Source organism: Paenibacillus alkalitolerans (genome assembly GCF_016482785.1).
Lineage (GTDB): Bacteria > Bacillota > Bacilli > Paenibacillales > YIM-B00363 > Paenibacillus_AE > Paenibacillus_AE alkalitolerans.
This window is the reverse complement of the sequence record NZ_JAEMXM010000009.1, coordinates 57,672-173,014: the sequence shown is the minus strand read 5'-3', so window position 1 is coordinate 173,014 and position 115,343 is coordinate 57,672. Positions and strand designations below refer to the sequence as shown.

Genomic DNA, 115,343 nt, shown 5'->3' with positions numbered 1-115,343 from the left:
CGTCGAGTAGTAGTCGCAATATCCTTCTTGGATTTCAAAGAGAAAACGGTCCACAAAATCGGCGCTTCTCCCTTTCGACACGTCCGGCACATTCGTATACGGAAACGTAGTGCTTAGATACATCTTTATCGCTTTCGCTTTATCGTAAGGCGTTTCCGCCTCTTGCGTAACCATCCGGGCCAGTCGGCGAACCCGGTCGGGGACGCTCGCGGGCAGCTGCAAATAATCCCGCCATTGTTCCGAATTCGACACCGGCTTTGCTGCGCGCAATTTTTGCTCGTCGATTACGGGCATATGCGAAACAACGGTATACGTCTTAGGATAAGGCACATTATCGGCTTCTCGCCACAGAATCGTGCCTTGCGCCGGCTGCCAAAACATACGGTTCAAGAGAGAGGAGTCCTCTTCTTCTCCAAGCTGCACGCTATTGGCAAACGGGGCGGCAAACAGCACCGGGTACGGTTGTTCGGTGCTTATACGGAACGTTTGTTCAATTTCTACCGTCTCTATCAGGCTTGCATCAAACGCCGGCTCCGGCGCCGTCATTTTTCCGTTCACGGGAACAAGACTGCCGCTGCGTTCCGCAGGGGCCGCTTCCCATCCCGTACCGTTATACAGTGAGCGGGTTTCCCCCCGCCAATAGCTCCTTCGGGTCGTATCGACGTTAAACACCGGAGTGTAGTCGAAATCGAACGCGCCGCCTAAGTTCGTATCGTTACGGCTGTAACCGGAAGAAGAATTGCGGGTTGTCGATTCGTCAAACCATCCTCCGCCTTTCCCGAGCGCCGGCACGGACTCTCCCTGATATGTCTTCCATGCGGTATACGGATCCATAATAATGGGACGGATGTTGGGCGCAAGCATTCCCAATGCCAAAGACGCGGTTATGATGGTCGCAATCATTACGGTGATGGGAATGGGATAACTCATCAGGTGTTCGTAGCCTTCGGGAGCTTTCGTCTTTAATTCCCGCAAATGGTGGATTACCAACATCAACAACCCGCAAGCGATCATAACGGCCACTTGGTCCCAAAATACGAACGTGCTGAACGAATCGACGATGCTGAGGATGACGATTCCGCCGACAAGCAAGGAGATTAATCGCCATCTGGTCGTTAAATAATGATCCAACACGACATAAATCGCCCATGTTCCCAAAGCGAACCAGACGAACGGCGTTAACCGGAGCACATATTCCAATACGGTAAGCAACAGCCCCGACGCCGTTTCTTCCATTCCCTTCACAGGCTCCGGCTTTACGACTTGCGCGGTCACGGCGAATGCGGCGGCGATGCCCGCGATCCTTCTGAGCCATGAAGGGCGCCTAGTAAACCACTCTGCCGCGAAAACCGCAATGAGCGTTCCCGCTACGATCGGCTTCGTCTCATTCACCCAATACGCATCGAACCAAATGACGAATTGATACAAAAAGATGCCAAGAAACAGCCGGATTCCTTTCTCATGCCAATCCGCAAGCAGCCATCGGCGAGCTTCCCGAACCGCCGGACTCATACGCCTCGCCCCCTAAGCGCTTTCGGCAAATCTTCAAGCTGCTGAATGCTGTATCCTGCCATTCCGATTCCGCGCAACGCCCGGATCCAATCTTCTCTCGTCTTCACCGATTGCTCCGTATTCACCCACATATGCGCGGCGCCGACGCCGTGCGCATGCAGCCGTTGAAACGCGCGCATTACCGTTTCGGAACGCTGCGGCGATATGGCGACGATCAAGCTTCCTGCGGCAGGCAGCTTCGAGCGGTCGCTGACAATCCGGATCAAATCATGCTGCGCGTCCGGCTGCACTTCAATCAGGTGACGGTCGATCCGCTGCTTTGCGTCGTAACCGCCGGGAGCTTCCCAGAACGTCTGCCCTTTGCCGACCGACAGCAAACCGACCGACATATTGTGCGATGATCCGTACTCCGAAATAGATGCGGCTACCGAAACCGCGAGCTCGAATGCTTCCTTCGAACGGTAACCCGAAGCTTGGCGATCCAGCAGCAGAACAAGCTTCGGCAACGATTCCCGTTCGAATTCTTTCGATTTCCACGTACCTGTCCGGGCGGTTGCATTCCAGTGGATTTTTGCCAGACGGTCCCCATAAATATATTCCCGCACGCCGTTGATTTGCGTCGTTTCCCTCTGGCTGCCTCCCGCTGACGAATGTTGATGGTTGCCCTTGAACAGCAAATGGAGCTGCCGCCATTCCGGGATGGAAATCGTCCGGGGAAGCACGCTGAACGAGAGAGGTACGGACATTTGTCCCGTATGCTCAAATAATCCGAAAATGTCCGACGTGGAGCACGCGATTTCCTCAAAGCGGTAAAATCCCCGGGACAACGGAGGAGTGACGTATGACAGCTCGCCTCTCCGTTTCCAATCCGGGACGAAAGTTCCTTCATACAGTTGTATACTGCCGTCCCGCCGGACAAGTTTGTCTTTCACCGTTACGTATGGGATCGGCCATAACCCCGGTATGTTTACCGAAATCGCGACTTTCAGCGCGGTGCCCGACTGCAGCGTCGCTCCGCCCGTTACCCCCTGGATCTCTCTTCGGCCGCGCGCGGAAGAAATGCCGCTCCATCTTCCCAGCACCAAATAGACGGTGAGCGTAAGCATAATGATGAACAGCATCAGCGACAGTTTACCGCCTTGGAACAGCACGAAGAAAAGACAGGAGACCAAGCAGAGCAGAAGTACCCAGGCTTTTACCGGCCACCTCGCCGGTTTGGCTGCACGAAGCATACGATTATCGCTCCATTCTTACTGGCGCTTTTGACTCCCGGAAGATCGACTCAAGCACGGAGGGGATCGTTACTCCTTCCATCCTGGCCTCCGTCTCAAGTATGAGCCTGTGGCCCAAGACATAGGGAGCCAACCATTTCACATCGTCCGGGATGACATAATCGCGCTCTTGAATGAAAGCATACGCTTTCGCCGCTGCAATAAGCGACAATGTGGCGCGCGGGCTTGCGCCGAGAAGCAGCTCGCGGCGTTCCCTGGTGCTGCGGACGATGTGGACCGCATAGTGCGATACGCCGTCGTCGATGTGCATGTTTTTCACACGCTGCTGCAGCGCGAGCAATTGTGCGGCGTCGGTCACCGGCTGCAATTCGTCCAGCGGCCGGACTTTCGATTGCACATGCGCCATTCGCCGTTCCGTTCCCTCATCGGGATAACCGAGTGAAAACTTAAGCATGAACCGGTCCATCTGTGCTTCGGGAAGTATATACGTGCCTTCGAAATCTATCGGGTTTTGCGTCGCGAGCAGCAGGAACGGCTGCGGAAGCGGATGAGGCTCCCCGTCGACCGTAACGTGATGTTCCTCCATCGCTTCCAACAATGCGGATTGCGTCTTGGTGGTGGCGCGGTTGATTTCGTCTATCAACAAAATATTCGTCATGATCGGCCCCGGACGGTACTCGAACTGTTCCGTTTTCGGGTGATAAATCGCTACTCCCGTAATGTCGGTGGGCAGCAAATCCGGGTTGCATTGAATGCGGCGGAAATCGGTTTGAAGCGACTTCGCCAGCGCTTTGATCAGAACGGTCTTTCCGGTTCCGGGCACATCTTCGAGAAGCACATGTCCCCCTGCAAGCAGGGCGGTCAGCAGCAAATCGATTTCGGCGCTTTTGCCGTAAATGCAAGATTCCAAGTTTCGTTTCAGGTCTTTGACGATACGAACATCTTCTTCGATAAGCGCTTCCATGTCCGGTACCTCCTCCGTAAAATAACAAGCGTTTATGTCCATATTACTAAAAGAGGCGTGGGAACGTATACCATTTATGACTCTAATTTTTTTTGTAACGGTTTCCATAAGCGTCTCAATTGTTCTTTATCCGCCAAAACCAGAACGACGCAGCGGCAATTAACTGCCGCTGCGTCGCTCGCAATGCTTTGTTATAACGCACTTTCCTTGCTCCAAACCGCTCACCCTCTCGGCCGCGCAATGAGCGCGGCGAAGAACGAAAATACGATCGCTGCCGTAATCCCCGCGCTTGTGTAATGATAAAGCCCGTTCATCAGTCCGACCGCGCCCGTTTGCCCGAGCTCCGTCAACGCCCCGTGCGTCAACGAATTGCCGAACGAGGTGATCGGCACGGTCGCTCCGGCGCCGGCAAACTCAATCAGCGGTTCGTACAACCCGAAACCGTCCATAATCGCTCCGATCACAACGAGCGTCACCAGCGTGTGCGCCGGAGTCAGCTTCAACACATCCAGCATGAGCTGGCCGACGACGCATATCGCGCCGCCTACAACGAATGCCCACACAAAAGGCATAACCGCCTGCATTAGTGCAACACCCCGCTTTCAATCGCAACGGCATGGGCGATACAAGGAATGCTTTCTCTTTGTTGATACGTGATCGGCGAGTGAAGGGAGCCTGTCGCAACGACCAACACCCGCTTCAATTCGCCCCGCTCGATCCGCTTGATCAAGTGCCCGTACGTGACGGCCGCGGAGCAGCCGCAGCCGCTGCCCCCCGCGTACGCCCGCTGTTTTTGCCGGTCATACAACATGAGACCGCAATCGTCGAACGTCGTTTCTTCGATCGGAATCCCGTATTTTTGCAGCAGCTCCCTCGCCAATTGGTTGCCGTATGTCGCCAAGTCCCCGGTTACGATGAGGTCGTAATATCCCGGAGATACTCCGCGATCCCGAAGATGGGCGACGATCGTGTCCGCCGCGGCCGGCGCCATGGCCGCCCCCATATTGTTGGGGTCCTTCAGGCCCATGTCGACGACCTTGCCGATCGTCGCCGAAACGACTCTCGCGCCGTCGCCCTCCTTCGATACGAGCGCGGCTCCGGCGGCGGTCGCCGTCTTTTGTGCGGTGGCCACTTTTTGACCGCCGTATTCGGTCGGATAACGAAACTGTTTTTCGACGGAACAATTGTGGCTGCACGTGCCGGCCAACACCAGGTCCGCGTTGCCGGTATTGACAAGCAGCGAAGCGATCGCCAAGCTTTCCATCGAGGTGGAGCACGCCCCAAAGACGCCTAGATAAGGGATGCCGAACGACCTGGAAGCGAAGGTGGAGCTGACGATTTGGTTCATCAGGTCGCCGCCGATGAAAAATTCCACGTCGTCCATTGCAACACCGGCCTTTTGCACCGCAACCATGGCCGCTTCCTCTAACATTTTCCTTTCCGCGGCCTCCCATGATTTTTCGCCTAAATATAAATCTTCATGAACGATATCGAAATCGCCTGCAAGAGGTCCGGCCGCCTCCTCCGGTCCGACAACGGCAGCGGACGATTGGATGACGGGAGCTTGTTCGAAAACCCATGTTTGTTCGCCCAATTTCATGGCTTATGTCCCCCTGTGCCGAGCATCCAATGCACTAATGCGACGACGAACGCGGAAACCGTTCCGAATGTGACGACCGCCCCGGCTAACTTGAACATCTTCGTCGAGATACCGAGCACCACTCCTTCGCTGCGATGCTCAATGGCCGCCGATGCCATCGAGTTCGCGAAGCCGGTAACCGGCACGGCGGAGCCGGCGCCCGCCCATTGCGCGAGTCTGTCATATAAGCCAAGCGCGGTTAAAATGACCGAAAACAATATGAGTAATACAATCGTAGGCACGCCGGCTTGTTCTTTCGTCATCCCGGCGTAAGTGACGAACAACGTTGTAATGATTTGACCGATAACGCAAATAGCGCCCCCCACGACAAACGCCCAAAAGCAATTTTTCAATAAGGGGCGGGCAGGCTCGTGCTTTTTTGCCATAGACTGGTACTCTTTGGGGGTGATGCTGTATTTTTTCTTTGCCGCTGTTGACACCATTACTCCTCCTTCGTCCGCTGGTCGTACAAATCAAGATACAAATTCCGCCGTTCGTCGACTTGCGCCAAGTACACATCCTTTTGAGTAACCCCGTATTTTTCCAGCTGTTGATGCAGCCACTGTTCTGTTACTCCGACCCGTTTCATCGACTCCCGGATCAGCTTCCCCTCCATAATGACCGCCTCAGGAACGCGATCCGGGGGCAGATGGTTTTGATCACTCGCCGTACCGGGGGTCAATGGCTGCGCGTCGTGCTTTTTATAAACCGATATCGCGCCGGACGATTCCATCACTGCGAATTCTACATCGGCGAGCCGAAACGCGTTTTTTTGGCGAAGCTCTTCAAGCAGCTCGTCCGGAGTCAACCGCACGGACTTCAGGTTGCGTTCAAGTACGTGCCCGTTGCGGATCAGTACGGTGCCGCTCCCGTCGAACATGGTGCGGAACTTTCGGCTTCTTAGGGAGATCAACTCGACGATAAGCGCAAAGCCGAACCATATGCCCAAAGAAGTTGCAGCGTTCATGAACGGCTCGTCGACGGCAAGGCTTAACTCCGCCGCAATCGAGCCTATGGTTATGCCCGTGATGTACCCGAAAAAATTAAGCTGCGCCAATTGCTTCTTCCCTAACAGCCGGGTGAGAATATATACGACGACGATGGCAGTCAGTGTTCTATACATGACTTCGCCTACGACCATCTAACGCCGCTTCCTTTCAAGACAGGATTTGTCGATACTTTCATTATGACCCGTTCGGTCTAAACGTATGTTGTGTCAAATAATCACAGCAATTCATCTCATTGTCTGGAACCTTATGGAACGTTATGGTAATGTGAAACTTAAACATTCTGTATCGTTGAAGAAAAAGTGACGAGGTTGCTCATGACGTTTCCTTTCTATATTCATATCGGCCCGCTCGCGCTGCATCCCCATACCGTGTTCGAAACGCTCGCTTATTTTATCGGCTTCCGCGTATATTTGCGGACACGAAATACGTCCGCATACTCGGGAGCGCAATCGCTTTGGCTCGTCATCGGCGCTGCGGCGGGCGCAGCATTAGGCTCGAAACTGCTGTATTGGTTTGAAGATCCTTCCGCCACATACGCCCGTTGGAACGACATCGTCTACCTGATGGAAGGGAAGACGATCGTCGGAGGATTGCTTGGAGGGTTGATCGGCGTTGAAATTACAAAACGCATCATCGGAGTGCACGAACGAACCGGAGACAATTTTGTGTTTCCGCTGCTGATCGGCATCGCAATCGGCCGTGTCGGTTGCTTCTTGACCGGCTTGTCCGACCATACGCACGGGGTGGCTACCTCTTGGCCGACAGGCGTTGATTTCGGGGACGGAGTACTGCGCCACCCGACGCAGCTTTACGAAATCGCATGGCTCGCCGCGTTAGGCGTCCTGCTCGCCTTCGCACGGATTCGTTATGCCGGTGTCGTTCCGGCCGGGATGCTCTTTCAATGGTTTATGTTCGGTTATTTGCTGTTCCGTTTCTTCATTGATTTCATTAAGCCGACTCCCCATCCGTACGCAGGCTTGAACAATATTCAAATCGCCTGCATCCTCGGCTTGCTTTATTATGCTCAGCTTTTGATCAAAGGGATGATTTCGGTATCCAAGTCCCGGCAGGAGAGGAACGTGCCGCATGCCGAACGTTAGGCCGTACTTATTCACAGATCTTACATTAAGCATTTGTTCAAAATGTTTGCGCAAAACCGAAGCCAAGGTGATAGAAGAAAACGGGAACGTATATATGGTCAAAACGTGCTTCCGTCACGGCAGAGAGAAAGTGCTTCTATCCGACGATCCGAAATATTACCGTTGGTGCCGGGAGTTCATTAAACCGTCCGAAATGCCCCTTCGGTGGAATACGCCGATCCGCTACGGCTGCCCGTACGACTGCGGCCTCTGTCCGGATCATGAACAGCATAGCTGTTTGACGCTCGTGGAAATCACGGAACGATGCAATTTGCGCTGCCCGGTTTGTTACGCGGACTCGTCGCCCGACAAGGGAGCATGGCGCAGCCTGGAGACGGTGGAACGCATGCTGGATGCGGTCGTGGAGAACGAAGGAGAGCCGGACGTCGTTCAAATCAGCGGCGGTGAACCGACGATCCACCCGGATTTTTTCGCTATTCTGGACATCGCCAAACGTAAGCCGATCAAGCATCTGATGGTGAATACGAACGGGCTGCGCATTGCGCAGGACGCGGCATTCGCCGAGCGGCTCGCCTCTTATATGCCGGGTTTCGAGCTGTACCTCCAGTTCGACAGCTTCGAAGAGCATGCGCTGCGCGAGCTGCGCGGAGCTGATTTGCGGGATGTGCGCCGGAAAGCGATTGAGCGGCTCAATGAACTGAATATATCCACTACGCTTGTCGTGACGTTGAAGAAAGGGTTGAACGACGGCGAAGTCGGCCGAATCATCCGCTATGCTCTTGAACAGCGGTCCGTCCGCGGCGTAACGTTCCAGCCGATTCAAGCCGCCGGGCGCGTGGAGCAGTACGATCCCGCAATGAACCGGCTCACCTTGTCGGAGGTGAGGCGAGCCATTATCGAACAGAGCGGTGTGTTTACCGAGCGGGATATGATTCCGGTGCCTTGCCATCCGGATGCGCTCGCCATGGGATATGCGCTGAAGCTTGGCGGCCAAGTTATTCCGCTCACACGCTTGATCGAACCTCATGTACTGTTGGAAGGCGAACGAAGCACGATCGTGTTCGAACGGGATCCGGAGCTGAAGTCGCAATTGTTCCGGTTGTTTTCGACGAATCACTCGCCTGCGTCATCCGCTCTTTCGCTCAAGCAATTGCTATGCTGCCTGCCGTATGCCGCGGTGCCGGAGAAGCTGTCGTACGACAACGTATTCCGCGTGCTCATCATGCAGTTCATGGACACATACAATTTCGACGTTCGGTCGGTGAAGAAATCGTGCGTTCACATCGCGCAGCCTGACGGCCGCATCATCCCGTTCGACACGTACAATTTGTTTTACCGCGACGAAGCGCAGCAAGAGCGGTTGGAGCAAATTCGGAGGGAAATCGACGCATTTCACGGAGGGTAACAAATGAGCGACGAGAACAATAAGAAGGGAAGAACGGCGCAGGTGTGGGCAGGATTTGGGCTCGTGGCGCTGCTTCATCTGTCGTGGCTGGCGCTTCACGGGATCGGCATGCTTATATTTGGAGGAAGCGAAATAATAATGGCTTATATCGTGATCGGAATCAGCCAATTGGTGTATGTGGTTCCGCTGTGCGTCTGGTTTGCTTTGAAAAACCGGGCCATGCTGCAGGGCGCGCTGCTGGCTGCGCTTGCGACGTTCCTATTGAATGCTGCATGTTTCGGCATCGTAATGTATCAGTTTGCAAGCGGGTTTTAGCGCAAATGATTATCGTACCATATATACAGGAATTGGACGGGCGGACTGCTCGCAATGGCAGCTGTGTGCATCTATCGGATGTCAGCGCCGTCAGCCGCTGTTACGGGACCGAGGATTTGTGGCTGGAATCGTACGCTTCGGAATTGACGCTGGCCGCTGCGCGCGGTTGTCTCCGACCCGTGTTAAACTCTTTGCCGCTGGATGAACAAGTTTGGAAAACCTATGAACAGCGTTTCTCTTTGTTTCATCGGTTCGTTCTTCTTCCGTTCCGCCCGGGCGTCAGCAAGCAAAATTATGATGAAAACGTCGATGCCGTCATAGAGCTGGCCGGTCGTTACGGCATTCCGCTTGACCGCTGCATCGTCGACTTATGTATCATGCCGAAAAGCGTGATCCCGGATCTTTCAGTATACAAGGATAGAATTTCAGCGCTGCAGGAGCGGGGGTTGTCCACTTGTGCGGGAGTCAATAACTATATTTACAACGAGGATCCCGCGCAATTGCCGGACGCCGTTCGAGCGATTTCGTCTTACGGCTTGACATACGGTATTATCAGCGAACATTTGTTGAAATATATCTCGTAAATATTCTTTAAATCCTGCCCATGTGTGAAGCACGAGCCCCCCTTTGCCTGCTTACGTGTTTCTAAAAATGGATTCGCCCCCGGCGAAGGGGGCGGATCGTGACGGCGCCGGATTATTGGATCCCGGCTTCTTGCTTCAATTTATCAATATCGGGTTTCAGCTTCTTCTGGATGTTTTCGTCAATTTGCTGAATGATCGCCTTCGAATCGAGATTTTTCTTGATCGCTTCCTGTATGCCCTCGAGCCAGATCGGCCAAGCTTTGCCGTCAAGCGGATTGAGCGTTCTCGCCGGAATCTGCTTCTCGAGTTCCAAATAGAGCTTGAAGTCTTCTTGTCCGCCCAAAAATTCATTGGTATGGTTTATGTACCAGTCCATTTCCTGAATGTGCTCCCAACCCGAAAGTGTATCGCTTTCCAACCAAACTTTCCAGGCATCTTCCGAAACGTTGGTCCACTCGACGAATGCCCACGCCGCTTCCTTGTTCTTGCTTTGCTTTGGGATGACGAACGTGGAGCCTCCGATACCTGCATGGACTCCAAACGGCATCGACGTCGCTCTCCATTTGCCCTTCTGCTCGGGGACTATGTCTTTCAGTGTGGCTGCGCCCCAGTTACCGAGAACCACACCCGTAAGCTCGCCTTTCTTGAGCATCGCTTTTCCTTCATCGCTCCAAACGGATTTATAAGGAGCCCATTGGATTTGCTCGCCGCGCTTGGTGATGTCCAGCAATTCGACCAAACGGTCGCTGTTGCGCGTCCAGTTCATTTGCGTGTCGAAATAGCCGACTTCGTCGCCGCCCCAATGAACCGGGCCGTCGCCCCATTCCATAAAGTACTTGTCGTCGGCTTTCAACGTTTGAGCTATCGTGAGTACGTTCTCAGTATCTTGCATGTATTCCGCCAGTTCGACCGGATCGCTCGGCAGACCCAGCTGTTCGTAAATGTCCGCCCGGTAGAAAAACACTCCCGGCGCTACGTCCCATGGCATGCCGAACAGCTTCGTGCCGTCGACCGACTTCCAACGGTTCCAGTTGTATTCAGATACATAGTCCTCATATTTACCCGCATCGAACGGCGGTTGCAGCAAGTCCTCCAGCACGTCGCCGGTGACGTATCTCGGGAATTGTCCTTGCTCGACGACAGCGACGTCCGGAGCGCCCGAACCGGCCGCAAGCGTTGTCGCCAGCTTGTCGTGAACTTCCCATCCGACGTTCACAACTTTCACCTTGATATTCGGAAATTGTTTCATAAAGGCTTCAGCGACGTGTTTCAATTCAACGAATGTCCAAACCGTGATTTCCCCGGAGAGATTATCTTTGTTGATCATAAAATCGTTGATGTTTGTTTCTTCCTCCGCGGCGACTTCGTTCGTAGCGGCATTATCCGTGGTTGTGCTGTCCGTGGTTTCAGGCTTCTCCGTCGCAGCCGGAGCTCCACCCGTTCCGCACGCCGTAATAACGAGAGCAAAAGCGATGAGCAGAATCAATGACGTGCTGAATAACTTTTTCATACAAAGCCTCCTTTAAGTATGTAAGCCCTTACAAAAAGATGAAAAAACATTGAAGTGCGACACTGATACGAACCCCTTGAGCAATCTTTTCTGCATGCCTTGCGACACAAACATGTCCCATAAGCAATACTATGAGGCACCGTTTGTGTCGCTATTTTTTCGAAAACTACTTGATTACCAAAACGTTCACGGAATGGGGCTGAAGCTCGACAGTAAGATCAGATTTCGTATTCCACTTCAAAGGCTGTTCCACGATGCGAACCTGCTCTCTTCCGATATCGTTGTATGCATCTTTCGAATCGCCGACCACACTATGAAGTACCGCATTCGAATACTGGATTGCACTGCCAAACTGCAGGGAAACGGATTCCGCCCGATCCGGATGGCGATTCACCAAAGCAATTCTCAAATCGTCGCTTCCCGTCCGCTTGGTGGCGACTGCATCTACATGCGGGACGCTTGTTATCTTGCCGGCTTTCTCGACATCGAAAGCCGAATTTTCCGACAACCAAGAGTCAACGACGATATCTCCGAGGTGGCGGGTATAGAGCTCAAACACAAAGTAACTGGATCTCAAGACGATCCCGCCTCGATGCGTAAAGATGGCTCCTCTTGTATTGACGGTCGGGGCGAAATTCGCCATTCCCACTACATCGCTATGTATGTGACACTGATTTAAGAAACAAGCTGTAAACACGGCATCCGCCATGGTGTAGCTGGAATTAATATCGTTTTTATCCCTCGGGGTTATATAATCCTCTGTTCCGGAGTTAATATGCGGATGATGCCAGCCGCGAAGATTCCATTCGTCGTAAGCGATACGAATTTTGCCCAAATAGCCGAGCGAGCCGAGAATATTTTTCGTCTTGAGAATCGGTTTCTCGATGTCCATGGTATACGCCATACAAGTTTCGAAATCCGATAAATCGTTGACCTGACCTAGATGATCCCAATAGTCATGAATCGAAATCCAATCCAGATAATTCCCTGCTTCCCGCAGCAAATTCAGATTCCAATCCAAATCCGAAATGCTCGCTGCCAGCAGCTCGATGTTAGGGTCAACCCGCTTCATCATTTTGGCCGATTCTTTTACGAAACGCCCCCATTCCCTAAGATTCTTGGCACCCATTTCCCAATCGCCGTAGTTTTCATTTCCAATGCTCCAATATTTCACTTTGTAGGGCTCGGGATGGCCATTTTCAATACGGAGCTTCGCCCACTTTCCTTCGGAAGGGAGGTTGCAGTATTCAACCCAATCGCTCATTTCTTCAGGTGACCCTGTCCCGGCATTGGTACAAATATACGGCTCGGCGCCAACCAACCGGCAATATTCAATAAATTCGTCCGTACCGAACAGATTCGATTCCTCTACCCGCCATGCTTTATCAAAGTAAGGAGTGCGTTGCTTGCCTACCCCATCTTTCCAGTGGTAGGCAGAAACAAAGCATCCGCCAGGCCAGCGGATAATTGGAACCTCAATTCGTTTAAGCGCTTCAACAACATCCTGACGATACCCCCTGCTGTCGGAAAGTGCGGACCTCGGGTCAAAGATTCCGCCATAGATTTGACGATGAAAATGCTCCAGAAAATGACCGTAAATTTTCTTGTCTCTTGTGCCTAGTTCTCTCCTTGGATTAATTTCCAATTTAGACATCGATCCACGTTCCCCTAACCAATTATTTTCGTGTGCGCACACGATGATTGATACAACGGCAATATATCTCGAATATTTTGTTTTGTCAACAAAAAATCAAAAACACTGCTAATCCCTTGCTATTACTGATGTCATGTAATAAAATAATCAATAATTACTCCGTGTGCGTACACGGTCATTTATCTTAAAGGAGCCGGATATGACAGTCACCATTAAAGATATCGCTCGGATATGCAAGGTTTCCGAAGGTACCGTCGACCGTGCGTTGAATGCAAGGCCAGGCGTTAGCGAGAAGTCCAAAGAAATGATTCTCAAAGTAGCGAAGGAGTTAAACTATACCCCGAATCATTTGGCGCGAGGTCTTGCCAAAGGTCGGTCAATGACGCTCGGTGTCATTTTATTTGATGTCCGCAATCAATATTTTGCTCAGTTAATGAATGCCATTGAAGTGAAGGCTAGGGAACTAGGGTATGTCGTTTTCCCTATTTTTACTCATAACGACCCGCAAAATGAGAGGAAAGCGCTGGAGTTTTTCAAAACCCGGCAAGTAGACGGAATTATCATGTTCAGCGTACAGTTCGGACATGAATTTGAAAAAGAATTAGCCGATTTACAGATTCCCATCGTCACAATTGGAAATCGTATTTCCGGCCAATGGACCTATGTCGGCATTCACGAACGTGAATCTATGAAAGACGCTGTGAAACATGCTGTAAGCCAAGGTTACGAAGAAATTATATATGTTTGTCCTCCGTTAGCGCGTAGAGGCGAGGTCAACCTCTACACACTGGAAGAAAGATTGGCCGGTTGTCGAGAAGGTTTATTGGAGATGGGAAAAAAGGAGCCGTTAGTCATCATTGATTCGGATTACATCAAGGTTATTAGCCAAATGGATCTGCAATCTCATCCGAAAAAAGCAATTGTCTGCCCTGCGGATATCTATGCATTAGAGGTGCTAAATTATTTTAAGAAAAACAAAATAAGAGTTCCTGAGCAGGTAGGTCTCATGGGTTTCGATCATATCGATATGTTGAAATATATTTCTCCGAAAATAAGCACCGTACGATACCCTGTAAGCGACATAGGAATAACAGCAGTGAATCGCTTGCTTGATGAAATCAACGGAAAACACAATAAGCATTTGAATGTGTTGCTTTTGCAGCATCAAATCGTTACAGGTGAATCTTTGTAGGATCAAAACAAAAAACAAGGAGGGAAACGCCCCTCCTTGTCACTTCTTCGCCTTATAAAACTCATGATACAGCTTCATCAACGCCCGCTTTTCTATCCTCGACACGTACGAACGAGAAATGCCGAGTTCTTTGGCGATTTCCCTTTGCGTCCGCTCCTCGCCCCCGTGCTCCAGACCGAAGCGGCCTTTGATGACCTCCTGCTCCCGCTCGTCAAGAATATCGAGATTTTGATAAATTTTACTCTTCTCAATTTTCAGCTGCACCTTATCGACGACTTCATCCGATTCCGTTCCCAAAATATCTATAAGAGTTATTTCGTTCCCTTCTTTGTCCGTACCGATCGGGTCATGCAGCGAAACGTCTTTTCTCGTTTTCTTCAAGGATCGCAAGTGCATCAATATTTCGTTCTCAATGCATCTCGCGGAGAATGTCGCAAGCTTGGTCCCTTTGTCCGGCTGAAAGCTTTCGATCGCTTTGATAAGTCCAATGGTTCCGATCGATATCAAATCTTCAAGGTCTTCCCCCGTATTGTCGAACTTCTTGACAATGTGAGCGACGAGACGGAGGTTGTGCTCGATCAGAATGTTTCGGGATTCTTGGTTTCCTTCGGCCATCCGTTTCAAGTGCTTCATCTCTTCTTCTTCGGTGAGAGGCTGCGGGAAGGCGTTGTTCTTCACATAGGAAACCAACAGCATGAGTTGCTTAATAAACAATGCAATCGTTGCGAATAAACCCGGCACGACGGAACACCCCCTGAAGTTTTGCCCCGTTCCCACGCAGGGGCAGTACGGATGGAGCATCACTACAATGTATGAGGGCGAATGCCTAATCGTGCCTGTACGGGCAAATCTTCTGTACTTATACTTTACCGGACCAAAGTCGCCTTGTGACGGATAAACCGGCAATCAGCTTGATTTTGAAGCTTGGCTCCACGGTATACCACCGTTTTGCGAGGCGGCGCTTATTCCAAAACCACGATGTTCGAATCCGGGCCGAAGCCGTAATTTTTCCCGTTGTTTCTATAATATGCCCTGACCATAAATTCAGTCCCCGCCGGCTCCGGAGCGGCATGAGTATAACGGTGTTGCTGCGCCGGACCGACGGCCCCGATGCGCTCGAAAATGGTTCCCGCGTACGCATCCGTAACAGGGTGCCTCATCCATACTGTATATCCCGACACATTGCCGTCAGCCGGCTCCCACTCCAGTACGACAGCCCCGCTTTCCGTCCTGAGCCGCACATCCGGCACCCGCCCCGGCGCCGGCATCACCATAATGCGTGTTTCGGCGCTTGCGCCGGGATTCGCCTCGCTTTCCGCGCGAATCGCGACCACGGTCTCTTCCGTTACGAACGGAGCCTCAAACAGGCCGTCTTCCGAAATCGTTCCCGATCGCGGACCGCCGCCCATCACCCCGTTTACATACCAGCGGACCCGGTTTTGCTTGTCGTCCCTCACTATCGCCATGAAGCGGTAGGCAAAGCCTCCCTTGCAGCGTACGGGAAACGGATGCAGACGATGCTCTGCGCCGTTCGAATGCGGCGCTTCCGTTATTTGCCGCGGCCACAGCTCGACCGGGCTCGCGAACGATTCCGCCGGGATCTCCGACGCAAACCACAAATTCGCCAGATTGGCGTACCCGTAATACTCCCAATACTGAAACCGCGGATAATCGTTCACGGCCGACACGCAGTTGAAACCGTTCACCGTGCCGCCCGGATACGCTTTGCCGACCGTATCGGCCTTGTATTGCTGCGACGGAATATTGGACGAAAGACCGTATATGGCGCCCACGCCGTGCGGATTGCAGCCGGTGAAGTAATAAGCGTGCTTCCATGCCGCGTCGATCAATTCCTGATCGTTCAGCCACTTGCCCGCCTTCATCAGGAAGGCGCCGTTGGCCAATTGATGGAACATGCGCCCGATTTCCCCATGATATTGGTAGCTGAGATTGCTGTGCCGGCGGATCAGCCCTTTGCTGCCCGCCTTCATCGGCGTCAAACCGAACACGTTGCGCTTCGAAATCCGCAGCAAATAATCTCGGGCATACGACCGAATCGATCGCTTCCACCGCTCCGTGTCTCCCTCATCCGGAATCAACTGCGCAATGCGGAACAAGCCTTGATAAATCCACGGAACGATCATGATTTCCTGCTCGGGCTTTTCGCCCCAAGGGCTGCGGGTCGCGCTGTCCGGATCGGTGCATTTGCCGTAGCGCGGCGATCGCCCTTCCCACGGATCGGCTTCCTCTGGTCCAATGTAGCGAAACCATCCGCGCGCCGACACTTCGGCGTTTCCATGCCATTGCTCTACCTGCAGCTCCATGAACCGGTCCGCTTCCCGTACCGCCGTATCTCTATATGACGGATCTCCCGTCAGCTTGAACAACAGCGCATTGAGCCACATCCATGAAGAAAGCGAATATTTGTGCGGAAACGGGTCAATCATGCGCTTGATGTTCTCGTATCCGCGTATGACCAACTGCTTGACCCGTTCGAAAAACTCCGGATCCCGGTCGTAGTACGTGATGCAGGCTTCCGCCGGACCGAGCAGCAGCGAGGTGTAGATCGTTTCCTTGTTCCATTCGTTATATTCATGGGCGTTCTGTTCCTCGTCGCGAATCGGATCGATAATCAACCCTTCGTCTCCGTTGTCGAACTCGCCGTCCGTCCCATAATGGATGTCCGGAGTGCGCACGTGCAGCGCGGCTTCCAGCAGGCCGTTCTTGCCGAGAAACGACAGCGTGCCGTCGAGCCCCCATCTCACCTGCTCGTAAATCCAATCCGCCGTGTCCCAGAACGGTTCGCTTTGCTTCAGCAGGCAATATTGCGCAACGACGAGGGAGCCGTTGGCGAAACGTCTCAAGTCGTCGCCGTCCGCAAAGCCTTTGCCTATATACCTGTAGCTTCCGTCCGCATACCGGGCGTCGTCCCAACGGACGGCCATCGTGTCGCCGTAATCGCCTATTACACTGTCTTCCCCGATTCTGCGCACTCCGAAATAATGCATGGCCACTTGCTTTTGGTATTCGCTCCAAAGTCCGCTTTCGATGCGGAACGTGCCGAACGACCGGTCGGAGCCGATTTCGATGTAATATTCCCCAGGCTCGGTTAGCGCAGAAAAATCTCCGGTTTGAAATTGTCCGAAATCGTCGTTCACGGTTTGAAGGCGGCCGATGAATACGGCCGCGCCATTGTCGGCCCGCTTGACGGCGAAGGTTACCGCCTTCCTGAAGCCTTCGAAATTATAGACGACTTGTTTCTTGTGATCCGGGTGATATCCGAATTGGGAAACCCAAACTCTTACGCCCGCGTTGTAATCGGCGTTCTTGCGCACCTGCTCCAACACGGCTTCGGTGAGCACAGCCGGCGGCTTAGCGGTACATCCCGGCGGATGGATTTGAAACTCCGCTACGCTCAAGAACGCCTCCTTGAAGCAGATCCGGATCGCGTCCGCGTGCACCGGAACCGGAAACCGCAGGTGAACCGGTCCCGTGAATTCTCTCGAGTACAGCGTGCCGGGAATCACTTCCCATTGCTGATGCAATCTGCGCTTCAACTCGAACCGGACGGAGTCGTCCGGCGATCCCGTCGGCCAGAAGTAAAGCGAAACTCCGCCGACCGGCACGGCTTCGAGCAGGTCCACCTCCAGCCAGTGCGGTCCTTCGGCACAGGCGGAAGGCTCCCACCGCCGCGCTTCCGAGACGGTACCGCTCACTGCCAGCGGCGGCACGTACGGATTATTGAACGAGCTTGCATGCACCGGTTTGCCGAACGCCAAATTGCTTTCATTCAAATATAGCGACCTCCTGTCAGCCTTTCACGGACGAGCTGGAAATGCCCTCAATGATGTACTTTTGGCCGAGAACGAAAATAATGAGCATCGGTATAATGCCGGCCGTCGCGGCCGCCATCATGCCGTTATAGTCGATGTTGTATTCCAAAATAAAATTTTGCAATCCGAGAGGAACGGTGTACAAATCGCTGTCGGTCAAAAACACGAGCGCATTCTCGTAATCGTTCCAATGCCAGGAGAAATCGATGATCATAAATGTCGCGAGCGCGGGCTTGGCCAACGGAAGCAGCAAGCGGAAAAATATGCGGAAATGTCCGGCGCCGTCGATAAAAGCCGCTTCCGTAATTTCCTTCGGTATTCCGATAAAAAACTGCCGCAGCAAAAACACGCCGAAAATACTGAACAATCCGGGTAAAATCAACGCCCAATGCGTGTTGTAGATACCCATCCAGTCGAACATGATGAATTTCGGAACGAACAGCACCTGCGGCGGAACCATCATCATCGACAAGTAGAACACAAACAGCGTGTCCCTGCCCTTGAATTCGACGCGGGAAAACCCGTACGCCGCGAACGCCGACAAAAATGTGGCGCCAATCGTAGCGATAACCGATATTTTTATGGAATTGAAATAGTATTTCGCAAAGCTTTGATCTCCGGTCCACACTTTCAAATGATGCTTCCACTCCAACCGGTCGGGCACCCATTGGATCGGGTAGACGAACACCTCCGCCGGGCTTTTGAAGGAAGTGCTGATCATCCACGCGAAAGGGAGAATCATCAGCACGCCCAGCGCCAGCATGATAAGGGTGACCAAGCTCTTGTTCCATGAAACGGCTGTAATACGCATCGGGTCGCCCCCTCCCTTCCTCAATAATGCACCCATTTTTTCTGCACGGCCCATTGAATCAGCGTAATGACAAGTATCATCGAAAATAAGACCCATGAGATGGCTGAAGCGTACCCCATTTCGTAATAACTGAATGCCGTTCTGTAAACGTACAGGGATACGATCGTCGTGCTGTTGCTCGGCCCGCCCTGCGTAATCGCCTGAATGATGCCGAACGTCTTGATCGACATGATCAATCCCGTAATTAGCAGCAGGAACGTCGTCGGACTGACGAGCGGCCATATGATGTGCCGGATGGTGCTCCATGTGCGGGCGCCGTCGATTTTGGCAGCTTCAAGCAATTCCGAAGAAAGCTCCTGCAGCGCGGCCAAGTAAATGATCATGAAATATCCGAGCATATACCAAATCCAAATTATGTCGATGGCGTACATCGAAGTGTCCGTCGTCGAAAACCATCCCGGCGGACCTTGCACGCCGACCGCTTTCAGGAATTGGTTGATAGGCCCTTGCGACGGTTGAAACAACAGCATCCAAACGAACGCAATCGCAATGCCGCTTGTGATGTACGGCATAAAAAACATCGCCCGCAGCAGCGATTTCATATACACGTTCTTGTTGAGCACAAGCGCCACGAGAAAAGCGAGCCCGATCGATACCGGCACAGAAGCGAGAAAGATGAGTGTGTTCTTCAGCGACATGTAAAACAATTCGTCTTGAAACAGCCGTCTCAAATTGTCCAAGCCGACGAAGCGGACGTCCGGATTGGAAAATTGATAATTCGTAAACAGAAGTGCGAACGAAAACAGTGCCGGCACGACGAAGAAGAATAATACGCCGAGCAAATTCGGTGCGATGAAAATATATCCCGACAACCGCTCTTTAGTTCTCCAGTTGACCATAACGCTTTACCTCCCAATCGGCGGTTCTCCCTAGCGGAAATAAGAAGGGAGGAGCGGCGCGAACCTATCCTCCCTGCTGTCCGTCATCTATTTGTTTTGCTTCATAAATTCGTTATGCTTCTTGACCATATCGGCCAACGCGCTGTCCACGTCGGTTTGCTGCAGGAAGTACTTCTCGTATTGCTCTTTGCGGAAATCGACCACCTGCTGCGGCAGCGAGTCTACGAAAGTCGGGAACTCGCCGAACACGACATTCTTAAGCGAATCGATGTCGTACAGATCTTCTACGCCTTTCAACAGCAAGTTGATGGCATCGTCCGAATTAACCGCGTTCGAGGAAGGAATCCGACCGCCCGACGCCAACGGAAGCATGCCGCCGTCCGCGTACCACTTCAGGAATTCCCAAGCGGCTTCCGTGTTTGGCGATTTCGGATTGATCGAGATGACGTCGCCCAAACCGCCCGGATACTTCGCATCGGTTTGCGATGCCGAAATTCTCGGCGCCGCCGCGAAAGCGATTTTGAAATCGCGGGGATAATCGGTCAAGTTATTCGCGTTGCGGAAGATGAACTCGCCTGCGTTCAGCATGGCCGCTTCGCCCTTGAGGAACATCGTGTCCACCGGCATCTTGCTCGTGATCTGCTCGCCGAATTGCGGCGTCGTCTTGTCGACGAACATCATGTCGTGCCAAATTTGAAAGCCTTCCTTCATGAGCGGGTGATCCAGATTGGAGGTGCCGTCCGCTTTCGTTACGCCGACAGAAGCGAGCGCGCTGTCGAACTGGCTCATAAATACGGCGTCGTGCCGCACGAGTCCCCACATTTTATCTTTGTTGAGCTTCTTTGCGTATTCCCTAAGATCGGACCAAGTCCAATCGAGCGGAGGAATCGGCAGGCCTGCTTCATCGAGCGCGTTCTTGTTCAGCCATACGAACGTCATGTTTTTCTTCGTCGGCATCCCGTAGTATTTGCCGTCAACCTGCCACAATTTCGCGTCCGGACCCATTCTTTCGTCGATATTGTAATCGGAGAACTGGCTCAGGTCGAGAGCTAATCCGCCGTCTATCCGCTTCTTCAAACGCGGCAGCGTGTAATTGACGTATAAGTCCGCGCCTTGTCCGGTCGTCAGCGCCGTATCCAGCTTCATGTTGCCGGCGTCGTCGTTTACGAAGCGCTCATACTCCACCTGAATGTCGGGATGCTCCGCATTCCATGCGTCAACAACCGCCTGCGGACCCGCTTCGGCCGGGACGCCGCCCCACATTTTCAGTTTAACGACCTTTCCTTCCGCAGCTTGCTTTTCTCCGGCTCCCGGTTCGGTTCCGGCATTTCCGGTATTTCCGGTATTTTCGGTACTTCCCGCGCAGCCCGCAAACAAGCCGGCTGCGAGAGTCAACGCAAGTGAAAGCGCCATCCGTTTTCTTATTTTCACTGTCAAGTCTCCCCTTCATGTAGTAATCCTTGTCTTTGCACTTTAACTATACCGCGGGGAGGTAATGGGTTTAAGGAACGCATTTTGTCGATGAATAGAACGATTTTTGTTTTCTAGCTTCCGGGTTGCTCCTGTTTGAGCTGCTTCCGGTAATGGCTCGGCGTCACGCCCGTGAACCGTTTGAATATTTTTATGAAATAGTTGTCATTCTGAAAGCCGACTCTTTCACCGATTTCGCTGACCGCGTCGCCGGTTTGGGCCAGATAAAACTTCGCGGCATCGACTCGAAGCTGCTTGACGTAGTGCGTCAGTGTCACGCCGGTTTTCCGCTTGAACAGATCGCTTAAATAGCTGGGGTCCATGTTGACGTACTCCGCCATGGCCGACAGCGTAACCGTTTCGTTGAATCTGGTTTTCGCGTAACGGATAATTTTATTGATGTCCGGATGATCGGTCTCTTCGCCGGTGTCTTCCGGCATCGCTTGCAAATACGTCTCCAGATGCTTAATGCGCCCGAGCTTGCGCAGCTCCCCGTCAATTTTCTCCAACGTCATCTTGAACGAGTTTAAGTCCATCGACAGCTTCAACATATAACTCGATGCTCCGTATTCTAGCGCCTGACGCGCATACTCGAACTCGTTCATGCAGGTGAGCATGACGAACCGGCACTCGTAACCCGCCTCGCGCGAGCGCTTCAGCAGCTCTACTCCGTCCATGACGGGCATCATAATATCCGAAATGACAAGATCCGGGCGAAGGCGTTCAATCAATGCAAGCGCCTCCTCGCCGTCCGACGCTTCTGCGACGACGCGGAACCCCGCACCCGCTTTCCTCAGCAGCGTCTTAACATATTCTTTCGCTTCTTGCTCGTCTTCAACGATCAATGTTGTCCACATGATTGGCGGTTCCCTCCGAAACGTATGGCGTCGACAGCAGCAGCGGCATGGTGGCGCGGGCCATCGCCCCATGCTCCAGTGCGATCAATTCCAGCCCGGCCCGGTTCTGAAACAGCAGCTCCAACCGCTCCCTGACGTTGCGGATCCCGATCCCCTTCCGTTTGCGGAACGCTTTCCGCTCTTTCCCCAAACCTGCCCCGTTATCCTCCACCTCGAGAACGAGCATTGGGCCGTCTGTTAACGCCCGCAGGACGATACGTCCCTCCCGGCGTGTCGCAAAACCGTGATAAATGGCGTTCTCGACAAGCGGTTGCAAGGTCGCTTTCGGAACGAGCGCATATTGCAGGGCATCTTCATATTCATACTCTATAGTAAATTTATGCCCGAAACGGGAGTTTTGGATGTGCATATAAGCTTTCAGCAGCTCGATTTCATCCTTCAAAAATATCATGTCCATCTCCAGATCGAGGCTGGACTCCAGCAGCTTGCCCAACGACACGCATATTTCGTGCGTCTCTTCGTCGTCGTTGCGAAGCGCGATACATTTGATCGTATTTAAAGTGTTTAGCAGAAAATGCGGATCCATTTGCGACAGCAGCACTTGGAAGCGGACGGCTTGACGCTGCCGTTCCTCCAGCTTCAACCGGTCGATCAATGCATCCATATCCCGGACCATCCGGTTGAAGCTCCGGGAAAGCGCGATGATTTCTTCGCTGCCCCTATGTTCCGGAAGCTTTATCTTCAGCTCGGTGGACGCAATTTCGTCCATCCGCTTTTGCAGCAGCTTCAAAGGCCGGGTCATCGCGGTCGTAATCCCGAGCGTCACAAGCAGGAACGCCGCTCCGAACACGGCAAATGTCGTGTAGTACCGCCTCTTCTGTTCGTTCACTTCCCGATACAGTACGTCAAGGGGAACCTGCTTGACAATATTCCATTGCAGCGCCGGCAAGTAGCTGTAATTGTACAAACTTTGCGAGTCTTCCCGCACCATTATACTGCCGGCCTCCTCCCGCCCGGCAAGCTGACGGCTTACGACGGCCGGCAGCTTGGCTGACGGGTTCGATTGGTGGATGACGGCTCCTTCGCGGTTGACGATAAAATAATGCTGCCTGCTTTCGACAGGCGGCGTAATCGCCTTGAACCATTGCATGAAGTCGATGCTGATGCGCGCAATGCCGATGGGCTGCAAGTTACCGACCGGCCAAACGTTCTTGTCTCTTAATGTGGTATACAAGGTGATCAAATACGGACTTTTAGAAACGTCGCGGGAGACGTAATTCGGATCGCTGCTGTTCCACTGGTAACCCAAATCTTTAGATTTGTAAGACCGGAACCACGACTGCTCTGACAATCGTTCGTAATCCAACATGTTCTCCGGCCGATAAGACGTATATATGTGCCGGTTGAAATCGACCACCGTGTAATACACCTGCGCACCTGTCAAGAAGAGGCTGTTATCTATGCTGTGAAACCTGTTTTCCATCTTTTGCTGCCGTTCCAAATCGTTATATTGCCCCGGATCCCGCAAAATGGAGATCACTGTGGCATCTTGTTCCAACAGCGTAACGGTCTTCATCACGACGCCCATCAGATTTTCCAGCGACCGTTTCACGGACTCCAAATTTTCCTGGTCCTGCTCACTGATCTTGTTCCGCATGAGCTGTTCGACTTCGCTGAAGTTGTAAAAGCTGAGAAGAGCGTAAGGCAGCAGCAGCATGACGACAAAGGCGGCAAACAGCCGGTTTTTCAACGTATTCGGTATTAGCTTCCGCCATGCACGCATACCCGTCACCTCTTGATTCTCTTGTTGTATGGATTCATATGTAACGTAATACAAAAAACGGCGGAGCACAACCGTCGTTAAAATATGGAAGATTCCCCGATCGTCTAGTTTGTTAGGGTGGTGCAATGGGTGCAACAATGGTGAGAGAATCGGCGGTTCTCCCGAGCGGAAATAAGAAGGGAGGAGCGGCGCAAACCTTTCCTCCCTGCTGTCCGTCATCTATTTGTTTTGCTCCAAAAATTTGTTATGCTTCTTAACCATATTGGCCAGCGCGCTGTCGATATCGGTCTGCCGCAGGAAGAATTTCTCATATTCTTCCTTGCGTGCATCGACGATTTGCGGCGGCAACGATTCCAGGTACGTCGGAATGTCGTTGAACAATACCTTCTTGAGGGAATCGACATCATATTTGTCCTCCACGCCTGTCAGCAGCATTTTGACCGCTTCGTCCTGATTGACCGCGCCGGAGGCAGGAATACGGCCGCCCTTGGCCATCTCAAGAATGCCCCCGTCGGCGTACCATTTCAGAAATTCCCAAGCCGCTTCCTTATTCTCCGATTTCGGGTTGATGGCGATCACGTCGCTGACGCCTCCCGGATATTTGAAGTCCTTCAGCTCGGTTGAAATTCTCGGCGTGGTCGCGAAAGCGATTTTGAAATCGCGGGGATACTCGGTCAAGTTGTTGGCAGTCCGGAAGATGAATCCACCGGCATCCAGCATCGCCGCTTCGCCTTTCAGGAATATCGTGTCCACCGGCATTTTGCTCGTGATTTGCTCGCCGTACGGCGGCGTCGTCTTGTCGGCGAACATCATGTCGTACCATTGTTGGAAGCCTTCCTTCAGAATCGGATGATCCAGATTGGAAGCCCCGTCCGCTTTGGTCACCCCGACCGTTGCCATTGCGCCGTTAAACGGGGTCATAAAGAAGGATTCGTGTCTCACCATTCCCCAGACGTTGTCTTTTTGCAGCTTTTTCGCGTATTCCCGGAAATCCGCCCAGGTCCAATCCAGAGGAGGAATCGGAAGGTTCGCCGCATCCAGCATATCCTTGTTCAGCCAGACGAAGGATGCGCTTTTGGTGGTGGGCATTCCGTAATATTTGCCGTTCACTTTCCACAAGGCGGCATCCGGTCCGATTTTTTCATCGATGTTGTAATCCGTGAACTCGCTCAGATCGAGAGCCATGCCGGAATCGATCCGCTTCTGTAGACGAAACGGCGCATAGTTGACGTACAGATCCGCCCCTTGGCCGGTGGCCAGCGCAGTATCCAACTTCAGGTTGCCGGCGTCGTCGTTGACGAAACGTTCATACTCCACCTGAATGTCGGGATGCTCCGCGTTCCACGCGTCCACAACCGCTTGCGGGCCCGCTTCGGCCGGAACGCCGCCCCACATTTTCAGTTCAATGACCTTTCCTTCCGCAGCTTTCCCTTCCCCGGCTTCCGGTTCGGCTGCGGTATTACCGGTATTACCGGTATTACCGGTATTGCCGGTATTGCCGGTATTGCCGGTATTGCCGGCACAACCCGCGAACAAGCCGGCTGCGAAAGTCAACGCGAGTGAAAGCGCAATGCCTTTTCTAATTTTCACTGTCATGTCTCCCCTTCATGCAGTAATACTTGCACCCTTACTATAAAGCGGGGAGGAAAGCGGTTTAAGGAACGCAATTTGTTTATGAATAGAATAATTTTTGTTTTTTAGTTTGAGGCGGATGCCTCCTCTTTGCGCTGTTTCCGGTAATGGCCCCAATATGTCTTGATAACGGAGAACTATGCGGATCGGCAACAAAGAATTCCACAACTAAACATTTTACCCTTTTTTTGTAATTACTTGGTAGATTCGTATTAGTACATTAAGTAGAGTCATTAAAATCCGTATTGTGGTAGAGTGATAGAGAACGTGATGACGGTATGCTGATACTTTGGGGATGTATTCGGAACCTTACTCGATTTCGACCAAAGCCGTATTCTTTGGAAAGAAACCGGATTAAAGGAGAGGAGTTTATTGATGGAGAAAAAGTTGTCGTATGAGATTCTTTTATTACGCAGTTTAAGTTGCTTGTCGGTAGCAATGGTGCATGCCGTGCTGTTCACCTTTTGGATTCATGAACAACAAATTGATAGCGGGATATTGAGTAAGCTGCTGAATTCAATGAGGCTGTTTTTTAATGTTGGAACTCCGATTTTTGTATTCATCACGATATTCCTATTAGCGAAAAATTATTCGGATGATCTGCCTAAAAACTTTTTAATGAAACGATTGAAGTACCTCATCCCGCCGTATATTTCAATGGGAATCATAGGATCAATCTATAAGGTTCACGAAAAAGAGCTGCCCTTTACTTTCGCGAATCTGGCCGTCGAAAGTCTAAGAAATATATTTATGGCTGACTATAACGGTTATTTCATCCTCATCATCGTTCAATTCATTCTCCTTTTTTACTTTCTGCATCACAAATTGAAAAATTTGCCGCTTAAAATCACCATGTCTGTCTGCTTCTTAATAAACTTCGCATATTTAGCATTTTTCAACTTCGTTCCCCCGATGGAATTTCTAGGCGAAAACGTTGCGAATTATTTATGGTATACCGCAAGTATCGTCCCCTTTATCGGATGGGTATTTTACTTTATTCTTGGATACTACTGCGGGAAATACTACGAAAAATTTATTCAAGTTCTTAATAATCATCAGTTGCTTGTCTGCACAGCCCCTGTCGTCATAACATTGGCGATGATTGCGTTAAAAGCGATGGACATCCCGCAAGTGAATACGTCAAAGGCCGTAACTTATTTGTTCCTGGTTCCATCCGTAATTTTCTTCATATTTTTCATCTCAAACAAAATGAAATCGATCCCGAATATTATCGCAACGATTTCCGACCATTCATTCGGCATCTACTTGACCCACAGCGTGTTAATGCGAGGTTTTCGAGAACTCTATTCCCCTTATGCCGCCAACGTTAACCCGCTGATTACACTAATGGTGATATACATATCATGTGTTAGCGGAGCCATGCTGATCAGTTATTTGCTTAATAAAGTGCCGTTTGGAAAGTACATTGTCGGTATTGCGCGTGCTAATTCAAAGATCGTGAAACAAAAGAAAATATCTCCTATGAGCGCACTGCCTCAACAAGTAATGAGGCCATGACAAGAATAACTCTGTCACACTGTTATGATAAGGGAAGTGTGACAGAGTTATTCTTTGATATGTCGACCGGTACTTTCGATAAAATTATCAATTAAAGATGTCAAGCGTATAGGTACTAAACGCATCTGATAAAAAAAACAATGTGACAGTCGTGGCTACCATTGGCTCAAGCACTTGGGAAACCGCACCTTTAGTTACCCCGCAACGCTCTGCAAGTGCTGTAATATGGATGCCTTCATGTTCTCTTATTTCATTTAGCGTATGAATCTCGGAATGGACCCGTGTGTTGCGGTAAATTTTACCTCTGCAACTGACAAAATAAATTTCATCACTCTCTAGAGGCAAGTTTTACCGCTGTACAACTGTCCAACCACTGTTTGGGCACAATCCGACGAATGCAGCGGCAATTTTTGCCGCTGCATATCAACGAATATCCGATCTCGCTCTCTAGGGGTAACTTTGGCGCTTAATTCGCTTATCAACCGGTCATTTATTTACAGGGACCTTCCTCCGACCGCAATTTGTTGCTTTTCTGTCTCGTTCTCTTGGCTTCCGCATTTCTGGTTTTTGCATGAACTGTAATAAATGATTACCTTCTCGGCGTCGAAAGTATCGATCAATTCCCCGCACGATTTGCACATGATGCTTCCAAGAAGCACCCCATACTTTTGATTATCCATTTCCCTCACCTTACCTTTGCGTTAATGATTAAAATACATCATATTTCGTCATAAAACACATAACGCATCTCGTTTTCTTATATAATTTGTATCATATATGACGTATTAAATGCAATATATAGTACACTATTTTTGCAAATATTCAAAAAAAAGGACGGCCTCTGCGGTGAAACACCGCGTGAGATCGCCCTTAAACCGAATTATTATTAAGCGCCCTTGCCCAGCGCTCCGATTCCAAGCGCCAGTGCGCCGCTTAAACCGGCGTTTTCGCCAAGACCGGGAGGGACGATGTATTCGTCCAAGCTGTCGGTCACCATGCGATGGCTGACGTAGCCGTTCAAATTTTTCCGAACCTCCGCCCGAATCAGCGGGAACAACTGCTCTTGGTGCATGACGCCTCCGCCTAAAATGATTTTTTTCGGCGAAAGCAAGAGAATGGTTCCTGCCAGAGCCTGTCCGATATAAAAGGCCTCTATCGCCCATGCGGGATGGTCGTTCGGAATGTCGCTGCCTTTAATCTTCCAACGCTTCTCGATCGCCGGTCCCGCCGCCATGCCTTCCAAGCAGTCGCCGTGGTAAGGACATGCTCCTTCGAACGTATCTTCGGGGTGGCGCCTTGTCAAAATATGCCCGCCTTCAGGATGCACTAGACCGTGAACGAGCTTGCCTTCCGCGTAAACGCCGACGCCGACGCCTGTTCCTATGGTGTAATAAACGCAGCTGTCCAAACCTTTCGCAGCTCCCCACGTCGCTTCACCCAAAGCTGCGGCGTTCACGTCCGTGTCCCATCCGAACGGCACGTCGATTGAATTCTTTAATGTGCCGAGAAAATCATATCCCGACCAACCGGGCTTCGGGGTCGTCGTGACATACCCGTACTCGGGACTCGAAGGATCGATATTGATCGGACCGAACGAACCGATTCCGATCGCTTCGACTTGTTTATCCCGGAAATAAGAGATCACATTCCCCAACGTTTGTTCCGGCTGTTCCGTCGGAAAACTGACCCTGTCTTCAATCTTCCCTTGTTCATTCCCGATTCCGCAGACGAATTTCGTTCCGCCCGCTTCTATTGCCCCGATCCGCATGTCATATTCCTCCTGTGCAGTCATTCCTCATTCATACATTGTCGGCCAAGCCGCCGTCTAATGCAAGACTTTTTCAAAGAAATGACATCAGGCCCCCGTCAAACGGAACACCGCCTTATTGCTTCCTACAACCAAGCCCGCGTCGTTCTTCAACTCCCGCGGGGTCAAGGAGTACATCCGGTCGATCGTCTCTTTATTGCCGTAATCGATTTGTTCAAGAATGGACGCGATGATGAGAGGCCATTCGTCTTCCGAACCGTCCAGCACCTTCAATGCAAAAGACAGCCGCTCCTTGCGCAGCGCGAAGCCGTAAATGCCTTTGGCTCCCCCCTTGGCGGCGATATTCGGATCCTTCAACAGATTCGAACAGATAAACCAAGGAGCGGACACCATGTCGTGATATTCGTTCATGATGCGCGAAATATGCTCCGCCGCCTTTCTTACCGCCGGATCCTCAATCAAATCCGGGCAAGCCAGCTTCAAGAACATGGCCGCGATCCGGTTTAACGGCAATGCGAACACGGGAAACCCGCACCCGTCCGTGCCGAGCTGTATTTCTTCCTCCTTGCAGCCGGAGAAGAGGGAGACCGTCTTTAATATTTGACTTTGAGCGGGGTGCGAAGGCTGATCATATCCTTCGATGCCGTAGCCCAATGCTTTGCATAAAGCGAGAACGCCGAGATGCTTGCCCGAGCAATTGTGATATATGCGCCGCCGCGGTTTTCCGCCGAGCACAAGCTCGTCGCGGGCAGACATGCTGAACGGGTACGTTTGCGCGCAAACCAAACACTCTTCGCCGATGCCGATTTTACGCGACATCGACTCGAGCGCTTCGACATGATACGGCTCGGCGCGGTGGGATGCGGTGAGCAGCGTCAGCTCCCGGTCCGTTAATCCGTATGCATCCCCGATACCGTGCACGAAAGCCGGGACCGCTTGAAACGGCTTCGCGGCCGAACGCATGAATGAAACCCAATGCGGATCGCCCGCGCTGTAAACCACTTGTCCGGTATCGTCGATGCCGCAAATATGTCCGTAATGGATGTTTTCAAGCGTGCCTCCCCTGTATTCCTCCACTAATCGTTCAGCCATGGCGGCGCATCCCTCCCCAAAAATGTGCTGTTAGTCTCCCCGCGCCTCAAACTTGCCCGGCAGCTTCAATCAGCGCTTGTTTCGCCTTCGCCACCAGCTCCGGATCGGCCGGGAATTGGAAGCTGCTTCGATGCCGCACGCCGGAACCGATATGTACTTCGCGGATGCGGCATCGCTTTACAACGCCGCGCAGATTTTCAATCGTCAACCCGGCGCCGGCCATAATAGAGACATGCGTCGTTGCGCTCAGCTCCGAAAGACGCTTTAGCTCGGGAATGGCTTCCGGAGCGCTGTTTTTGCCGCCGGACGTTAATATTCTGCGAACCTGCGGAAACCGTGATATCGCCTCCAACGCCAGCGGTAAATTCGCGCTCTCGTCGAAGGCGCGGTGGAACGTAACCCCCATGCCGTCGGCCGCCTCAATCCAGTCGCGCAGGCGGGGCTCGTCGATATGTCCGTCATCGGTCAAACCGCCTGCGACAATGCCTGCGGCTCCCAATTGCCGGCAGACGCGAATATCTTCGAGCATAACGCGCACATCGTCCGAATCGTAGCGGAAGCTGCGGCTATGGGGCCGGATCATGACATATACGGGAATGCTCACGCTTGCAACGACCTGTTCGATCATTGCATAGCTCGGCGTGAGTCCCCCTTCCGCCATCGCGCTCACCAATTCGATCCGGTCGGCTCCTCCCGCTTCCGCCGCTTTCGCGTCGGCGACGCTTGTCGCTATGATCTCTAAGACCGGATTACTAAGCTCCGGATGCGGCAACTTAACTCTCCTCCCACATGCGCCGGACATTTTCCATCCCGATCTTCGAGCCTTCCCTGCAATCTTCCATTCCTTCAAACTCGACCGTAATATAGCCGTCGAAGCCGGATTGCTTGACAAGCTTCACGATCTCGACGATCTCGATATCCCCGTGGCCGACGATGGCTCCCCGCAAATAGTTCCCGTGCGTCGTCGTAAACCATTCGCCGCCTGTCGGCTTGTTGTAATAAGGCCGAATATAAAAGTCCTTGAAGTGTACGACGGAAGCGTACGGCAAATTGTTCATTACACCGATAAGAGGCTGCTCGTCGACGCATAAAAAATTCCCGACGTCGAGCGTTGTCTTAAAATTGCCGCGGTTCACTTCCCTAAGAACTCTTTGAACCCGGTCGCTCAATTGCACGCAAAAGCCGTGATTTTCAATGCTCGTCGTAATGCCGTACTGCGCCGCGTAATCCGCGATTCTCCGGCTGCCTTCCACAATGAGCGGGAGACTCGTTTCAAAGTAGTCCAGTGTCGTCTTTTCCGGAGGCAGCGTGAAAGCCGTCACATCGTGGCGCAGAAACCGAATCCCCATCCGATGCGCAATATCGACGTGCTGCTTCACCCGCTCCACTTCCGCATCGAACGCTTCTTCTGTATCCTGGACAAAGTTGGCGGGCATGCTGTAGTTCGACAACTCGATACCCGCTTCGGCCGCTTTGTCGCGAATTGCGTCCGCGAGCTCCGGATTATCGACAACCGTGTATCCGTACGGCACAAGCTCCATATGCTCCCCGCCGTTGTCCTTGATCCACCGCGGAATGTCCAGCACGGACATCGTACCGGCTTTCAAAGCTTTCAACAAACTGTACGTGCTTAATCCGATTTTCATAGTCTCCCGCCTTTTCTTACAACATTTTTTGTTACAAAACGCCTCGCTCCATGGCACGATAAACCAATTGCGAGAACAGACTGTTAGACCATGCAAACCAAGGACGCGTGAACCGGTTCGGATCGTCCGCATGGAAGCCTTCATGCATAAATCCGGTGCCGGCATCGGTCGATTCCAGCATATCGATCATCTGCAGCATTTCTTCATCGCTCGATGCGGTCAGCCCTTGCATAGACAACGCCATCGGCCAAATATATTGCGGCGGCGTATGCGGGCTGCCTATTCCTCTGGCGGCCGTTCCTTCAAAGTAGAACGGATTATCATTGCTTAATATAAATCGGCGCGTATTTTGATAGATTTCATCGTTGGCGTCCGTGTATCCGATATACGGAATCGACAGCAAGCTCGGGGTACCGGCGTCGTCCATCAGGCAGTAATTGCCGAAACCGTCCGTTTCATAAGCGAAAATTTTCCCGTATTTCGGATGATTGTATACCCCATAGAGTTGAATGCCGTATCGAACCTCCTGCTCCAGCCGTTCGAGTTCCCTGTCAAACTCCTCGTCGCGGTATATCCGTTTGGCGATCTCCCGCATTTGCGAGAGCGATACGGCGGCAAACATGTTTGACGGGATATTGTAGTGAAATTCGCACGCATCGTCGCTCGGGCGAAAGCCTGACCAAATCATGCCCGTAATGTTGACCGGCATCCCGTAACCTTCATTGCGCAGAGTATCGATAGCGGGACAGTTATGACGCATGAACCGGTATTCCGATTTGTCGTGATGACGCTGCTCCGTCTTCCATACGCCGGCTATCGTATGCATGACCTGCTTAAACTGCTCGTTGAAAATATCCGTCAAGCCGGTTTCTTTCCAATACATGTAGGCCAACCGCATTGTGAAACAGACCGAATCGAGCTCGAATTTCCGCTCCCATACCCACGGGGACATCAACGTTTCATCGTTCGCGTCCCAATGCCAATCGTTGGCCGTTTCGTTAAACGCGTTGGCATAAGGGTCGATGCTTATATACATCAGGTGGCGTTTGATCAAACCGGAGATGATCCGCTGCAGGTCCGCATCGCTCTTGGCGAACTGTACGTAATGAATCACCTGCTCGACCGAATCCCGCAGCCACATAGCCGGTATATCTCCCGTAATTACAAAAGTCGTGCCGTCATCCATCAGCTTCGTTGTCGTTTCCAGCGTATTCGGGAAACAATTGCGAAATTGCTGCAACAGTTTAGGACGGTGCGCCAGCTTTTGCTCCGCTTGCTCCAACACTTGCTTGACGGCTTGCGGAAGCTCCATCTTCGGAATCGTCACAGTAGGCAGCTTATGTTGTTCCATTGTACATTTCCCTCCCGCTTGCGCCTTATTTAACGAGTTTGACCGTCTTGATTTCAAACGGCTTGAACGAAAGTTCGAACGATCCGTTTCGGACGTCGATTTCCCCGGCTTGTTCTTCCAACAGATTGGCGGCGAACGCTTTGACATTCGTTTCGGGCCATTGCACCGTAACGGTTTGCCTGCCTCCCGACGATTCGTAGAACCGCAGTATCGTCGCGCTTCCGTCTTCCGAGCGTTTCACCGAGTCCAAGACGACGTGATCGCTTTGCAGTCCAATCCATGAATATTCCGCCGGAAGCTTTCCGGAATGAGGTTCGGCGGCAACCGCCAACGCCGGATGGTTCAATTCCATTGCGCGGCGAACGACTTGCGCGCTCCGCCAATCCTGCGCATGCGGATACAGCGAATATGTGAATTCGTGCTCCCCTAGATCGGCGGAACGATCGGGCCATTTCGGCGCGCGCAGCAAGGACAGGCGGATGGCGCCTTCCTTAATGTCGTAGCCGTACTTGCAATCGTTTAATAAGCTGACGCCGCCTCCGCCTTCCGAAACGTCGGCCCATCGGTGGCCGCACACTTCGAACTGCGCCCGCTCCCAGCTCGTATTACGGTGGGTCGGCCGTTCCAACGCGCCGAATGGAATTTCATAAGTCGCCTTGTTGGCGACAATATCGACCGGGAAAGCGACTTTGAGCAATTTGTGACTCTCCGACCAACGAACCTTCGTTTTAAAGTCAACCCGGCGGTTGTGTTTGTAAAAGATGATGTCTTGAGAAATTTCGGATTCGTTAACGCTCCAACGGAACCGAAGCACGTCGCGCGCCGAACCCTGTTGTATGACTTCCTTGGAAAGCAGCCGCGCTTCTCCCGCTCGCTGTTCCTCAAAGCGAGGATCGATATCCCATGCATCCCAATAGGTCGGCTTGTCATGGAAAAATTGAAACTCATTGGCTTTCCCGCCAGGAAGAATCCAGTCGCGACGTTCGGTTTTGTCGTACCAGCGCACGATTTCCCCGTTGCCGTTGAATTCGAGCGTGTAATACTGCGACTCCCATACGGAAGGGAACGCTTCGTCCGACGCGCCCGGTGCGTTCGGTGAAGCCGTATCCGGAGCCGGGCGCAGCCATATCGTCTTATATCCGAATGCGGGAATCGCCGGAACGGCGACGGACATCGAGTACCTGCCCGGGTCGTCTCCGCTGCGGAGCACATCGGCTTCCAAGCGGTTGCCCTGCGAATCGTAGGCGGCTAATCCGAGCAGTTCCGCATTCTTCTCGATGCAAACCGTTTCGTTTCTCTCCCATCCGAGACTGTTGAAAATCACATAAGGCTTGCCTTCTCCGGCGGTGTCGACCGACTCGGTCAAAGCCCGCAGCGAGGCCGTCAATGAAGCTTCGCCCAGCGCGAACACTTCCGTATACTCCTTGGAAGACGTTTCGTACACTTCCGGAATCGATGTGCCCGGGATAATGTCGTGGAACTGGTTCAGCAAAATCAGCTTCCAGCCTTCATGCAGTCCGTTGTTTGCGCCGGAGGTTTCCGCAGGGAATGCCATCCGGTCCCAAATTTCCGCCTCCCGGTAAAGCACTTCCGCCTTCCGGTTGCTCCGTTTATTCCTCGCATGAGTGGTGTACGTACCGCGGTGAAGCTCCAAATACAGATCGCCGTGCCATTTCGGAAGCGCGGGAGCGCGCCGGCCGATTTCCCCGAAGAAATCGGCGGCGGTGCCGAACCGGCTTGCAGGAAGTCCCGGAAGAGCGGCGGAACGAAGAACAAATTCGACCATCTCGCGGGTAACTCCCCCGCCGCCGTCTCCGTGCCCGTACAGCAGCATCTGCTCGTCGTGCCGGTCTTTCTGCCGGAACGACTCCCAATGCTCATGGACGTCTTTGGGCCTCGTATGCTCATTCACCCCGTGGTTCAAGTACGAAGTGATCGACGTTCCGTCTATTCCGACCCATTCGAACAAATCGTACGGGAACGGATTCGTGTCGTTCCAATTAAGCTTCGTCGTCATGAAATACTCGACGCCAGCTTGCTTCAATAATTGCGGCAGCGATGCGCAATAGCCGAACGTGTCGGGAAGCCACTCGATCGACGATGTTTTCCCGAATTCTTGCTTGTAGAAGCGCTGACCGTATAAGATTTGCCGGACAAGCGATTCGCCGCTTGGAATGTTCAGATCGGGCTCCACCCACATGCCGCCTACCAGCTCCCACCGGCCTTCGGCGATGCGTGCCTTCATCTTTTCGTACAATTGAGGATAATGCTCTTTCGCGAACGCATATAACAGCGGCTGGCTCTGCGAATACCGGAAGTCCGGATATTCGTCCATCAACGCGCAGACGGTGGAGAACGTGCGGCTCACCTTCCGCACGGTTTCCCGGACGGGCCATAACCAAGCGACATCGATATGGGACTGGCCGACCATGTGCATAATGCCGTCGGGCTGTTCATTCGTGTTCTCCTTCACCTTGGAGACGATCGACTGTTCCAAAGAAGCGATCCATTCCGCATCCGTCCAACGGCTGTCAGGCTGGTCGTACATCGTATCCATTGCGCGGTGCAGCGCTTCACTTAGCCGCAACCGCCTCAAATCCTGCTCCGGCAGCAGACGAACCGCTTCGGATATCACCGTCACCGTATAAAGCAGACTTTGCAGCGGCTCGTTCACACGGGCCAGCGCCGCCCGGATACCGCCGATCGGCGGCTGGATCACGGCTTGCTTGTTCAACGGATCGTGCGGCTCCGGAATCGGATCGTACAGCTCGATCTCGAGCAGCGGACTGCTGCCGACCCGATCAAGCGCCAGGGGAACAAACTGATGATTGCGGTCCAAGCCGTGGTACGCAACGCCGTTTACCTTCAACAGTCCTTCTCCGCCGGCTTCAAATATGAGACCGACCGGATCGGCATGCCATGAAGACGGAATATCGACGGTGTTGCTGAGAAAATAGGTCGTCCCATGCTTGCTGTGGAGCGGATTGACGCTTTGTACCGCTGCGGTCTCCGTCTCATATTCGTATTGACCGGGGAGAATATAGCGGCCCTTCCGCATGTGCCATTCGGGAAGCTCTATCGTTTCCAACCATTGCTTCGCGGATAAATCCTTGATAAACCGGCTGACGCGAATCATTTCAACACTCCTTGCTACGTTAAATTGTTATCGCGGACAACCTTCGGTTGCCTCTTTGCTGCAATATATTCTTATCGCGGACAACCTTCGGTTGCCTCATTTTCGTACATGCAAGCTGCTCGTGATAACATCCTTCGAATTGCGCCCGACCATGATGCTGAACGCTCCCTCTTCGACGACCGGCTGCAATCGGGCCGAAATAAGCTGCAGATGCTCTTTGTTCACGTTAAACGTTACCGTCTTCGTCTCTCCCGGCTGAAGCCGCACTTTGCGGAAGCCCTTCAACGCTCTCTCCGGCAGAGTCACCGATGCGGCCAAATCCGAGATATACAGCTGTACGACTTCATCGCCGGCAACCGGGCCGGCATTCGTCACGTCAATGCGAACCTCGGCTTCGCCTTCCGGGTCTATTTGCTCCGGAACGACCTTCAGATTGTCGTATTTGAATTCGGTATAACTGAGTCCGAAACCGAACGGATATTGCGGATCCAAGTCCGTCTCCAAGTACCGCTTCCCGCGGGTTCTCTTGGCATTATAGTAAACAGGCAGCTGTCCGACATGCTTCGGAATCGATATCGTAAGCCGGCCGGAAGGATTCACATCGCCGAACAAAATGTCGGCGATCGCATTCCCGCCTTCCTGTCCCGGATACCATGCTTCCAAAATCGCGTGCGCATGCTCATCGATCCAAGGCTCAGAAATCGGCCGGCCGTTAATGTATACGACGATCACCGGTTTGCCGAGCTTATGAATTTCCTGCACCAGATCGAGCTGCATGCCCATGAGGCCGAGCGTCGAGCGGTCGATTCCTTCGCCGCACTCCATATCGTTCCACGGATCGTCCGTCACGACGGAGGCGCCGGTTTTCAGGTCGATCGTTCCTTCTCCGAAATCGCGGGCGCTCGAGCCTCCGATCACCATGACGATCGCATCCGCCTTATGCGCGCAAGCGACCGCATGCTCGAATCCTTCTTTCGAATCGCCCTTAATTCTGCAGCCCGGCGCGTACAGCACCTGTTCGGGTCCGAGCTTGCGGCGGACGCCGTCCAAGACGGTCACGATCTGCCCTCTCGGCTGCGGGGACGTGTAATCGCCCAACTGATTGTAGGTATGGTTGGCATTAGGACCGATGACCGCTACCGTTCCGATCTCCTTCTTCAACGGAAGCGTACCTGATTCGTTTTTCAACAAAATGACGCCTTCCTGCGCCACTCTTCTGGCCAACTCGATATGCTCGGCGCAGCCGATGACTTTCTCCGCGAAGTCCGGATCCACATACGGCCGTTCGAACAAGCCGAGCCGGAACTTGATTTCAAGCATCCGCCCGACGGCGGTATCCAAATCAGCTTCGGAAATAAGTCCCTGCTGCAGCGCCGATTTCAGATATTTGCCGTACATGTGGCCCGACATTTCCAGGTCCACTCCCGCTTTGAGCGATTGGGCGACCGCTTGCTCGCCGTTCTCCGCCGTATTGTGCCCGTGAACAAGCATATTGATTGCGCCGAAATCCGTAATGACAAAGCCGTCGAACCCCCACTGTTCGCGAAGCACGTCATTCAGCAAATATGAGCTGGAGGTGCAGGGTACGCCGTCGATTTCGTTGTAAGCCGTCATCACCGAACAAGCTCCCGCTTCCACAGCCTTCTTGAACGGCATCAAGTCCGTCTCATGCAGCTCTCGCAGTCCCATATGGACGGGAGCGGCATTGCGCCCGCCCTCGGAGCTGCCGTAAGCGGCGAAGTGCTTCAGCGTAGCGGCGATTGCGCTTTCGCCGTCCAATCGTTCTCCCTGCAGCCCCTTTACCGCCGCAACCGCCATCTCCGCGATCAAATAAGGGTCCTCGCCAAATGTTTCCTCGGTTCTCCCCCATCTCGGATCGCGAACTACATCGAGCACGGGGGAATAGGTGGCGGCGCCGCCTTGGCTGCGGGTCTCGAGCGCAATGGCGCGGCACATGTCCCGGTACAGCTCCGTGTTCCACGTGCTCCCGACCGTCAGCGGAACCGGGAAGACCGTCGCCCCGATCGCCATGTGTCCGTGCGAGCATTCCTCGCCGAACAGCACCGGAATGCCGAGCCGCGAATTCTCAATCGCATAACGTTGGATTGCGTTCGTTGCCGCCGCGCCTTCCTTTGGCGACAGCCCGGTTTCCAGCGTCACCTCGGTCCACGGATCGGCGCGAAGAACACCGTATAAAGAGCCCACGCCTCCCTGCGATATATCGTGTTTAAATTGTTCGGCGATCGATACGGTGCCGTCGTTCTCCTTGCTATACGTCTTCCATCCCATCGGTTGAATCAATTGGCCGATTTTCTCCTCCAGGGTCATCCGTGCGAGCAAGTCCCGAACGCGTTCTTTGATCGACAGCGAAGCGTCTTTATATTTCATTCCCGCATTCTCCTATTGTTTTGTTATTTTTGTTATGCAAATATAAAATAACATTATCTAACTCCAGTCTACCTACTCCGCTTCATACCGTCAATAAAAATCACGAATCAACAAAAGTTTCGGGCATGCCAATATTATCAAGCTCCGTGCCCTTAGGATCTGTACCGGTACAGATGAGAAAAATTACGTGTAATTTAACGTATTTTTTATGTTTTTATCAAATCTGTATCTGTCTCCGGCAACATTTTTTTATAAATATCAACGTGTTTTTTGCATAAAATGCTTATCTGTACCGGTACAGATTGAAAGAGAGTCGGCAACGCCCCCGTTCCAAGCAGGATTAGGCCGTTCATATTTGACAACTCCAACAAATACACGCACAATTAATTTCGTTATGTTTGTTATTATCCGTACAGGTAGGAGATGTACTATGCCCCGAAAAATTTCGATCCAAATGATTGCCGACCAGTTGGGATTGTCCAAATACGCCGTTTCCCGGGCGCTCAGCGGCAAATCCGGCGTCAGCGAAGCGACCCGCGAACGCGTGACGGAGCTGGCCCGCACGCTAGGGTACCAGCTGCCCCGGCACGATGCCGCTAAAGCGAAGGCGTCCGCCGACCGGGAGTCGTCTTTTGTTATGATCTGCATCAATCAATCGAACCGCGGCGATCCGTACTATTGGCAGCGGGTGTTGGAGGGGCTCGTTTACGGCTGCAGCGAACGGGGATGGCATCACGTCATCGTGTCGCCGGCGTTATCGTTTCCTCCCGACGCACCTTCCCCTCAAGCGGCGATCGCGCCTCATCTGGACTGGAGCAGCTGCGTCGGAATCGCCGTGATGGGCGCGTTTCCTTACCCTGCTTTGCAGATGATGGCGCGGACAGGCAAGCCTCTTGTGCTTGTCGATCACAACGAACCTCTGCTCGTCTGCGACACGGTGAATCACGCCAATATCGATGCCGGGATCGCCGTCACGCGGCATATGCTGGCCCGCAAGTGCCGGCGAATCGCGTTTCTCGGAGACGACGGACGCTCCGCGAGCTTCGCCGAACGGCGGATTGGCGTCCGCTTGGCGATGGAACGATACGGCGGCAAAGAGGCCGAACTGCTGGAGTGGGAGCTCCCATATGAAGAGGGTAAGTGGGAGGAACCGGCGGCGAACCGGCTCTCCCGCATCGCTCCGGACGAGCGTCCGGATGCATGGATCGCAGCCAACGACGATATCGCGATCCGCTGGATGAAACAGCTGCAGCGGATGGAATTGTCCGTTCCGGGACATTGCCGCGTAGCGGGCATCGATAACGTGGAGGCCGCCGCAATGGCGTCGCCCCGGTTGACGACGGTCAATCTGTGCAAAGAAGAATTGGGTCAGCGCGCCATCGAATCGCTTCAACGCCGAATGCATTTTCCCGGCACGCCGATAGAAAGAGTACAGCTTGCCGCCGAGTTGATTCCGAGAGATTCCGCTTAAACAAAGAAGCAGCACCGTCCCATGATTACGGGTGTGGTGCTGCCGTCTGCATATTTACATCGGAGTCGGACACTTTCTTCCTGAAATCGCTTGGAGAGAGGCCTACAACGTTCTTGAACGCACGATTGAAAGATATATAGTTCGTATACCCTATTTCCTCGCTTATCTCTTGAATCGGCTTGTCGGTCTCCAGCATCAGCCGCTTGGCGTTCATGATCCGGTGCCCGATCAAGAAGTCCAAGAAGTTTTCGCCGAATTCATCCTTGAACAGCTTGCTCAAATATTTGCCGTTAATTTCAAACAAATCGCTTAAATAATTCAGCGACAGCTCCGGATTGGCATAGTTTTCTTCAATATATTTGCGGATTTGCAAAATAAGCGCACGGTGACCTTTCGCATTGCGGATCGCTTGCATTTGCTCCGCAAGCTCTTGGAACGTAACCAAACACCGCTGCTCGAGCTCCTCCAATGTCTCCCATTCCTCCAACCTCTGAAGCAGCCGGTGGAGCGACTGTGACCAGATCTCCTGGTATTCTCTCGACAATTCCGCAAACTCTCGCTCGAAATGCTGAATCATGAACTGTAACATATTTACGATTTCTTGCCGGGACAGCAGCGATTCCGCGATTTGATCGAACAACCGTTCAAAATGCTTCTTCCACTCTTCTTCGGACAGACGCATCGATTGCACAAGCATGGAAATCGTTTTCAACTGCTCGTAAACGTCATGCATCGCATCCGGAACTTCTTTGCGTCTTATGATTCTACTCGTGCCTAGTACCGCTTTATACTGAAGCGCGTGGGCGGCACCTTGGCGGGAAGCTCTTAACCCTTGCAAGTCCGTTGCGGCGCCTCCGATTCCGATGGTCACCGTAAACCGGACATTGTTCTGTATCCATTCGCGATAACCGGACAACACTTTGTCGGCGATTTCTTCCTCCTGCGCGGAATCCGGAAGCCACAGCATGCAGGAAAGCCGGCGGTCCGAAATCCATTCCGTCCAAGCGTACAATCCTTCCTGCTGAGCGGTTTCCTGAAGAACGCTGGACAAGACGAACTTCATTAACGATTGGTCCTGCCGGTTATACTCTTCCGTAAACCGGCGGTAACCGTCGATTTCCATAATCAGCACCGACCAACGCTTGCCGCCTGCCGGAAGGTTCAGCTTGCCCAACTCGGACTTCCACTCGTCTTCTTCCATGCGGCGCACACCTTCAAGCAGCTCCTGAAAAAAATATTTCTTTTGCAAAATAAGGTTATCTGCATACTGCCGCTGATACTGTTTCGTTTGCTCAATCATGCTTTCAAGCGTCGTTTGAATGATATTGAACTCATTTTTGCCGGAATGCCCGATGCCGGAGTTTTTCGTGAAAGCGAAAGAATCGATCAACGCCACAATCTGTTGAATCGGCTTATAATTTCGCCGCGTCACGTAGAGCACCCACATGCCTCCGATCAGCACGACCGCCACCGCGAAAGCAAACCAGACGTTATATAATTCAAGCGCAAGTCTGATAAATACGTTGCGCATACCCGTTTGAACCTTCCACCCGGTATAGCCGGAGGATAATTCGGAGAACACTTCGGTCGAATCGCCGCGGACTTGCGGCGCCCCGCCGGAAGTCTTCGAAACCAGCAGATCATGGCCGGAATTGTCCACAACGTTCACGAAAGTGATATGCGGATCAAACATCCGGCTGATCGATCCCCGCAGCGAATTTATATCCGAATTTATATCAACATTGACGACCACCATGCCGTCTTCATAGTTCGAAACGCCGCGCACCAACGTTACTACCCGCTCCGCCGCTTGCGAATCGAACGACTTGAACTCCCTTGCACCCGTCCATTTATGCCCGGTTTGGCTTCGGCTTTGTTGTATAAAAGCGGCATCCGGAAATTCGCCGATCGGAACCGACTTCCCGTTGCTCAATACCGTGTCATCTTTAAACTTGACATAATAAATGGAATGAATCAAAGGGAAATCCAGCTTAAGGTCGTCCATGACTTGAACCGCTTGGATGACGGCATATACGTCGCTATTTCCGGATTTTTCAAAATACCCCTTAAGTTTCTGATTCGTCAATATTTCACGGAGCACTTTATAATCGATGGCACGCAGCGAATTATCCAGGTACTGCAATACCTGGGAGGCTAAAAACTGATTCGCTTGCAATGCCTGTTTTCGGTTTTTCTCGTTAAAAGCTTGGAAAAAGAGAATAAATAGTATCGTAGTCACGATAATGAATACGGGCAGATACGATATTAACAAACGCCGGAACCAAGTTTTGTTCATTATCAGGATCCCCCACCTTCATATTATTTATCAAGCCGGTGCGGTTTTCCCACTTCCCCTTAGATCATCCTTATATTATCTCTTATATTTTCTCTTATATTTTTAGGACAGTTTATCTAATTATAACGTTAATTTTTGAAATTTGCAGGCTCATGGGGCCTAGTTTTCTATGTAAAAATATTGAAAAATTAAGAAAAAAGAGGAAGAAAACCTGAAGATGACACTCCAGGTTTACTTCCGCCTTTACTCTAAGTTAGCCTTTAGACGGCTTGCGCAGACTTTATTTCTTTTCAATGGCGCGCTGATAAATATCGATGTACGTCTGCAGGTTCAAACCGTCGAACCCTTTAACATAAGCATCCCAGTCCTTCTCGATATCTTTCGTGCCGAGGATAAATTGCGCCATATTCGATTGAACGTAATCTACGATTGCAGGCGTCAGCTGAGCCGCCGTTTCGGTATCTTCGGCGCTGATCCACGCGCTCGACGGATAAACCTCTTTCGGAGCGAACGGCTCGTATTCTTTCGTCGCCAACGCGAGGCGCGTTTCGTAGCCTTTCGAGCTCAACGGATCCTGCGCCGAGGCGAAAGAATCGCGGAATTCCTTCGTCATGTCTTTCGGACCGAGCAGCGACCAGCTGTCGTTTCTTACAGTGTTCTCATCTTGCGCTTTCAATTTTTCAAAGCTGTACTTCGCCTGCTCGCCCCAGATGTTCAAATCGCCCGGCTGCGCTTTGCTCCAACCTACGCCCTCGTTTACCCCATATTCGCTGTACAAAGCGCCTTCTTCGCTAAATGCATAGTCCGCAATTTTGATCGCGGCGATTTGCTGCTCTTCCGTCGCTTTGTTGGTGATTACGAACGGGAATGTGCTGAAACCTTGGCTCATGCCCGCCAGTTGAACGCCGTTCGGCCCTTTGACCGGCGGAACGATCACCCAATGCTTGTGGCGGGTTTTCTCGTCTTCCCAAACATTGACGAGATAGCTGAGCAGCGCAGTCGTTATGGAGCCGACGATTTCGTCGCCTTCGCGGTTGCCGAGCTGGCCGACCGCCTGATCGTTTTGCGTGAACGCCGCCTCGTCGATCAAGCCTTCTTTGTAAAGCTTGTTCATGAAGCGGATGCCTTCTCTCCACTCCGGCTTGTTGGCCGCAAAATCGACCTTGCCGTCCTTCAACAACAAATAATTTGTGTTGTCGTTGTATATGAACGCGTTCATAATGTAGGCGTCGATGTTGCCGTTCCATACCGATTTATTCGGCGCGCCGGTCAGCGGAATTTCGTCGGCTTTGCCGTTGCCGTTCGGATCTTTCGTTTTGAAGGCTTTCAACACTTCATACAATTCGTCTGTAGTCGTCGGTACATTCAAACCGACCTTGTCGAGCCATTCTTTGTTCATCCAATACTTCTGCGAATATGTGCAATGGTAACATTCATTGACGCGCGGAAGGCCGTAAATATTGCCGTCCGGTGCCGTCATGGCGTCTTTCAAATACGGCTTCTTCTCCATCAACGCCTTAAGATTCGGCGCATGCTGGTCAATCAAGTCGTTCAGCGGAATCAGAACGCCTTGCTTGCTGTACGTCAGCAGGTCCGTTCTGGTGAAACCGCCTTCAAGAAACACTTCCGGATAGTCGCCGCTTGCAAGCAGCAGCTGTCTGCGGTCCTTCAATGCGTCCGCGGGGGCCAAATCCCACTTGAGTTTTACGTTGAATTTCTCTTCTACAAGCTTCGTATACTCGTTCTCTTCCATAGGTGCTTTGCCTTGCGGAGCGAAGAACGTCATTTGTACGGGTCCTGCAGGAGCTTCCTGTTCTGTCGCTTCCGAATTACCCGTATTACCCGTATCGCTTGTTCCTTCCGTTCCTCCCGCACCTTGGTTCGTGCCGCAGGCAGCGAGCACGGAGGACAACATCAACAGCAAAGCCAAAATCATGATGACCGACTTTTTCAAGAAAGACTCCTCCTTTTTGATAGATGTCCATTAAATACACTACTATATCCAAACCCTTTACGGAAGCCGAATTGACCTTCCACCTCCTTCCAAGGCTTTCCGAAGCGGGGATATATGCTAACCCTTCAAGGAACCGATCATGACGCCTTTCACAAAATGTTTCTGCACAAAAGGATACATGACAAGCACCGGAACACAGGCGGCCACAATCAAAGCATATTTAAGCACCTGCTCGAAGCCTTGATCCCGAAGCTTCGTTGCCGTTTCCGCCAACATCGTCGGGTCGGTAGAGTTGAGAATTAGGATGTTGCGAAGCACATATTGCAGCGGGAACAAGTGCTCCGACCGCAAATAGATTAAAGCGTCGAAATAAGCGTTCCAATGTCCGACCGCGTACATTAGCGTCATTACCGCGAGTATCGGCTTGGACAGCGGCAGCGCTATGCTGAGCAAATACCGGATGTCTCTGCAGCCGTCGATTTGAGCCGCTTCCTGCAGCTCGGACGGGATGGACGTCTGGAAAAACGTTCTCGCGACGATCACTTGAAATACCGAATAGGCTCCGGGCAGCCATAGCGCCCAACGGGTGTCCAGCATATGAAGTTCCTTGACCAACAGATAGGTCGGGATGAGACCGCCGCTAAAAAACATGGTGATCAGCATGAGTGTAATGAAAAACTTGCGTCCGTAAAATGTTTTTGTCGCCAGCGGGTAAGCGATCATGACCGTCAGCGCGACGTTGATGAACGTTCCGACTACGGTGTAGATGATCGAGTTCATGTACCCCGTCATCAGCTGCTTGCTTTTGAATATCGATTCGTAAGCCTTGACCGAAAATTCGACGGGAAACAGCCAGACTTGACCGGATACGACCGCTCTCGGGGAGCTCAGCGACGAACTCAAGATATACACCAGCGGATACAAAACGGTAAACATCAACGCCGTCAAGAAAATATAGAGGACTATGAGCAGCAGGCGATCACCCAACGGCTCTTTGATGCGGTTTTTATTGAACATGAGCGACCTCCGTTGAAGCAGATTTGGCAATCATCACCATAAACTCGTTTCCGAAATTTTGCGAGCAATGTAGTTCACGATCAACAGCAAAATCAGGTTGATCACGGAATTGAACAGTCCGACCGCCGACGAGAAGCTGAAATTCGCGCCGAGCAAACCGACCTTGTAAACATACGTCGAAATAACTTCGGAGGCGCTTACGTTCAACGGATTTTGCATCAGGTAAATCTTTTCGAAGCCGACACCCATCACGTTGCCCAAGCTCAGAATAAGCAATATCGTCGAGATCGGTATAAGCGCCGGGATGTCGATATGGATAATTTTCCTAAACCGCGACGCCCCGTCAATGCGCGCCGCTTCGTACAAGGCGGGATCGACGCTGGCCAAAGCCGCGATATAAATAATCGACGCGTACCCCATTTCCTGCCACACGCCGGACCAGACATAGATCGATTTGAAATATTGCGGAAGCCCCATGAAGTTCGTCGACGGCAGACCGAAGAACGTCATAATGCGTTCGACCACGCCGACATGCGGCGAAAGCATCAGAATTATAATGGATACCATAACGACGGTAGAAATAAAGTGCGGCGCGTAGGTCACCATCTGAACCGATTTTTTGAAAAATCCCGTGCGGATCTCGTTCAGCGCGAGCGCGAGCAGGATCGGGACCGGGAAGCCTGCGAGCAAGGAATAGAAGCTGATTCCGATCGTGTTTTTCATAAGCAGCATGAAGTTCGGCGACGCGAAAAACGCCTCGAAATGCTTGAAGCCGACCCACGGGCTTCCCCATATCCCTTGCACGACGTTAAAATTTTTAAACGCAATGGTTACGCCGCCCATGGGGATATATTTGAAAATTAGAAGGTACAGCACCGGCGGCAAAATCAATAAATACAGTTCCCAATGATTCCTCAAGCTCTTGACGGCGGGATGCATTCTTTTTTTGGGTTGACTCGTTTCTTTTTGGTTGTTCAACCCGGAATGCAATTTCTCTGTGTTGGTTATCATTTTTCCACTCCTCTTCCCCCGGCTTTGACAATCGGGCTTGCCTTATCGCTTGGGACGATTCTAACGCGATTTATTCCATGAATACAATTTGCAATTTTCACGCATATAACAAAATTCCCAAACGCCATCTGATAAGGAGAATCCCTGTTGTTGCAGGGCAAATCAGCCGTCAAGAAAATCCGTATACGATTTCGCCCGCTTAACAAAAATCCTTGGACGCTTTCGGAACGCCCAAGGATTTTCGCATCTCATCATTATTCGATTGTCATCCTGAATACATGGGCGATCGGCGTTTGCCCCGATGCTTCGGATGCCGGAAGTTGAATGCCGATTCCTTCATCGGTTCCTCGGAATTCCAAGACACGGTTCGTTCCCACTTGTTCGACTCGCCCGACCTTGCCTGCGTATGGGATGGTGATGTCGGATTCGACAGGTTTGTCGGAATTTTTATAAAGCCGGAATGCGTACACGGTATTTTCTTTACGTGTGAACGCCCACTCGCCCGTGAAATACGGCGCGCAAATCCTTGTACCGTACACCCCTTCGCCGTACACTTTCAACCAAGCGCCGAGCTCTTTCATTCTTTGAATCGCCCCTTCCGGAAGTCGGCCGTCCGGCTGAGGCCCGACGTTGAGCGCCAAATTTCCACCCTTGGCGACGACTTCGAGCAGGATGTGAACGAGCTGCCTGGCTGTTTTATATTTATCTTCGTAGCGGAAGGAGAAGGAGGTGCCCATCGTGATGCAGCTTTCCCAAGGAATGTTCATCGGTCCTTCCGGAATCGTCTGCTCAGGCGTCACGATATTCTCATAAGGACCTCCGACCGTACGGTCCGCGGAAAGCAGCCACGGCTGAAGCCGGCGCGCCTTCCCGACAACTTCGCCGAGCCTGATGTCCTGCCCTCTCCGCCCGGCCCGAACCCACCCGGCATCCAGCCAAAGCACGTCGATCCGGCCGTACCGGGTCATCAATTCCATGATTTGATCGTGAGTGAATTGCACGAACTTCTCCCACAGCCACGGATACTCTTTCGGGTCGTAGGACGGTCCCCGCCACATGTTCCGCCCGCGTTCCATGCCCGGAGCCCAGTAATAGGGCGTGTGCCAGTCCGCTTTCGAGAAGTAGGCGGCAACGGCCAACCCCTTATCTCTGAACGCGTCGAATAAATTTCTGCAAATATCGGCATATTTATGAGTGTGGAACGGGCAATCCTTTCCGGTAATGCGGTAATCGGTCGTATGGGTGTCCCACATGCAGAAGCCGTCGTGGTGCTTCGTTGTGAACAGCAAATATTTGAACCCGCTGTCTGCCGCCAAATCCGCCCACAGTTCGGGTTGAAACCGGACCGGGTTGAACGTCTTATTTAAATCAAAGTATTGGCGCTTGAATTCCTCCATATCGCTGATCCAATCGATATCGTTGCGCGACCATTCTCCGTCTTCGTCGCTTAGCGCCCAGGACTCCACTAAGCCGAGCTGGGAATAAGGCCCCCAGTGCATCATAAAGCCGAGCTTCTGATCCTTGAACCACTCCAATCGTTCCAGAAGCATCGGATTATCGGGCTTCACCCATTCTTCTTCTTTGCTGAAATTATGCACGCCCGTCTCGACGACTTGTTCTTCCTTGTCCAGTTCGACTGCGTTATTGTTTTCGCCCACGGTCATTCACCCCCTAATTGAATTTCGCGGCCTTCGCGTGCCGATTCGTATATCGCGCACAATATTTTCATCAGCTCCACGCCGTCCTCTACCGGGCTGAGCGTTTCTTTGCGGCCCAGAGAGCTGTCGATAAAGTGATTGATTTCGTTTGAAAAGGCCCCCATGAAATCAAACGATTTGTGGTCGACCTGAGGAGACACGTTCAATATCGTATCGTACTTCTCCGACACGAGCTGCAATTCCGGTTCGAGCTCCGCGCCGCCTCTGTCGCCGTAAAGCTTCACGTACAGCTCGTCTTGTTTCGCATGAAGCGTAAAGCTTACGTCGATCATAAGGCTGGCGCCGTTCTCGAAGCGGATGACGGCGTTGGCCATGTCTTCGACATCGTTTCGGGCGGCGTCATAGTCTGCGGCCTTGTAGAAAGACAAATTCCGGATGTTGGACCGGTTGCCTAGCTTGTTATACGCGTTCGCCGACACGGATTTCACCTTCGGTCTGCCCATCAAATACCAACAAACATCGATGATGTGCACGCCTAGATCGATGACCGGCCCTCCGCCGGAGCGATCCTTATCGGAAAACCAGCCTCCCGGATTTCCAAGACGGCGAAGGCACGATGCTTTCGCGTAATAAATGTCGCCGAGCTCCCCTTGATCGATAAATTGCTTCAACACTTGAGTGTTGCTGCTGTACCGGCGCACGAAGCCGACCTGCAGCAGGCGGCCGCTTCGGCGTACCGCCTTCTCTACCTCCAGCGCTTCCTCAACCGTCTGACACAGCGGTTTTTCGCAAAGCACGTGTTTGCCGGCGTCCAATGCGGCGATGCTGATCGCGGCATGGGAATTGTTCCATGTGCAGACGCTGACAGCATGAATTTCGGGCTGCGCCAGCAGCTCGCGGTAGTCGGTGAACACTTTGGACGCTCCGTATTTATCCGCTTTTTCCTTCGCGCGCGCTTCATTCAAGTCGCAGATCGCGTATATCTCAACCTCGGGATTTTTTTCGTATGCTTGCAGATGCAGGTCGGAAATCGATCCGGCGCCGATCACGGCTATTTTCAGTTTGGACAATCTCTCCACTCCCCTTATTATTCAGTGTTGCGCTTACGCTTCATCCCACAATCTGCGAGCGTTCGCCATAGCGATGCGGGATGCCGTTTTGCAGTCTTCCATGCCCTCGAATTCGATAGACAGGTAACCGTCATATCCGGAGCTTTTCAGCACTCGGAACACTTCAGGCATGTCGATGTCGCCTTGCCCGACGATCGCGCCCCGCAAATAGTTCCCGTGGGCGGAACGAAACCAGCCTTCCCCCGGATTGCGGGAGGCGGGGCGGCGGTAAAAATCTTTCGCGTGAACCATCGACGCATATGAAATATTGTTCATGACCGCGCTCACCGGGTCTTCATCGACGCACAGGAAATTACCGATATCGAGCGTAGTCTTGAAATTGCCGCGGTTCGTCTCGTGAATCAATCTACGGACGCGTTCGCTCGACTGAATATAGTATCCGTGGTTTTCCACGCTCGTCGTGATGCCGAACTGCGCCGCGTAATCCGCGATGCGGCGGCAAGCTTCGACGAGCTTCGGCAAATCCGCTTCGAACCTGGCGACGGTGCCTTCCGCAGGCGGACGGAACGCGACGTCGTGCCGCATCCTGGTCACGCCGAGCGCATGAGCGGCGTCTACATGCTTCATTACGACGCGAATCTCGTTCTCGTACGCTTCGGAATCTTCCTTCGTGAAATCGGCCCCCACCGCGTAGTTCGAGATGTCGATGCCTTCTTCTTCCGCCGCCTTTCGAATCCGGTCGATCAAGCCGGGCTCGTCGATCAAGCTGTACCCGATCGGAACGATTTCCACATGCTCTCCGCCCTGCTCCGCGATCCAACGGACCGCATCGACGACAGTCAAGCGTTTCTTGTCCAACTCTTGCTGCAGGCTGTATGTGCTGAGGCCTATTTTCATCTTCTCCGTCATCCTCTCTTTGGCAAAATGGCTCACAACCACCTATACTCCGTTTACCGGCATTGCGCAATTAACAAAAATCGACTTGTTTTCTTTTTTCCGCTTCGGCCGTTCGGCCGTTGTCAGCCGAGATCCGGGCAATCCGCGAACGTGACGGCGGTTTGGCGGGTCTCATGAAGCTCGAATATTACGATTTCATTGTCCCCTTGCCGCAGCAGCGGCGCCGGCACGTACAACGTCCGCTGGGGTCCTTTGTTCCAATAACGTCCGAGGTTGAAGCCGTTAATAAATACGACTCCTTTGGTCCAACCGTCCATATCGAGGAAAGTATCAGACGGTTCATGTTCGTCAATATGAAGCGTCCCCCGGAAGAAAGACGGCGCAAGCTGCGCGCCGAGCGGCTCGTAACCCAGCTTGGATACGTCGTCAAGCGGAAGCGTGCGGATCGTCCAGTCGAACAAAAACTGGAAGCCGTGTCTTACGCCTTCGGTTATGCCTTTCATATCCCTGAGATACGGCCCGTAATTGACGCGGCCCATATTCTCGACCAAGATGCTTATTTCAGCGCCCTCCGGCCGAACCGCGAACGAAACCGCCGCATCCTTGTTCCCGCGTTCGAGCACCCCTTGATACCGTCCGTCGACAAATACGAGAGCGCGGTCCCGCACCTCTTGAACGACCAATTCCTGATTTTCTCTCGGACCGGAGATTCCGGTCGTATAGAGGATAAAACCGTAACCCTGGCCAAGCTTCTCCATCGGCTCGGGATTCGTCATGCGGACTGCGTGCGACAGCCGGTCCAGCTGTGAAAACAACGCCGTTTGTCCGCTCATTGCCACGCGGCCGTACGCCTTCTTGCCGATCGGGTCGGGCAGCTTCAACTCGCCGATATTGCTGTAACGGGAAATGGCTTCGCGCACCGTGTAAAACTTTTCCGTCGGCTCACCCGATTCGCTCAGCAGCACGTCGTAGTCGTAGCTCGTAATGGTCGGCTCGTATTGGTCCTTTTGTTGGCAGTTAGCCCCGTTGTAAAAACCGAAATTGGTGCCGCCGTGAAACATGTAAAAATTGACAGAAGCGTTCTCTTTGAGCATCTCTTCAAACACCGTCGCGACATCGGCGGCGTCGCGGGTATGGTGGTTATCGCCCCAATGATCGAACCACCCGTTCCAATACTCCATGCACATGAGCGGCGCATCCGGTTGGTACTCCCGCAGCTTCTCGAAAGCGTGCCGCGGCCCGGACCCGAAATTGACCGTCGCCAGCGTTCCGGGGACGGTACCGGCTTGGAGCATCGCGTCGGTCGGCCCGTCGGACGTGAACAGCAGCACGTCCATGCCTCGTTCTATCATGCCTTGACGCAAATATTCCAAGTATCGGGCATCGTTGCCGTAGCTCCCGTATTCGTTCTCGACTTGCATCGCTATGATCGGGCCGCCGTTCGTGCACAAGAGCGGCTTCAATCTCGGCAGGAGCACGTCGTAATATGCGTCTACCCGCGCGAGAAACTTATGATCGTAACAGCGCAATCTCATATCGGGATCGGCAAGAAGCCACGAGGGCAGTCCGCCGAACTCCCATTCCGCGCAAATATAAGGGCTCGGACGTACGATGACGAACAATCCGAGATCGCCCGCAGTCCGGATGAAACGTTCGATATCCGCCATGCCGTCGAAACGAAATTGTCCCGGTTTCGGCTCGTGAAAATTCCACGGAACGTATGTCTCCACCGTATTAAAGCCGCACGCCTTCAATTTTTGCAGCCGGTCGGACCAATACTCCGGCACGATCCGGAAGTAATGCATCGCCCCCGATATGAGGCGGACCGGTTTTCCGTCGTACATGAATTGCGTGCCTTTATAATGAAATTCGGCCACGCTCCATACCTCCTCCACCGCCTAAGTACACCCCGAAGCTCGACAAAGTCGGGCACCATCTCGACTCGGTTATCGTTAGTCTTATATATCTGCTCGTCACAGTGTCGAACCGGCAAATGCGCTTATATCCGACAACCGTTCCCCGGTATATTTCGCGCCAGCCATCCCCTTCCTTGCATTCGAGAGTAAAGCTTTCGATTCTTTGACCTGATTTCAAATGCTCCATCAAGACGATTGTGTTGAAGGTTTGCAGTTCATTCAGGTCGATCTCTATTTCCGCTTGCTCGGTTCCTTCGGACGGACACCAGTACGTGTCGCAGCTTCCGTCAAAAATGTTGTTTGCGTCTCTCTCTTCGTCCAACGTATCCGTCGCGCGGGCTGCGGCACGTTCCGTCAGATTGATTTCGAACGTTTCGCTGATCGCTTTTCCCAGCTGCTTCAACCGCTCTGCGTCGTTCTCGTGAATAAGACCTCGCTTGTCCGGCGGAAGGTTGAGCAGGAAATTGGCATTACCTCCGACGGATCCGTAGTAAATGTTCAGCAGTTCGTCCAGGGGGCGGACCTTGTCGTCCTCCGAAGCGTGGTAAAACCAGCCCGGCCTGATCGACGTGTTCACTTCCGCCGGATACCATATCAGTTCGCGGACATTTTTAATCACTTGTCTGCTGCCCAAATCGCTGTCTTGCGTGTCGACCCTTTTTGAAAACTGTCCGTCATCGATTTGTTGCGACTTCTTCTGAATTTTCTCGTTGTCCTGCAATTGGGCAGGCACTACGCTCCATTCGGATTGTCTCGTATGACCGGCTTCGTTACCGCACCAGCGCACATCGGGACCGCAAACGGAAATGACGGCGTTCGGCTGCAGCTCCCGGATCACTTCATAGTAGCCGTCCCAGTCGTACTCCTGCCTTTTCCCGTTCGGTCCTTCCCCGCAAGCGCCGTCAAACCAGACGCAGAAAATATCGCCGTAATCGGTCAATAGCTCTCTCAACTGATTTTTGAAAAACTCGTTATATCTCGGCGAATCACCGTAGGTGCGTTCGTGCCGGTCCCATGGGGATACGTAGATTCCGAACTTGATTCCACCTCTTCGGCAAGCGTCGGCCGCTTCCTTCACGACGTCCCCTTTGCCGCCTCTCCACGGGCTGTTCTTCACCGAATGATCGGTGTACCTGCTCGGCCACAGGCAAAAGCCGTCATGATGCTTGCAAGTTAGAATAAGCCCCTTCATGCCCGCGGATTTGCATACGTCGACCCATTGATCCGCATTGAATTCGACAGGATTGAATATCGCCGGATCTTCGTCTCCAAGCCCCCATTCTCTATCCGTAAAAGTGTTTACCGTAAAATGAATGAACGCGTAAAACTCCATCTCCTGCCAAGCCAATTGCCTCTCCGACGGCTTCACCAGCGCCGCCCTCTTGATCGCTTCCGTATCGCCCGTTTGCGTCATTTTGCCATGTTACCTCCTTTGTGCCGCCGCTGCCGTGTCCTTCCCGTCTATTGTGACAGCGCAATCTCCCAAAAAGCGATCCGCTGCCTGTTCCATGAGTAGGTCACATATAATGTAGAATCGGAAACCGTTACGCTCGGATACGAATATTCGCCGGGGCCGTCTTCCATTACCAGCACCTGCTCCCAGTTCGAACCGTTATCGTGCGACAGAGCTAACGCAAGCGGCGTTCTCGCTCCCCCGTCCCCGCTGACGGGATTATACACGAGTGCCAGCGTTCCGTCTTTCAGCTGCGCCAAATCTATGCCGCTGTTATTGTTCGGAACCGTTGTCCGAACCGCCGGACTCCAAGTTCGCCCGCTGTCTGCGGAATCGCTGCGGTAAATGTACCCTTCAGTGCTTCGAAGAAGCATATGGACTTGCCCGTCCCCGCTCTCCCAAAGCGCAGGTTGAATGACGCCTTTTCCCCTGCATTGGGAATGGTCGAGCGGCACCAACGCGCTTGACGTCCAAGTTTCACCCTCATCTTCCGATAGATCGACGAATGCGTCCCAATCGCCGATTTCCAATGAAGCAGGCGCCGCCCACGTACCGCTGCTCAGCACGATCGGCTTATTGCGCACAGGCCCTCTGCCGCCGACGTCGCCTACGACGAGCGGCCGCGGCTCGGACCAAGTGCGTCCGCCATCTTGGGATTGAATGATCCGGGTGTGCCAGTAAGGAATTGTATGTCCGACTTTATAAAATAGATGAACGGTACCGTCGGGGCTTTGAAACAGAACCGGATTCCAATGAGGCAAGCCGTCTTCCTCCGCGACTCTGACCGGAACCGACCAACGTCCTCCTTCGCATCTCGATATCCAAATGTCGACATCCGCGTGGCCTTCGCAAGTCCCGCCAAACCACGAAGCCAGCAAATCCCCGCTCGGCAACCATAAGACGGTTGAAGCGTGGCAGCACGGAAACGGGCGGTCTTCTTCAAATATATACGACTTTCTCGCAGATAAAATCTTCATTAGTAATGTAGCTCCTCCCCGTATTTGTGCGCCTACATATTACCGTCTGCGCCCTTGACCCGACAATAGACACAATTCGCCCGGTTATCGATTTTCGCCTGACAACCGGTATTCGCCGAATCAGTTTGAAACCAAATCGTTCTATGCCTCCGGAAACGGTGATGCCGGTGCTTGTGTATGAGGACGTGAATCAGGCGGTTGACTGGCTGTGCAACATCTTCGGGTTCACGTTGCGTCTGCGCATAGGGAATCACCGTGCGCAGCTTATGTTCGGTGACGGCGCGGTCATTGTGAGCAAACGGCAAATTGATGCATCAGGCACTGTTGATTTCCGGAGTCACTCCTTGCTCGTTCGGGTTGAAGATGCGGATGCTCACTGCGAGCGTGCCAGAAAGTACCGCGCTCAGATCGAGCAGACGCCAAAAGACTTTCCTTATGGAGAGCGGCAGTATACCGTTGTAGACATTGGCGGTCACTTGTGGACGTTTTCACAATCGTTTGCGGACGTCGCTCCCGAGGAGTGGGGAGGCACTCTGGTTCAATTCTAATAGCCCGAACGCGGGAAATCACAATTCGAAAGAAAAACTTCTAACGAAGTTTCGAGTAACTAACAAGAATTGGTTGCGCCAATGGAGCACTATAGTGCAGGATCTGCTATAAGACTTTACATATTACACTATGAAAACTTTTTGTTAATTTACTATCTGAAACCTGCGTTGTTTTTGAAACNGCTATAAGACTTTACATATTACACTATGAAAACTTTTTGTTAATTTACTATCTGAAACCTGCGTTGTTTTTGAAACTCGTCAGCAATAGGTAAGCGTTTGAAGTGATCTCCGGCTTTTCCCCTGCTCCACACGGAGCGTGCGACTTTCGCCGCACTCCGCGCTCCCTCTAACTGAACGTACTAGATCATAAGCATCCTCGTTACTCACAGATTTGGTGTTATTCGAATCCCAATACCGTTAAGCTTGCACTGTGGAAGTTCCCACGTTCATACCCGATCGGTGCAATTCACGCTTGGAGAATGATCATTCTTTTCAGTTAGACTTGGGGCTGTTCCTCCATTCCCATTACAAGAACTTCGTCAGTCATGCCCCTACCCTCACAAGAATAAATGCATTTCGGCTAATGCCTTATAGCAACCGCTTCGGGTGACAGCCCTTGTTGCAACGTTCCTTGTTTTCCAAGTACCTTACATCCTAGCTATCCGTTCTGGACTTAGGTGCTCCCTGTGAGCCTGTGAGCTGGATACCGCCATAGTTCGGCATAGCGTATTTCATAGGAAACATTTTTACTTTACGCCACTCACCCCATCGTTTGATGGTACATAGGCTTTCCCTATGTTCTAACTTTAGACCCGTACATTCGGTTGTTCGTCAGTTCCTTTTGGGGAACGATTCTCACCATATCCAGTTTCTCAGCCGCGCGGCATATCCGTTGGCATACCTTTTCCAAAGGAATGGCTTCAGCCTTCGTTCTGCCGAATCTACCTGTTCTTCACACCCCATGACCTGTCAGCCATGACGCATGCAGGAGTATTGGCGGGATGGTTTCAGGAAACATGGTACCGTCATTCCCATCCTTGGATGTAAAGTTAAGATTAATCAAATTAATCTCCTGCTTTTCACGCTTTTGGACGCTTATAGCAGAACTTGTCGAGCGGTCTCCGTTAGTTGAATAATCTAGGGTTTGAGTTACTCTAAAAGTGAATCCGTTAAAAACGTGGCCCACTCTCAAATTGCATCAGCAAATTGCTTTCGATATAAATCTGCGTATAAACTGTTGCGGATCAGCAATTCGTGATGGTTCCCTTTCTCCGCGATTTTACCGTCCTTCAGCACCAAAATTTGATCCGCTGCCACGATCGTTGACAAGCGATGTGCAATGACAACTGTAGTGCATGACCGCATCAACGTTTCTAAAGCAGACTGCACGTAATGCTCCGACTGCGAGTCCAGATGAGAAGTTGCTTCGTCAAGGATGAGGATTCTCGGTTTTTTCAAAACTGCTCGTGCAATCGCCAACCGTTGTCTCTCACCGCTGGATAACCGATGCCCCCTCTCACCCACAATCGTGTCGTACCCATTAGGAAGGCTGTGGATCAAGTCGTGAATGTACGCATCCTTGCATGCTTTGACAAGCTCTTCATCGGTTGCATCCGGCTTGGCGAACAGCAAATTTTCTCTGATACTGGCATGGAAGAGGAAAGGATCCTGCGTGACATACGCGATGTGCTTTCTAATGCTGTTTAACTTCACTTCCTTAATATTAACGCCGTCAAAGCGGATGCAGCCGGAGGTCGGATCATACAAACGTGCCAACATTCCGATCAAAGTTGTTTTACCTGCGCCGCTCGGTCCCACCACTGCAAGTTGTTGCCCTGCCGATACTTCGAAGTTGATATGGTGCAGGACATTTTTCCCGGCGGAATATGCAAAACTTACACTGTCAAATGAGATATCGCCCTTCACATCGGGAAGTTCCCGGGCATTGTCCTTTTCCGCCACATCCGGCACAAGATCCAGATACTCGAAAATCCGTTGGAAGACTCCCATAGAAGTGACGAAATCCATATAAAGATTCAACAACTGTTGCGTCGGCCCGTAGAGTCTTCCTAAATAAATCGTGAACGCCACCATGTCGCCAATCGTCATCGTACCTTGAATTACACTATAACCGCCGTATAAATAAATCATTACCGTACCCACCGCAGGCAGCGCGCCGTTAAACATCGTGATCCATTGGCCTAAGAGGTTCAGTTTCAATTCTTTCTCCATGATGTTCTGATTAACGGTGGAGAATCGTTCCTTAAGCCACGCCTCTCTTCCGAATATTCTGGTTAGCAAGGCGCCTGAAATACCGAAAGCTTCCGAAATGAACGAAGATAACGTAGACTTCCATTCTTGGGTTTCGCTCATCAGTGCCTTCCGTTTTTTCGCCGTTTTCCGGGAAGGGATGACATATGTGGGTAGCAAGAGGAGGGAAAAGACAGCCAATCTGTAATCAAGGAAAAATAAAATACCCGCTGCGGTACACCAAAAGATGAATTGTGTAACTGCGGTGATGACGCTTTTGGCCGCAATGTTTTGGATCATTTGCACGTCTGATATGAGCCGATGAACGATCTCCCCGGAACGGGAATGGGTAAAGAAACGCATCGATTGCAACTGCAAACGTTCCATCATTACCATGCGGATATCCCTCAACACCTGCTGGCCGACGATGTGTTCCCGGTGACTCTGCCATACACTGAGCATTCCGCCGACGGTGACGACAGCGAAAAAACAGCCACAGAGGATAACCAACAACCGAATATCTTTCGCAGGGATGGCATGATCAATGATCTCTTTCATGAGTAACGGGGTTGTAAGTGACAATAAAGCGGCGAGCAGCGACAACAGAATTACAAAAACGAAGGAAAGATGATAAGGGCGAAAAAAAGAAAGAATTCGTCTCGTAAAACTCGCTTCCATACGCTCACCTCCTAGATAATTCCTTTAAAATTTCATCATCCAACTGTCCTTCCATTACTGCCGCTTCAATTAATGGACCGTATCGCAGCAAGTCCAAATATGGAATCATGACTGCAAGCAATGATCCATGTAACTCACCGTCAATAATTTTTGAGAAAATAATCCCCTTCGACTCTTCGTCCAGAAAAGGGATGAATTTTTCCAACATGTCCTCATCAAGTTTATCCAATGAAGCTTTTTTCATCAGTTTCGTGAGCCCTGTCTCGTTCATATAAACGGCAAGCTCAACGATATGTTTGATTTCAACGCCGTGTTTTTCAAAACCTTCGGCAATCAACTCCAGTGTACTGGCTTTCACCAGGGGGGCGATGTTCACAACCGATTCCGCACCCACTTCCTCTTGTTTCAACAACCCAATGACTTGATCCGCACGCCCGTCGACGATATACCGCAAAATTTTGCTCTCGTCTTTTTCTTCCTCGCCGCAGTTTAATAGTTGATCGACCGTAACGCAGAATATTTCTGAAAGTTTCGGTAGCATTGCAATGTCCGGGAATGAGTCGCCCACTTCCCATCTTGAAATCGCTTGTCTTGTGACGCTCAGAAAATCTGCCAGATGCGATTGTGTTAAGTCATGTTCCTTCCGCAGATGGGAGATATAGGCGCCAAACTTTTTTATATCCATACTTCACAACCCCGCAAGAAGATTTATCAACATTCTACTTGATAAAATGTGGAAAATTAAGCAATCATTCGTTGCGCACAATCTCCAATTCCTTATAGTTCTAAGAATGCGCCCCCTGAGACAATAATAATAAGGTGATTGATCTGTTGACGGGGATCATGCTTTCGACGAGAATTTTTTCTTTGAGGCGAAGTACGACGGTTGGTGGATTTTCCTAAGGGGACAGGATAGAGGGTTGGTTAACATACCAGTGATAGTGACCACAGTGGCATGAATCTCTATCCTTTTTTTAAATCAGGAGTATTAAATTCCTTGATTGCGAAATGATCGTTTTATTTAATTCTTCACGCAAATTCAATTACCTTTATTTGTAACTAAACTGCCCGTTAGCTGAGCGATCAATGGTGATTCCTCCATCAACAAAAGGGTTAAGTTCTTGTCTATCGGAAATTCCGCTGTTTATGCGGGGTTGAATCGGCTATTGTTGTTGTCGTCCGACGACAACTTTCTAAGGAAACACAAAAGGCCCAAGTTCTTGTCGTTCGTTCGCGACAAGAACTTGGGCCTATAAATAAAAAAGCCCGCGAATTAAGCGGGTTTGAATCGGCCCATTACTTGTCGCCCGACAATTCCGCTGCAAACTTCCGATAGTTCAAATACAAGCTCGCTTCTTGCTGTTGCGGCACGCTGCGCTTTCGCATGTGGAACATAGCTAGTGTGCAGCGGTAAAAAATACCGCTGCATACAAAAGCGTGTAACGTATCAAGAGGCGATTTTTCGCTTTAAGCGCCGCTCTCCAGTTTACTTCACCACTTTCACTCGTCGCAAAACAAAGAAACGATCCGAATCCCTTCCGGGGATATGCGTACGAGGCCGCGGTCGGACAGCCGGAGCGTCGGAATGACCACAAGCGCGAGCAGCGACAGCGTCATGAACGCGTAATTCATTGTGCAGCCTGCGTCGTAAAGCGCTTTGCTGATCGCCGCGGATTGTTCGGCCACCGTCTCGAACGGCTCGGTCGACATGAGTCCGGCGATGCGCAGGGGAAACTCAGTACGCCCCTCCCCGGTGACGACGGCCACCCCGCCTTGTATGGCAACTACCGCATTGGCCGCTTGAGCCATCAACTCATCCGAATTGCCGATGACGAGCAGATTGTGGCTGTCGTGGGCAACCGTCATCGCAATGGCCGCAGGTTTGTGAAAACCGATGTTCGAGACGACTCCGACGCTGCGACCGCCCGTGCCCTTGTGTCTTTCGATCACGGCGATTTTGCACAGTCCGTCCCCGCCGCCGACCGCAAGCCGATGCCCGCTAACCGGTAAAGATACGACCCTTTCTGCGGTCTCGACATGGTTTTCGCGCACTTCAATGACCCGGGTGCGAACCGTCCCGGATTCAATCGGCGCATGAATTATAAAATCATCGGGAACGGCCGGCTTCGACACATGCACCGAATGCAGCACTTCATCCGGATACTCGTAACCCGGCAGCGATACCGTCATGCGTCCGTTCTCGGCCGCGACCCGTCCGGCGGCGATCGTCATCGCCACGTTCACATCCGCCAAATTGCCGTCCAGCAAAATAATATCCGCGAACGACCCGGGCGTAATCGATCCGACGTCGCGGGCGACGCCGAACCGTTCGGCCGTGTTGATCGTCGCCATCTGGAATGCGGTCACAGGCTTCACGCCTTGTGCGATTGCGTGGCGAAGCACGAAGTTCATATGACCTTCGTCCCTCAACGATTCCGAGCTGCGGTCGTCGGTGACGAGCATCATTCGGCGCGTATCCAATCCGGACTCCGTATGCGCTTTGATCGTCTCGGCCACATCGTGCCATGCGGAGCCTCTGCGCATCTTCGCATACATGCCCAACCGGACGCGCTCGATTACGTCCTCCGGCGTGACGCACTCATGGTCGCCGGTCACTCCGGCCGCGGCATACACGGGAAGCCTCCAGTCGTCAGCAGGCCAAGTGAAATGACCGTCCGCCACTCTTCCCGCACGCAATGTCGCCTGTATTTCACCGATCATCTTTTCATCGCCGTACACAACGCCGGGGAAATTCATGACCTCTCCCAGCGCGATCACGTCGTGCCCCCAACCGAACGCCTCCGCCACTTCTTCCGGACCGAGCGCAGCGCCTGCCGTTTCAAACTCGGACCCCGCCGACGGAACGCATGACGCGACCTGCATATACGCAGCTAAAGGAGTCGTCCGCGCTTCCTCCAGCATATGGCGGATCCCCTTCAAGCCGAAGACGTTGGCGATTTCGTGCGCATCGAAAAATCCCCCCGTCGTACCGAGCGGCAGCACGGCTCTCGCAAATTCGGTTACGGTCAGCTGCGTGCTTTCGATATGGCAGTGACCGTCCAACAAGCCGGGTGCGGCGTAAGCTCCGGCCGCATCGATGACCTGAGTCCGCTCGCCGACCATATGGTCTATCGTTTTGCCGACATAGGCGATGCGCGAGCCTTGCACTCCGATGTTCATACCTCGGAGAATTTCGCCTGAACAAACATTGACCAAGGATGCATTTTTAATGACGAGCGTCGCCGCTTTTTCGCCTCTTGCCGTCGCAACCAATTCGGGAACGCAATCAGCCAAAGGCTTTCGAAAAACATTCATGACAATCCCCCCGAGCTTGACACACCGTTTTCACCGATCATAATCCCTTGCGCTTGTCCCATTATACCATCCCAATCGGGAGCAGCTCCACCTGATGCCCTCACTGCCGAAGCGTGTCGGCCGTCCGGTCCCTACTAACTACCCCGGTAGGTGCTGTACCCTCCCGGCGCCGCCAGCAAGGGGACATGATAGTGCTCATGGGGATTCGATATCGTGAACCGCACCGGAACGATGTCAAGAAACGGCGCCGGCGGTTCCGCTTCATGGCGGCATCGGGCGAAATAGTCCCCTGCAAAGAAGAGAAGCTGATACGTTCCCGCCTCCATCGTTTGTTGCTCAAGCAGCGGACGATCCAGCCTGCCGTCGCAATTCGTCAACGATTCCGCCACCAAGACGGACGCCTCTCCGTCATCCAGTCTCCAAAGCTGAACGCGCATCCCTTCAGCCGGCTTTCCTCGCGACACATCCAGCACGTGAGTGGTCAAACGGCCGCTCATCCGAGCTTCCCGCCCGTGTTCAAGTCTTCCCGAGTCATCGAAAAACCTTGAAAACCGTATGGCGGGCGCGGTTCCGTAAATACGCCGCCTTTCGAATCGCCGACGTTTTCCGCGATCGTTTCCCACGTGCGGTTGTTGGATTCGAAATTCACTTCCGCCAATTGCGGAAACCGTTCCAAAATCTGGATTCCGATTTGACAGATGAGCCATTGTATGGACGGGCTGTTTTTTTCGTGGAACACCGTCTGCGCGATGTCCCGGATTTGCTCCGCCGCGACGTATTTGCCGGAGTCGCCGTCAATCGCGTGCCGAACCTGCTCGTATGTCCACCCGATATTGAGGAAAATAAACAGCGGACGGTCGTAGCTGTCCGGAAGCGTCGTATATTCGTCCCGGATAAATCCGTGAAACGAGCTTCCGCTCACCTTGATCAATTGCAAATCTTTCAGCATGCACCGATGCGAAACGATTGCCGCCCCTTCGGCCGTGCGGCGAATCTCCAACGACGCCGACGCGGATTCATTGTGCGATCGCCGGAACACAAGCCCGCTCTCTTGGACTCCGTCTCCGCCGGCCGCAACCCGCACGCCGTCGAACGGCAGCCGGTCCCCGGCAATCGAGATGGCCGTGATATGACCGTACTTATTCATAAACCGTTCGCTTACGAACGCGAGAAAGCCCTCGGTCGTGCTGCCTTCATATGATGCCCCCTGGCGCAATATAAAATTTTTCATAGAGTCCGTCGCCACGACCATAGAGTTGTCTCCCTCGGAGAATGACGGAAGAAACGCCTCTCCCGTGACGGCGAATTTGATATTGTGGGCAAAAATGACGTTCTCGTTGCCGAGAAAGCCGGATTCGGGAACCGGCGAAACGGCAAGCGGCTTCGAGTATGTGCGGTACGCCAGCACATCGCCTTTGCCGTAATACATCGTGCGTCCGTTGATCGGCTCCAACATGTTCATTCATCCTTCCCAAGTTGGTCTAATAGGTCGTTCAGGCGGAATCTCGCGATTTTCCCGATCTCCTGCAATGCTTGCTCCCGTTCCTCCTTAGGGGAGCACAGAAGTCTTCGCTGCATGGCCTCCATTATGTCAGCCTTCGTCTTACCGCGAACCGCGAATATGAACGGAAATCCGAACTTGCGGGTGTATGAGAAATTATAAGCGGAGAATCGTTCATATTCCGCCGGGGTCAACCGGTCGAGACCGGCCCCTTGCTGCTCCGCCGCGGAAAGCTCGCTGATTCTGAGCCGTGTCGCTAAATCGGGATGGGCGCGGAATAACGACAGCACCCGGTCTTCACTCGACTCGCTCACCTCCTGCATCATCGTATGATGCAGTTCATCCACGGTACGAAACGGAGCAGATGCAAAAGCCTCTTCCGCCACCCAAGGCGAATGTTCGAAGATGCCTCCCAACGTGCGCACAAACTCGTGTTTGCTCAACGAGTTGATGCGGTCCAATGCCATTTTTTCCCCCATGCGGTTTATCCCCCTGTACCTATCGCCTTTTGCACAGCCCGCACGATGCCTCCGTACCCTGTACACCGGCACAAATTGCCGGATAACGCTTCTTCAATCTCCGCTTGACACGGCTTCGGGTTTTCATCCAACAGCGCCTTGACCGAAACAATCATGCCGGGCGTGCAATACCCGCATTGAAATCCGCCCTCTTCCAGGAAAGCTTGTTGAATCGGGTGGAGGGCATCATCACCGCCGCTCAATCCTTCAATCGTCGTAATTTGCGCGCCTGCGCACTGATACGCCATGGTCAGACAAGAGTTGACCGGCTTGCCGTCCATCAATACCATGCAGGCGCCGCACCGCCCGATTTCGCAGGAGCGCTTCGTTCCGGTCATCTGCAGGTCGTCCCGCAAGATGGAAAGAAGCCGTCTCGATGGGGGAACATCGAGTGTCAGCGGCGTCCCGTTGATTTCGCACTCCAAACGGTATTTCCCGGCGCGTTCCGCTTGTTTTGTTTCATTCAGCATTCCGGCCACCGCCTTCCGCAACGATAAACGGCGCTTCCAGCAGCAGCTCCGGCTCTATCGGAAGCTTGACGACCCGCTTGCCGACCGCTTGATATATAGCCGAAGCGATTGCCGGCGCCAGCGAAACCGATCCGATCTCTCCGACGCCTCGGGGACCGTATACGTCGTGTTCCGGCAATTCCTCGATCGGCTCCACGCGAATCTCTCCGTTCATATCGGCGATCGTCGGAATCAAGTATGTGTCCAAGTTGTTCGTTAAGTAGCGGCCGCCGTCCATCAGAGCGTCTTCCATGAGCGTAAAGCCCAGCGCCATGCCGCTCCCCCCTTCGATCTGGCCGAGATAGCCTTGCGGATTCACAACCGGACCGGCGGCGACAGTGTGGAACTGATCCAATACGCGCACGCGTCCGGTGAGCGTGTTCACTTCAACCTTTACCGCCACCGCCGCGTAAGTGTAAAGAAAATGTGCGCCGACGCGTTCGTCCGGCGTCAGCGGATAATGGAATTTGGTTTCGCACACGATCGGTTGTCCGATCGCGCCGGCAAGCTCGGCGTAGGACAGCACTATGCCGCCGCCGTTCTCCGATATGCCGCCGGGCCCCACCGTCAGGCTGCCGGCCGGTTTGCCGGTGACGGAGGAGGCTGTCTCCAGCAAGCGGCGGGTAAAGTCGGGCTTCAGCCGCGAAAGAGCCGTCCACATCATCGTCGTCGCGCGGGAAGCGGTGCTCGAGCCGCTGTCGGGTACGGCATCGGTGTCGCCGATTACGATCCGCAAGTCGTCCGCGGCAAAACCGAATTGTTCGATCAGCATCTGCTCGAGCGTCGCGAGCAACCCTTGCCCGAACTCTTCGTATCCGAATACGGCCTCGATTTTCCCGTCCGAAGCGAGCGATAACCGCCCTGCGCCCGGATCCGGTATGCCGAAGCCGAGACCTGCGCCGTGCATGGCCAACGCGGCTCCGACGCCGGTACGAATCCATGGCTCGAGTTTGGAGGGGGCGTTCTCTTCCTTACTTTCCGCCCGCAGCGCGCATTGCTCAATCGCTTCCCAAACTTGCTTCGCGCCGTCCGTCTGGGCGATCCGCTGTCCCAACGGCCCCGGATCGCCGTACCGGCGCAAATTCAAAGCCCGAAACTCCCACGGATCCATGCCGTACGCTTCGGCGAGCCGGTCCATCTGTCCCTCCAAGGCAAAGATCGCCTGATTTCCTCCGAAGCCCCGGAATTCTCCGGAAACGCCGTTATTTGTATAGACTGCAACCCCCTCGACGTCGACATTCTCGAATCTGTACGGTCCGGTGACATGCTCGGTGCAAAAATTGAGCACTTGGGCGCCCAACGTCGCATAAGCGCCCGTATCCGAAACGATGCGAACCTGATGGGCAATCAATCGTCCTTCTTCGTCCGTGCCGGTTTTCATCGTAATTTTCATCGGATGCCGCTTTAACCCGCCGCGCACCGATTCCGCCCTCGAGTTGTGCATCTTGACCGGGCGGCCTGTCCGCAGCGCCAGCAATGCGCCGTACGGCTGGACGTTAAGCTCGTCTTTGCCGCCGAACGATCCGCCGATCGGGCTCGATATGACGCGTATATCCGATTCGGGAACGTCAAGAATGCGGGATAGCTGCATCCGGTCCATAAGCCCGTGCTGCGTCGCCGAGTACACCGTTAATCTTCCATTCTCTTCAGGGACGAACAGTCCCCCTTCCGTTTCCATATACGTATGCATTTGCCGCGGCGTCCAATACGTTTCTTCGACAATGCGCGCGCATCGCGCAAATGCTTCCGCCGTATTTCCTTTCCTGTACTCGGTGCGATGAAGCACGTTGCCTTCCGCATACAGCCGGGGCGAATCGTCTTCCAGCGCCTTCTCCGGATCGTCGATAACGGGCAGCGGCTCGAAATCGACCTCGATAAGCGACAAGGCGTGTTCGGCGATGTCGCCGCTGTCCGCGGCGACCGCGGCGATCGCGTCGCCGACGTACCGGACCCGGTCCTCGCAAAACACCGGTTGATGGGGGAACGCGATGCCGAACCGGTTCAAGCCGGGAACGGCTTTCGAAGTGAGCACCGCCCGCACCCCCGGCAGACGCTCCGCTTTATCCGTTCGCACGGACACGATCCAAGCGTGAGGAAGCGGGCTCCGCAGCACGCGGCCAAACAGCATGTGCTCCGCGCTCATATCCGTTAAATAGACGAGCCGTCCGGACACTTTCTCCTTGCCGTCAGGCCTGATCCGCCAACGGTTTCCGCTTGTTTGACGATTCAGAGTCATCGAACGGCACCCCTTTCTTTATTGCGCAAATGCTGACCAAATCTCGGATACGACGAGGTTTCCCGCCGTTTTCTTCCGATAATCCGCGGATGCGAACGCATCCGGGCAAGCTTCATATTCCTCGTACACTGCCATATATAAAGAACCGTATGTCAATTCACTGAGAATCGTCTCGCGCAGTAACGCTTCGGCGGCGGCCAGGCGCTGCGGCGTCGCCGATCCTCCTCCGGCCGCGATGCGGATATCGGTGAAACGGCCGTCCCGATCCACGGTTGCGGATAATGCGACCGTTACTAGCGAAGGAGTGAAAGCCTCTCTCCGGCCAACTTTGCGGTACGCCTCAAACTTACGCAAACCGTCTCCTCCGCTTTGACCGACGGCGTCAACCGCGCGCAGACGGATTTCCGTCAAGATGCGGTCTTCGGGCGCGGAACGATATTTTAACCGCCGCAGCCAATCCTCCGCCGGCTCCGCCGCCGCATGCCGGCCGTCAAACCAGACCAATTCGGCGTCATAAATCAAGAGCGCCGGCAGCGCGTCGCCGGCTCCCGAAACGACGTTGCCGCCGATCGTCGCCAAATTTCGCACCGACGGAGCGGCGATGGAGCGAAGCGCTTCATGAAGTGCCGGTGCAACACGCTGCAGCAGAGCGTTATTGCGGCAATCCGACAACGGAGACAGCGCGCCGATCGCAATATGGTTCGCCGTCATGGAAACCCCCGTCAATCCCTTGATCGATCTCAGATCGATCAAATACCTGGGAATCGGAGCCGCTCCGGTTTCCCACCGGGTACGAAGCAGCGTTCCGCCGGAAATATAGAGGCTCTCGTCCCCCAGCTTATGCTTCATGCGCCACGCGTCGCGGAGGTCGTGCGGCTGCAGCACGGCCGGCGCAAGAAGCAACCCCTCGTTTCCAATGGCCACGTCACAATCACCCCCGCACCATTTTTTTTAAAAAACTATAATCGCTGTTCCCGGATATACGGCACCCCGAGCGACTCCGGCATGCCGGAAGGCCTGTTCCGGTTGCGCCATCCGAGATACATCAGCACGGCAATCGTGACGACGTACGGAATCATCTTCAAGAAATAAGCGGGGATGCCGCTACCGGTCAGCTGTATACGGAATCCGAGCGAATCCAGCGCGCCGAAGAAGTAAGCGCACAACAACGCCCGCACCGGGTTCCACCGGGCAAAGATAACGAGCGCGACGGCGATCCACCCTTTCCCCGCCGTCATCCCTTCGGTCCAACTCGGCGTATAAACAAGAATCAAATCCGCACCGGCAAGGCCGATCAGCACCGAACCGGCGATGACATATCCGTAACGGAGCAGCTGCACGCGGATGCCCATCACGTCGGCGGTCGCCGGATCGTCGCCGGCCGCCCGCAGATGCAGCCCCCAAGACGTACGATGGATGAGCAGGTGAAGCGCTGCAATGAGCAGCAGACTGAACCACGTCAGCATATCGAGACGGGCGAAGATGTCCCCTATGACAGGTACCGGTTCCAACCACGGTATATGAAGCTTCGGCATTGCGCCGGAAAGCGGAATCCCGCTGAACGGTTTGCCGAGATAGGCGCTCAAGCCGCTGCCGAACAGCGTCATAGCCAATCCCGCCATAATCTGATTCGCGCGAAGCGTCACGCATACGAAAGCGTGCACGAGCCCCAGCACGGCGGACGCGCACAAGACTGACAGCAGCGTCAAAGCGATGCTTCCGGTTTGCAAATAGGTAACGCATGCGGTGACCGCTCCCATTAGCATAAGCCCTTCGGCCCCCAGCTGAATGATGCCGGAACGTTCGTTCAATATGCCGCCCAAAGCGGCCAGAAGCAGCGGGGTGCCGGATGCGGCGGCCGCGATCAATAACTGAATTGTAAAATCCATGCTCTGTCCCGCTCCTTTCAACCGCGCCGCACACGGAATTTCGCGATCATGTCGCCCGCGATGAGGAAAAACAATATCGCTCCTTGGAGCATTTCGGATATGGAGGAAGGCAAACCGATCGTTTGCACGCTGTATCCTCCCACGATCAATCCGCCGAACAGAAACGAAGAAACGATGAGACCCGCCGGATTCAGCTTGGCGAGCCACGCGACGATGATGGCCGTATATCCGTAGCCCGGCGAAACGCCCTGCATGAGCTTATGGGTAACGCCGGAAACCTCGGCCATTCCGGCCAAGCCGGCCAATGCGCCGCTGATCAGCATCACGGCAATAATATGCTTATTGATCCGAATGCCCGCGTTCGCCGCTGCAGCCGGATTCGCTCCGATCAACCGCAGCTCGTAGCCCCATCGGGTAAATCCGGTCACGATTGCATACAACGCAACGGCGATAAGGGCGAACAACAATCCCGAATGGAGCCTCGTATCCCCCAGAACGGGCAAAGACTGCGCTTGCGTAAATACCGGAGATCCGGGAAAATTAAAGCCCTTCGGGTCTTTCCATGGTCCGAACACGACGTAGTCCAATGCCAGCAAGGCTGCATAATTCAGCATGAGCGAGGTGATCAGTTCGTTGACTTGGAAGTGCGTTTTCGGAATTGCGGTCAACAGCCCCCATAACCCGCCGGCAGCAACGGCGGCAACGATCATCAACGGGATGGCCCAACCGTTCTGCAAAGCCGGTACATACACCGTAACCGCCGTCGCGGCCATCGCGCCGGCGATGAACTGGCCCTCCGCTCCGATATTCCAAACGGAAATCCGGTAGGCAATGGAAACGCCGATACCGCACAGCAGCAGCGGGATCGCTTTGACGAGCGTCTCGGTGATGCCGAACGTTGTGCCGAAAGCGCCCGTCCACATCTTTTGATATACCGGGATCGGATTCAGTCCGTTCACCGCCAAGAACAAAGCACAAAACGCAAGCGCCAAGACGACGGACGCGACCGGGGTCCACCATGGGCTTCTTTGCACGGACGGATCAAGCGAAAGCCGGAATGAGAAGCGCTTCTTCTTCGACGGAGCGGCCATCTCTAGGGACAGGGCGTCAGACAAAGTTTGCCGGTTCATGATGAGTCCCCCTCAATTCGCACACGCCTGCCATCAGCATGCCGATACGCTGTCTGTTCGCTTGGTCCGGGCCGGATTCTCCGAAAATTTTACCGTTATAAATAACTACGACCCTGTCGGATAACTGCAGCACTTCATCGAGATCCTCCGAAATGAGCAGCACGCTGCTGCCGCTATTGCGCAATTCCGTCAGCATGCGGCGGACGCTTTCCGCCGCGCCGACATCGAGACCCTGTGTAGGGTGTACCGCGACCATAAGCTTCGGTTTTTGCGCAATTTCCCTGGCAAACAACAGCTTCTGCTGATTGCCTCCGGACAGCTGCCGGACGGGGGTATCCAAATTCGGCGTCTTCACGTCGAATTGCTCGACAAGCGACTGCGACCATGCCCTGTTCTTGCCGGTACGGAGAAAGCCGAACACGGAGCGGTCTTTGTCCCTGTAAGACTTCATGAGCAAGTTATCGGCGACGCCAAGACCGCCGGCCAACCCGCTTTTCATCCGATTTTCGGGAACATGAGAAATACCGGATTCAATGGAGCCTCTCACCGAAGCGGACGTTAACGTCTTGCCGTTGAACCGTACGGTTCCGCTCTTCCACGTCCTCAACCCGGTAAGCACTTCCGCCAATTCCTTCTGTCCGTTCCCCGCGACGCCGGCGACACCGACAATCTCCCCTTCGTTTACGCAGAGGCTCAGATTGTCCAGCGCTTTGCGCCCATGCTCCGCATAAACTTCAAGCCCGTCTACGATCAACAGCGGTTTCCCCTGCGACGGGTTTCTGAATTGCCGGTTCAGAGACACCTCTCTTCCCACCATCAGCTGCGCAAGCTCCCGCTCGTTCGTAGCCGCCGTTTCCGTCGTCGCGATCATGCGGCCTTTGCGCATGACGGAGATCCGGTCGGAAACGGTCATGACCTCATTCATTTTGTGCGTTGTCATGATGACCGTTTTCCCTTCCCGTTTCATCCGCTCCAGCGTTAGAAAAAGCTGCTCCGTCTCTCCCGGCGTCAATACGGAGGTCGGTTCGTCAAGTATGATAATGTCGGCGCCGCGGTAAAGTGTTTTGACGATTTCAATGCGCTGCTGCTCGCCGACCGACAGCTGCCAAACAGGCCGGTCAACGGGAAACGTCAAGCCGAACCGTTCGGCGATCGACACGATTTCCTGCCGCTTCTCTTTTATCCATTTGCTTCCCCGCCATATCGGCGTCGATTCGCCAAGCACTATATTTTCCGGCGCGGTCAAGCTTTGAACGAGCCTGAAGCTTTGAAACACCATCCCGATGCCGAATGCCGCCGCATCCTTGGGCGAACGTATTCTCGCCCGTTTCCCGCGGATGTATATCTCGCCCTCGTCCGCCCGGTACACGCCGGACAGCATGCTCATTATCGTGCTCTTACCAGCCCCGTTCTCCCCGAGCAGCGCGTGAATTTCTCCGGCTTTCGCCGAAAAATCGACGCGGTCGTTTGCTATTGTCGTACCGAACCGTTTCACAATTTGCCGCATTTCGACGGAATAGCCGTGAATCATGATTATCGCCTCCTTTCGGTTCTATGTAGAACAATCCCTTTGGGCAAAGGGATTGTCGTACCGTACGATATGGACGCTGCGCCGCCGGCTGTCGATGTTTATATTCACTATATGCATACGTGACATAAACGTAAATATACTTAACATCAATTTGTAACTTGTTATAAAATTGGTCTCTATTCATTGTAGATTTCGCACTAAATTACACAACGACGCACATCTTAGCCATTTCATGTAATGTCTATGAAAGCTTTGATTTCTTTATCCAATGGTTTTGGATGTGCTGGAAATCTTGCTCCGTGTCGGCGTCCATAAAGTATTCCGGCGATTCGACATCTATAGTGATTCCGCGATAATCCGGCGATTCAAATATACCTCTCGCGCCCCGGTCCCCTTCCAATCTCTCCAGCACGGGAACCATGGTTTTAGAGAACAATACCGGAGGCATGCCCGCCCCGTTATTGCCGCTTGCCGCATAATCCAAATCGGGCTGTTTGCGGAATGCGTCAATGAGCCGCTTGACCGATTCCGCCCGGATGAACGGCTGATCCGCCAAAGTGACGAGCACAGCGTCCGGATTGTAAGGCAGGACCGCATTCAAGCCGCAGCGCAACGAGAAAGAAAATCCGAGCGAAGCCGTAAAACAAGTCTCGACTCTCCAGTTACCCGCCGGAGGCAACCAACCAAGCGGATCGTCCGCTCTCACCACCACAACGAGGGGACTCAGCTCTTCGCAGCGGGCAAGCTCTTCAAGAGCGACCGCCCCCAATTTCCTACCCGAAGACAGCTCCAGAGACAGCTTCGGCGTCCCCATCCGCCTGCTCTGTCCCGCCGCCAAATAAATACCGGCCACCAACATTTCGAATCTCTCCTCTCCAAGTTTCCGGCGCGTCTCGGCGCGCGATTTGAATAAGCTCCGCAACTATGCTGACCGCAATTTGTTCGGGTCCGTCCGCACCGATGGGCAAGCCTGCGGGGGCATGGAGCGAAGGCGGACGCTCAATCCCGTCCAGCAGCGAACGGATTCTGCTTTGCGAACCGATGATCCCGATATAGGCAGGCGCCATCGGAATGACCGCCTCCAACCATTGTTTATCCCTGCGAAAATGATGGCTGCATACCAACACATAATCTTTGCGCCCGATTCGGAGCGAGCGGACCGCATCATCCGCCTGACCGACCGCCAATTGAGCCCCCGGAAACCGTTCGTTCGTACATAAATCCTCCCGCCAATCGGCAACCGCGACCTGAAAGCCGAGCCGCCCGGCCAATGACGCAATGGGCTGCGCATCCAAGCCCGCTCCGAAAATGATGAGTCGCTGCCGCGGCGAATATTCGGTTTCGATCAGCAGCGGACGACCGCCGTCGCCATACATTACCGCCGATTTGCGGGAATTATGACCGAATACCAACCGGTATCTGACGGCTCCCCTCTCCAGCCAACGGTGCAGCCGGAGCGATTCCCCATTGGACGTACGATCATGGATTTCACACAGTATATCCCGAAGAAAGCCTTCGACCGGCTCCAACAGCACGCGTATTTTCCCTCCGCAGCCAACCGCTTCCCCCCAAGAGAAATCTTCGGTCGACCTCATATCGTATTCCACGATTTCGAATTTGCCCCTCGTTAAAATATCCGCCACCCGAAGCTGCAAATCGCTCTCGAGACAGCCGGGGCTAATGCTCCCGAGCCGTTCGCCGTCATCCCGAAACAGCAGGCACGCCGCCGCCTTCCGGTACGAATGCCCTTCGGCATTAACGATCGTAGCTAACACCAACGAACCGCCGCCACGTTTAACGCATGATAGTATTGCATGCACATCCATGCGACCGTCACCTCTTTCGCGCAAAACATTCCCACTCTATCAGCATTCGCGTTCCAACATACGGCGGAATAAAAACACCAGCTTCAAGCGCAGCAGATCGTTTATTTTCTTCAAATCGACCTCCAGCATCTCGCTTAACTTCTCGATCCGGTACGTCGCCGTATTCCGGTGAATAAACAGTTTCTTTGCCGTCTCGTTTACATGGCCGTCATTTTCCAAATAAACCTCCAGCGTCCGAAGCATCTCTTGAACATAATCAGGTTCTTTGCTTAGCAGACCGTTAAGCATGTTATTGCAGTATTTCTCCATCCGCTCTTTCGAAACTTGTTCGAACAAGAAAGACAAATCCAGATATTGATAGTGAACGACGTGTTCCCGAAGCCCCCAGCGAAGAGCCATCCGCAGCGTTTCCTTGGACTCGGAGAAAGCTTCCCGCAGATGCTCCGCTCTTGTTTTCCGCCCGCTCACCGCCGCTTTCGGAAACGATTCCCCCTGAAACCCCAAGCTGTTAAAGCAGGCGCTTAAGAGCTCGGGCAGCTTCTCGATTCCGGCTTGATCGGCGGGATACACCGACAGCAGCCCTTCATCCATCACGACATGGATGCCCCTCAATTCGTGTATGGCGGGATGACCCAAATACTCTTCCTTCAAGCGAAGCAGCCGGCCTTGACGCGCGCCGGCATCGTCCGGAGGACCGGCGATGTCGGTCAGAACGCATTGAAACGCTCCGTGAAATAAGCCGATATCCAGCTTATCGGCGTAATCGATCAACCCTTCGATCGACAACCCGTTATTTAAACAGCGTTTAATCAACATACCGAAATCCTTATGAAGCGAACGCTCAAAATAATCTTGATAGTTGAAATTCATATGAAAGGATATCAACTCTGCCGCTTGGACAAACAAATTTTGTTCTATTCCGAGATCAAACGGTTCCGTAGTGAAAAACAAGACGAATCCGGCGTTCTTATCCCTGTTTAAGAGCGGAACCCTGAACGCCTGCCAATCGCCGCCTCTCATGCGCTGATTCCTTGGCTGCCACGGCCAACCGCGCAGCACTTCCGGTCCGGGATATCCCGAGTTGTTATACACCAGTTGTCCTCTGGCGCCGATAACGGCGATCGGATAGCCGATGACATCCGTGAAAGCGTCGAACAGCTGCTCCATATGATTGGACTGAAGCGCAAACCGGATCAATCGCTTCTGCTTTTCCAACACGGCGTGCAGCGCACGGGTGTTGCGCTGCATCTCCGCACGGAACAACCCGTTCATTTGGTCGGAAAATGTGAATTGGTAAGGCAGTTCGATGAGCGGAAAATCAAGCTCATCCGCTTCCGCCGCCAACGACACCGGGATTGAATCCCAGAAACGGCCAAGCTTGATGCCGAGACCCGACGAACCCCTGCCATTGAGCTTATGCAGCAGTTGCGCCGCATCTTCCGGGTGATCCTTGATCAAATACGCGGTTGTGAACAACATCTCCCCTTCCTTGATCCAATCGGAAATATCCGGCGCGTCCATAACGTTGATCGATTTGACGACCCGATTTTTGCCTCCCGACCCCGCAATCAATTTCCCCTCCGACAAAGGATAGATCGATAACGCTTGCTCTACGGTAAGATGCATGTTGTTCACCTCCACAATGTTTCGCGTTACCTTTATTTACATATACATGACTTATAATGATAAATGATTATAATAACAAACTATATTGATAATTATAGGTCAATTTTTATTACATTTGAATACTGATTTCGGATCGTTGATCAAAAACTACGGCATATTATATAACACTAATGTACCATATTTATAAATAATAGACCGCCACACAATCAAGGGAGGCAGTCATCGTATCGTTATCAGGTACATAAATTGCTCAGCCACGAAGCGCATTCCGTCAAACCGGTAGGAGGTTATTTTCTGTGCATTCCCTGGAAATGTCAAAAAATTGGGGTAAAATTCCTTTAATTCATCAGGTATGGCCCGATATTTGTTCATGATAAAATGTAAGCGCATTCACAAAAGACAAAATGTCCCATTTTAACTAACTACGGCAGGAGGTGTTGTTTAACAAGGCAAACTGTGTGGTGATTCATAGGGAGGTGAGGCCTAACAGCCACTATCGCAATCTTCCTTCTATCGGCTCGGATCCGTCACATTGAATGTATTTTCATTTAGGAGGCATTTCTTAATGAGACACATGTTGAAAAGCAAAAAGACGATCGCTTTCACCGCAGTTTTGGCGGCAGTGATGCTGTTTGGATCAATTGCATATGCGGCATCTTCGTCTACGCCTTTTGCCAAGATTTATTGGGGGAACAACAAGTATTATTTGTTCAATAATACGTGGGGCAGCAACAGCGCCAGCTCCGGTTGGTGGCAATCGATCTATTACAATAATAATTACGACATGGGGTGGACGTGGAATTGGGGTACCGCGAATCCGGGATCTGTAAAGGCCTACCCTTCCATTGTATCCGGTTGGCATTGGACTAACGGCTATACGACAGGAAGCGGATTTCCGACACGCATCTGGGACAACAAAAATATTAACGCGTCGGTCAACTACTCTATTAGTGCGAACGGTACCTATAACGCAGCTTACGACATCTGGGTACATAACACGAATAACGCGGTTGACAATTCGACGCCGACGGACGAAATTATGATCTGGCTCAATAATACGAATGCCGGACCGCTCGGCTCTTATGTTGAAACCGTTAGCATTGCCGGCTCTTCCTGGAGATTGTACAAAGGTTGGCTGAACGCCGGAAACGGCACTGGCTGGAATGTATTCTCCTTCGTAAGAACGTCCAATACAAGCAGCAGCAGCATGAACTTGCGGGATTTCATCCATTATGTCGTGTACACGAAAAATTGGATGAGCAATTCGAAATTCATCAGCAGCGTGGAATTCGGCTCTGAAATATTTACCGGAAGCGGAAATTTCCATATAAACAGCTATAGCGTAAATGTCCAATAATGGCGTTGAAAAGGAGGTTCGAAAACGATGAGAAAGTTGTTGAACGCAATATTAGCCTGCATGCTGGCGGCCGTTGCGATTGTCTCGCCGGCGATTGTCCCGCCCTCGAATGCGGAAGCGGCGGCGAGCCAGCCCTATACTTGGCGCAACGTCGTGACTGGCGCCGGCGGCGGCTTTGTTCCCGGCATTATATTTAACGCCTCCGAACCGAATTTGATTTACGCTCGAACCGATATCGGCGGCGCATACCGCTGGAACCCCGCCGACAGCAGCTGGGTTCCATTGCTCGATTTCGTCGGATGGGACGATTGGGGCAAACTCGGCGTCGACGCCCTTGCGACCGATCCTGTCGATCCGAACCGCGTCTACGCCGCAGTGGGCATGTATACGAACGAATGGGATCCGAATAACGGTTACATTATGCGCTCCACCGACAGGGGAAATACGTGGCAGGAGACGCAGCTGCCGTTCAAAGTGGGCGGCAACATGCCCGGCCGTTCGATCGGCGAACGGCTCACGATCGACCCGAACAACAACAGCATCCTCTTCTTCGGGGCACGCAGCGGCAACGGTCTCTGGAAGAGCACCGATTACGGAATCACATGGACTAAGGTAAGCAGCTTCCCGAACCCGGGCACTTACGTCCAAGACCCTTCCAATTCCTATCAATCCGACATTGTCGGGCTCGCCTGGATTACCTTCGATCCGAGAACCGGCACGCCAGGCAACGCCACCCAGACGATTTATGTCGGCGTTGCGGATAAGGGAACCAGCATTTACCGCAGTACCGACGGAGGCGCGACGTGGTCGGCCGTGCCAGGTCAGCCTACCGGCTATCTGCCTCATCACGGTGTGCTGTCCGCAAACGGCAATCTGTATATCAGCTACAGCGACGGCGTCGGCCCGTACGACGGGACGAAAGGCGATGTGTGGAAGTTCGATACGGCGACGGGCGTATGGACGAACGTCAGTCCGGTTCCGAGCAGCAGCAGCGACAATTATTACGGCTACGGCGGCCTTGCCGTGGACGCGCAGCATCCGGATACGCTCATGGTCGCCAGCTTGAACTCCTGGTGGCCGGATGCGATCATATTCCGCAGTACCGACGGAGGCGCTACATGGACCCGGATATGGGACTGGGCGAGGTATCCGAATCGAACGTTCCGATATACGCAGGATATCTCCGCAGCCCCATGGCTCGACCTCGAAGCGCAATATGATGCAAGGTCGCCGGAAGTATCTCCCAAGCTCGGCTGGATGATCGGCGATCTTGAAATCGATCCGTTCAACTCCAACCGCATGATGTACGGCACCGGGGCCACGATATACGGAACGAACAATTTGACCGATTGGGACACCGGAGGGAAAATCAATATTTCCGTCATGGCCAAGGGATTGGAAGAAATGGCGGTCGCCGACCTCATCAGCCCGCCTGCCGGAGCGCCTCTGCTAAGCGCCGTCTTTGACGTCTCCGGCTTCCGGCACACAGACATTACCGTCGCCCCGGACAAAATATTGGCCAATCCGAACAGTACTGCGAGCATCGATTATGCGGAGTTGAAACCGAGCTATATAGCGCGGGTCGGAAAAGCGGATTACGAGTCGAATACGCGGGCGAAATCGATCTCGATCTCCAGCGACGGCGGTGCAACCTGGTCCAACCCGAGCGCGGAGCCAAACGGTACGAAAGGCGGCGGCATGATCGCGGTGGCAGCCGACGGCAGCTCTTTGGTATGGAGTACGCCCGATGTGGGCGTATTCTACTCGAAATCGGGGGGCAAATCATGGAGTGCCAGCTCCGGCGTTCCCGCCAATGCGGAAATTGCCGCCGACCGCGTGAACAAGAACAAATTCTACGCCGTCTCTGCCGGCAAATTCTACGTCAGCAACGACGGAGGAGCCACCTTCGCTCAAACCGCGGCAACAGGTTTGCCAAGCGAAGGCGGCCTCAACTTTAAGGCGATGCCGGGCAACGAAGGAGATATATGGCTCGCCGGAGGCAGCGGTGCTGCAGGCGTTTACGGTCTATGGCATTCGACCGACTCCGGCGCTTCGTTCGCCAAGCTGGCGAACGTCCAGGAAGCCGACGTCGTCGGATTCGGTAAAGCGGCGCCGGGAAAAACTTACATGGCATTGTACGTGTCAGCCAAAATCGATAACGTAAGGGGTATTTACCGTTCGGACGACGCTGGTGTTACTTGGGTGCGGATCAATGACGACCTGCATCAATACGGCGTCACCAACAGTGCGATAACGGGCGACCCGAGAATTTACGGGCGCGTCTATCTTGGAACTAACGGCCGCGGCATCATTTACGGCGATCCGTCGGAATGACAGGAAAAAAAATCTCGCTTGGCGGCACAGCAGCCGTCAGGCGAGATTTTTTATTACGTCTCGATGGCGATCCATCTTCTTTCCGCTGCGGATTGCTTGACGGCATCCATGACGGTCTGAACTTTCCAGCCATCGGCAAATGTTTATCCGGAGGATCGGATGAGCATATCCAAAACTTTCTGGTTTTCATATCCGTCGCGGAAATCCGGCAGCTCTTTCGTTCCTTCTCCACGAATCATGTTGAGGAAATCCTGGAGCTGGTTCAGCTCGAACCGTTCGGGGACGTTAAGCGTCTCCACATTGGAATCGACCTCTGCGGATCGCTTCCCCCAACGTCTCACCGTTTTCGGATGCTCGCAGTTCACTTGGATCGTCGCCTTTGTCCCGAATAGCGTAACTTCCAGATGGTTTCCGAAGCCGATCGCATTTCTCGATGTGGTGAACACCCCTGCCGCCCCGTTCTCGAAGCCGGCGACGAAAGCGGCGAAATCGTCAACATCGACCGTTCGCATTTGTTCCGAATCAGGCAGCCGTCTCTCCTTCACGAACGTCTTCATTACGGCCGACACATAAGCAAATTCGCCTGCGAAGTACCGGGCGGCGTCGATCATATGCGCGCCCAAGTCTCCCAAAGCGCCGGATCCCGACATCGTCTTGCTGAACCTCCAGCTGTACGGAGTATCGAACATTTCCGCCCCCCACTGCTGCAGGTAATTTGCCGAGATATGCCGAATATCGCCCAGTTCCCCTTGTTCGATCAGATGCTTGGCGTAACGGAACGACGCCACGTAACGGTAAGAGAAGCCGACCATACATGGAATCGGCGATTTCTCGTACTTCTCTTTGAGCAGCTCCGCCTCGGCGAAATCCACCGTAAACGGTTTCTCCGTCATGCACGGCTTCCCGTATTGAATGCATAAATCCAATATTTCCGCATGAAACTTGTTCGGAACGACGGAGACGATGCAATCGACGTTCGAATCCTGGACGATCGATGCATAATCTTGGTATCGCCTTGCTACACGCAGCTTATCGCCGACCGTGCGCAATAACTCGGCATTGACATCGCAAATAGCGGTAATCTCGGCTTCCGGTATTTCGGACAGCAGCCGGGCGTGATGGTTGGCCATGCCGCCCAGCCCGATCAAGCCGACTCTGATTTGGTGCCGGGTCATACCGATGTCTCCTTCTTGCTCTTGATCGTTTCCAGAGGAACCGCATTTCCGTAGACCGGAACCGGCGTATTTGCGGGAGCCGCCCATTTCGCTGCGTTGCCGATCACCTTTAACACATCCTTGCTGTAATAGGTCGGATACGTTTCATGACCGGGACGGAAGTAAAAGATTTTCCCTCTTCCCCTCGCATACGTCATCCCGCTCCGGAACACCTCGCCGCCCTCAAACCAGCTGACGAAAATAAGCTCGTCCGGCGCGGGCACATCGAAATGCTCACCGTACATCTCCTCTTTATCCAGCTCAATGAATTCGCCGATGCCTTCCGTAATCGGATGCGACGGCTGCACGACCCAGAGCCGTTCTTTCTCGTCCGCTTCGCGCCATTTCAGCCTGCACGTTCTCGTCCCCATCAGCTTGTTGAATATTTTGGAGCAGTGGCCGGAGTGAAGCACGATGAGCCCCATGCCGTCCAACACTTTACGGTGCACCTTGTCGACGATTTCATCCGAAACTTGGTCATGCGCGAGATGTCCCCACCAAATCAATACATCGGTATCATTCAACACTTGTTCGGTAAGACCGTGTTCGGCCTCGTCCATCGTAGCGGTGCGAATGGCGAAATCATGCGATTCCAGCCCGCGCGAAAGCGCCACGTGAATTCCTTCCGGATAAACGGCCGAAGCCGCCCCGCCCTTCCGCTCATGCACAAACTCATTCCAGATCGTTATTCTAATCAAGTTCATCCCCTGCTTTCGTCATGAATTGCTTTCATTGTACACAAGGAAAAAACCGATCCGGGAGAAATATATACACGAAATGGTGCAATAAATTCACTTGTTCGCAAGCAGCGCATCGATCTTGGAAGATGCTTCGTCCAAAGTTTCCCTTATATTACGCCCGCCCACAAATATGTCTTCCATCGCTCCTTCATATATTCGCTCAATTTCATTCCACTGCGGAAGGGGAGGCCGGTAAAAAGCATCCTCGACACCTTTCATAAAAGCGTCAATATACACGTTGTCCGTCCTGCCGATCTCATACTCTTGAAAAGCTTCCATATTCGTCGGAATTAATCCGGCTTTAAACATAACGGATTGCGTTTCTTTACGCATCATCCACCGGATAAACGTCCACGCCTCTTCCTTATATCGGCTTCCTTTCGTCAATACCAGGCTTTCCCCTCCGATGATAGATCCGTACACCCCGCCGGATGGGAATGGAGCCGCTTGCGTAGCTTTCAGCAAGTCCACCTTTAATATTTTCGTGTTTAGCAAAATGCTGTAATACCACGGTCCTTCGTCGATCATGAACAGCTTCCGGCCGGAGTGCACACCGGTCCATAAATCACCGTTTCCGGTGAGCAAATGCGGATTGATCACACCGTCACGATATAAGCTCACGAGTGTCTCTATCGCTTGCACGCTTTCATCGCTGTTAAAATACCCTTCCGTTCGCGTGAAATGCTCATCTGCAAGCCTTCCCCCCAATCCGAAGAAGTAGGGTAAGCTCGACCATAAATTAAGCTCGGCCATCCCGATGATATAACGATGTTTCCGGGCCGCGTCTACGACTTCCCGCATGGAGCTCGGAGGCGCGTCAAACCCCGCTTCTTCCAACAGCGTCCTGTTGTAAATAGCGGCCTTCGTATTGATATTGAGCGGTAAACCGTAGAAGCTGCCGCCGTACCGGTTCGTCTCCAGCATATGGTCGCGAAGCTGCATTGCAACGTCTTCAAAATCCGAAAACCGGTTTAACGGATACAGCAGTCCCCGATCCGCGAACCTCGGAACCCACGAATAATCCAGCCGGATCACATCCGGCGGTTTGCCTGCGGAAGCTCTCGCAATAAGAGCAGCTTGATATTCCTCGTTGGATGATTGGCGGACAGATTCGATATGAATGCCGGGGTACTCCCGCTCAAACTCAGGAATGACTTCCTGCTCGAACAGCCTCGTTTCTTCGTCGCTGTACGTATGCCATATGACGACGGTTTTTTGAGGTTCGTCTTCCAGCCTTTGAACGCCTGCAGCATTCTCTATGATTCCGGTATTCGCGCAGCCGACGGTTGCAATTACCGCCATCAACGCGAACGACAGAGCAATGATGAGCACTAAGCGCTTCCGCACGGCCCCTCCCCCTTACGATCTTAATATATGGTTATCTCTGTATTCGATCGGCGTTAATCCGGACATCTTCTTGAACAGCTTGCTGAAATATTTGACATCGTTAAATCCGGACCGTTCCGCCACTTCGTAAATTTTCAAATCCGTGCCGGCCAATAGCTCTTTCGCTTTTTCGATGCGCAAATGAATGATAAAATCGATAAAATTTTGCTCCGTCGTTTTCTTGAACAGAATGGAAAAATAATTTTTACTCACGTGCACGTAATCGGCAACCTGCTGCAGCGTCAACGGCTCAAGATAATGTTCCCGGATAAATTCCAACGCCTTGTCAACCGGATTGTGGGAGGCCAGTCTCTCCACATTGTCGGAATTGTGCTTTCGAAGCTCCAACGCTTGCTCTTCCAACAGCTCGCACAGCTCTTCCAACGTTTCGGACTTGAACATTCGATCGAACGATTCGACAAGCGCATATGGATCCGCAGAATGTTTAAACAGCATCGAAAGTACCCTGCATGCTTCTTCTTTCAACGCCGAAGGGGATTTGCCGCCGGACGACCACCTGGAGCGCCATCGTCCTATGATTTCGCACAGCTGATCGCCGCTATGGCTCGGAACCGTCTGAACCATCATCGGAAGATGCCGGTCGTCACGTTCAGCATTCCGGATCATCGATTCGTATCGATAAATGCCTTCTCCTTCAAAGAAACGTCGCCCGCATGCTGCTTTACTGTTGTGAAAGCACGACTTCACGCCGTCTGCGTCCTCGCCGGTATCATAACCGAGCGATACGGTCGTCCCTATTTCTTCTTCCAACGCCATTTTCAATAAAACCAACTCATTACTCAAATGTTCGCCGCCGCCCGGCAGCAAGAGAAACAATTCGTTCTCGGCCGCAGGGAATGCGATCCCTTCCGGAATGCGCCGGTATAACGCGTCAACCAGCTGATCGAGCACGATGGATTTATGGAGAAATCCATACGTTTCTTCCAATGCATTGACACGATTCAGCATGACATATACGGCTGCATACGGCTCATTCAACCAGCTGGGACTGTCCGCAGGAAGTCCATCCGATTTGTCGATCAAATACCGTTTCAATCCCTGCTCATAACTGCGTCTTCTCCGCTCCAGCTCTGCCGAGCGGACCCCTATAAGCCTGCTTTCCAAACGCGCTTCTTCCCGAATTTTTTCCGAACATTTCTTCACAACATCAAGCAAGTCTTCAGGCTCCAACGTCGGTTTCAAAATATAATCCGCTACGCCGAGTTTCAACCCTTCCCTTACATAATCAAATTCGCTGTAGCTGCTGACCAGAATGACCTTAAGTTGAGGATGGAACTCCAGAGCCCGGCGGGTCAATGTCAAGCCGTCCATCAAAGGCATCTTTATATCCGTAATAAGAATGTCTGCCGGTGCGGCTTTCATTGCTTCCAGCGCATCCGCACCGTTGGCATAATCGCCCGTGACCCGGAATCCCTCCCGTTCCCAATCGACAGAAGCTTTGATGCCGAAACGGATCACCGGTTCGTCATCGACGATGATCACCCGAAACATACTCCTCACTCTCCCGTCCGCTCTGGTTTAAGGTATAGAACAATTGTCGCGGTAGTACCTTCATCCGGCCGGCTGCAAATCGACGCCTCCGAACCTCTCCCGTAATATAACCTGATGCTTTCATGCACGTGTCGCAAGCCGATTCCGGTATTCCCGGACGAGACCGCTTCTTCCAACGTCCTTTCCAACAGCTGATTGCCCGGCTGCATACCTATTCCGTTATCCCGCACCGTGATGAAGACGGTACCGCCGCTCGATTTTGCATGAATATGGATTTCACCGTCCGTCCCCTTCGGAACGATTCCGTGAAAGATCGAATTCTCGACGAGCGGCTGAATCAGCATGCGCGGGATAACAAACTGCGCGGCATTCGCATCAAGCTCCACCTGCATCACGAACTTCTTGCTGTACCGAAGCTCGAGAATCGCCAAATACTTTTCTATAATTTCGAGTTCTTCTTCAACCGTAATGAAATTGCTCTTTTTCCCCATATTCGCTTCCAACAACCGGATAAGCGCGGAGATGCCGTCGTACGCTTTGACCGATTGATCGTATTTGATCAACCATCGCAGAGTGCTTAACGTATTGAACAAGAAGTGCGGATTGATTCGATGTGTCACCGCTCGCAGCTCGGCGTCCTGTTTCTGCTGCTGCTCAAGCTTCACTTGGTCCATCAACCGGTTGATTTCAACGATCATGCGGTTGAATTGGATGCTCATCAATCCCAGCTCGTCGTTGGAATGCACGTTCGTGCGTACGGTCAGGTCGCCTTGTTGAACCAGCCGCATTTGCTGCGTCAGCTGCTTGATCGGCCGTGTAACGCGATTCGCGAGCACGAGCCCGATCAATATGCCGACCAATGTAAACGCGGCGAACGACATAACAATATTATGGTGCAGCGCGTCCAATTTGTTGGTGATCTCATGCACCGGCACGATGCCGACAATGAGCCAGCCGTTGCTTAAGCGCTGCTTCACTCCATAGTAAGGCACATCTCCTTGCTTGAATTCGAACTCGACGAAATCGTTTCCCGTAATATGACCTCGCAGTTCCTTATTGGGGACAATCGTATTGATCAATGACGGTTCCGCATCGATCATAATTCGGCCATCCTCGTTTACCACAAAGAACCGGCCCGATTCCCCGAGCTTCATTTGCCGGATTTTCTCGATAATTTTTCTCCCGTTCAAATTTACGAGTATATAACCGATGTTCTCCATCGTGTCGAAATCCTTTAGAACTCTGGCGATCGGAAGCACCAGCTCCGTATCGTCTCCCCCGCCGCTGAACCGGTCCGCCGTCAGCCCCAACCAAACGAGTCCCCCGTCCATCCTCCGCGCTTCCCGCGCCCAATCGAGCGTATCCAGCTTGTACCGCGCCAGCTTCACCTTGGAAAATGTCCCGCTCCCCCAACCGTTCTCCGTATCTTTCAGAACATATAGCATGTTGACGGAAGAACTGGAGTATACGATGTTATTTAATACGCCTTTCAAATAGTCCTCGTTCTCTCTCCATTCTTTCAAATTCGCTTTCGCCAAGCCTTCGTCCGAAACTACTTTCTGAATGCGGAGATCGCTGTAAATCAAGTCGGACACATCGCTTCCGGCACTCAGTATGAACGACAACGAATCGGCGGCTTGCTTCGCTATTTGCACGGACGATTCTCTGACATTATTTTTCACGGTATTGTTGGACACCACATAGAACGAAGCGCTAGTGAACAATGCGGGGATCAGGATAACGATGACGAATGCTAGAATCATCCTTACGGCGAAACTGTTGTTCCATTTTATCGTTTTTTGCATCGCGACCTCCCCCCCTTCTCAGTTTACTACGCTTCGGCTTGAATCGCGGCGTGGGATTTACTGGAAATCCTACTCAACGCGAAAGACGCCTCTATGAGACGTCTTTAAAACCGGCGCCGGAAGTCCATTCCCGCTAATTGTCTTCGTAATCAATGACGATCACATCCCAATAATGCAAGTGGGGGACGGTTATATCAAGAATGCCGTTTTTTTGCGTAAAATTAAGATCGGTCGCCGATCCGCCGTAAAAATCCGGAGAAGCCATCCAGACGTTGCCCGCTATCCGGTCCGTCTTTAGCGAAAGCTTCACGTTTTGTTTTATCTGCGGCTCCGTCTGCGTTGCATCGGTGTCATTCCACAGCATGTGGCCCGCATCCGTAAAATTGATGAGATGCATGATGTCCATGTTCTCTTTTTGCTTGGCGAACATCCACACCTTGCCTTTCTCCGCTCCGCTCACGGCCTTCACTTCCAATTCGGCTTCCTGAACCTCGTCTCGAAGAATATTTTGGTAAGCCGTCAAAAAGTCGTAGTATCGAATCAGCTGCCGCTCCAACTCCGGCGTTATCGTTAAGTTCTTATGGGGGAAATATTCTTTGGACAGCATGTTCTCTCCAAGCTCGAGATGCGAACCTCCTGAAGCGAATATCACGGCATCGGTCAATAATACGCCCGGGGCATTAAATTCGCCTTGCGAATTGGAATGATTATAGTTCATATATGCGGCAAACACGGTATTGAGTTTGCCTTTGCTATACCTCAAGTTTTGATCGACAATCTGTTTCAAGTTCTTGTATTGCGGATGTCCGTTCCACACTTCCGTATATAGAAACTTCGCCGGAGCCTGCGAGGCGATAAACGCCTGCCCGTATTGGCCGACCGCATTCATCACATAGTCGACGTCAATGGCGCTTTTGGCCGCTTTAAGAAATGGCGCATACGCTGCGGCCAAGTTAACGCTCTTTCCGTCATAGTTCCAACGCGCCCCCCTGTCTCCCAGTTGGTCCACGTGCCAACCGTCGAACGGCAAGTGCCGGAACGTCTCTTTTTCTTTTTCAAACAAATAATTTTGCCACTCCGGATTGGACGGATCCATCAGGAAAATATCGCTTGCCCAGGAATCGGGAAGCGGATGCCGGTCCTGGTTTTTGTGGAGAGGATCTGAAAACAATCCCCACTCTTTCTTTACCCCGTCTTGTTCCGCATCTTCATAGGCGCCGAAAAGCAGATTATAGTTCATCGCTTTCATATTTTTGTCATGGGCCAAATCAATATAGCTTTTTACCGTCTCGAATGATACTTCGCGCTTCGCGATATCCGGCCATGATGCGGTTGGCTTACCGGACTCCGTCTTTAACGGAATATGGTGTTTCCATTGCCAATCGTAGAATTGGATGCCGTTGATATGGAACCGGTTCAGCCGCTCGATGACGGCTTCCCGCTCAGATCGCTCCATTGCCATGAAGTCGGCCAAATAACCGTAACGCGGGAATTTCCCCCAATCCGACGACACATCCACCGCAATGTTCGTATGATCGGCGATGTCGTCTCCTTGCTTTATAAACATCTCTGTCATGTAACCCGTATAATCTTCCGCCGGCGGCAACCATTCCCATTCGATCTCCGGAGCCCCGTTCCATTCGATTTCCGTTTCATCGACGGTACGATTCAGCTGTTTGTACCGTACGACCAGCGTCCCTTTCCCATCGCCTGCGTTCATCTTCACCTTATAGCGGACGCTATCACCCGGATTGTACCGGGATTTATCCGTTGCAACCGCTCCGAACAAATCGCCGTCTCCGGCATCTTGCGGTCGAATCGGATCGTTATTGAAGCATGCCGTAGCGGTCAGAGCAAGCATCGCCGCCGCAGCTGCCACCGCCGCCCTTCTCCAATGGCTTGTCATATCGTTTTTCACCTCTATGAGCTTTACCCTTTCACTCCGCCTTCATTGAAGCCGGATTGCACGAATTTCTTCTGGAACGTGACGTAGATCAGGATGACCGGCAGCAAGGCGATCATGGAAGCGGCAAAAATTTGCCCGTAGTTGGTCGCGTATTTATCGTTGAACATCATAATCGCAATCGGCAGCGTGCGAAGCGCTTCGCTCTTAATTAACGTCAGGGCGAGGAAATACTCTTCCCATGTTCCTTGGAAAATGAATATCGCAAGCGTACCCATGGCCGGCAGGGATTGCGGAAGGTAAATGTTCCAAAATATTCGCCAGTTTCCGCCGCCGTCCATCAGTACGGATTCCTCCAATTCCTTCGGTATGCTTTCGAAGAACCCCCTAAGAAAGAAGACGTTTCCGACCACGCCTCCAGCGATATATACGAGCCACAGGCCGGAGTACGTATTTACAAGTCCGAGATCCTTCACAATGACGAACGTCGGTATAATGTTGATGACGGCCGGTATCATCATCGTCAGCAGGAAGAGACGGAAGATGAATTCTTTCCCCGGAAAAGCGAAGCGTGCGAAACCGTACGCCGTCAACGCGCCGAGAAACAAGGAGCCGGCCATCGCGACGGAAGTGACGATCACGCTGTTCATGAAATAATTTACGAAATTGTTTTTGTTCCAGACGGTGACGTAGTTTGCAAAGTTCGGCGTAACCGAAAACACTTCATGCGGTTTCGGCAACGTGTTCGTACCCAGAAAAAACGTGGTCAAGATCATATAAATGAATGGAAATACAAACAGAAGGGCGCCTAGGACGATAATAACGTATACCGCGATTTTTCCTGGCATCGAAGTGTTCATATGGCATCTCCTTCCTAGAACATTCTCTGTCTTCCTATTTTCTTCATCTGCGAATAGGTGAGAACAAACACCATGATTCCCATCATAAAGCCCATCGCGGAAGCCGGCCCGAATTTCATATGCTCGAAAGCCTGCGTATATATCAAGCTCGGTATGACCTGTGTTTGGTCCATCGGACCGCCTTTCGTAATGAAGTACACTTGTGGGAAGAAACCGAACGCTCCGTTCACCAGATTGATGATCACGAAGATCGTGATCGGTCTCAACACAGGAATTGTAATTTGCCAAAACCTCTGCACTGCTCCGGCCCCGTCGATGTCCGCCGCTTCATAAAGATCTTTCGGGATGCCCTGCAGCGCTGCCAAATAAATGACGACGCCCCAACCGACGGTTTTCCAAATATGGAACAGCCAAATCATGATCATCGCCGACCAATAGTTGCTTCTCCAAGAGACGGCTTCCGGCAAAATACCCAACTGCTTGTGCAACATGTAATTGACAAAGCCGCCGTCCCCGTCAGCGAACAAATATTTGAACAGAAGCGCAACGATGATCCATGACGTGACGATCGGCAAGTAGTAGATCGTTCGAAAAGCGATTTTATACTTTACGAATTTTGCATTTATCAACACGGCAAAAAATATCGCCAAAAACCAGTTGAAGGGCACTGTGGCCGCAACGTTAAGAAACGTATTGCGCAGCGCAATCAGAAATTTGCCGTTCGGATCTTGAAACACCTTCACATAGTTGTCGAACCCGACCCACGTATTCTTTGCGTTCGGCATAATGCTGAAGTCCTGAAAGCTGATCATGATGTTTTTAATCATCGGGTAGATGACGAAAACCGCCGTACCCGCAAAACCGAGCGCCACGAAAGGCAAGACGGCCAGCCATTGCTTCATTCCGACGGCAAACTTGCTCTTCTTTGGTTTCAGATTCGCATCGCCGCCGGACAACATCACTGCATTGGACATATCACGCATCCTCCCTTCTATCGAAATGAAAGCTACTTCACCGAAAGCAATCGGATCGGTGAAGTAGCGGATAGCCAAGCCGGAGGCTGAGTCTTATTTAAGAATGGCCTCGATTTGTTTCGCCGCTTCGTCAAGCGCTTCCTTCGGTTTTTGCTCGCCGCGGATCGCTTTTTCAAAAGCCAGATTGAAGATCGTTTCCATCTCGCCCCATTGCGGTAACGGAGTGCGCGGCAGCGCGGTTTCGAGCTGTTTCACATATTCGTCGATAAACGGGATATTCATCTCTTTCATCGCTTCCGCCGCCTCTTTATTTGTCGGAATAAGCCCGACTTGCGCCATCATTTTCTGCGGTTCTTCCGTCAACATCCATTGCGCGAACGTCCACGCCTCTTCCGGATGCTTCGAGTTTGCGAAGATGACCAAGTTTTCTCCGCCGATGACGGAACGGCTGCCGCCCGGTCCTTCCGGAATCAATCCGCGTACCGTTTGAGTCATCGGATCAAAGCCGCTGTTTTGTTTTTCCGTCTCGCTATTTAGTATGCTGTAGAACCAAGGGCCGTCGTCGGCCATCAAATATTCCCCGCTCTTTAACCCGTCCCACATTCCCGGCTCGCCGCCAAGCAGCACGGGAACGACCAAACCTCTTTTGTTCCAATCCACGATAGTTTCCAGCGCTGTCACGCTTTCCGGGCTGTTGAGGAACCCTTCGACTTTGGTATAGTCATCGTTCGTGATTTTGCCGCCAAGGCTCCAAAACCACGGCCCCAATCCCCAAGCGTGCATTCCGGAAACGCCGATTCCGTACTTGCCTTTGCTTTTCAACGTTTCGGCAGCTTTGACGAGTTCGTCCATCGTCTTCGGCGCTTCCGTCAATCCTGCTTCTTCCAATGTCGCTTTATTGTAAATCGCGATTTTCGTGTTGGTGTTGAGCGGTACTCCATAATAGCCGCCGTCAAATGTATTGGTTGCCATCGGCCCTTCGAATACGCTGTTCTCCACCTCGTCGAAACCGGGCATTTCAGCTAAGTTTTTCAAAGCGCCTTGAGAAGCGAATTCCGGAACCCATACGATATCCATGCGCATCAAGTCCGGAGCCGCATCGCCGGCCACGCCCGCAATCACCTGCTGCTTTAATCCCTCATACGGCATCCGGGTCAATTTCAATTCGATATTCGGATATGCTTTCTCGAATGCGGGCTTTACTTGTTCTACAAGCACCTTCTCTTCCGAGTCGCTATAAGTGTGCCAGTACTCGATCGTTGCTTTTTGTTTCGCTGCATCTGTATTTCCGGCGGATGCCGTTCCCTCCGAAGCTTCACCGTTTCCGGAATCTCCGATGTTAGAGGCGCCGCCGCATGCCGCAAGCGTGAAGACCAGTATTAACATCAGGATGCCAATCGGTGTTTTTCTCAAAGTCTGCATCTTTATATCCCCTCTCGAAATTTTGAATACAACATAATTATGAATCGAGGCCGGATGTTCGGTAACCGTTTTCATACTGAAAAAGGTGTCGTATTTATCGATTCCGTTCAACAATCGCAGCTAATGCTTACGATTTTTTTGTGAACGGTGTCTTATTTTCCTGCCGCAACGTAAAAAAGAACACCCCGGCAATGCCGGGATGTCCTGGAGGGATAAGTTACTTTTTAATTAATTCCGCGATCGTCAATCCTCTGTGCGGAATCGATTCGCCGTTGCGAACAAGCTCGCGATATCGACCGCTATACATGAAAAATTCGGTGAGGTAAGCCTGTCATCTACTCCATACGTTTCCAACAAACGGTACCGGTCGTCATCCAGTACGAACTGATCAAGCGTATAAGTGACAGGGTCTACCACCCAATACTCCTGTACACCAAATCTTGCATAAAGTGCGCGTTTTGTGATTTTATCCCTGCTTCCTGTGCTGGGAGACAGCACTTCAGCCAATAAATTGGGCGTTCCTTCAATCCGGTTGTTTTTAATAATATCTATGTTTTCGTTTGTAATATATATAAGATCGGGTTGAACGATATTGTTTTCATCCAGTGTTACGTCCATTGGTGCAAGCAGTATAACTCCATTCTGATGACAGGTTGACCGTAGAGCGGTATAAAGTTCCGGCAAAATTAGTTGGTGATCAACCTTTGGAGATGGCTTAAGGTCATAGCGTATCCCATCAATAATTTCAAATCGTTCAAAGTCATAATTTGCGGTTTGCTCCTGCATCTTTGTTGGCGGCTTATCCTTTTTCTTCATAATGCGCACCTCCTGTCGACATTATAATGAAACACCTCCTTTCATCGTTTCGATGTAGAGAGGTGTTTCGCTTTGTTAACCGGCTGCATGTTGATTCGCCTTTTGAGACTCGTCGAAATCTTCCGCTTGTTTGTTCTGGATGATTGAAATAAACGGCTCGATAAATTGAGGGTCGAACTGTTTTCCGGCATGTGTTCGCAGCTCCACAACCGCTTCTTCGAACGTCTTCGTTTTTTGGTACGGCCGCTCCGTCGTCATCGCATCGAACGAATCGAGAATACAGAGGATGCGGGCGAGCTTCGGAATTTCCTCCCCCTTCAAATTGCGGGGATACCCGGTCCCGTCGAAACGTTCGTGATGCAGTTCGATAAGCGGAAGAAGCTCCTTGAATTTATCGTTGGTGGATGCGATCTCTTTCCCCCAAAGAACGTGTTTCTTCACCATTTCCCACTCGTCTGTCGTTAGCTTCCCTTTCTTATTCAACACATCGCGCGGTATTTCCAGCTTGCCGATATCATGGATCAACGCACCGAGAACGAGCGTCTTCTTCTCCGCATCGGTAAGAGGGAGCATGTCGCACATCTCTACCGCATAGCGGTACACCCGTTTGCTGTGCTGGAATGTGTAGACGTCTTTCGAAAGGAAGATGCTCAATTGCTGCTCGATTTCGCGCAAATCTTGTTCAATGTCGATCGTTCTTTGAAGCAGCGAATTATCGTTGTATATATGGACGTTGTTTTTTCCCTGGGCTTTCGCATAATAAAGCGCTTGGTCCGCCCGGTCGATCAATTGATTTTTGTCGTAAATATCCTTGGAATACTCGACGACACCCGCCGAGAACGACAAGCACCCATGAGGGAATAATTCGACTCCATCAAAGTAAGTGTCGTTTACCGTCTTTCGCAGTTTGTTAATATATGTAAAAGCATCGTCCGCTGAAGCACCTGGCAAAATAATAGTGAATTCTTCTCCGCCGTAACGCGCAACGACAAAGCCGTCTTTCTCGCAATATTCCTTTATCAAGTTCCCGAAAAATTCGAGCAGCAAGTCTCCTTGTAGATGTCCATATGTATCGTTATATTTTTTGAAATCATCAAGATCAAGCATCCCGAGAGAAAATGTTGAATGATCCCTTTTGCTTTGCTGCAATTGCTTTTCCAGCTCTTCTTCAAAGTATCCGTGGTTGAAAAGCCCGGTTCTTTGGTCTTTGATGGCCCGTTCGGCAACACCACTGTAAAGTTCGAACAACAATCGGAATGATTTGGAGATCAGCACCGAAATACACATAAACAGAAATAATCCAAATAAACCGTTGTTTTTGATGAGAATCGTAAGCACAAGAGATAACAAAAGGGTACTTAAGTAAGCCGAAAGAGACTCTTTAATCATTCCATTCAAAATAGAGTAGTATTTGTTCTTTGTTAGAAAATAACTATAAATACTTATTAAAAACGTATTCACTGTGAAGTAAAGGCTTAGACAAACTGCATAAGTATATATGTTTTGAGGATTCAATATACCCACTTGTCCACCTAACAGTGAGAATGTATTCCAAGAAATAAATATCATTATGGAGTACATGGAAAAGTTGGCCAGATGTTTCCAATAAGCTTTCTTTCGATTTAATAGATAATAAACGATATAACTAAGTAATAAACAGTATAGGGTCATATTGACACCGTAAACAAACATTGTCGCCAATATTACAGCTGAATCCATAGATTGTTTCGTTCCGCTAGGTGGAAGCTGAAACGTTAAATGGTTCAGTGTGACAATTGCCGCAATTAAAGAATAGAGGAGTACCCACTCCTCCAGCTCCCTAACAGGAAACTGATAATAAAAAATAAAGCATGAAATTCCGGCTAGAGATAATAAGAATATATACAAATTTTGTGGAACTGCTAATTTAGCTGCGCTATGCCATTTCACACTGATTTCTCCCTCCTAAGAGGACCTTCTATTTCTTTAATTATACTAAAATGATCCCCAAATTTATAGTGAGAAAAAAAAAACGCCGGAAACTCCGGCGTTTTTTGATTATTCAATTAGTCAATTTGATATCCAGAAGTCAAAGCTATAATTACGGAAGCAACGATTATCACATTAATGAAGAGTTTCCCGAACTGAACGCCTTCTAACATTTTCTTCATAATAATATTTCCTCCTTAAATATTTAATAATTAGTCAATTTGATATCCGGAAGTCAAAGCTACAATTACAGATGCTACAATGATCGCGTTGAAAACCAACTTGCTGAACTGAATACCTTCTAAACGTTTTTTCATAAGAGGTTCCTCCTCTATAATATTTAAATTCTTTATTATACTTTTTTAGGATGCTTCGGAGCTCTTTTGAAGTGATTCCTTGTTGTTATGCTTTGAATGCACCATTACACTCTGCAGAAAAACATATATGCCAATATTCATAACAATGTCACCGATGCTTATGACTTGTTGCCTAGGATACGGTGAAGTTAACGGGATGATATCCCCTAGAAACGGTAATAACGTATCTTCCCGAAGCATTGCATGTTTGTAAATAACATCGTTGTTTTGAAGCTCCGCTACAAAATTCCCTCCAAGCACCTCAGCCGCTTCAATGGATACCGGCATCACACCACCATTCAATGCCATTACAAGAAAGTTAAGAAACACTCCTGTAAAAATTAGCTTGAATCCGCTATTCTCTCGATTGAGGAACAAGAATATGAGTCCTGCAACATATACCGCCATGAAGAAGTAACCACTATACTGAGTAACAACCTCATATCGACCTTGCAAGAAAAATACTATGAATTGCAAGATCAACAGTAGAGGAAAAATCCAGCCGGCAACCAGTTTAAGCTGAGACAAACCTCGGAGGCCTTGAAAAAAACCGCTTCTGATCAGTCCGACGACCAATCCTATCACAATGCCGTCATAAACCATGTCGTTTCACCGCTTAGAAGTTTGTCTATGTTTGTCGATGTTTGTCCTTAACGTTGTTTTTATATTAACATGAATAATTATACTTGTCTAGTATATTTTTCATAAACAGTAAAAATTTATTATTAATTATTTTGCTATATCGAATTAACGCTTTAAATCGATGACTTGCCATCTTTGCAATTTGCAGGTCGTGCGCCTGATGTTAAAAAAGCAACCCGTCAAAGGGTTGCCTCTCCTAAGTCGAGAAATTAGCGGGGATTGAAGGCTGCTAAAAATCTTCGCTGCTCTATGAAATTATTTGTTACAATATGTATGGTCAATAGGAGGATAGTTCTCATGAAACAACAAGATATTGAGGTTTTATCCGCAGGATATTCTTATCATACTAAACCATTTCACTCTTCCGCAAGAGAAGGCTTGAAGCAATACTTGTTCCGACTTCAAAGCGAAGGAAAGTGCAAAGTATTGATAAACGGCAAGTTGACCGAAATCGAACCCGGCGACCTGCAGCTCTTTAAACCTTCCGATCCGTATGAACTATTGATAGAAGAGAGTTTCAGATCGAAAGATGAACCGAAGGAAACAAAAGCGTCAAGCGGCGATTATTTTATCTTTTGCCGCGGCGATTGGCTCGACCGGTGGTGGGGGCGCAATCATCCTCCGCAAAAACTGAAAGTGTCCCTGCACAATCATTGGCTCCCCCACTTTCGCAATATCGTAGCGGAGCGGCGCAAAGGCGACGGTATCGGTTTGCAAATTAGCGAACACCTGATGAAGGTGCTTTGTTTGCAAATCGAACGCTTTATTGCCATCTACGGGAAAACGCCGTCGGACAACCGGTCGATCCCCGCGATCCGCATGAAAACATTTGTGGAAGAGCACGCGCTTTCGTCGTTTACCGTCTCCGATGTAGCGGATCATGTCGGACTAAGCGTATCCCGTGCGGTGCATCTGTACAAGGAGATGTTCGGTAAAAGCATCATGCAGCATGCCATGGACATTCGTCTCGAGGTTGCTTTGGAACGTATGCTGTACAGTCCGTTAACGCTTGAACAAGTAGCCGAAACTTCGGGATTCGGAAGCTATTCGTACTTCCACCGTCGTTTTAAAGAAAAATACGGCTCGTCTCCGCGGGATTATCGCTCCGCAAAGGAATAATAAAGCTCGAGATCAAAAGAATTTCCGATCTCGAGCTTTCGATTTTCTTAAAAATATTAGTCGAAAAATATCGGTTTGCCAGTATTTGCGGATTCGTAGATTGCTTCCAAGATTTGAGTCACCACTAGCGCCTGTTCCGGTTTGACCACAGGCTCGGTATCGTTAACGATGCTGTCGATCCACAATCTCGCTTCCAATTCGGCGTCGGATTCCGCTTTTCCTTCATAGAAAGCAACCCCGCCGGCCTTAAGATCCACTTCGTTGACGAACAGACGGCTGTAACGCTCGCCGTTCAACCGCAATCCGTTCTCCATATCCGCGCCGCCTTCCGTGCCGCAAAGCACGCACTTCGCTTCGCCGATCTGCAGCGTATTTAACGCCCAACTGGATTCCAGAATTATGGTCGCGCCGTTCTTCATCGTAATAAATCCGAATGCGGAGTCCTCCACTTTAAACTTCTCCGGATCCCACGGTCCCCATGCGTTGGCTGCGTTTTCCCGGCTGCCCAGCTTATGGTATACGTTCCCCACAACGCTGCGCGGTTCATAGTTGTTCATCATCCATAGAGTCAAATCAAGGGCGTGAGTGCCGATGTCGATCAACGGTCCGCCGCCTTGCTTCTCCAAATCCAAAAACACGCCCCAGGTCGGTACGGCGCGGCGGCGAATCGCCAGCGCCTTGGCCAAATAAATTTCGCCAAGCTCGCCGCTGTCGCATACCTGCTTCAAGTACTGGCTGTCTTTACGGAACCGGTTGTTATACCCGATCGTCAATTTCTTTCCTGTCCGCTTCGCCGCTTCCACCATTTTTCGGGCGCCTTCCGCCGTCTTGGCCATCGGCTTCTCGCACATGACGTGTTTACCGGCCTCTAACGCATTCACCGTAATATCCGCGTGCGAGTCGTTCGGCGTGCAAACATGCACAACGTCGATCGACTTGTCTTCGAGAAGCTTGCGGTAGTCCGTGTATGTTTTCGCTCCCTCGGCGCCGTATTGAGCCGCCGCTTTCTCGGCGCGGTCCGCTTCGATGTCGGCAAAAGCGACCATCTCCACGTTCTTTAACTTGGCGAGGCTTGGCATATGTTTTCCAAAAGCGATGCCGCCGCAGCCCACAATACCTACTCTTACCATATCCTTCGCCATTTCAAAACTCCTCCCCGTTTACAATTGTTCACTATTGCTTTTATTATCTCAGTCCTTGTTGTCTCATCCATTCGATTGAATTGCCGACGCTTACAAGCGGCGGACTCTGGCAATTGTCCTGCTCGACGATCAACCATTCCGTCCCCGCTTCCGAAGCGGCTTTCGCAATGCCGATCAAATCGACCTCTCCGCGGCCGAGCTCCACCGTCTGAACATTGCCGCCTTCCCGGTTCAAATCTTTGAAATGCACCAACGGTATGCGTCCGCTGTATTTCTCGATATAAGCGATCGGGTTCGCACCGGCGTTATGCACCCAGCATGCATCAAGTTCAACGGATAAATATTCCGGCGACACTCCGCTGAAAATCGCATCCAGCATCACTTGCCCGCCGACGGATTTCTCCAGCTCGAACGAGTGATTGTGATAACAGAAAACCAACCCGCGTTCCGCGCACTTTTTGCCGATCGATTCCAAATCTTTGATTGTTTCGCGGATGGCCGCTTCGTCGGCATAACGGTTTTCGTTCAACCACGGAACAATAAGGTATTTGCTGCCCAACGTCAGGTTGAACTCAATTTCCTCTTCCGCCGCTTCCAACATCCGGTCAAGCGGCACGTGGCTGCCCAAAGAAACAAGGCCCAAGCCGTCCAATTCCGCTCGAAGATCCGCCGCGGGCATTCCGCCGTAACCGGCGAATTCTACTCCTTGATATCCCAACTTCGCCACTTCACGCAATGTTCCGAGAAAATCTTTCGCTGTCTCGTCCCGAAGTGTGTACATTTGCAATCCGACTTTCGCTTTGCTCACAAGACTCAACTCCTTTTGTCCGACTCTTAGCCCATCTTACGAAAAAACGTTTTCAAAGTACATGCACGAAATCGCAAAACATGAACAATTTGGCTATCAATTTGCTGAAATGACTGCTAATCGAACCAGCCTTTACCCTTAAACCACGCGAACATGCCTACACCTATCGAAAACATTACGGCAAGTATGATGTAATACCCATACTTCAACGACAATTCCGGCATTACTGCAAAATTCATCCCGTAAACGCCTGCAATAAAGGTCAGCGGCATGAAAATGGTCGTAATGACGGTCAACGTCTTCATAATCGTATTCATCCGGTCTGAATTCAACGAAATATAGCTGTCCCGAATGTCCGCCGTCATATCCCGGTTCGATTCGATCACGTCCGAGAGCTTCAGCAAATGATCGTAAATATCAGTGAAATATGCGCGAAACGGCCCCATCCCGTTTATTCGCTCCGAATTCACGATCCGGTACAACAATTCCCTCATCGGAAATACGGTCCGCCGCAGCTTCAACAGCTGGCCCCGAACTTCGAACACGCGATCCATAATTTCGTTGTTGCCGCGCATCGAACGGTTGCCTTCCAAATCGAACAATTCGTCCTCTATGCGGAAAACCGTAGGGAAGTAACCGTCCACGATCTTATCTATTATGTTGTATGCCGCAAAAACCGGCCCTTGCGAGGCCGCCTCAGGGCTCATCAACCACTTCTTAAGAGCGTCATCAAGCTCCGCAATGTAATTCAGATGAAACGTGACCAAATAATTCCCCGATAAGAAGAGATCCAATTCATCGGCAACAAGCGTAGAACCGTTCAACGTATGCAGTACGAAAAAATGAACGTCGTCGTAATGATCCAGTTTCGGGCGCTGCAGCAAATGCATGCAATCTTCCACCGCCAGGGGATGAAAGTGAAAATGAGAATCCAACAATTTGATCTCTTCTTCGGTCGGTCGATCGAAATCGACCCAGTACCATTTGTACTCGGGAGTTTGAAGCCGGTCGAGCGGCACATTCTCCCGGATTTCACCTTTCTCCGTCACAGCCCATGTTTGTATCAAAACAGTATCCTCGCAATTTCTTGAATTTCCCACTAGTAGGGTATCCTTTATTCCGGCCGTTTATGTCAGGAATTGTTCTTCCGCCGGCGCAAGAGGAAGCCGGATCGTGAAGGAAGTGCCGACGCCGACCTTGCTTCGTACCGAGATATACCCGCCGTGTTCGCTCACAATGCGCTGACAAATCGACAACCCGAGGCCCGTACCCTTTGATTTGGTAGAGAAGAAGGGTTGGAATAACCTATCCAGGTGGTTTTCAGGTATGCCTCTGCCTGTGTCGGCGATCTCTATTATGCCGTATTCGCCTCTGCGGGCAACGGCTATCGTCAATGCGCCGCTTTCATCCATCGCTTCGATTCCGTTGCGGATCACGTTCAGGAGCACCTGAACCATCTTATCTTTATCCAACCATGCATAAAGAGGTTCTTCTTCCGCGACGATATGCAGATGATGCCCGTGGCTTGTAATATCCGATTCGGTAAGTTGAATTCCTGCCAGAACGCAATCCTGAAGGGGGATGAGCTTCGGCGAGTGGACGACGGGTTTGGAAAATTGCAGAAATTCCGCGGTCAATTCGCTCATTCTCTTGATTTCATGCATGATGATATCGTAATAAGAAGCTATGTTGTAATTGCTTTTTCTTGAAACTTGGAGGAAGCCTTTCACCGTCGTCAACGGATTTCGGATCTCGTGCGCCATCGCCGCGGCAAGCTCTCCGACCGCCTTCAACCTCTCGCTATGGAGCCAGTGCGCCTCCCGCTGAAGCCACAGTCTCCGCTTTGATTCCAACAATCGTCTTTGCACCAAGGTAACGAATGCGATGGGGTCCTTCTCCTCATCCGGATAGACGGCATAACCGAACGACAGTTGAATGTCGGCTTGTTTCGGGATCTGTTGCTCCAGCGCCTCATGCAACACTTCCGTAATCCCTTCGCTCTTGGGAATGACTACAGCGAACTCGTCCGAACCGTATCGCCCCATTATAAGCGCATCCGGGAAGCAAACCCTGAGCAAATTCGCGACGTTCCTAAGCGTTCCGTCCACCGTATGAAATCCTTGCTCCGTATTCAACGACTTGACGTCATCGCAATCGATCAATACAAACAGCAAATTCCGATTGTTCGCCAGCAATTGCTGAAGCCTGGATTGAAACGTCTGGAAGTTGAGCAAACCCGTTAACAAATCGTGTTGCGTTAAATATGTATTTTCAGTGGCTAAGATCCGGCGGCTGTTGTCGTAACGAACGAAGGTGTCTGCAGCGAAAGCGACGGATGCGAGGGACAAACCGTAAAGAGGAAGAGACGTCCAAAGATTTTCATAATTGTCGGTTTGCAATACGACGGCCAAGCTTTGCAGGATGAACGCGATGAGCACCATAGCGGACCATTGCACGAAACGGTGTACATTCCACTGGGCTAACAAACAACCGATCACAGCCGTAACGAGGGGTATGACAGCGTTAAATGAAACATGAGATGTGAATTGGCCGATTGTCGCTATCGTCGAACCGGTAACTACAGCTGCTGTAATGGATCCGGACCAGCCGCAGTATATCGATGCCAGTAAAACAAGAACAATCGAAAAATCGATAGGCAGTTCCCCGATATTCGCGTGAAAATGGATGAGGACTGAGCCGATTAGCCCCAAGAAACATCCGTAATATATACGAGGCCACCTTGGCGATTGTGGAACGATCGAATGACGAAACAATTGGCTGCCAATGTACAAGCCGCAAATCAGAATGGCCGCATTGACGAACAATTCACGTAACACGATGCACCGCCTTCTTCCTAACGGTCAAAATTTGCCAGTAACCTATTATTCTCTTTCATCGGGAAAATTCCTTCCCCCACCAAATTGCAATAATGTTAAATAAGCATTACGGCTTATGAATCCGAAACTCCATCAATCGCAATCGGAATTAATAACGGCTTGCACCGCATATTTACATTTGCGGTACAAGCCGTTGCCGACGAAAGCGCCTATTAAAGACGTATTAGGCCAGTTGTCCGTCAGTCGCTTCCGGCCGTCCTGTTTCTAATGCGGTAACTTGGGCGACTCCATAGCGCCGGGACACTTCCTTCATTGAAATAGCGATCCGTTTGGGCACAAGCATCTCCGAACGTTCTCCGAGCCGTTCCGCCCCTTTCGGATGAATAACCGAGAGCAGGATTCGCAAATACAGCCGGGTAGCGGAAGCGAACCAGCTCTTCGGCAGTTCCGACACGGTAAATCCGAACTGCTCCACTCCACGGTGAACCATGGTGATGCCCATGACCGCTTTAATGGATGCCGCATCGGCTCGGGACAAAATTATGGAAGCAAGCTGCGGCATCGTTTGCTCCATCGCTCGAATGAGCTGTATGGCCAATTGAACCGGTGAACGCGACTTTTTGCCTAGATCGTATAATAATGCATTATCCATGTGAAGCTCAACGACGCGATCGCCTTTCATAAGCGTCTCGCCTTCATTCAACCGGATCGTTTCCCCTTGATAATCCGTCAACCGGAAATGCAAAAAGCTCCGATTCGCTTCCGGATTTGCCGGCTGCAAGCGGAACAACGCGTGAAAACAGCGCTCCCAGGCAAGCCAGGCGCCGACTATCAATCGCTTACCCCAACCGATTTTCTTCTTTACCATACGTGCGGTCACCTGCATTAAATCGTCTACTCGCACAAAGCGGAAACCTCTGTCCAATGCGGTCGGCAAAAACTGTTCAAGCGCGGCGATCATATTTTTCGGTGCGTCGGCGTTAGCGCCGAACGTGTTGCCGCAATCGTGAAGCAAGTATATTTGGCCGCCCTTTAACCGTTTGAGCATCCGGTTTCGGATTTTGTCCGCGCCGGTGGACCTTCTCCAATCGTTGACCATCACGGACCATAAAACAATGTGAAGATCGTTGCGGCTGGTGTAGTCGAATAAATTCAGTATCCCCCAAGGCGGGCGGTATAATTGAGCCTTCTCGCCGGTTACTCTCTCAATAAACTTTGCTGTGCGGCGAACGTGTTTGACTACGGTTTGAGGACGCATCAGCCAGTTGGATCTATGGCGATAGTTATGTATCCCTATCGCATGTCCTTCGCGATGCATTCTGCGAACTATGTCAGGATGTTCTTCGGCGTGCTTGCCTACAATAAAAAACGTGGCCTTGATATCGTAACGCTTCAACAAATCCAGTAATTGAGGCGTATACACCGGATCCGGGCCGTCATCGAAAGTCAAGCATATGTCCGATTGCGACCGTCCTCTCTTGAATACCCGAAACCCGAACATTCCGCTGACCAACCCCGGAAGGAACGCATAAAGCGTAAAAAAATAAAACAACCAGAGCAGCAGGTTTCCCATTGCTCTCCCCCTAATTCCGTCTTCTCTCCCTATCTTTGTATTATAACATCAGAAAGAACAAGTTTGAATTGATAAAACAACCTTTGTGATGTTTCAAGGAACCCTTCCTTTATTCGCGGTCTTGCTTCTTTGTATTTACTTCGATGAAGGGTTCCTTATAACATCAGAAAGAACAAGTTTGAATTGATAAAACAACCTTTGTGATGTTTCAAGGAACCCTTCCTTTATTCGCGGTCTTGCTTCTTTGTATTTACTTCGATGAAGGGTTCCTTATAACATCAGAAAGAACAAGTTTGAATTGATAAAACAACCTTTGTGATGTTTCAAGGAACCCGTTACGGATCCGATGCCTCGGCCAACACGTCCATTACTTCTTTAAATAACGTAATTGCCGCATGCGGCGAATTCGGAGGGCGCCGTTCAAATACGACGGCCGCCGCATACCGCGGGCTCTCCGCGGGACCGTAACCGACAAACCATTGATGCACGAACGGCTTCCCCTGAACGGTCACCTCGGCGGTGCCCGATTTGCCCGCCAGCTTCCACTCGGCTCGTTTCAATGCGGTTCCCGTGCCTTCTTCGACGACCTTGACCATCATCGATTTCAGCATATCCGCCGTGCCGCTTGACAACCCCGAGCCGGGTGAAGACAATTGCCGTATTGCATACTTCTCCATCGTCCTCTCGTCAGCGAACCGGATTTCTGACGCTGCCCTCGGCGTCAACGCGTCGCCGTCATGCAGCAGCGTCACGATCCAATTGGCGGCGGACAGGGGAGTCATCCGCACATCCCGCTGCCCGATTCCCGTTTGCGCTAGAACGCCCCCGTCAATCGTTCCCGCACCTTTGGCAAAAACCGTTCCCGCTTCTTCTTCGGGAAAATGGAGCAGCGCCTTTCCGTCGACGGAAGACGTCCCGCTCCATCCGACCCTCCCCGTTATTCCGAAAGCTTCTGCATACTTCTTCAGCTTTGCGGCGGAAAGCCGCTCCGCTACCTGTGCAAACACAATATTGCACGATTGCGCGAAGCCTTCCTCGAACGTCACATGTCCATGACCGCCTTCTTTCCAGCAAGTAAGACCGTATTTACCATAATCCCCGTCGCAGAAAAAATGTTCCTTCGGCGAAACGACCCCCTCTTCCAAAGCAGCGGCGGCGATCACACTCTTATACACGGAACCCGGCGTAATGCTGACCAACGCATGATTGCGCCAGCTGCCTTTCGAACCGTGCGCAACGTTCGGTTCGAATTGCGGCCGGCTAACCAGCGCAATGACATCCGCGGTTCTCGCATCCAATACCACGACGGACCCGCTCGTCAGTCCGCTTTGGTCGGCCGCCTCCTCTATGCGCTGCTGCAATCTCTTGTCGATCGTTGACACCAACTGCAGCGGATAATACGCATTGTCGACGACAGTCTTGCGTATGCCGATGCCTGAAAGCGGCTGACCGCGATTGTCGGTATGGAGCGCGACGGCGGACGTCCCGATGCCTTGTAAAAACCGGTCAAACGCCAACTCCAGCCCCGACGCGCCGATCGGTGTCGCAGCCGTCAGCGCTCCGCTCTGCAACCGGTCGGAATAAGCCGCTTGAATTCGTTCCGGCCACTCGGCGACAAAACCGATGAGCTGCTGAGCAGTACCGTCCCTCGGATATCTGCGGACCGCATCGACGGGTATTGCGCCCGGCGCCCCCAAAGCCTGAATTCGGTTATCTTGATCCGAAGTCAATTCTATAGGCGCTTTCCCGCCCGGTTCCAACCATAATCCGGGTTGCGTCAACGATTGCCACGTATTCTCCAGGTACGCCGGATCAACCCCAATAATCCGCGCAAGCTCAACGATTTTCTCATGGGCAGGAAACCCGGACTGGACGGGCAGCAGGAGCAATGACCGAATAGGGATGCCTGCTAACGGTTCGCCGTTGCGGTCCACAATGGTTCCCCTGCCGCTATCCAGAACGGCTCCTTTCGCCCGCTGAGCTACGGATCGTGTCACCGCGCCGTGCTTATCGCCGTCAGGGGCGAATGCGGCATGCGCCTGCAGCCATAACAGCCTTGTCCCCAAGATGCCGATAGCGAACGTCATGATCATCAATGCCAAAAATATGCGGGATTGCCGAATCAACTTTTTCACCTCAACACCATTATTATCAAGTTTGGCGCAAAAAACACCGCCCGGATTAGATTACCGAGGCGGCGCTTTCTGATCACATACTGAATTTTGTTAAGGATTCCTTCAAAGCGTTCGACACTTCCTCCAACCGGTTCGAAAGGTCAACAAGCGACTGGCTCACCGCCAATTGCTCCGAGCTTAATCCGGCCACTTCTTCGGACGTTGCCGAAGACTGCTCGGCGACCGCGCTTACGTTCGTCATCGCTTCATTCAGCGATTTCTGCGTTTGGTCCAGCTGCGTGATCGATTCCGTAACCGCATCAAGCTGCTCGACGAAAAGCCCCATCCGTTCGTTAACCGAATCGAATATTTCGTTCGACTCCTTCACCGCGACGATTTGTTCGCGGAACATCGGGTACGCTTCGGATACCAACAGTACGGTTTCTTCAATTTCTTTGCGGATGCGTTCGATCATTTCCCCCACGGAATCGATATTGTGCTTCGATTGGTCCGCAAGCTTTCGAATTTCGTCGGCCACAACCATGAAGCCTCTTCCGGCGGCGCCGGCACGCGCCGCTTCGATCGTTGCGTTAAGAGCCAAAATATTCGTCTGCTTCGTCATGTTGTTCAACGTATCCAATATTTTTCTAATGGAACCGGTGCTCTCTTTAAGATCTTCGACTTTTCGGACCATCGAACGGGTGAGTTCTTCCGTGGCGCTCGTCTTTTCGCTCATCTCCTGCATATGCCGGGAGCCTTGGACGCTGGAATTTTGCACTTCCGCCGCCGCGCTCGCCATCTCGACATTCGCTTCGATCGTCTGTCTCATCCGTTCTCCCATTTGCAGCGTAAGATCGGTTCCCTTCTCCGCTTCAACCGCCAGATTGCCCGCGCCGCTTGCAATTTGCTCCGTTGCCGTCGCGATTTCACTCGCCGACGCCGCCGTCTTCCGGGACGAATCGGCAAGCTCCGAAGCGGTGCGAAGCACTTCTTCGGCGGATCGACTCGTTTGTTCGACCAGCCCCCGGATATTTCCGATCATCTCGTTGAAGCTTTGCGCCAGCTTTCCAATCTCATCCGTGCGGCCCGTATGAGGGGAGCGAACCGACAAGTCGCCGGCTTCGGCCTGCCTCATCAGACCGCTCATCTGTTGGAGAGGGCGGCCGATGCGCAATGCGACGAACCAACCGATGAGTACGGCCGCCAATGCGCCCACAATTGCCATTACGATCGTCAAATTGAATATTTCGTTCGTTTCATTCACAAGCGTACGGTACGGAATAGTCCCCACCATTTGCCAGCCGTTCTTGCTGACGATCTGATGGGAAATCAGCATGTCCTCACCGTCCACACGCTGAACGGACGAACTGCCTTTGTTTTCATCGGGTTTCAGCTCAACGGGAAGCTTCGAGCCGATCAATTCCGCATTGGGAGAGGAGACGATCGTTCCGTCTTGGTCCAGAACGTACATTGCTTCCTCTGCCGTCAATGAGGTGGAACCGGCCTCTTGCAGGATCGATTCCTTAAGCTCGATAAGCATGACATAGTTCGGCGTGAACGTGCTCGTATCTTTAACGAGTCTGGCAAAACCGAAAGCCGGCTGCGGTTGGGAGCCTGCAGGCCCTTTGGCGAATGTGGGGACCCAAACGCCCTTGCCCTCCGCATCGATTACTTTTTGGAACCAATCGGTCTTCTTCAACGTTTCCGGTTCAACCACATAAGAGTAGAAGGGCAGAAGCTTATCGTCGAGCGGGATCAAAAAGATGCCGCCAATATTTTTATCGGCGTGCATATAGCTTTGAAGACGCGCTTCCACTTTGCGGCGCAATTCGATTTGTTCAATAGTTACCTTGTTGGTAAGCCGGGACTCGGACACCAATTCGGCAAACTCTGGAATAAGCAGCGCCTGCACCGATAAGCTCTCGTAATTCTCAAAAATAAGATTCAATTTGCCGCTGATTTGAAACACCGTCTGCCGGTTCGAATCCGATACTTTCTTCTCGATAATTTGTTTCGATTTCGAATAAGAAATCAGTCCTACGGATGAAACACCTATAAGAATGACGGCAAAGAAGTAAATGAATAACCGCATTCCTATCGATCGGGCCGGATTGACAAAACGAACCTGTGAAACGTTGCTCCGTGTGGAGGAAAGGACTGCACCCACATTCAAACGTCGATTTCTAATAAACCCGGGAAGTTTCGGGGCCAAACCCACCATTCCTTTCAGCTATGACTACAGAACTAATTGATTTCTCAATCGACTATATTCGACACAACCGTTAGGAATCCTCTCATTACGGAAAAATTTTGCAACCGTTTTACCGGCATTCCCATGTTTTATTGGGAACGCTTGCTTTCTTTAATATTTTTCAAGTGCTGCTCATACGTTTCTGCGAAATAATGCTCGCCTGACCCGTCTTTTTTCGTCACGTAGTATAAATATTTAGTCTCCTCCGGATATAGCGCCGCCTCTATCGATTTCAACCCGGGGCTGGCGATTGGACCCGGTGGAAGCCCGTTATTCCGATAAGTATTGTATGGGCTCTCGATTTGCAGATCCTTCTCGAACAACCGGTCTTTTTGCTTATCGAATAAATATTGCACAGTCGCATCGAGCTGGAGAGGCATGTTTCGCTGGAGGCGGTTGTAAATAACGCCCGCAACAATGGCCCGCTCTTTGTCGACCGTCACTTCCCGTTCGATAAGCGAAGCGATCGTCAGCATTTTGTGAAACGATATCCCCAGCTCCGTAAGCCTTTCTTCCCATCCTTCAGGCAGCTGTTTCACCTTGTTGTCCAATTCGAGCAGCATGCGGCGGACGACATGCTCGGGAGCCGCGTCTTTCGGAAGCTCGTACGTTTCTGGAAACAGATAGCCTTCCATCATATATTTATAGTCGGGATTGTCCGGCACGGTCGCGGCCCAGACGGGCTTGTCCGCCTCCTCCTGCGCCTCTTCGACGGCTTTCCGGCTTCGTATCAAACCGGCCAATGCGTCACGCGAAAATCCGTGCTCCTCTGCCAGCAGATCGATGATTCGAGCGGCCGTAAACCCTTCCGGAACCGTAATACGTATGACTTCCTCTTTCACGGTTTCGCCTGACGAAAGCTGACGAATGATGTCGGCAATCGGCATTCCCGGTTTCATCTCGTAAATTCCCGCTTGAAAGTCGCTCCCAAAACCCTTGTATTTTAAATAATAAGAAAAGATCTTGCCGTTGCGAATAATGCGCTCTTCTTCCAAAATATCCGCTATGCCCTGGCTGTGTGTGCCTTCCGGAATTTCTACAAGGATCGGAATATCCGACGGATCGGTCGGCTGCAGCTGTTTCGCCGTATACAAACCGAGTCCCGCAACAACTCCTATGGCTATCGTGCCGATCAATGTTACTATTTTCCATATTTTCAAAATGCAGTTCCTCCCCGTAACAGGAAAAAGAGCGACTTTCGCCGCTCAAATGTTCAAGCTTTATAAATGGTGAAAGTGAGCTTTGTTACGTATCGTCCGAAAATCGGGTCGTCATTTCGTCCACTAATTCAGAAACGTCTTCCCATTCTTCGTCGTCGTCAATCGTCTCGATTTCGTACTGTCCGGCACCCGAACCGTTAATCCGAAAGAGCAGGTACTCCCCGGCGTCTTCCGAACGCTCGTCTCCAGGTTGAAGAACCGCGTAGGACCGGCCGCCCACATCGAATTCCAGAACGAGACGGTAAACGGCGGCCGTATCCTTCCCGTCCTCCGTAAGTGCGATTTCTTCGCCGTACGACTCCCGAAGCCGGTTCGTTCGAATAACATCCTGCAACCGGTATCCGGACATTACTTTTCGCTCCCGTCCATCTCTTCAAGCAACGTATTGAACGTCTCCTCGACCATATCCCATTCTTCTTCGTCATCGATTGTGTACAGCTTCAATTCGTCGCCTTCTTCTTCATAACGAAACGCGTACACTTCGTCGGTTTCGTCGTCGTCGCTTTCAAGCGGCACCACCATCATATACTTGTTGTCCGAGCCGTCCACTTCAAATTTCATAATGACTTCGAACTCTTCTTCGTTGCCTTCCTCGTCCGGGATATAAATGATTTCCGGTTCGAGCTCATCGGTTGCTTCCATATCGTGCACTCCGTCGTGTTGATCCGCCATTATACTCACCTCTTTGATGTTTTGGAATCGATATAATTTTGCAATATTAACGCCGCGGCTATACGGTCGACGACGCCCTTGCGCTTCTTGCGGCTTACATCCGCCTCAATCAGCATTCGTTCCGCGGATACGGTCGTTAACCTCTCGTCCCACAGATGCACGGGAATCGCGACGGCCGCTTTGAGCGTTTCAGCAAACTCCATGGCCAATTGGCCGCGCGGACCGACGGTTCCGTTCATGTTCTTCGGAAGCCCTACGATCAATTCCCCCACGTTCCATTCCTTCACCAAATTCACAATGTCGTTCAACACCCGCTCGTCGCGAGAGTTGCGCAGCACCGTCAGCCCTTGAGCCGTCCATCCCAGCTCGTCGCTCACCGCTACGCCGATTTGTTTGTCCCCGTAGTCCAGTCCCATGTAACGCTTCATATTAGCGGCGATGATGGCTCACGTAAAATCGAACGAGCTCCTCGATCAATTCGTCCCTTTCACGTTTGCGTATCAGGCTGCGCGCGTTTTCGTGGCGAGGGATGTACGCCGGATCGCCGGACAACAAATATCCTACGATTTGGTTGATAGGGTTGTACCCTTTCTCCTGCAGGGCGTCATAAACGCTCATCAACACCTCTTGGGCCGACGCTTCCCGGGAATCGGCTTGAGGCACGTATTTCATCGTTTTGTCCATGAAATCCATACCGGCACCTCCCATGCGCAAAAATATACTCATACTTCTTTAAAGCTATATTATCTATATTCTGTGCCAAATGCGAAAAATCCTTTTTTTGGCCGAATTAGACTTGCCCTTGTTTTTCGGCGAGCATCGATTCCACTTTTTTGAGCGCTTCTCCGAGCTTTGAAGCGTCTTTGCCGCCGGCCTGCGCCATATCCGGCCGCCCGCCGCCGCCGCCGCCGCAAATTGCCGCCGCTTCCTTGACAAGTGCTCCCGCGGAATAGCCTTCCTTCACCAAATCCGAAGTTACGGCAGCCACCAGGTTCACCTTGCCTTCGAAAGAAGATCCGAGCACGATGATCACGGAACCGAGTTTCTGTTTCATTCGGTCGGCGATGCCGCGCAAGCTCTCCATGTCCGCGCCGCCCACTTCGGCGGCAAGCAGCGGAACGTTGCCGATCTTCTTCACCGCATGTTCCAAAGCGCCGGCTTCCAGCTCGCTCAATTTGCCGCGCAACGAGTCGATTTCACGCTGGGCATCCCGCAATTGCGCTTGCACGCCTTCGATTCGTTTCGGCAGGTCGGCCGGATTCGACTTCAGCATGGCCGCACTGTCGCGCAACAGCTGCAATTGGCTGTCAAGGTACAAATAAGCCGCCTTGCCTGTCACCGCTTCGATGCGCCGGATGCCGGAGCCGATACCGCTCTCGTTAACGATTTTAAACAGCCCGATTTGGGAAGTGTTGCCGACGTGGCAGCCGCCGCACAATTCGATGCTGTAGCCGGCCACCTGGACGACGCGAACGATATCGCCGTATTTTTCCCCGAACAAGGCAGTCGCGCCCATAGCCTTCGCTTCGGAAAGCGGCAATTGTTCGATTTTCAACGGAGTGCCCAACCAAATTTGCCGGTTGACTCGGCGTTCCACTTCCGCAAGCTCGTCGGCCGTGACGGCGGCGATGTGCGAGAAGTCGAACCGGAGCCGGTCCGGCTCCACAAGCGAACCCGCTTGGTTTACGTGTTCGCCCAGCACTTCTTTCAGCGCTTTGTGGAGCAGATGCGTTGCGGTATGATTTTTGACCGTTCCTTCACGCGATTCCTTCGCAACGGCGGCCGTCAATTCGTCCCCTTTGCGTAAAACCCCGCGTTCGACGGTTACATAGTGTACATGCTGGCCGTGCGGCGCCTTCGATACGTCTTCGACTACGGCCGACACATCCCGGTTCGACAATGTTCCGCCGTCGCTCGCTTGACCGCCGCTTTCCGCATAGAACGGCGTCCGGTCAAGGATGACCGCCACTTTCTCGCCGGCGCCCGCCATGTCGATCATGGCATCGTTATGAACGATGGCGATGACTTTAGCAGCCGTTACCAGTTCAGTATATCCAACAAACTCGCTTTTAACCGCAAAGTCGGAGAGCGCGCCTCCTTGCACTTTCATGCTTTCGGTCTCTTGCCGGGCGGCGCGGGCGCGTCGGCGCTGCTCTTCCATCGCCGCATCGAATCCGTCCCGGTCTACGGTCATCCCCTTCTCCGCTGCATAATCCTCCGTCAAATCGAGAGGAAATCCGTACGTATCGTAAAGCTTGAACGCCTCCGTTCCGGAAATGGAGTCCCGGCCTTCGGCTTTCGCCCCCGCGGCAAACGACTCGAGAATGCTCAAGCCTTCGGTCAACGTTTCATGGAAGCGTTCCTCCTCCATACGTATGACACGTTCGATGAACTCGCGTTTATCCACCACTTCCGAATAGTAAACGCCCATGATTTCGCCGACCACGGGAGTCAGCTGATACAAGAACGGCTTCTCTACGCCGAGCGTCTTTCCGTAGCGGACCGCGCGGCGAAGAAGTCGGCGTATGACGTAACCGCGGCCTTCGTTGCCGGGCAGCACCCCGTCCCCGACGGAGAACACGACGGTGCGGATATGATCGGCGATTACTTTAAGAGCGACATCCGTGTCGGTGTCCTTGCCGTAGGTCACGCCGGAAATATGGCAAGCTGCGTCGATGATCGGGCGGAACAAATCGGTGTCAAAGTTCGAATCGACATCCTGAAGTATGGAAGCAAACCGTTCGAGCCCTGCGCCCGTATCGATGTTTTTGTTCGGCAGAGGCGTATACGACCCGTCTTTATTGTGGTTAAATTGCGAAAACACCAAGTTCCACACTTCAAGGAACCGTTCGTTCTCGCCGCCGGGAGTGCATTCGGGATCGGACAGATCGCCGTATTTCGGACCGCGGTCGTAGAAAATCTCTGTACAAGGTCCGCAAGGTCCTTCGCCGATGTCCCAGAAGTTGTCCTCCAGCTTAAATATACGCTCAGCGGGAATGCCTATTTTTTCATTCCAGAGCTTGTAGGCTTCTTCATCCTCAGGATGAATCGTCACGGACAACCGCTCCGGATCGAAGCCTATCCACTCCGGGGACGTAAGGAATTCCCACGCCCATGTAATCGCCTCTTCCTTAAAATAATCTCCGATGGAGAAGTTGCCGAGCATTTCGAAGAACGTGTGATGCCGGCGCGTTTTGCCGACGTTCTCGATATCGTTGGTGCGAATGCATTTCTGCGCATTGGCGATCCGCGGATTATCCGGTTTCACCCGGCCGTCGAAATACGGTTTAAGCGGCGCCATCCCCGCATTGATCCAAAGCAGCGTCGGATCGTTGTGCGGAACGAGCGGAGCGCTCGGCTCGATTTTATGTCCTTTACTCTCGAAAAATTGTAACCATTTGCTTCGAATTTCGCTTGCTTTCATGCTTCTCAAGCCTCCTGCTTTGGTTATTGAATAAAAAAAATCGCCCCTGCTAACACAGGGACGATTGCTGCTCGCCAATCGCGGTACCACCCTCATTTTTCCTTCTGGCGTCAGAAGGAAACTCTCAAGCGGAACGATAACGGGTTCCTGGCCGGCGAATTTGGTTTCGCACTCCGAAATTAGCGTTCGGCTGTCCTCTCCCGCAAGGCTCTCTCAGCCGGGTGCGTTCCTTCGAACGTTCTCCCGAAGCCTTCTCTCTGATACAGGGGGTTGCAGCTTACTCGATTTCATCGTCGCATTCAAGTTTTCAATTCGTCCAATGCGTAAATTATATCCTGTACCGTAAGCAAGAGTCAATCCGCTTCTTCCCTTCTTCGCTCATTGACAAACGTTCTCATTATGGGTACACTGTAAACAATCCCTTTGATAATGATTTTCATTATCTCTAATAACCATCTTGCGGCAAGCAACCCTCACAGCAAACCCCCTGCCTGTACAAGGCGAGGGGGTTTGCTGTCGTCCAGGGCCTCTGAATGCGTTCCTACATCGTCGGTTTTCGATTGTAATAGTACAACCAAATATGATGAAAAATGACCTTCCCCACCGCAAACAACGGCACCGCCAATATCATCCCGAAAATTCCGCCGATTTCCCCTCCGACCAGCAGGACGAAAATGATGACCAAAGGGTGCAGGTGCAGCGTTCTTCCAACCACTTGAGGAGACACGACATTTCCTTCCAAAGCTTGACAAATTAAATTCACCAAAGCGACGAGGAGCATCATTTGTAAAGAAACGGTCGAGGCCACAACCAGCGCGGGTGCCGCTCCGAAGAACGGCCCGACGTAGGGTATGATGTTGAATATTCCTACGATCGCCGCAAGCAAAAGCGGATAAGGTATGCCGATCAACCAATATCCGATATACGCAAATATTCCGATGATGACGCAGACGATAAATTGCCCCCTTATGTAGTTCCCAAGCGCTTTATCGATATCCGTCAACAGCCGTATCGTCCGTTTGCGGTGGTTTGAAGGTACGAATGTGAGCACCGTTTTTTCAATCAATTGAAAATCCTTTAAAATATAGAACACCAAGAACGGCACGATAAAAGCGATGAACACGACGTTGAGCGTCGCTCCGATCCTGCCGATAAAATCGGTTATCGTTTGCGCCAATTGCCGCTCCGCCTGCACAATGGCGTCTTGAATGCCGATTCGAACGCTCTCGGGAAGCAAGGAATTTTGATTCAGTCCATGCATCAGCGATTGAGCCTTCATCGTAAATTCAGGCAAATGTTCGTTCAATTCGTTGAGCTGGGTGACGAACATCGGAATGAGGTTCATCACAATAACGGTAATCGTCAGAATAAAGATGGTGTATATGAGCAGTATGGCGACGGTGCGCGGCACATTCCGCTCGTTGAGCAAATTGACGACCGGATTGAGAACGTAAGAGATGATCACAGCGATGATGAACGGCATGAGCACCGTCTTTAGAAACGCGAACAATCCGACAAACAGCGGTTTCGTCTGCAGCAACATGTAGATCACAGCAAGACCCAACAGCGTATACACCAAGGCCGCAAACCAAACGCTCTTTAGAAACCGTTCCACCGCCCCTTCACCCCCACTTGTCCAGAACGGCATATTTTCTAAACAGTATATGTGGGGATGGACAAAATCATCCGAAAAAAACCCCGAATGTGACGTTCGCCCGCCGCAAATGCGGCGGCGACCCGTCCCCTTCGGGGATTTACGCAATACGGTCAGTTCGCGTGTACTTCGGGCAAATCTTCTTCCGGGAAAAACAAATCGTCCAAGGAACTCAGCGTTCCGTCTTCTTCCACCTGATATACGGACATCTTCTCGCCGTTCACCGTCAACTCAATGAAGCATCCCCAGCAATAAAATTGATGGGAACCGATTTTCCCAATATCTTTTGAATTACAATTCGGACAACGCATCATCAACAATCACCTTCACCCATCTTAGTAATGTTCCTATTTATTCCCAACGAAACGCCGTGTTATCCCGTCAAGTTGAAAGATTCGCTATATAAATTCTATCGAAGTACTTACTGACAGTATAAAGCTTATTACGTAAGACGTCTCACGATCGTTGCAACTTTTTCGGCGGCAAATGTTACAGATTTGAGGCAATTTCCCCAACCGAAACTAAACCGGATGGCGGAACGCAACAGCTTGTCCGGCAAACCCATCGCCAGAAGCACATGCGAAGGCTCCAACGCACCGGAAGAACACGCGGAGCCGCTTGAGGCAGCCACGCCTTCGAGGTCCAAATTCATGAGCATGGACTCTGTGTTCGTTCCGGGAAAGCTCACATTTAATATATGCGGCAAATGTTCGGACGGATGGCCGTTCACAACGAACTGCTCCGCGGAAAGACGCGTGCTTAATTGGTCCAGCATCGCGCTGCGCAGCGCCGCAAGAGACGCGCGCCTTCCGGCCGGATCCGCCAACGCGATTGACAGAGCCCGCGCAAAGCCTACGGCTCCAGCCACGTTCTCCGTACCGGCTCTTCGCTTACGCTCCTGGGATCCTCCGAACGTTCTCGGCGCCAGCTTAACCTTCCTGTTCACATAAAGCGCCCCGATTCCTTTCGGGCCGTTTATTTTGTGAGCGGAAAAGCTCATGAGATCGACCGGCTGCTGCGACAAATCGATATCGACCGTGCCTAAAGCTTGGACCGCGTCGACATGGAACAACACTCCGCGCCGCTTCGCCATTCGTCCGATCTCTTCGATCGGCTGTAGCGTGCCGACTTCGTTATTGCCGAACATTACGCTGATCAGGGCCGTATCGTCTCCGACCGCCGCTTCCACATCCTCCGCGGCGATGCGTCCGGCGGAGTCGACGGGCAGATACGTCACCCGGAAACCAAGCCGCTCGAGTTCCTTGCATGCATGGAGAACGGCGTGATGCTCTACCGCGGAAGTGACAATATGCTTCCGGTTCGCCGGTGCTGCCATTGCCGCGCCGAACAGCGCCATATTATCGCTTTCCGTGCCTCCGCTCGTGAAGACGAGCTCCCCAGGGGAGCACCCGAGCATAGCTGCCAATTGATCCCGTGCGTCGGTCAGCGCCTGCTTCGCAACGCGCCCGAAACGATGCACGCTCGATGGATTTCCGTGATGCTGCGTGAAGAACGGAATCATCGCCGTGAGCACGTCGGGGTGCAAAGGAGTAGTCGCCGCATGGTCGAGATATACTTCTTCATCGACTGATTGCATTGCATGCTTCTCCTGAACTCGTCAAATATAAAACATGTAATTCTCGTTCTTGCCTTCGTCTTTGTAAGAAACTAAATATGAGAGCGTGGTCGAATCCAAAACGGCCGCAATCGCGTCGCGAATGCGGACCCACAGATCGCGCTTCGCCGGGTCGTCTTCTTCCGTGAAGTCCACGGGAGAAATCGGTCCCTCAAGCAGCCGGATAATTTCGCCTGCTGTCACATCCTCCGGATTCTTGGACAGTACATATCCGCCGTATGCGCCCCGGATACTCTTCACAAGACCTGCGTTCCGAAGAGGCGCAATCAATTGTTCCAAGTAATGTTCGGATAAACCGTGCTTCTCCGCAATGGATTTTAAAGACGTCGGCCCTTCTCCGTAACGGACGCCCAGCTCCATCATGATCGTCAGCCCGTAACGGCCCTTCGTCGAAATTTTCAAAGGGAACACCCCAGATTCTTAAAAACGCATCTATATAAAGCATAGACGAGTTAGATGAAATTCAAACTATGCCGATAACGTTTATATGTTATCACATCGGAAGCCGATTGGTAAGAAAAACTTCTTCGAAGTACATGCAAAGAAGCAAGACCGCGTTTAGAGGAAGTTTTTCTTGAAACATCAGAAAGGCGTTTTTTCATAAAACTTATACTTTCTGATGTTATAAGGAAAACCTTTGCGTTTTCATGAAATTGTAGATTATTGTGGTATGATACAAAGTGAAAACGAACGGAAAGAAGGTGTGTGGCGTGAGCGATAATACGGTCGACCGTTCCAAAATCCGGGTCGTCGTAGGCATGTCCGGCGGAGTCGACAGCTCCGTAACCGCGCTGCTGCTCAAGCGGCAAGGGTACGACGTTATCGGAGTTTTCATGAAAAATTGGGACGATACCGATGAATTCGGTTTTTGCACCGCTGAAGAAGATGCGGAAGACGTGCGCAGAGTATGCGCCCAGATCGGAATCCCTTCTTACACTGTGAATTTCGAGAAGGAATATTACGAGAAGGTGTTTGAATACTTCTTGTCGGAATACCGGGCCGGCCGGACGCCGAACCCGGACGTCATGTGCAACCGCGAAATCAAATTCGGCGAATTTTTGCAAAAAGGCTTGGAGCTTGGCGCAGACTTTATTGCGACGGGCCATTATGCGCGCGTTATCGAAGCGGACGGAGAGTACAAGCTGCTCCGCGGCGTCGATTCGAATAAAGACCAAAGTTACTTTCTGAACGCTTTGAACCAGAAGCAGTTATCGAAAGCGATGTTCCCGCTCGGCGGCTATACGAAACCCGAGATCCGGGCGATTGCGGCCGAGGCGGGGCTGGCTACGGCGAAGAAGAAGGACAGTACGGGAATCTGCTTTATCGGGGAGAAAAACTTTAAAGAGTTTTTAAGCAACTTTTTGCCGGCAAAGCCCGGAGATATCATGACCTTTGACGGAGAAGTGAAGGGCCGGCACGACGGCCTCATGTACTATACGTTAGGCCAGCGGCAAGGGCTCGGGATCGGCGGCGGAGGCAGCGGCGAACCCTGGTTTGTTGCGGACAAAGATCTGGAACGCAACATTCTTTACGTCGTCCAAGGGGAAACCGATCCGAGATTGTACTCCAGCAGACTGTTTGCCACAGGCGTACAGTGGATTAGCGGACGCATCCCGGAATCCGCGCTGCGCTGCACGGCGAAGTTCCGCTACCGTCAACCGGATCAATCGGTTGCGGTTACGATGACGGGAGCCGGCACGTGCGTCGTCGACTTTGACTTGCCGCAGAAGGCGATAACTCCCGGGCAAGCGGTAGTTTTTTATAATGGGGAAGAATGTCTCGGAGGCGGAACGATCGACCGCGTGGAGAAAGCGGAAGGCGCCGCCGGCAGGCTGCGTACGGCGAAAGCATAAGCGACCAAGCAGAGGGCCGTTCCGAAGTCTGCCGGGGAGCGGCCCTATGAATTGTTTAAAAAGATCTCACGAAAAACACAAGAGAGTTAAACAACATATGAGATCCGATGGGAATGAGCAAATTTCCGGTGGCTTTGTAAATACGGCACCAAACCAAGCCAAGGCCGAAA

Annotated in this window: 92 protein-coding genes and 1 pseudogene (2 of these 93 cut by a window edge); 12 read left to right on the top strand and 81 right to left on the bottom strand. The window is 52.0% G+C overall.

Annotation, left to right across the window (positions count from 1 at the left end; genetic code table 11):
• From JET16_RS16080 to JET16_RS16050, 7 genes are all read right to left on the bottom strand, one after another.
• Positions 1-1,512 carry the 5' portion of a transglutaminase TgpA family protein gene (locus JET16_RS16080; RefSeq protein WP_199617436.1) on the bottom strand. Its footprint begins 711 nt before the window's first position, so only the first 1,512 of its 2,223 coding nucleotides appear in the window; it begins with the start codon at positions 1,510-1,512; the stop codon falls past the left edge of the window.
• Entirely contained in the window at positions 1,509-2,744 is a 1,236-nt protein-coding gene (locus JET16_RS16075) for a DUF58 domain-containing protein (protein ID WP_199617435.1), read from the bottom strand. Before JET16_RS16075 ends, JET16_RS16080 begins: the two co-directional genes overlap by 4 nt.
• Positions 2,745-2,748: 4 nt before the next feature.
• Positions 2,749-3,708 carry an AAA family ATPase gene (locus JET16_RS16070; RefSeq protein ID WP_199617433.1) on the bottom strand — a complete coding sequence of 320 codons (960 nt, stop codon included), beginning with the start codon at positions 3,706-3,708 and terminating at the stop codon, positions 2,749-2,751.
• 221 nt (positions 3,709-3,929) lie between these two features.
• Positions 3,930-4,280: a stage V sporulation protein AE gene (gene spoVAE, locus JET16_RS16065; RefSeq protein WP_199617485.1), complete on the bottom strand. Its 351-nt coding sequence runs from the start codon at positions 4,278-4,280 to the stop codon at positions 3,930-3,932.
• A gap of 11 nt (positions 4,281-4,291) precedes the next feature.
• Positions 4,292-5,308 carry a stage V sporulation protein AD gene (spoVAD, locus tag JET16_RS16060; protein ID WP_199617431.1) on the bottom strand — a complete coding sequence of 339 codons (1,017 nt, stop codon included), beginning with the start codon at positions 5,306-5,308 and terminating at the stop codon, positions 4,292-4,294.
• Positions 5,305-5,790: a stage V sporulation protein AC gene (gene spoVAC / locus JET16_RS16055; RefSeq protein ID WP_199617429.1), complete on the bottom strand. Its 486-nt coding sequence runs from the start codon at positions 5,788-5,790 to the stop codon at positions 5,305-5,307. The genes spoVAD and spoVAC overlap by 4 nt, the downstream gene beginning before the upstream one ends.
• Positions 5,790-6,488 (bottom strand): DUF421 domain-containing protein, encoded by a 699-nt coding sequence (locus tag JET16_RS16050; RefSeq protein ID WP_199617427.1) that lies wholly within the window; start codon positions 6,486-6,488, stop codon positions 5,790-5,792. The genes spoVAC and JET16_RS16050 overlap by 1 nt, the downstream gene beginning before the upstream one ends.
• A gap of 183 nt (positions 6,489-6,671) precedes the next feature.
• Between JET16_RS16050 and JET16_RS16045 the strand changes: the two genes are divergently transcribed.
• Genes JET16_RS16045 through JET16_RS16030 form a run of 4 tightly spaced genes read left to right on the top strand, consistent with a single transcriptional unit; the run spans position 6,672 to position 9,761 of the window.
• A complete protein-coding gene (locus tag JET16_RS16045) occupies positions 6,672-7,457 on the top strand; it encodes a prolipoprotein diacylglyceryl transferase (protein WP_199617425.1) in 786 nt (261 codons plus the stop codon).
• Entirely contained in the window at positions 7,444-8,862 is a 1,419-nt protein-coding gene (locus JET16_RS16040) for a radical SAM protein (protein ID WP_199617423.1), read from the top strand. Before JET16_RS16045 ends, JET16_RS16040 begins: the two co-directional genes overlap by 14 nt.
• 3 nt (positions 8,863-8,865) lie before the next feature.
• Complete coding sequence (locus JET16_RS16035) at positions 8,866-9,177, top strand: hypothetical protein (protein WP_199617421.1); 312 nt, start codon at positions 8,866-8,868, stop codon at positions 9,175-9,177.
• Positions 9,178-9,182: 5 nt separating this feature from the next.
• On the top strand, positions 9,183-9,761 hold the full coding sequence (locus JET16_RS16030; RefSeq protein WP_199617419.1) for a hypothetical protein: 579 nt from the start codon (positions 9,183-9,185) through the stop codon (positions 9,759-9,761).
• Positions 9,762-9,873: 112 nt separating this feature from the next.
• Here the strand turns inward: JET16_RS16030 and JET16_RS16025 are convergent, their stop codons facing one another.
• Complete coding sequence (locus tag JET16_RS16025) at positions 9,874-11,271, bottom strand: ABC transporter substrate-binding protein (RefSeq protein WP_199617417.1); 1,398 nt, start codon at positions 11,269-11,271, stop codon at positions 9,874-9,876.
• Between the two features lie 166 nt (positions 11,272-11,437).
• Positions 11,438-12,925 carry an alpha-L-arabinofuranosidase C-terminal domain-containing protein gene (locus tag JET16_RS16020; RefSeq protein ID WP_199617415.1) on the bottom strand — a complete coding sequence of 496 codons (1,488 nt, stop codon included), beginning with the start codon at positions 12,923-12,925 and terminating at the stop codon, positions 11,438-11,440.
• Between the two features lie 199 nt (positions 12,926-13,124).
• Here JET16_RS16020 and JET16_RS16015 point away from each other — a divergent pair, with 199 nt between their 5' ends.
• Positions 13,125-14,117: a LacI family DNA-binding transcriptional regulator gene (locus tag JET16_RS16015; protein ID WP_199617413.1), complete on the top strand. Its 993-nt coding sequence runs from the start codon at positions 13,125-13,127 to the stop codon at positions 14,115-14,117.
• A 39-nt stretch (positions 14,118-14,156) separates the two neighbouring features.
• Here JET16_RS16015 and sigK read toward each other — a convergent pair whose 3' ends face one another.
• The 8 genes from sigK to JET16_RS15975 all read right to left on the bottom strand — a co-directional run bounded on the left by sigK (position 14,157) and on the right by JET16_RS15975 (position 25,366).
• Positions 14,157-14,858, bottom strand: coding sequence for an RNA polymerase sporulation sigma factor SigK (gene sigK, locus JET16_RS16010; RefSeq protein WP_199617411.1), 702 nt, complete (start codon positions 14,856-14,858; stop codon positions 14,157-14,159).
• Positions 14,859-15,079: 221 nt separating this feature from the next.
• Entirely contained in the window at positions 15,080-17,911 is a 2,832-nt protein-coding gene (locus JET16_RS16005) for a cellulase N-terminal Ig-like domain-containing protein (protein ID WP_199617409.1), read from the bottom strand.
• Positions 17,912-17,927: 16 nt separating this feature from the next.
• On the bottom strand, positions 17,928-18,761 hold the full coding sequence (locus tag JET16_RS16000; RefSeq protein WP_199617407.1) for a carbohydrate ABC transporter permease: 834 nt from the start codon (positions 18,759-18,761) through the stop codon (positions 17,928-17,930).
• A gap of 20 nt (positions 18,762-18,781) precedes the next feature.
• Positions 18,782-19,660: a carbohydrate ABC transporter permease gene (locus tag JET16_RS15995; protein ID WP_199617405.1), complete on the bottom strand. Its 879-nt coding sequence runs from the start codon at positions 19,658-19,660 to the stop codon at positions 18,782-18,784.
• Positions 19,661-19,747: 87 nt separating this feature from the next.
• Positions 19,748-21,091, bottom strand: coding sequence for an ABC transporter substrate-binding protein (locus tag JET16_RS15990; RefSeq protein WP_325176707.1), 1,344 nt, complete (start codon positions 21,089-21,091; stop codon positions 19,748-19,750).
• A gap of 113 nt (positions 21,092-21,204) precedes the next feature.
• Positions 21,205-21,987, bottom strand: a complete 783-nt coding sequence (locus JET16_RS15985; protein ID WP_199617403.1) for a response regulator transcription factor — start codon at positions 21,985-21,987, stop codon at positions 21,205-21,207.
• Entirely contained in the window at positions 21,965-23,770 is a 1,806-nt protein-coding gene (locus JET16_RS15980) for a sensor histidine kinase (RefSeq protein ID WP_199617402.1), read from the bottom strand. The genes JET16_RS15985 and JET16_RS15980 overlap by 23 nt, the downstream gene beginning before the upstream one ends.
• 219 nt (positions 23,771-23,989) lie before the next feature.
• A complete protein-coding gene (locus JET16_RS15975; protein ID WP_199617401.1) occupies positions 23,990-25,366 on the bottom strand; it encodes an ABC transporter substrate-binding protein in 1,377 nt (458 codons plus the stop codon).
• Positions 25,367-25,777: 411 nt separating this feature from the next.
• On the opposite strand from JET16_RS15975, the gene JET16_RS15970 reads away from it, so the two are divergent.
• The gene (locus tag JET16_RS15970; RefSeq protein WP_233531687.1) at positions 25,778-26,920 is read left to right on the top strand and encodes an acyltransferase family protein; all 1,143 of its coding nucleotides are present in this window, start codon (positions 25,778-25,780) and stop codon (positions 26,918-26,920) included.
• A gap of 87 nt (positions 26,921-27,007) precedes the next feature.
• Here the strand turns inward: JET16_RS15970 and JET16_RS31140 are convergent, their stop codons facing one another.
• The 9 genes from JET16_RS31140 to JET16_RS15925 form a co-directional block, all read right to left on the bottom strand.
• The gene (locus tag JET16_RS31140; protein ID WP_199617399.1) at positions 27,008-27,265 is read right to left on the bottom strand and encodes a MarR family transcriptional regulator; all 258 of its coding nucleotides are present in this window, start codon (positions 27,263-27,265) and stop codon (positions 27,008-27,010) included.
• Positions 27,266-27,414: 149 nt separating this feature from the next.
• Positions 27,415-27,600 carry a GapA-binding peptide SR1P gene (locus tag JET16_RS15960; RefSeq protein WP_199617398.1) on the bottom strand — a complete coding sequence of 62 codons (186 nt, stop codon included), beginning with the start codon at positions 27,598-27,600 and terminating at the stop codon, positions 27,415-27,417.
• Between the two features lie 206 nt (positions 27,601-27,806).
• Positions 27,807-28,688, bottom strand: coding sequence for an ROK family protein (locus tag JET16_RS15955; RefSeq protein ID WP_199617397.1), 882 nt, complete (start codon positions 28,686-28,688; stop codon positions 27,807-27,809).
• Positions 28,689-28,775: 87 nt separating this feature from the next.
• Complete coding sequence (locus JET16_RS15950) at positions 28,776-29,780, bottom strand: asparaginase (RefSeq protein WP_199617396.1); 1,005 nt, start codon at positions 29,778-29,780, stop codon at positions 28,776-28,778.
• 46 nt (positions 29,781-29,826) lie between these two features.
• On the bottom strand, positions 29,827-30,552 hold the full coding sequence (locus JET16_RS15945) for a copper homeostasis protein CutC (RefSeq protein ID WP_233531686.1): 726 nt from the start codon (positions 30,550-30,552) through the stop codon (positions 29,827-29,829).
• A gap of 1 nt (position 30,553) precedes the next feature.
• On the bottom strand, positions 30,554-31,426 hold the full coding sequence (locus JET16_RS15940) for a sugar phosphate isomerase/epimerase family protein (RefSeq protein ID WP_199617392.1): 873 nt from the start codon (positions 31,424-31,426) through the stop codon (positions 30,554-30,556).
• A 31-nt stretch (positions 31,427-31,457) separates the two neighbouring features.
• Entirely contained in the window at positions 31,458-32,777 is a 1,320-nt protein-coding gene (locus JET16_RS15935; RefSeq protein WP_199617390.1) for a glycoside hydrolase family 125 protein, read from the bottom strand.
• A 25-nt stretch (positions 32,778-32,802) separates the two neighbouring features.
• Complete coding sequence (locus JET16_RS15930; protein ID WP_199617389.1) at positions 32,803-35,913, bottom strand: alpha-mannosidase; 3,111 nt, start codon at positions 35,911-35,913, stop codon at positions 32,803-32,805.
• A 96-nt stretch (positions 35,914-36,009) separates the two neighbouring features.
• Positions 36,010-38,301, bottom strand: a complete 2,292-nt coding sequence (locus JET16_RS15925; RefSeq protein ID WP_199617388.1) for a glycoside hydrolase family 3 N-terminal domain-containing protein — start codon at positions 38,299-38,301, stop codon at positions 36,010-36,012.
• Between the two features lie 430 nt (positions 38,302-38,731).
• On the opposite strand from JET16_RS15925, the gene JET16_RS15920 reads away from it, so the two are divergent.
• Positions 38,732-39,772 (top strand): LacI family DNA-binding transcriptional regulator, encoded by a 1,041-nt coding sequence (locus JET16_RS15920; protein ID WP_199617387.1) that lies wholly within the window; start codon positions 38,732-38,734, stop codon positions 39,770-39,772.
• A gap of 25 nt (positions 39,773-39,797) precedes the next feature.
• On the opposite strand, the gene JET16_RS15915 is transcribed toward JET16_RS15920, so the two are convergent.
• The 10 genes from JET16_RS15915 to JET16_RS15870 all read right to left on the bottom strand — a co-directional run bounded on the left by JET16_RS15915 (position 39,798) and on the right by JET16_RS15870 (position 54,021).
• Complete coding sequence (locus JET16_RS15915; protein WP_199617386.1) at positions 39,798-42,068, bottom strand: helix-turn-helix domain-containing protein; 2,271 nt, start codon at positions 42,066-42,068, stop codon at positions 39,798-39,800.
• A 280-nt stretch (positions 42,069-42,348) separates the two neighbouring features.
• The gene (locus tag JET16_RS15910) at positions 42,349-44,022 is read right to left on the bottom strand and encodes a type 2 periplasmic-binding domain-containing protein (RefSeq protein ID WP_199617385.1); all 1,674 of its coding nucleotides are present in this window, start codon (positions 44,020-44,022) and stop codon (positions 42,349-42,351) included.
• A gap of 117 nt (positions 44,023-44,139) precedes the next feature.
• A complete protein-coding gene (locus JET16_RS15905; RefSeq protein WP_199617383.1) occupies positions 44,140-45,039 on the bottom strand; it encodes a carbohydrate ABC transporter permease in 900 nt (299 codons plus the stop codon).
• A 33-nt stretch (positions 45,040-45,072) separates the two neighbouring features.
• Positions 45,073-45,978 carry an ABC transporter permease gene (locus JET16_RS15900; protein ID WP_233531706.1) on the bottom strand — a complete coding sequence of 302 codons (906 nt, stop codon included), beginning with the start codon at positions 45,976-45,978 and terminating at the stop codon, positions 45,073-45,075.
• A gap of 326 nt (positions 45,979-46,304) precedes the next feature.
• Complete coding sequence (locus JET16_RS15895) at positions 46,305-47,708, bottom strand: alpha-L-fucosidase (RefSeq protein WP_325176705.1); 1,404 nt, start codon at positions 47,706-47,708, stop codon at positions 46,305-46,307.
• 2 nt (positions 47,709-47,710) lie between these two features.
• On the bottom strand, positions 47,711-48,778 hold the full coding sequence (locus JET16_RS15890; RefSeq protein WP_199617377.1) for a Gfo/Idh/MocA family protein: 1,068 nt from the start codon (positions 48,776-48,778) through the stop codon (positions 47,711-47,713).
• Positions 48,779-48,811: 33 nt separating this feature from the next.
• Positions 48,812-49,675 (bottom strand): sugar phosphate isomerase/epimerase family protein, encoded by an 864-nt coding sequence (locus JET16_RS15885; RefSeq protein WP_199617482.1) that lies wholly within the window; start codon positions 49,673-49,675, stop codon positions 48,812-48,814.
• A 122-nt stretch (positions 49,676-49,797) separates the two neighbouring features.
• A complete protein-coding gene (locus tag JET16_RS15880; RefSeq protein WP_407673154.1) occupies positions 49,798-51,552 on the bottom strand; it encodes a glycoside hydrolase family 35 protein in 1,755 nt (584 codons plus the stop codon).
• Positions 51,533-53,005 (bottom strand): alpha-L-fucosidase, encoded by a 1,473-nt coding sequence (locus JET16_RS15875; RefSeq protein WP_199617376.1) that lies wholly within the window; start codon positions 53,003-53,005, stop codon positions 51,533-51,535. The genes JET16_RS15880 and JET16_RS15875 overlap by 20 nt, the downstream gene beginning before the upstream one ends.
• A gap of 47 nt (positions 53,006-53,052) precedes the next feature.
• A complete protein-coding gene (locus tag JET16_RS15870; protein ID WP_199617375.1) occupies positions 53,053-54,021 on the bottom strand; it encodes a sialidase family protein in 969 nt (322 codons plus the stop codon).
• Positions 54,022-54,188: 167 nt separating this feature from the next.
• Here JET16_RS15870 and JET16_RS15865 point away from each other — a divergent pair, with 167 nt between their 5' ends.
• Complete coding sequence (locus JET16_RS15865; RefSeq protein ID WP_199617374.1) at positions 54,189-54,569, top strand: VOC family protein; 381 nt, start codon at positions 54,189-54,191, stop codon at positions 54,567-54,569.
• 1,191 nt (positions 54,570-55,760) lie between these two features.
• On the opposite strand, the gene JET16_RS15860 is transcribed toward JET16_RS15865, so the two are convergent.
• From JET16_RS15860 to JET16_RS15790, 15 genes are all read right to left on the bottom strand, one after another.
• Entirely contained in the window at positions 55,761-57,500 is a 1,740-nt protein-coding gene (locus tag JET16_RS15860; protein WP_199617373.1) for an ABC transporter ATP-binding protein, read from the bottom strand.
• A gap of 4 nt (positions 57,501-57,504) precedes the next feature.
• The gene (locus JET16_RS15855) at positions 57,505-58,185 is read right to left on the bottom strand and encodes a helix-turn-helix domain-containing protein (RefSeq protein ID WP_199617372.1); all 681 of its coding nucleotides are present in this window, start codon (positions 58,183-58,185) and stop codon (positions 57,505-57,507) included.
• An 815-nt stretch (positions 58,186-59,000) separates the two neighbouring features.
• Complete coding sequence (locus JET16_RS15850) at positions 59,001-60,815, bottom strand: adenine deaminase (RefSeq protein ID WP_199617371.1); 1,815 nt, start codon at positions 60,813-60,815, stop codon at positions 59,001-59,003.
• 134 nt (positions 60,816-60,949) lie between these two features.
• A complete protein-coding gene (gene uraH, locus JET16_RS15845) occupies positions 60,950-61,312 on the bottom strand; it encodes a hydroxyisourate hydrolase (protein WP_199617370.1) in 363 nt (120 codons plus the stop codon).
• Positions 61,309-62,271: a factor-independent urate hydroxylase gene (gene pucL / locus JET16_RS15840; RefSeq protein WP_199617368.1), complete on the bottom strand. Its 963-nt coding sequence runs from the start codon at positions 62,269-62,271 to the stop codon at positions 61,309-61,311. The genes uraH and pucL overlap by 4 nt, the downstream gene beginning before the upstream one ends.
• A gap of 2 nt (positions 62,272-62,273) precedes the next feature.
• Entirely contained in the window at positions 62,274-62,795 is a 522-nt protein-coding gene (gene uraD / locus JET16_RS15835; RefSeq protein ID WP_199617367.1) for a 2-oxo-4-hydroxy-4-carboxy-5-ureidoimidazoline decarboxylase, read from the bottom strand.
• A gap of 5 nt (positions 62,796-62,800) precedes the next feature.
• The gene (locus JET16_RS15830; protein WP_199617366.1) at positions 62,801-63,304 is read right to left on the bottom strand and encodes a (2Fe-2S)-binding protein; all 504 of its coding nucleotides are present in this window, start codon (positions 63,302-63,304) and stop codon (positions 62,801-62,803) included.
• Positions 63,294-65,579 carry a xanthine dehydrogenase subunit D gene (gene pucD / locus JET16_RS15825; RefSeq protein WP_199617365.1) on the bottom strand — a complete coding sequence of 762 codons (2,286 nt, stop codon included), beginning with the start codon at positions 65,577-65,579 and terminating at the stop codon, positions 63,294-63,296. Before pucD ends, JET16_RS15830 begins: the two co-directional genes overlap by 11 nt.
• 18 nt (positions 65,580-65,597) lie before the next feature.
• The gene (locus JET16_RS15820) at positions 65,598-66,503 is read right to left on the bottom strand and encodes an FAD binding domain-containing protein (protein WP_199617364.1); all 906 of its coding nucleotides are present in this window, start codon (positions 66,501-66,503) and stop codon (positions 65,598-65,600) included.
• A 35-nt stretch (positions 66,504-66,538) separates the two neighbouring features.
• Complete coding sequence (locus JET16_RS15815) at positions 66,539-67,468, bottom strand: ABC transporter permease (protein WP_199617363.1); 930 nt, start codon at positions 67,466-67,468, stop codon at positions 66,539-66,541.
• 17 nt (positions 67,469-67,485) lie between these two features.
• Positions 67,486-68,598 carry an ABC transporter permease gene (locus JET16_RS15810; protein ID WP_199617361.1) on the bottom strand — a complete coding sequence of 371 codons (1,113 nt, stop codon included), beginning with the start codon at positions 68,596-68,598 and terminating at the stop codon, positions 67,486-67,488.
• Positions 68,576-70,129: an ABC transporter ATP-binding protein gene (locus tag JET16_RS15805; RefSeq protein ID WP_199617359.1), complete on the bottom strand. Its 1,554-nt coding sequence runs from the start codon at positions 70,127-70,129 to the stop codon at positions 68,576-68,578. Before JET16_RS15805 ends, JET16_RS15810 begins: the two co-directional genes overlap by 23 nt.
• Before the next feature lie 241 nt (positions 70,130-70,370).
• Entirely contained in the window at positions 70,371-70,988 is a 618-nt protein-coding gene (locus tag JET16_RS15800; protein ID WP_199617357.1) for an NTP transferase domain-containing protein, read from the bottom strand.
• On the bottom strand, positions 70,903-71,955 hold the full coding sequence (locus JET16_RS15795; protein WP_199617355.1) for an XdhC family protein: 1,053 nt from the start codon (positions 71,953-71,955) through the stop codon (positions 70,903-70,905). Before JET16_RS15795 ends, JET16_RS15800 begins: the two co-directional genes overlap by 86 nt.
• 39 nt (positions 71,956-71,994) lie before the next feature.
• Positions 71,995-73,581, bottom strand: a complete 1,587-nt coding sequence (locus JET16_RS15790) for a PucR family transcriptional regulator (RefSeq protein WP_199617353.1) — start codon at positions 73,579-73,581, stop codon at positions 71,995-71,997.
• 565 nt (positions 73,582-74,146) lie between these two features.
• On the opposite strand from JET16_RS15790, the gene JET16_RS15785 reads away from it, so the two are divergent.
• A complete protein-coding gene (locus JET16_RS15785) occupies positions 74,147-74,938 on the top strand; it encodes a GH12 family glycosyl hydrolase domain-containing protein (RefSeq protein ID WP_233531684.1) in 792 nt (263 codons plus the stop codon).
• Between the two features lie 60 nt (positions 74,939-74,998).
• Positions 74,999-77,260: pseudogene (locus JET16_RS15780) on the top strand (xyloglucanase); the annotation flags it as partial.
• A 155-nt stretch (positions 77,261-77,415) separates the two neighbouring features.
• Here JET16_RS15780 and JET16_RS15775 read toward each other — a convergent pair.
• The 12 genes from JET16_RS15775 to JET16_RS15720 form a co-directional block, all read right to left on the bottom strand.
• Positions 77,416-78,447 carry a Gfo/Idh/MocA family protein gene (locus JET16_RS15775; RefSeq protein WP_199617351.1) on the bottom strand — a complete coding sequence of 344 codons (1,032 nt, stop codon included), beginning with the start codon at positions 78,445-78,447 and terminating at the stop codon, positions 77,416-77,418.
• Positions 78,444-79,184 carry a ThuA domain-containing protein gene (locus JET16_RS15770; RefSeq protein WP_199617350.1) on the bottom strand — a complete coding sequence of 247 codons (741 nt, stop codon included), beginning with the start codon at positions 79,182-79,184 and terminating at the stop codon, positions 78,444-78,446. The genes JET16_RS15775 and JET16_RS15770 overlap by 4 nt, the downstream gene beginning before the upstream one ends.
• A gap of 93 nt (positions 79,185-79,277) precedes the next feature.
• Positions 79,278-80,573: an extracellular solute-binding protein gene (locus tag JET16_RS15765; protein WP_199617349.1), complete on the bottom strand. Its 1,296-nt coding sequence runs from the start codon at positions 80,571-80,573 to the stop codon at positions 79,278-79,280.
• Between the two features lie 12 nt (positions 80,574-80,585).
• Complete coding sequence (locus tag JET16_RS15760; RefSeq protein ID WP_199617348.1) at positions 80,586-82,124, bottom strand: response regulator transcription factor; 1,539 nt, start codon at positions 82,122-82,124, stop codon at positions 80,586-80,588.
• Between the two features lie 5 nt (positions 82,125-82,129).
• The gene (locus JET16_RS15755; protein ID WP_199617347.1) at positions 82,130-83,929 is read right to left on the bottom strand and encodes a cache domain-containing sensor histidine kinase; all 1,800 of its coding nucleotides are present in this window, start codon (positions 83,927-83,929) and stop codon (positions 82,130-82,132) included.
• A 133-nt stretch (positions 83,930-84,062) separates the two neighbouring features.
• Positions 84,063-85,835, bottom strand: coding sequence for a glycoside hydrolase family 66 protein (locus JET16_RS15750; RefSeq protein WP_199617345.1), 1,773 nt, complete (start codon positions 85,833-85,835; stop codon positions 84,063-84,065).
• A gap of 23 nt (positions 85,836-85,858) precedes the next feature.
• Positions 85,859-86,692, bottom strand: coding sequence for a carbohydrate ABC transporter permease (locus tag JET16_RS15745; protein WP_233531682.1), 834 nt, complete (start codon positions 86,690-86,692; stop codon positions 85,859-85,861).
• Between the two features lie 14 nt (positions 86,693-86,706).
• The gene (locus JET16_RS15740; RefSeq protein ID WP_199617343.1) at positions 86,707-87,666 is read right to left on the bottom strand and encodes a carbohydrate ABC transporter permease; all 960 of its coding nucleotides are present in this window, start codon (positions 87,664-87,666) and stop codon (positions 86,707-86,709) included.
• Positions 87,667-87,759: 93 nt separating this feature from the next.
• Positions 87,760-89,088, bottom strand: a complete 1,329-nt coding sequence (locus JET16_RS15735; RefSeq protein ID WP_199617341.1) for an extracellular solute-binding protein — start codon at positions 89,086-89,088, stop codon at positions 87,760-87,762.
• A gap of 243 nt (positions 89,089-89,331) precedes the next feature.
• Entirely contained in the window at positions 89,332-89,904 is a 573-nt protein-coding gene (locus tag JET16_RS15730; RefSeq protein ID WP_199617339.1) for a Uma2 family endonuclease, read from the bottom strand.
• 75 nt (positions 89,905-89,979) lie between these two features.
• Positions 89,980-91,191, bottom strand: a complete 1,212-nt coding sequence (locus JET16_RS15725; protein ID WP_233531680.1) for a diguanylate cyclase — start codon at positions 91,189-91,191, stop codon at positions 89,980-89,982.
• A gap of 1,043 nt (positions 91,192-92,234) precedes the next feature.
• A complete protein-coding gene (locus tag JET16_RS15720; protein WP_199617338.1) occupies positions 92,235-92,831 on the bottom strand; it encodes a DUF5317 domain-containing protein in 597 nt (198 codons plus the stop codon).
• Between the two features lie 336 nt (positions 92,832-93,167).
• Between JET16_RS15720 and JET16_RS15715 the strand changes: the two genes are divergently transcribed.
• Positions 93,168-93,989, top strand: a complete 822-nt coding sequence (locus JET16_RS15715; RefSeq protein ID WP_199617337.1) for an AraC family transcriptional regulator — start codon at positions 93,168-93,170, stop codon at positions 93,987-93,989.
• 56 nt (positions 93,990-94,045) lie between these two features.
• Here the strand turns inward: JET16_RS15715 and JET16_RS15710 are convergent, their stop codons facing one another.
• From JET16_RS15710 to cymR, 17 genes are all read right to left on the bottom strand, one after another.
• A complete protein-coding gene (locus JET16_RS15710; protein WP_199617336.1) occupies positions 94,046-95,131 on the bottom strand; it encodes a Gfo/Idh/MocA family protein in 1,086 nt (361 codons plus the stop codon).
• A gap of 43 nt (positions 95,132-95,174) precedes the next feature.
• Positions 95,175-95,939: a sugar phosphate isomerase/epimerase family protein gene (locus JET16_RS15705; RefSeq protein ID WP_199617335.1), complete on the bottom strand. Its 765-nt coding sequence runs from the start codon at positions 95,937-95,939 to the stop codon at positions 95,175-95,177.
• Positions 95,940-96,055: 116 nt separating this feature from the next.
• Positions 96,056-97,006 (bottom strand): magnesium/cobalt transporter CorA, encoded by a 951-nt coding sequence (gene corA / locus JET16_RS15700; RefSeq protein WP_199617334.1) that lies wholly within the window; start codon positions 97,004-97,006, stop codon positions 96,056-96,058.
• A gap of 60 nt (positions 97,007-97,066) precedes the next feature.
• Complete coding sequence (locus tag JET16_RS15695) at positions 97,067-98,776, bottom strand: ATP-binding protein (RefSeq protein ID WP_199617332.1); 1,710 nt, start codon at positions 98,774-98,776, stop codon at positions 97,067-97,069.
• 223 nt (positions 98,777-98,999) lie between these two features.
• Positions 99,000-100,349, bottom strand: a complete 1,350-nt coding sequence (locus JET16_RS15690) for a polysaccharide deacetylase family protein (RefSeq protein WP_199617324.1) — start codon at positions 100,347-100,349, stop codon at positions 99,000-99,002.
• Between the two features lie 335 nt (positions 100,350-100,684).
• The gene (locus tag JET16_RS15685; RefSeq protein ID WP_199617322.1) at positions 100,685-102,484 is read right to left on the bottom strand and encodes a peptidoglycan D,D-transpeptidase FtsI family protein; all 1,800 of its coding nucleotides are present in this window, start codon (positions 102,482-102,484) and stop codon (positions 100,685-100,687) included.
• A gap of 73 nt (positions 102,485-102,557) precedes the next feature.
• Positions 102,558-104,555 (bottom strand): methyl-accepting chemotaxis protein, encoded by a 1,998-nt coding sequence (locus JET16_RS15680; protein WP_199617320.1) that lies wholly within the window; start codon positions 104,553-104,555, stop codon positions 102,558-102,560.
• A 248-nt stretch (positions 104,556-104,803) separates the two neighbouring features.
• Entirely contained in the window at positions 104,804-105,874 is a 1,071-nt protein-coding gene (gene mltG, locus JET16_RS15675) for an endolytic transglycosylase MltG (protein WP_233531678.1), read from the bottom strand.
• Between the two features lie 85 nt (positions 105,875-105,959).
• Positions 105,960-106,283: a DUF1292 domain-containing protein gene (locus tag JET16_RS15670; RefSeq protein WP_199617318.1), complete on the bottom strand. Its 324-nt coding sequence runs from the start codon at positions 106,281-106,283 to the stop codon at positions 105,960-105,962.
• The gene (locus JET16_RS15665; protein WP_199617316.1) at positions 106,283-106,606 is read right to left on the bottom strand and encodes a DUF1292 domain-containing protein; all 324 of its coding nucleotides are present in this window, start codon (positions 106,604-106,606) and stop codon (positions 106,283-106,285) included. Before JET16_RS15665 ends, JET16_RS15670 begins: the two co-directional genes overlap by 1 nt.
• A gap of 5 nt (positions 106,607-106,611) precedes the next feature.
• The gene (gene ruvX / locus JET16_RS15660; RefSeq protein WP_199617315.1) at positions 106,612-107,034 is read right to left on the bottom strand and encodes a Holliday junction resolvase RuvX; all 423 of its coding nucleotides are present in this window, start codon (positions 107,032-107,034) and stop codon (positions 106,612-106,614) included.
• 1 nt (position 107,035) lies between these two features.
• A complete protein-coding gene (locus tag JET16_RS15655) occupies positions 107,036-107,299 on the bottom strand; it encodes an IreB family regulatory phosphoprotein (protein ID WP_199617314.1) in 264 nt (87 codons plus the stop codon).
• Positions 107,300-107,396: 97 nt separating this feature from the next.
• Complete coding sequence (alaS, locus tag JET16_RS15650; protein ID WP_325176703.1) at positions 107,397-110,030, bottom strand: alanine--tRNA ligase; 2,634 nt, start codon at positions 110,028-110,030, stop codon at positions 107,397-107,399.
• Positions 110,031-110,571: 541 nt separating this feature from the next.
• The gene (locus tag JET16_RS15645; protein WP_199617312.1) at positions 110,572-111,645 is read right to left on the bottom strand and encodes an AI-2E family transporter; all 1,074 of its coding nucleotides are present in this window, start codon (positions 111,643-111,645) and stop codon (positions 110,572-110,574) included.
• A 152-nt stretch (positions 111,646-111,797) separates the two neighbouring features.
• Positions 111,798-111,998, bottom strand: a complete 201-nt coding sequence (locus tag JET16_RS15640; RefSeq protein WP_199617311.1) for a hypothetical protein — start codon at positions 111,996-111,998, stop codon at positions 111,798-111,800.
• A gap of 128 nt (positions 111,999-112,126) precedes the next feature.
• Positions 112,127-113,281 carry a cysteine desulfurase family protein gene (locus JET16_RS15635; protein WP_199617310.1) on the bottom strand — a complete coding sequence of 385 codons (1,155 nt, stop codon included), beginning with the start codon at positions 113,279-113,281 and terminating at the stop codon, positions 112,127-112,129.
• 21 nt (positions 113,282-113,302) lie between these two features.
• Positions 113,303-113,722 carry a cysteine metabolism transcriptional regulator CymR gene (gene cymR / locus JET16_RS15630; protein WP_199617308.1) on the bottom strand — a complete coding sequence of 140 codons (420 nt, stop codon included), beginning with the start codon at positions 113,720-113,722 and terminating at the stop codon, positions 113,303-113,305.
• 308 nt (positions 113,723-114,030) lie between these two features.
• Here cymR and mnmA point away from each other — a divergent pair, with 308 nt between their 5' ends.
• A complete protein-coding gene (mnmA, locus tag JET16_RS15625) occupies positions 114,031-115,173 on the top strand; it encodes a tRNA 2-thiouridine(34) synthase MnmA (RefSeq protein ID WP_325176702.1) in 1,143 nt (380 codons plus the stop codon).
• Positions 115,174-115,228: 55 nt separating this feature from the next.
• Here mnmA and JET16_RS15620 read toward each other — a convergent pair whose 3' ends face one another.
• Positions 115,229-115,343, bottom strand: partial view of a CPBP family intramembrane glutamic endopeptidase gene (locus tag JET16_RS15620; RefSeq protein WP_199617306.1) — the 3' portion only. It continues 473 nt past the right edge of the window; 115 of the gene's 588 nt are visible here — the last part of the coding sequence; its start codon lies off the right edge, out of view; the stop codon is at positions 115,229-115,231.

Excerpts from the sequence above, each read along its gene's own strand:
- JET16_RS16030 (WP_199617419.1), top strand. The coding sequence starts at position 9,183 with ATGATTATCGTACCATATATACAGGAATTGGACGGGCGGACTGCTCGC.
- JET16_RS15950 (WP_199617396.1), bottom strand. The coding sequence starts at position 29,780 with ATGGCTGAACGATTAGTGGAGGAATACAGGGGAGGCACGCTTGAAAAC.
- JET16_RS15930 (WP_199617389.1), bottom strand. The coding sequence starts at position 35,913 with ATGATTCGCGTCAGCCGGTTTATCAAGGATTTATCCGCGAAGCAATGG.
- JET16_RS16075 (WP_199617435.1), bottom strand. The coding sequence starts at position 2,744 with ATGCTTCGTGCAGCCAAACCGGCGAGGTGGCCGGTAAAAGCCTGGGTA.
- JET16_RS16045 (WP_199617425.1), top strand. The coding sequence starts at position 6,672 with ATGACGTTTCCTTTCTATATTCATATCGGCCCGCTCGCGCTGCATCCC.
- JET16_RS15725 (WP_233531680.1), bottom strand. The coding sequence starts at position 91,191 with ATGTGTATTTCGGTGCTGATCTCCAAATCATTCCGATTGTTGTTCGAA.
- JET16_RS15715 (WP_199617337.1), top strand. The coding sequence starts at position 93,168 with ATGAAACAACAAGATATTGAGGTTTTATCCGCAGGATATTCTTATCAT.
- JET16_RS15750 (WP_199617345.1), bottom strand. The coding sequence starts at position 85,835 with ATGACAAGCCATTGGAGAAGGGCGGCGGTGGCAGCTGCGGCGGCGATG.
- JET16_RS15640 (WP_199617311.1), bottom strand. The coding sequence starts at position 111,998 with ATGATGCGTTGTCCGAATTGTAATTCAAAAGATATTGGGAAAATCGGT.
- JET16_RS15960 (WP_199617398.1), bottom strand. The coding sequence starts at position 27,600 with ATGGATAATCAAAAGTATGGGGTGCTTCTTGGAAGCATCATGTGCAAA.
- JET16_RS15860 (WP_199617373.1), bottom strand. The coding sequence starts at position 57,500 with ATGGAAGCGAGTTTTACGAGACGAATTCTTTCTTTTTTTCGCCCTTAT.
- pucD (WP_199617365.1), bottom strand. The coding sequence starts at position 65,579 with ATGACTCTGAATCGTCAAACAAGCGGAAACCGTTGGCGGATCAGGCCT.
- JET16_RS15995 (WP_199617405.1), bottom strand. The coding sequence starts at position 19,660 with ATGGTCAACTGGAGAACTAAAGAGCGGTTGTCGGGATATATTTTCATC.
- ruvX (WP_199617315.1), bottom strand. The coding sequence starts at position 107,034 with ATGAAGCGTTACATGGGACTGGACTACGGGGACAAACAAATCGGCGTA.
- JET16_RS15690 (WP_199617324.1), bottom strand. The coding sequence starts at position 100,349 with ATGGGAAACCTGCTGCTCTGGTTGTTTTATTTTTTTACGCTTTATGCG.
- JET16_RS15775 (WP_199617351.1), bottom strand. The coding sequence starts at position 78,447 with ATGACCCGGCACCAAATCAGAGTCGGCTTGATCGGGCTGGGCGGCATG.
- uraD (WP_199617367.1), bottom strand. The coding sequence starts at position 62,795 with ATGGGGGAAAAAATGGCATTGGACCGCATCAACTCGTTGAGCAAACAC.
- JET16_RS15830 (WP_199617366.1), bottom strand. The coding sequence starts at position 63,304 with ATGCTGAATGAAACAAAACAAGCGGAACGCGCCGGGAAATACCGTTTG.
- JET16_RS15670 (WP_199617318.1), bottom strand. The coding sequence starts at position 106,283 with ATGTCCGGATACCGGTTGCAGGATGTTATTCGAACGAACCGGCTTCGG.
- JET16_RS15635 (WP_199617310.1), bottom strand. The coding sequence starts at position 113,281 with ATGCAATCAGTCGATGAAGAAGTATATCTCGACCATGCGGCGACTACT.
- JET16_RS15875 (WP_199617376.1), bottom strand. The coding sequence starts at position 53,005 with ATGACGCAAACGGGCGATACGGAAGCGATCAAGAGGGCGGCGCTGGTG.
- JET16_RS15805 (WP_199617359.1), bottom strand. The coding sequence starts at position 70,129 with ATGATTCACGGCTATTCCGTCGAAATGCGGCAAATTGTGAAACGGTTC.
- JET16_RS15870 (WP_199617375.1), bottom strand. The coding sequence starts at position 54,021 with ATGAAGATTTTATCTGCGAGAAAGTCGTATATATTTGAAGAAGACCGC.
- JET16_RS15975 (WP_199617401.1), bottom strand. The coding sequence starts at position 25,366 with ATGACAGTGAAAATTAGAAAAGGCATTGCGCTTTCACTCGCGTTGACT.
- JET16_RS15855 (WP_199617372.1), bottom strand. The coding sequence starts at position 58,185 with ATGGATATAAAAAAGTTTGGCGCCTATATCTCCCATCTGCGGAAGGAA.
- JET16_RS16035 (WP_199617421.1), top strand. The coding sequence starts at position 8,866 with ATGAGCGACGAGAACAATAAGAAGGGAAGAACGGCGCAGGTGTGGGCA.
- JET16_RS15755 (WP_199617347.1), bottom strand. The coding sequence starts at position 83,929 with ATGCAAAAAACGATAAAATGGAACAACAGTTTCGCCGTAAGGATGATT.
- uraH (WP_199617370.1), bottom strand. The coding sequence starts at position 61,312 with ATGAGCGGCCGTTTGACCACTCACGTGCTGGATGTGTCGCGAGGAAAG.
- JET16_RS15795 (WP_199617355.1), bottom strand. The coding sequence starts at position 71,955 with ATGGATGTGCATGCAATACTATCATGCGTTAAACGTGGCGGCGGTTCG.
- JET16_RS16040 (WP_199617423.1), top strand. The coding sequence starts at position 7,444 with ATGCCGAACGTTAGGCCGTACTTATTCACAGATCTTACATTAAGCATT.
- JET16_RS15955 (WP_199617397.1), bottom strand. The coding sequence starts at position 28,688 with ATGCGGATCGGGGCAATAGAAGCGGGCGGAACGAAATTCGTCTGCGGA.
- spoVAD (WP_199617431.1), bottom strand. The coding sequence starts at position 5,308 with ATGAAATTGGGCGAACAAACATGGGTTTTCGAACAAGCTCCCGTCATC.
- JET16_RS15735 (WP_199617341.1), bottom strand. The coding sequence starts at position 89,088 with ATGCAGACTTTGAGAAAAACACCGATTGGCATCCTGATGTTAATACTG.
- JET16_RS16000 (WP_199617407.1), bottom strand. The coding sequence starts at position 18,761 with ATGCGTATTACAGCCGTTTCATGGAACAAGAGCTTGGTCACCCTTATC.
- JET16_RS15680 (WP_199617320.1), bottom strand. The coding sequence starts at position 104,555 with ATGCGGTTATTCATTTACTTCTTTGCCGTCATTCTTATAGGTGTTTCA.
- JET16_RS16020 (WP_199617415.1), bottom strand. The coding sequence starts at position 12,925 with ATGTCTAAATTGGAAATTAATCCAAGGAGAGAACTAGGCACAAGAGAC.
- JET16_RS15920 (WP_199617387.1), top strand. The coding sequence starts at position 38,732 with ATGCCCCGAAAAATTTCGATCCAAATGATTGCCGACCAGTTGGGATTG.
- JET16_RS15850 (WP_199617371.1), bottom strand. The coding sequence starts at position 60,815 with ATGAATGTTTTTCGAAAGCCTTTGGCTGATTGCGTTCCCGAATTGGTT.
- JET16_RS15760 (WP_199617348.1), bottom strand. The coding sequence starts at position 82,124 with ATGTTTCGGGTGATCATCGTCGATGACGAACCGGTGATCCGTTTCGGC.
- JET16_RS16025 (WP_199617417.1), bottom strand. The coding sequence starts at position 11,271 with ATGAAAAAGTTATTCAGCACGTCATTGATTCTGCTCATCGCTTTTGCT.
- JET16_RS15980 (WP_199617402.1), bottom strand. The coding sequence starts at position 23,770 with ATGCGTGCATGGCGGAAGCTAATACCGAATACGTTGAAAAACCGGCTG.
- spoVAC (WP_199617429.1), bottom strand. The coding sequence starts at position 5,790 with ATGGTGTCAACAGCGGCAAAGAAAAAATACAGCATCACCCCCAAAGAG.
- alaS (WP_325176703.1), bottom strand. The coding sequence starts at position 110,030 with ATGAAAGCAAGCGAAATTCGAAGCAAATGGTTACAATTTTTCGAGAGT.
- JET16_RS15985 (WP_199617403.1), bottom strand. The coding sequence starts at position 21,987 with ATGTGGACAACATTGATCGTTGAAGACGAGCAAGAAGCGAAAGAATAT.
- JET16_RS15710 (WP_199617336.1), bottom strand. The coding sequence starts at position 95,131 with ATGGCGAAGGATATGGTAAGAGTAGGTATTGTGGGCTGCGGCGGCATC.
- JET16_RS15720 (WP_199617338.1), bottom strand. The coding sequence starts at position 92,831 with ATGGTTTATGACGGCATTGTGATAGGATTGGTCGTCGGACTGATCAGA.
- spoVAE (WP_199617485.1), bottom strand. The coding sequence starts at position 4,280 with ATGCCTTTTGTGTGGGCATTCGTTGTAGGCGGCGCGATATGCGTCGTC.
- JET16_RS15785 (WP_233531684.1), top strand. The coding sequence starts at position 74,147 with ATGAGACACATGTTGAAAAGCAAAAAGACGATCGCTTTCACCGCAGTT.
- JET16_RS15900 (WP_233531706.1), bottom strand. The coding sequence starts at position 45,978 with ATGCATCCCGCCGTCAAGAGCTTGAGGAATCATTGGGAACTGTATTTA.
- JET16_RS15885 (WP_199617482.1), bottom strand. The coding sequence starts at position 49,675 with ATGAAAATAGGCCTCAGCACATACAGCCTGCAGCAAGAGTTGGACAAG.
- JET16_RS15790 (WP_199617353.1), bottom strand. The coding sequence starts at position 73,581 with ATGCATCTTACCGTAGAGCAAGCGTTATCGATCTATCCTTTGTCGGAG.
- JET16_RS15905 (WP_199617383.1), bottom strand. The coding sequence starts at position 45,039 with ATGTTCAATAAAAACCGCATCAAAGAGCCGTTGGGTGATCGCCTGCTG.
- JET16_RS15915 (WP_199617386.1), bottom strand. The coding sequence starts at position 42,068 with ATGAACAAAACTTGGTTCCGGCGTTTGTTAATATCGTATCTGCCCGTA.
- JET16_RS15970 (WP_233531687.1), top strand. The coding sequence starts at position 25,778 with ATGGAGAAAAAGTTGTCGTATGAGATTCTTTTATTACGCAGTTTAAGT.
- JET16_RS15730 (WP_199617339.1), bottom strand. The coding sequence starts at position 89,904 with ATGAAGAAAAAGGATAAGCCGCCAACAAAGATGCAGGAGCAAACCGCA.
- JET16_RS15665 (WP_199617316.1), bottom strand. The coding sequence starts at position 106,606 with ATGGCGGATCAACACGACGGAGTGCACGATATGGAAGCAACCGATGAG.
- JET16_RS16070 (WP_199617433.1), bottom strand. The coding sequence starts at position 3,708 with ATGGAAGCGCTTATCGAAGAAGATGTTCGTATCGTCAAAGACCTGAAA.
- JET16_RS15745 (WP_233531682.1), bottom strand. The coding sequence starts at position 86,692 with ATGAACACTTCGATGCCAGGAAAAATCGCGGTATACGTTATTATCGTC.
- JET16_RS15940 (WP_199617392.1), bottom strand. The coding sequence starts at position 31,426 with ATGAAAATCGGATTAAGCACGTACAGTTTGTTGAAAGCTTTGAAAGCC.
- JET16_RS15740 (WP_199617343.1), bottom strand. The coding sequence starts at position 87,666 with ATGTCCAATGCAGTGATGTTGTCCGGCGGCGATGCGAATCTGAAACCA.
- JET16_RS15810 (WP_199617361.1), bottom strand. The coding sequence starts at position 68,598 with ATGAACCGGCAAACTTTGTCTGACGCCCTGTCCCTAGAGATGGCCGCT.
- JET16_RS16015 (WP_199617413.1), top strand. The coding sequence starts at position 13,125 with ATGACAGTCACCATTAAAGATATCGCTCGGATATGCAAGGTTTCCGAA.
- JET16_RS15815 (WP_199617363.1), bottom strand. The coding sequence starts at position 67,468 with ATGGATTTTACAATTCAGTTATTGATCGCGGCCGCCGCATCCGGCACC.
- JET16_RS15655 (WP_199617314.1), bottom strand. The coding sequence starts at position 107,299 with ATGGATTTCATGGACAAAACGATGAAATACGTGCCTCAAGCCGATTCC.
- JET16_RS16050 (WP_199617427.1), bottom strand. The coding sequence starts at position 6,488 with ATGGTCGTAGGCGAAGTCATGTATAGAACACTGACTGCCATCGTCGTC.
- pucL (WP_199617368.1), bottom strand. The coding sequence starts at position 62,271 with ATGTTGGAGCCGATCAACGGACGCACGATGTATTACGGCAAAGGCGAT.
- JET16_RS15935 (WP_199617390.1), bottom strand. The coding sequence starts at position 32,777 with ATGGAACAACATAAGCTGCCTACTGTGACGATTCCGAAGATGGAGCTT.
- JET16_RS15925 (WP_199617388.1), bottom strand. The coding sequence starts at position 38,301 with ATGAAATATAAAGACGCTTCGCTGTCGATCAAAGAACGCGTTCGGGAC.
- JET16_RS15800 (WP_199617357.1), bottom strand. The coding sequence starts at position 70,988 with ATGTTGGTGGCCGGTATTTATTTGGCGGCGGGACAGAGCAGGCGGATG.